This is a genomic window from Pseudomonas saxonica, from assembly GCF_007858365.1.
In the GTDB taxonomy this organism is placed as follows: Bacteria; Pseudomonadota; Gammaproteobacteria; order Pseudomonadales; family Pseudomonadaceae; genus Aquipseudomonas; species Aquipseudomonas saxonica.
This window is the reverse complement of record NZ_VFIO01000011.1, coordinates 57,672-147,304: the sequence shown is the minus strand read 5'-3', so window position 1 is coordinate 147,304 and position 89,633 is coordinate 57,672. Positions and strand designations below refer to the sequence as shown.

Annotated in this window: 58 protein-coding genes and 6 pseudogenes (1 of these 64 only partly in view); 28 read left to right on the top strand and 36 right to left on the bottom strand. The window is 54.8% G+C overall.

Features of this window, described 5'->3' with window-relative positions; all coding sequences use genetic code 11:
- Positions 1–860: 860 nt before the first annotated feature.
- A complete protein-coding gene (locus tag FJD38_RS21090; protein WP_003253420.1) occupies positions 861–1,535 on the bottom strand; it encodes a heavy metal response regulator transcription factor in 675 nt (224 codons plus the stop codon).
- 489 nt (positions 1,536–2,024) lie between these two features.
- Entirely contained in the window at positions 2,025–3,368 is a 1,344-nt protein-coding gene (locus tag FJD38_RS21085) for an OprD family porin (protein WP_003253422.1), read from the bottom strand.
- 404 nt (positions 3,369–3,772) lie between these two features.
- Here FJD38_RS21085 and FJD38_RS21080 point away from each other — a divergent pair, with 404 nt between their 5' ends.
- The 6 genes from FJD38_RS21080 (at position 3,773) to FJD38_RS21055 (ending at position 14,154) form a co-directional block, all read left to right on the top strand.
- Positions 3,773–5,044 carry a TolC family protein gene (locus FJD38_RS21080; RefSeq protein WP_016712696.1) on the top strand — a complete coding sequence of 424 codons (1,272 nt, stop codon included), beginning with the start codon at positions 3,773–3,775 and terminating at the stop codon, positions 5,042–5,044.
- A 68-nt stretch (positions 5,045–5,112) separates the two neighbouring features.
- Positions 5,113–6,363, top strand: a complete 1,251-nt coding sequence (locus tag FJD38_RS21075; RefSeq protein ID WP_094989992.1) for an efflux RND transporter periplasmic adaptor subunit — start codon at positions 5,113–5,115, stop codon at positions 6,361–6,363.
- A gap of 24 nt (positions 6,364–6,387) precedes the next feature.
- Entirely contained in the window at positions 6,388–9,549 is a 3,162-nt protein-coding gene (locus tag FJD38_RS21070) for a CusA/CzcA family heavy metal efflux RND transporter (protein WP_003253428.1), read from the top strand.
- Between the two features lie 476 nt (positions 9,550–10,025).
- The gene (gene ltrA, locus FJD38_RS21065; RefSeq protein WP_094990040.1) at positions 10,026–11,447 is read left to right on the top strand and encodes a group II intron reverse transcriptase/maturase; all 1,422 of its coding nucleotides are present in this window, start codon (positions 10,026–10,028) and stop codon (positions 11,445–11,447) included.
- A gap of 184 nt (positions 11,448–11,631) precedes the next feature.
- The gene (locus tag FJD38_RS21060) at positions 11,632–11,955 is read left to right on the top strand and encodes a DUF2790 domain-containing protein (RefSeq protein WP_003253432.1); all 324 of its coding nucleotides are present in this window, start codon (positions 11,632–11,634) and stop codon (positions 11,953–11,955) included.
- A 201-nt stretch (positions 11,956–12,156) separates the two neighbouring features.
- Entirely contained in the window at positions 12,157–14,154 is a 1,998-nt protein-coding gene (locus FJD38_RS21055) for a heavy metal translocating P-type ATPase (protein WP_009682002.1), read from the top strand.
- A 90-nt stretch (positions 14,155–14,244) separates the two neighbouring features.
- Here the strand turns inward: FJD38_RS21055 and FJD38_RS21050 are convergent, their stop codons facing one another.
- The 4 genes from FJD38_RS21050 to FJD38_RS21035 form a co-directional block, all read right to left on the bottom strand.
- Complete coding sequence (locus FJD38_RS21050) at positions 14,245–14,469, bottom strand: hypothetical protein (protein ID WP_003253436.1); 225 nt, start codon at positions 14,467–14,469, stop codon at positions 14,245–14,247.
- 127 nt (positions 14,470–14,596) lie between these two features.
- Positions 14,597–15,622 carry a hypothetical protein gene (locus tag FJD38_RS21045; RefSeq protein ID WP_003253439.1) on the bottom strand — a complete coding sequence of 342 codons (1,026 nt, stop codon included), beginning with the start codon at positions 15,620–15,622 and terminating at the stop codon, positions 14,597–14,599.
- Between the two features lie 298 nt (positions 15,623–15,920).
- Positions 15,921–17,228, bottom strand: a complete 1,308-nt coding sequence (locus FJD38_RS21040) for an OprO/OprP family phosphate-selective porin (protein WP_003253440.1) — start codon at positions 17,226–17,228, stop codon at positions 15,921–15,923.
- Between the two features lie 210 nt (positions 17,229–17,438).
- Positions 17,439–18,407: a LysR family transcriptional regulator gene (locus tag FJD38_RS21035; RefSeq protein WP_009682003.1), complete on the bottom strand. Its 969-nt coding sequence runs from the start codon at positions 18,405–18,407 to the stop codon at positions 17,439–17,441.
- 257 nt (positions 18,408–18,664) lie between these two features.
- On the opposite strand from FJD38_RS21035, the gene FJD38_RS21030 reads away from it, so the two are divergent.
- From FJD38_RS21030 to FJD38_RS21020, 3 genes are read left to right on the top strand one after another with little or no spacing between them, the layout of a single operon-like run.
- Positions 18,665–19,084, top strand: a complete 420-nt coding sequence (locus FJD38_RS21030; RefSeq protein ID WP_003253444.1) for a GtrA family protein — start codon at positions 18,665–18,667, stop codon at positions 19,082–19,084.
- Entirely contained in the window at positions 19,050–20,033 is a 984-nt protein-coding gene (locus FJD38_RS21025) for a glycosyltransferase family 2 protein (protein ID WP_003253446.1), read from the top strand. The genes FJD38_RS21030 and FJD38_RS21025 overlap by 35 nt, the downstream gene beginning before the upstream one ends.
- The gene (locus FJD38_RS21020; protein WP_003253448.1) at positions 20,027–21,481 is read left to right on the top strand and encodes an ArnT family glycosyltransferase; all 1,455 of its coding nucleotides are present in this window, start codon (positions 20,027–20,029) and stop codon (positions 21,479–21,481) included. The genes FJD38_RS21025 and FJD38_RS21020 overlap by 7 nt, the downstream gene beginning before the upstream one ends.
- An 82-nt stretch (positions 21,482–21,563) precedes the next feature.
- Here the strand turns inward: FJD38_RS21020 and FJD38_RS21015 are convergent, their stop codons facing one another.
- Entirely contained in the window at positions 21,564–21,785 is a 222-nt protein-coding gene (locus FJD38_RS21015) for a hypothetical protein (protein WP_003253450.1), read from the bottom strand.
- A 266-nt stretch (positions 21,786–22,051) separates the two neighbouring features.
- Between FJD38_RS21015 and FJD38_RS21010 the strand changes: the two genes are divergently transcribed.
- Positions 22,052–22,639, top strand: coding sequence for a hypothetical protein (locus tag FJD38_RS21010; RefSeq protein ID WP_003253452.1), 588 nt, complete (start codon positions 22,052–22,054; stop codon positions 22,637–22,639).
- Between the two features lie 57 nt (positions 22,640–22,696).
- Here the strand turns inward: FJD38_RS21010 and FJD38_RS21005 are convergent, their stop codons facing one another.
- Both FJD38_RS21005 and FJD38_RS21000 read right to left on the bottom strand, forming a co-directional pair.
- Positions 22,697–24,115, bottom strand: coding sequence for a heavy metal sensor histidine kinase (locus FJD38_RS21005; protein WP_146387286.1), 1,419 nt, complete (start codon positions 24,113–24,115; stop codon positions 22,697–22,699).
- Positions 24,112–24,786: a heavy metal response regulator transcription factor gene (locus FJD38_RS21000; protein ID WP_003253457.1), complete on the bottom strand. Its 675-nt coding sequence runs from the start codon at positions 24,784–24,786 to the stop codon at positions 24,112–24,114. The genes FJD38_RS21005 and FJD38_RS21000 overlap by 4 nt, the downstream gene beginning before the upstream one ends.
- A 689-nt stretch (positions 24,787–25,475) precedes the next feature.
- Here FJD38_RS21000 and FJD38_RS20995 point away from each other — a divergent pair.
- Positions 25,476–25,801, top strand: a pseudogene (locus FJD38_RS20995) (DUF2790 domain-containing protein).
- A 32-nt stretch (positions 25,802–25,833) separates the two neighbouring features.
- Here the strand turns inward: FJD38_RS20995 and FJD38_RS20990 are convergent.
- The 3 genes from FJD38_RS20990 to FJD38_RS24870 form a co-directional block, all read right to left on the bottom strand.
- A complete protein-coding gene (locus tag FJD38_RS20990) occupies positions 25,834–26,184 on the bottom strand; it encodes a DUF3147 family protein (protein WP_003253461.1) in 351 nt (116 codons plus the stop codon).
- A 157-nt stretch (positions 26,185–26,341) separates the two neighbouring features.
- On the bottom strand, positions 26,342–27,247 hold the full coding sequence (locus FJD38_RS20985) for a cation diffusion facilitator family transporter (protein ID WP_003253462.1): 906 nt from the start codon (positions 27,245–27,247) through the stop codon (positions 26,342–26,344).
- A 54-nt stretch (positions 27,248–27,301) separates the two neighbouring features.
- On the bottom strand, positions 27,302–27,502 hold the full coding sequence (locus tag FJD38_RS24870) for a zinc ribbon domain-containing protein (RefSeq protein ID WP_223255137.1): 201 nt from the start codon (positions 27,500–27,502) through the stop codon (positions 27,302–27,304).
- On the opposite strand from FJD38_RS24870, the gene FJD38_RS24865 reads away from it, so the two are divergent.
- Positions 27,482–27,688, top strand: a complete 207-nt coding sequence (locus FJD38_RS24865; RefSeq protein ID WP_003253464.1) for a hypothetical protein — start codon at positions 27,482–27,484, stop codon at positions 27,686–27,688. The two genes, FJD38_RS24870 and FJD38_RS24865, sit on opposite strands and share 21 nt — an antisense overlap.
- Positions 27,689–28,128: 440 nt before the next feature.
- A complete protein-coding gene (locus FJD38_RS20975; RefSeq protein ID WP_003253466.1) occupies positions 28,129–29,826 on the top strand; it encodes a phosphoethanolamine transferase in 1,698 nt (565 codons plus the stop codon).
- Positions 29,827–30,149: 323 nt separating this feature from the next.
- Here FJD38_RS20975 and FJD38_RS20970 read toward each other — a convergent pair whose 3' ends face one another.
- The gene (locus tag FJD38_RS20970) at positions 30,150–31,376 is read right to left on the bottom strand and encodes an OprD family porin (RefSeq protein ID WP_009682006.1); all 1,227 of its coding nucleotides are present in this window, start codon (positions 31,374–31,376) and stop codon (positions 30,150–30,152) included.
- A 202-nt stretch (positions 31,377–31,578) separates the two neighbouring features.
- Between FJD38_RS20970 and FJD38_RS20965 the strand changes: the two genes are divergently transcribed.
- The 3 genes from FJD38_RS20965 (at position 31,579) to FJD38_RS20955 (ending at position 35,916) form a co-directional block, all read left to right on the top strand.
- Positions 31,579–32,490 carry a LysR family transcriptional regulator gene (locus FJD38_RS20965; protein WP_003253472.1) on the top strand — a complete coding sequence of 304 codons (912 nt, stop codon included), beginning with the start codon at positions 31,579–31,581 and terminating at the stop codon, positions 32,488–32,490.
- A 112-nt stretch (positions 32,491–32,602) separates the two neighbouring features.
- Positions 32,603–34,042 carry a YfcC family protein gene (locus FJD38_RS20960; protein ID WP_003253475.1) on the top strand — a complete coding sequence of 480 codons (1,440 nt, stop codon included), beginning with the start codon at positions 32,603–32,605 and terminating at the stop codon, positions 34,040–34,042.
- A gap of 44 nt (positions 34,043–34,086) precedes the next feature.
- A complete protein-coding gene (locus tag FJD38_RS20955; RefSeq protein ID WP_003253477.1) occupies positions 34,087–35,916 on the top strand; it encodes a CocE/NonD family hydrolase in 1,830 nt (609 codons plus the stop codon).
- A 130-nt stretch (positions 35,917–36,046) separates the two neighbouring features.
- Here FJD38_RS20955 and FJD38_RS20950 read toward each other — a convergent pair whose 3' ends face one another.
- The 3 genes from FJD38_RS20950 to FJD38_RS20940 form a co-directional block, all read right to left on the bottom strand.
- On the bottom strand, positions 36,047–36,967 hold the full coding sequence (locus FJD38_RS20950) for a hypothetical protein (RefSeq protein WP_003253479.1): 921 nt from the start codon (positions 36,965–36,967) through the stop codon (positions 36,047–36,049).
- Between the two features lie 956 nt (positions 36,968–37,923).
- Positions 37,924–38,283 (bottom strand): histone-like nucleoid-structuring protein, MvaT/MvaU family, encoded by a 360-nt coding sequence (locus FJD38_RS20945; protein WP_003253484.1) that lies wholly within the window; start codon positions 38,281–38,283, stop codon positions 37,924–37,926.
- Between the two features lie 149 nt (positions 38,284–38,432).
- Positions 38,433–38,753: a helix-turn-helix domain-containing protein gene (locus FJD38_RS20940; protein WP_003253486.1), complete on the bottom strand. Its 321-nt coding sequence runs from the start codon at positions 38,751–38,753 to the stop codon at positions 38,433–38,435.
- A gap of 86 nt (positions 38,754–38,839) precedes the next feature.
- Between FJD38_RS20940 and FJD38_RS20935 the strand changes: the two genes are divergently transcribed.
- Positions 38,840–39,259, top strand: coding sequence for a hypothetical protein (locus FJD38_RS20935; protein WP_169918881.1), 420 nt, complete (start codon positions 38,840–38,842; stop codon positions 39,257–39,259).
- Between the two features lie 8 nt (positions 39,260–39,267).
- On the opposite strand, the gene FJD38_RS20930 is transcribed toward FJD38_RS20935, so the two are convergent.
- From FJD38_RS20930 to FJD38_RS20915, 4 genes are read right to left on the bottom strand one after another with little or no spacing between them, the layout of a single operon-like run.
- A complete protein-coding gene (locus tag FJD38_RS20930) occupies positions 39,268–39,627 on the bottom strand; it encodes a hypothetical protein (RefSeq protein ID WP_003253491.1) in 360 nt (119 codons plus the stop codon).
- Positions 39,624–42,026: a hypothetical protein gene (locus FJD38_RS20925; RefSeq protein ID WP_003253492.1), complete on the bottom strand. Its 2,403-nt coding sequence runs from the start codon at positions 42,024–42,026 to the stop codon at positions 39,624–39,626. Before FJD38_RS20925 ends, FJD38_RS20930 begins: the two co-directional genes overlap by 4 nt.
- The gene (locus FJD38_RS20920) at positions 42,023–43,630 is read right to left on the bottom strand and encodes a site-specific integrase (protein ID WP_003253494.1); all 1,608 of its coding nucleotides are present in this window, start codon (positions 43,628–43,630) and stop codon (positions 42,023–42,025) included. The genes FJD38_RS20925 and FJD38_RS20920 overlap by 4 nt, the downstream gene beginning before the upstream one ends.
- Positions 43,623–44,789 carry a tyrosine-type recombinase/integrase gene (locus FJD38_RS20915; RefSeq protein ID WP_223817826.1) on the bottom strand — a complete coding sequence of 389 codons (1,167 nt, stop codon included), beginning with the start codon at positions 44,787–44,789 and terminating at the stop codon, positions 43,623–43,625. The genes FJD38_RS20920 and FJD38_RS20915 overlap by 8 nt, the downstream gene beginning before the upstream one ends.
- 73 nt (positions 44,790–44,862) lie before the next feature.
- Between FJD38_RS20915 and FJD38_RS24860 the strand changes: the two are divergent.
- Positions 44,863–45,126, top strand: a pseudogene (locus FJD38_RS24860) (DNA cytosine methyltransferase); the annotation flags it as partial.
- Between the two features lie 171 nt (positions 45,127–45,297).
- Here the strand turns inward: FJD38_RS24860 and FJD38_RS20905 are convergent.
- The 6 genes and pseudogenes from FJD38_RS20905 to FJD38_RS20875 all read right to left on the bottom strand — a co-directional run.
- Positions 45,298–45,444: pseudogene (locus FJD38_RS20905) on the bottom strand (ATP-binding protein); the annotation flags it as partial.
- A pseudogene (gene istA, locus FJD38_RS20900) lies at positions 45,440–46,135 on the bottom strand (IS21 family transposase); the annotation flags it as partial. The pseudogenes istA and FJD38_RS20905, both read right to left, overlap by 5 nt.
- Before the next feature lie 629 nt (positions 46,136–46,764).
- Positions 46,765–47,052: pseudogene (locus FJD38_RS20890) on the bottom strand (ABC transporter permease subunit); the annotation flags it as partial.
- A gap of 67 nt (positions 47,053–47,119) precedes the next feature.
- On the bottom strand, positions 47,120–48,322 hold the full coding sequence (locus tag FJD38_RS20885; protein WP_122784330.1) for an ABC transporter substrate-binding protein: 1,203 nt from the start codon (positions 48,320–48,322) through the stop codon (positions 47,120–47,122).
- Between the two features lie 105 nt (positions 48,323–48,427).
- Positions 48,428–49,195 carry a FadR/GntR family transcriptional regulator gene (locus FJD38_RS20880; protein WP_122784331.1) on the bottom strand — a complete coding sequence of 256 codons (768 nt, stop codon included), beginning with the start codon at positions 49,193–49,195 and terminating at the stop codon, positions 48,428–48,430.
- A 319-nt stretch (positions 49,196–49,514) separates the two neighbouring features.
- Positions 49,515–50,228, bottom strand: a complete 714-nt coding sequence (locus tag FJD38_RS20875; protein WP_122784332.1) for a murein L,D-transpeptidase catalytic domain family protein — start codon at positions 50,226–50,228, stop codon at positions 49,515–49,517.
- Positions 50,229–50,389: 161 nt separating this feature from the next.
- Here FJD38_RS20875 and FJD38_RS20870 point away from each other — a divergent pair, with 161 nt between their 5' ends.
- On the top strand, positions 50,390–51,949 hold the full coding sequence (locus tag FJD38_RS20870; protein WP_146387284.1) for a L,D-transpeptidase family protein: 1,560 nt from the start codon (positions 50,390–50,392) through the stop codon (positions 51,947–51,949).
- A 156-nt stretch (positions 51,950–52,105) separates the two neighbouring features.
- On the top strand, positions 52,106–53,191 hold the full coding sequence (locus tag FJD38_RS20865; RefSeq protein WP_146387282.1) for an NAD(P)H-dependent flavin oxidoreductase: 1,086 nt from the start codon (positions 52,106–52,108) through the stop codon (positions 53,189–53,191).
- On the opposite strand, the gene FJD38_RS20860 is transcribed toward FJD38_RS20865, so the two are convergent.
- The 6 genes from FJD38_RS20860 to FJD38_RS20835 all read right to left on the bottom strand — a co-directional run bounded on the left by FJD38_RS20860 (position 53,164) and on the right by FJD38_RS20835 (position 59,276).
- On the bottom strand, positions 53,164–54,477 hold the full coding sequence (locus tag FJD38_RS20860) for a spinster family MFS transporter (protein ID WP_122784335.1): 1,314 nt from the start codon (positions 54,475–54,477) through the stop codon (positions 53,164–53,166). The two genes, FJD38_RS20865 and FJD38_RS20860, sit on opposite strands and share 28 nt — an antisense overlap.
- Before the next feature lie 73 nt (positions 54,478–54,550).
- Entirely contained in the window at positions 54,551–55,573 is a 1,023-nt protein-coding gene (gene dmpG, locus FJD38_RS20855) for a 4-hydroxy-2-oxovalerate aldolase (protein ID WP_122784336.1), read from the bottom strand.
- Between the two features lie 10 nt (positions 55,574–55,583).
- A complete protein-coding gene (locus FJD38_RS20850) occupies positions 55,584–56,513 on the bottom strand; it encodes an acetaldehyde dehydrogenase (acetylating) (RefSeq protein WP_122784337.1) in 930 nt (309 codons plus the stop codon).
- A 21-nt stretch (positions 56,514–56,534) separates the two neighbouring features.
- Positions 56,535–57,326: a fumarylacetoacetate hydrolase family protein gene (locus tag FJD38_RS20845; protein ID WP_146387280.1), complete on the bottom strand. Its 792-nt coding sequence runs from the start codon at positions 57,324–57,326 to the stop codon at positions 56,535–56,537.
- Between the two features lie 165 nt (positions 57,327–57,491).
- The gene (locus FJD38_RS20840; RefSeq protein ID WP_146387278.1) at positions 57,492–58,265 is read right to left on the bottom strand and encodes a glucose 1-dehydrogenase; all 774 of its coding nucleotides are present in this window, start codon (positions 58,263–58,265) and stop codon (positions 57,492–57,494) included.
- Positions 58,266–58,295: 30 nt separating this feature from the next.
- Positions 58,296–59,276 carry a flavin reductase gene (locus FJD38_RS20835; RefSeq protein WP_122784340.1) on the bottom strand — a complete coding sequence of 327 codons (981 nt, stop codon included), beginning with the start codon at positions 59,274–59,276 and terminating at the stop codon, positions 58,296–58,298.
- A gap of 197 nt (positions 59,277–59,473) precedes the next feature.
- Here FJD38_RS20835 and FJD38_RS20830 point away from each other — a divergent pair, with 197 nt between their 5' ends.
- The 8 genes from FJD38_RS20830 to FJD38_RS20795 all read left to right on the top strand — a co-directional run bounded on the left by FJD38_RS20830 (position 59,474) and on the right by FJD38_RS20795 (position 70,980).
- A complete protein-coding gene (locus tag FJD38_RS20830; RefSeq protein WP_146387276.1) occupies positions 59,474–60,910 on the top strand; it encodes a coniferyl aldehyde dehydrogenase in 1,437 nt (478 codons plus the stop codon).
- A gap of 224 nt (positions 60,911–61,134) precedes the next feature.
- The gene (locus tag FJD38_RS20825; RefSeq protein WP_146387274.1) at positions 61,135–62,700 is read left to right on the top strand and encodes an amidase; all 1,566 of its coding nucleotides are present in this window, start codon (positions 61,135–61,137) and stop codon (positions 62,698–62,700) included.
- Positions 62,701–62,931: 231 nt separating this feature from the next.
- Positions 62,932–64,119, top strand: coding sequence for an acyl-CoA dehydrogenase family protein (locus FJD38_RS20820; RefSeq protein ID WP_122784342.1), 1,188 nt, complete (start codon positions 62,932–62,934; stop codon positions 64,117–64,119).
- Positions 64,120–64,158: 39 nt separating this feature from the next.
- Positions 64,159–65,904, top strand: coding sequence for an FAD-binding protein (locus FJD38_RS20815; RefSeq protein WP_122784343.1), 1,746 nt, complete (start codon positions 64,159–64,161; stop codon positions 65,902–65,904).
- Positions 65,901–67,619, top strand: coding sequence for an FAD-binding protein (locus FJD38_RS20810; RefSeq protein ID WP_146387272.1), 1,719 nt, complete (start codon positions 65,901–65,903; stop codon positions 67,617–67,619). The genes FJD38_RS20815 and FJD38_RS20810 overlap by 4 nt, the downstream gene beginning before the upstream one ends.
- Positions 67,616–68,377 carry an SDR family oxidoreductase gene (locus FJD38_RS20805; protein ID WP_122784345.1) on the top strand — a complete coding sequence of 254 codons (762 nt, stop codon included), beginning with the start codon at positions 67,616–67,618 and terminating at the stop codon, positions 68,375–68,377. The genes FJD38_RS20810 and FJD38_RS20805 overlap by 4 nt, the downstream gene beginning before the upstream one ends.
- 1 nt (position 68,378) lies before the next feature.
- On the top strand, positions 68,379–69,410 hold the full coding sequence (locus tag FJD38_RS20800; RefSeq protein ID WP_146387270.1) for a ferredoxin--NADP reductase: 1,032 nt from the start codon (positions 68,379–68,381) through the stop codon (positions 69,408–69,410).
- 19 nt (positions 69,411–69,429) lie between these two features.
- Positions 69,430–70,980, top strand: coding sequence for a FadD3 family acyl-CoA ligase (locus FJD38_RS20795; protein WP_146387268.1), 1,551 nt, complete (start codon positions 69,430–69,432; stop codon positions 70,978–70,980).
- A gap of 27 nt (positions 70,981–71,007) precedes the next feature.
- Here FJD38_RS20795 and FJD38_RS20790 read toward each other — a convergent pair whose 3' ends face one another.
- From FJD38_RS20790 to FJD38_RS20780, 4 genes and pseudogenes are all read right to left on the bottom strand, one after another.
- Positions 71,008–77,781: a hypothetical protein gene (locus FJD38_RS20790; RefSeq protein WP_146387266.1), complete on the bottom strand. Its 6,774-nt coding sequence runs from the start codon at positions 77,779–77,781 to the stop codon at positions 71,008–71,010.
- Between the two features lie 124 nt (positions 77,782–77,905).
- Positions 77,906–78,042 (bottom strand): annotated as a pseudogene (locus FJD38_RS25075) (enoyl-CoA hydratase); the annotation flags it as partial.
- 105 nt (positions 78,043–78,147) lie between these two features.
- Positions 78,148–84,381, bottom strand: coding sequence for a hypothetical protein (locus FJD38_RS20785; protein ID WP_146387264.1), 6,234 nt, complete (start codon positions 84,379–84,381; stop codon positions 78,148–78,150).
- 384 nt (positions 84,382–84,765) lie between these two features.
- A protein-coding gene (locus FJD38_RS20780) for a TrbL/VirB6 family protein (protein WP_146387262.1) crosses the window boundary here: on the bottom strand, positions 84,766–89,633 show its 3' portion. It continues 2,629 nt past the right edge of the window; 4,868 of the gene's 7,497 nt are visible here — the last part of the coding sequence; its start codon lies beyond the right edge, outside the window — the gene reads right to left on this strand; it ends in the stop codon at positions 84,766–84,768.

Genomic DNA, 89,633 nt, shown 5'->3' with positions numbered 1-89,633 from the left:
ATAGAGGTAGACTTTTTCGACTTTGGCGTCGGGTCGCATCATGGCCTGCTGGCTCCAGAAAGAAATCGGGAGCGCAGCATCGGACATCAAATTCCGGCTTGGAATGTGGGGTTCATGGAGCGGTTACGATCATTCGGAGTACGATAAAAAGTATTCGCCTGGTACCGAAGCGCCAAATCCAGGCATTTACCGATGCGTCTCCTGCGGGGATGAGATCGGTATTGCCAAAGGGCATGTTCTTCCTCCACAGAACCATCACCAGCATGCACCTGGCGCGGGCAAGATTGAGTGGCAGTTAGTGGTTTTTGCACAGCAGCGGAAATAAGGTTTTTGGGCTCAGTAGAGCTCTGCAACGTGGGTTCTACTGAGCACTCAATAAAAGGACGGAATCCGTATTGACTATTCAAACCACTATGAGGAGGGTGATCGTGAGCGTGCCTGGTTACGCATATATTCGGATATTAGATTGCCGAAATTGATGTCGGCCTCTTCAACAAAAATATTGACGTGGCAGTAAAACTCTTCAGGACCCCTGAGATAATTGAAAATTCTTGATCTGACGACGCCACAAACCCCCGCTTTGACGGCCGTAGAGGGTAGGTTGACTACATCGCCAACACATGGGATAAGAGCTAAGCCATGCTCACTGTTAAAGACAATATCAGCTGAGCGGTCATCAGGCCTGACAAACTCTTGATCCTCCGAGACCTGCTGATAATCAATGCTATACCTCATGCACAGCCTACCTCATTTGCGGGGTAAGGAATCAGCGCCGCGGGTCGTAAATAGTAAAATCCAGTTCAGTAGGCACGTTTGCGACGGAATTAGTTAGCCGATCTCGATACTATATAGTTTGGCAATTAACGCTTTTCAAGTACATACCCTACGCCTCTAAGTGTGTGTATCAGCTTGGTTTCGAAGGGGTCATCTATCTTGGCTCTGAGTCTTCGAATCGACACCTCTACAACGTTCGTGTCGCAATCAAAATTCATATCCCAAACCTGAGAGATAATCTGCGTACGGCTCAGTACCACCCCGGTGTTACGCATCAAGTAGTGCAGCAACGCGAATTCTTTGGTGGTCAAATCAATACGCTGACCGTCCCTGAATGCCCTGTGCCGGCTTTGATCAAGTTCCAGATCGGCCACGCGAATGACCTCCACAGATGCGGGGTGATCTGACCTGCGCATCAAGGCGCGAACCCGGGCTAGCAGCTCTGGGAACTCAAATGGTTTGATCAGATAGTCATCTGCGCCGTTCTCCAGCCCCCGGACCTTATCCGCCAATCGGCTTCTCGCCGTCAGCATCATGATGCGGGACGGGCAGTTTTTACGGCGCAACAACTCAAGGACCTGCCAACCGTCCATCTCTGGTAGGTTTATATCGAGGATAATCAGCTCGTACTCATGCTGCTTGGCCAAGAATAATCCATCTGATCCGGTGTGGACGCAATCTACGACATAGCCACACTCTGTAAGGCCTTGACGCACATACTCCGCAGTTTTTACTTCATCCTCAATTACCAGAATTCGCATGGGATTATGTCTCGATATCACTGAGCAATTAACCGCGCACGCGCGCCGGCATTATTGAAATGGATGGTAAATCGAAATGAGCGTGTTGGGGTTCAAATGACGGATTTGTAATTTCTAGGTAATACAGTTGATAGTCTGGAGGTATATCTTGTCGCGGCTTGGGTTTGACAGTTGCGGGCCCTCTCTCCAGCGGATGATTTGACCATATGAAATACTGGGTTATTTTCTTCTTTGTGCTAGCTTCGTTCCGTTCGGATGACGGCGAGGTCGCTCATGTTGAGGAGACTGGTCATTGGTGTAGTCATGAACTTCACCGGCATGCAATGCGTACAATCGAACGCTTACTTGAATTTTAGGCAAAAAAAAGGCGCCCAATGGGCGCCAAATATCCACCTTTTACCAAAGGAGCAATTAAGCCACTCAAGGTGAATTCGTAATGCTCGTTTTACTAATCGGACCAGCCGTCGAAAGACTGGCCCGCTCAGCGAATTACAGAATCGAAAGCGGGTACTCGATGATTACACGAGTTTCATCCAGATCCGATTCGAAAGCAGTGGCACGCGTGGTTGCCTGGCGCAACCGGAAGGACAAGTCTTTTGCCGGACCGGTTTGCACAACGTATTTGACTTCGACGTCACGCTCCCAACGCTTCTGATTGTCGAGCGGGTTGCCGTTGTCGTCGGTGCGCATGTAGAACTGGTTAGCGTTCGAGTAATCCGCGCCCGAGCCTCTGGCGTAGCGGGTCATGAACGTCAGGCCTGGGATGCCGTAGCTGGTGAAGTTCAGGTCATAGCGCAGCATCCAGGAACGCTCTTTCGGCGAGTTGAAGTCGCTGTACTGGATGGAGTTGTCGACGAAAATCGAGTCCGACTGACGCAGATAGTCGAAATCGTCGTCGCCGTTGTTGCGCTGGTGCGACAGGGCCAGGGTGTGGGCGCCGTAACGCACGCCGACCTTGGCACTCCAGATGTTGTTGTCGAATTCACCCAGGCGCTTCTTACCTTCATCTACGGCTTTGTAGTAGTTGAAGCCACCGATCAGCGCCAGATCGTCGCTCAGCGGGTAAACAACGCTGGTGCCGGCGTAGTACTGATTCCAGACGTCTTTCAGCTGGCTGGCGTAGACGCTCACAGTCCAGTTGTCGTTGATCGAGTAGTCACCACCACCGTAACCGATCCATGGCGAGTTGACCGGGCCGCCGTAGAAGGTCACGAAGTTGTCGTTCAGGTTGCTGGAGACTGGCTGGCTCATGGCGTGCAGTCGACCACCCTGAAGGGTGAGGCCTTGGATGCTGGTGTTCTCAACGGTCACGCCGCGGAAGCTTTCTGGCAGCAGGCGAGAGTCACCGGATGCAACGACCGGAGTCGATGGGAAAACATCACCTACTTTCACGATGGTATCGAACAAGCGGACTTTGGCTGCACCGCCGACCTTGGTGTATTCGTCGCGAGCTTCGCCCTTGTTATCAACGGGTAGCACGTCGAAGGAGCTACGGCCGCCGTTGCGCCCATCACCGGTGTCGAGCTTGAGGCCGATCATGGCGAAGGCATCAACGCCGAAGCCAACGGTACCCTGGGTAAACCCAGAGTTGAATTTACTGATGATCGCGTGCGCCCAGGCTTCGGAGTAGCCGTTGGTATTGCCCTTGCCACTGTTGTAAGTGGGGGCGGTGCTGTCGCGATTATCACGGTTGAAGTAGAAGTTACGGTTCAACACTGTAAGGCTGCTGCCTTCAATGAAGCCTTCTGGCTTGTCTTCAGCTTGTGCCGAAATAGCGTAGCTTCCAGACAGCGCAGAAACTGCCGCCAAATACAGTGGTACTTTGATTTTCATCCGATGCTCCTTTGATTCACGGCAGTTTTTATTATGTTTACCGGCGCGGGTGTCGTTAATTGTTCTGACCCGGCGGCGCGCCTAGCGTAGCGCGAGCTCATATTTGCAGGCCGAAGATAACGGGAGGGTGATAGGACAATTACAATTTCGTCATCTGCCTGTTATTCGGCGCCTTCGCACCGCGTGTTTGCCATCTCCGTTGCTTGTAACGAAATCCTAGTGCCGGGTTTGGTTTCCCAGTATTTTCGGGCATTACAGGACTTTCTTACGAAATTGTAATTTTCTAGCCACCCCTCTGATAGCTACCGCTCATTAGAGTGCCATCACCTAATCAAGTGGGGCTTGGCAGCTGTTTCGGCGTTCTCGCCAAGCTTTATCGAAGTTTGTGCACGAGGACCATCAAAGTGCCCCGGTATAACCGCAATGTCTTATCCAAGACCTCCGTCTCGCCCTGGAAGATCGCTGCACTCTGTGCAGTCATCTCTGGATTGATGGCACCTGCAGCTCTTGCTCAAAGCATCAGCTTGCCCCAGGCGCTTTCGACGGCCATGGATGCCAACCCTGACCTGGCCGCGGCCCGGCAAGAGATTGGCATCGCTGATGGTGCTCGCAAGCAGGCCGGGCTTATCCCCAACCCCACTATTTCGTACGACGTGGAAGACACCCGTCGTAACACCAGCACGACGACCGTGTCGCTTAGCCAAACCCTGGAGCTGGGTGGTAAGCGGGGAGCTCGTGTTGACGTCGCCACTTACGGGCAGACCGCCGCACAGCTGGAGTTGGACCGTCGCGTGAACGGTCTGCGGGCAGACGTCGTACAGGCCTTCTACGCCGCATTGCGGGCCCAGACAGGCCTTGACCTGGCCAAGCAATCTCTCGAACTGACTGAGCGCGGTCTCCGCATCGTCGATGGTCGTGTTCGCGCAGGTAAATCGTCTCCAGTAGAGGCCACCCGCGCCCAAGTACAACTGGCCGAAGCAAAGCTGCAAGTTCGACGTGCCGAAACCGAAAAGACGACCGCTTACCAGCAACTCGCTCAAATTACCGGGAGCTCGGTCACCGTCTTTGATCGACTCGAATCGCCAACCCTCTCCCCGGGACTGCCACCGCGGACTGAAGAGCTGCTGGCGAAGCTCGATCAGACCGCAGAAATGCGCCAGGCCGTGGTACAGATCGACAAGAGCGATGCCTCGCTCGGTTCAGAGAAAGCTCAGCGTATCCCGAACCTTACCGTCAGCGTAGGTAGCCAGTACGACCGCTCTGTGCGCGAGCGTGTCAACACTGTGGGCGTCTCTATGCCTTTGCCGCTGTTTGATCGCAACCAGGGCAACATTCTTTCCGCTTCTCGTCGTGCAGATCAGGCCCGAGACCAGCGCAATGCTGTGGAGCTGCGGCTGCGCACCGAAACCCAAACCGCGTTGAACCAGTGGTCCACCGCCATGCAGGAGGTCGAGTCCTACGACAAGACCATTCTGCCGTCAGCCCAACAAGCCGTAGATACCGCAACCCGCGGCTTCGAGATGGGCAAATTCGGCTTCATCGAAGTGCTGGATGCCCAGCGCACCTTGATCGTCGCTCGTGGCCAATATCTCGAATCGTTGGCAGCGGCGACCAATGCGCGTGCGCAGGTGGAAAGGGTTTATGGCGAAGTCGGCTCAACTGCCGGCGCTCGCTGAACGGGCCAAACATTTTCTTCGGCACACAGCCTTGAACAAGCCGGTGCCTACGATCAGCAGGAGTAGCAATGGATAACAAACGCAAGATCGCCCTCGCGGTAGCCGCTGTGGCAGCCCTCGGATTTGGCAGCCTTGCCTGGAACAACAGTTCTGGACAGCAGGCCGCTAGTACCGCCGAGCATGGCGCTAACGATGGCCATGGCGACGAAAAGAAAGCCGCATCTGCCGCCAAAGAGGAGGGTGATGAGGGCCATGGTGAAGAAGGCCACAGCGAAGAGGGCGGTGAAGAAGAGGGCAAGCTGACGCTTAGCGCTGAGCAGATCAAGGCTGCCGGCGTTGCCCTGGAAGCTGCAGCGCCGCGTGAATTGGGTACAGTCGTGAGCTTCCCGGGCGAAATTCGCTTCGATGAAGACCGGACCGCCCACGTGGTTCCTCGTGTTCCTGGCGTTGTAGAGACTGTCCAAGCCGACCTGGGTGAGACGGTCAAAAAGGGTCAGGTCCTCGCTGTAATCGCGAGCCAGCAGATCTCTGACCTGCGCAGCGAACAACAGGCCGCACAGCGTCGCGTCGAACTGGCGCGAGTGACCTTCGAGCGTGAGAAGCAGCTGTGGCAGGACAAGATTTCCGCGGAGCAAGACTACCTCCAAGCACGCCAAGCGCTGCAAGAAGCGGAGATCTCCTTGGCCAACGCCAAGCAGAAGGTCGGTGCGATCGGTGCTTCGGTTAACTCCGTTGGCGGTAATCGTTACGAACTCCGAGCTCCTTTCGACGCCGTGGTGGTGGAGAAACACCTGACCGTTGGCGAAGTCGTCAGCGAGGCGACCAACGCCTTCATCCTTTCTGACCTGAATCAGGTCTGGGCAACCTTCGCCGTCCCGCCTACAGATCTGGGCAAGGTCACGACTGGTCGTGCGGTGAAAGTCTCTTCGCCTGACATGAATGTCGAGGTCGAAGGGAAGGTGGGTTATGTCGGGAGCCTGCTGGGCGAGCAAAACCGCGCAGCCACTGTCCGCGTCACCTTGACCAACCCCAACGGTGCCTGGCGTCCAGGCCTGTTCGTGAACATTGCGGTCACTTCCCAGACTGATCGAGTTGCCGTAGCGGTCCCTGAGCACGCAGTCCAGACCGTTGAAGACAAACCCTCGGTATTCGTACGCACCCCAGATGGGTTTGACACCCGCCCGGTAAAACTGGGTCGTCGCGACAATGGGTACGTGGAAGTCATCGACGGTATTGAAGCCGGCGCCCAGGTAGCAACCAGTGGCAGCTTCACACTCAAGTCCGAGCTCGGCAAAGCTTCTGCCGAACACGGTCACTGATGCGAACTGACAGGATGATTTCTCATGTTTGAACGTATCATCAGATTCGCCATCGAGCAGCGCATCGTAGTAATGATCGCTGTTCTGATCATGGCGGGTATCGGTATCTACAGCTATCAAAAGCTGCCCATCGATGCGGTACCCGATATCACCAACGTCCAGGTGCAGATCAACACTGCAGCGCCTGGTTATTCGCCTTTGGAAACCGAACAACGGATCACGTTTCCAGTTGAAACGGCCATGGCCGGTCTCCCGGGCCTTCAGCAGACCCGTTCCCTGTCTCGCTCTGGCTTGTCTCAGGTCACCGTGATCTTCAAGGATGGCACTGACATCTTCTTTGCCCGCCAGTTGATCAACGAGCGGCTGCAGGTTGCGAAGGAACAGCTGCCAGAAGGCGTAGAGGCCGTTATGGGCCCGGTATCTACCGGCCTCGGCGAGATCTTCCTGTGGACCGTTGAAGCCGAAGATGGCGCGGTCAAAGAGGACGGTACGCCTTACACCCCGACCGACCTGCGCGTGATCCAAGACTGGATCATCAAGCCTCAGCTGCGCAACGTCCCGGGTGTAGCCGAGATCAATACCATCGGCGGCTATGCCAAGCAGTTCCTGGTTGCGCCAGATCCTAAGCGCCTGGCTACCTACAAGCTTACCCTCAATGACCTGGTCGCAGCGTTGGAAAGTAACAATGCCAACGTCGGCGCCGGCTACATCGAACGTAATGGTGAGCAGTTGCTCATCCGTGCGCCCGGCCAGGTAGGCAACATCGAAGACATCGCCAACATCGTGATCACCAGCGTGGATGGTGCACCGATTCGCATCAGCAGCGTTGCTGACGTCAGCATCGGTAAAGAACTCCGCACAGGTGCTGCTACTGAGAACGGCCGCGAAGTCGTGCTCGGTACCGTGTTCATGCTGATTGGTGAAAACAGCCGTACTGTGTCTCAAGCTGTCGCCGCCAAACTGGCGGACATCAACCGCACCCTGCCAAAGGGCGTGGTGGCTGTGACCGTTTACGACCGTACCAACCTGGTTGAAAAAGCCATCGCGACGGTGAAGAAGAACCTGGTAGAAGGCGCGATCTTGGTAATCGCGATTCTGTTCCTGTTCCTCGGCAACATCCGTGCAGCCCTGATCACCGCGATGGTGATTCCGCTGTCCATGCTTTTCACCTTCACAGGCATGTTCAACAACAAGGTCAGTGCCAACTTAATGAGTTTGGGGGCACTCGACTTCGGCATCATCGTCGACGGTGCCGTGGTTATTGTAGAAAACGCGATCCGTCGACTGGCTCATGCGCAGCATAAGCATGGCCGCATGCTCACCAAAACCGAACGCTTCCACGAGGTCTTTGCCGCGGCGCGAGAAGCTCGCCGGCCGCTGATCTTCGGTCAGCTGATCATCATGGTGGTGTACCTGCCGATCTTCGCCCTCACCGGCGTCGAAGGCAAAATGTTCCACCCTATGGCGTTCACCGTTGTGATGGCTCTGCTGGGCGCAATGATCCTGTCCGTTACCTTTGTTCCTGCAGCTATTGCCATGTTCGTCACTGGCAAGGTGAAGGAAGAGGAAGGCGTGGTCATGCGCACAGCTCGACTGCGCTATGAGCCGGTTCTGCAATGGGTGCTGGGACATCGGAACATCGCTTTCTCGGCCGCAGTAGCCTTGGTCGTGCTCAGTGGTGTGCTGGCAAGTCGTATGGGTAGCGAGTTCATCCCAAGCCTCAGTGAGGGTGACTTTGCGATGCAGGCCATGCGTGTGCCTGGAACGAGCCTCACTCAGTCCGTCGAGATGCAGCAGCGTCTGGAGAAAGCGGTAATAGCGCAGGTGCCTGAAGTCGAGCGGATGTTCGCACGCTCGGGTACCGCGGAAATTGCATCTGACCCGATGCCACCGAACGCCTCCGACGCCTACATCATGCTCAAGCCTCAGGATCAGTGGCCTAACCCCAAGAAGCCTCGCGATGAGCTGATTGCTGAGGTGCAGAAGGCCGCAGCGGGTGTTCCAGGAAGCAACTACGAGTTGTCGCAGCCAATCCAACTGCGTTTCAACGAGCTGATTTCGGGCGTGCGTAGTGATGTCGCTGTGAAGGTCTTCGGCGATGACATGGACGTGCTCAACAACACCGCCAACAAGATCGCGGCAGCGCTCAAAGCGGTACCGGGCTCGTCGGAAGTGAAAGTTGAGCAGACATCCGGCCTGCCGGTGCTGACAATCAACATCGACCGCGAGAAAGCAGCACGCTACGGCCTGAACATCGCGGATGTTCAGAACTCGATCGCTATCGCCGTGGGTGGTCGCCAGGCCGGCACGCTGTATGAGGGCGACCGTCGGTTCGACATGGTAGTGCGCCTGCCTGAGACCGTTCGCACCGACGTAGCGGGGATGTCCAGTTTGCTGATTCCGGTGCCTGCCAATGCGGCTCAGGGTGCCAACCAGATCGGTTTCATCCCGCTGTCGCAGGTCGCTAATCTGGACCTGCAACTGGGCCCGAACCAAATCAGCCGCGAGAACGGCAAGCGTCTGGTAATCGTCAGTGCCAACGTTCGAGGCCGTGACCTGGGATCCTTCGTTGAGGAGGCGACCGCTTCGCTGGATCAGAAGGTGCAAATCCCTGCGGGCTACTGGACGACTTGGGGTGGCCAGTTCGAGCAGCTGCAGTCGGCTGCCAAACGGCTGCAGATCGTTGTTCCAGTCGCCTTGCTGCTGGTCATGACCTTGTTGTTCCTGATGTTCAACAACCTGAAGGACGGCATGCTGGTCTTCACCGGTATTCCATTCGCACTCACCGGTGGTGTTGTGGCGTTGTGGTTGCGGGACATCCCACTGTCGATCTCGGCAGGTGTCGGCTTCATTGCACTGTCCGGCGTTGCAGTACTGAACGGCCTGGTGATGATTGCCTTCATCCGCGGGCTAAGGGAGGAAGGGCGAACGCTCAGGCAGGCAGTCGATGAAGGTGCATTAACCCGTCTGCGACCTGTTCTGATGACTGCCTTGGTAGCTTCCCTGGGCTTCATCCCGATGGCTTTGGCCACCGGTACCGGTGCAGAAGTTCAGCGGCCACTGGCGACTGTGGTGATTGGCGGGATCCTGTCCTCCACCGCATTGACCTTGTTGGTACTGCCTGCCCTGTATTACTGGGCACACCGCAAGGATGAAGACGGCGACGAGGCCGAAGTGGTTAGCTAACAGGCTCCGCTAAAGAGAAGCCCACAACACGTGTTGTGGGCTTTTTTGTGTGCGCCAGGCATGGCGCGTTGCGCGTAAGCGCAACCCGCTTGGCTGTGGTGGCCAAGCGGGTGACTTGGAGGTGAAAGTCCTCTACACACCCGGCAAGGGGAAGTGTTAGCCGGAGGCAAGGGTGTCGCGGGTGACCGCGAATCTGAAGGAAGCCCGAGGCAAAATGCTGGCCTGACGAACAGGAAGCGGATAGAGGCGGCACAGCGGGGTGAGGTGGCACAAATCGCCAAAGCCCAATACTTGCACGGAACGCTGTGACGTAGATCCGACAGGCATAAGCAGGAAGGTCGCGCGAATTACCCTGGGAGATCTGTACGTTTGCCATTGTGCTACCGCGCGTCGAAAGGCGACGGGATGAGCGTGCAGAAGTCAGCCGAAGCCGTAGTAAGTGGCGGTTAACCGCGCCACCAAGGGCCGAACAGGTTATGCCGCCAGTAGGCGTCGCCGTCTCGTTGGTAACCGTAATGCAGAAATTTCCCACAGCGGAAACTGTCATCCCGAGCTCCGGCCAGAAGCCGAGGGTGACGCCTGACAGTGCAAAGGTATCGACGGCGTCCGTGACGTGGACGAACGCGGAGCCGGACACGCTGATGGAGCGGGTGCTTGCACCGGCCAACCTCAGACGTGCGTATCAACGCGTGGTCAGCAACAAGGGAGCACCGGGTGCCGATGGCATGACGGTTGCTGACTTGGCGGGCTACGTGAGACAGTATTGGCCAACCCTCAAGGCCAGGTTACTGGCCGGTGAATACCAGCCCCAAGCAGTGCGAGCGGTTGAAATTCCCAAGCCGCAGGGCGGCACACGGCAACTGGGAATCCCCAGCGTCGTGGATCGCCTGATCCAGCAAGCACTGCAGCAGCAGCTCACACCTATCTTCGACCCACTGTTCTCGGACTACAGCTATGGTTTTCGTCCGGGCAGAAGTACGCATCAAGCCATCGAGATGGCTCGTGCTCATGTGACAGCGGGACACCGCTGGTGCGTGGAACTCGATCTGGAGAAGTTTTTCGATCGGGTCAATCACGACATCCTCATGGCCTGCATCGAACGTCGGATCAAAGACAAGTGCGTACTCAGGCTTATCCGCCGCTACCTTGAAGCCGGGATCATGTCGGGCGGTGTCGTCAGCCCACGGCAGGAGGGGACGCCGCAAGGCGGCCCGCTTTCGCCGTTGCTGTCGAACATCCTGCTCGACGAACTCGACCGCGAGCTGGAGCGACGGGGCCATCGCTTCGTACGTTATGCCGATGATGCGAACATCTATGTACGCAGTCCCCGGGCCGGCGAACGGGTGTTGGTCAGCGTCGAGCGCTTCCTGAGAGAACGTCTGAAGCTGACGGTGAACAGGAAGAAAAGCCAAGTGGCAAGGGCGTGGAAGTGCGACTACCTAGGCTATGGGATGAGCTGGCACCGGCAGCCAAGGCTGCGCGTGGCAAGGATGAGCCTAGACCGCTTACGCGACCGGCTCAGAATGCTGCTGCGCAGCGTACGGGCTCGCAAAATGGCGACTGTCATCGAGCGGATCAACCCCGTCCTGAGAGGCTGGGCTAGCTACTTCAAGCTCAGCCAGAGCAAGCGGCCGCTTGAGGAACTGGATGGTTGGGTCAGGCACAAACTCCGCTGCGTCATCTGGCGTCAATGGAAGCAGCCTCCCACGAGGCTGAGAAACTTGATGCGCCTGGGGTTGAGCGAGGAGCGTGCCAACAAGTCAGCCTTCAATGGCCGAGGTCCATGGTGGAATTCGGGAGCGCAACATATGAACTACGCGCTGCCAAAGAAACTGTGGGACCGGCTCGGGCTGGTCTCGATACTGGATACGATTAACCGGCTTAGCCGCGTAACCTGAACCGCCGTGTACGGAACCGTACGCACGGTGGTGTGAGAGGACGGCGGGTGTGAATCCGCCTCCTACTCGATTTAAAGTGAAGTAGATGCACTTACCTTTCAAAATTGTAAGTTTCTCGTCATGCCGGTGATGCCTATGCATTGCTAAGGTTACGCCCGAGAAGTTTTGAAATTGAGAGGGTTTTATGAAAAAGCTAATTATCGCTGCTGCACTTGTTGTTTTCTCGGTGGCTTCGCAGGCCAACACTTTTTCCGAGAGCAAGCAGCTGCAATACACCAAGGAGCACCAGACCGCAGTGGCCAAGTACGCGGAGAAAAATGGCAAGCCAATGCCAGAGATTCAGGATTACAAATATGGCATGAAGATAGACGTTGCTAAGTTCGTACGTCAGTCGCAGGACCCACGTACCTGCCAGGTCTACCCACGGTTGATGACCTTCGAGGACTCCCAGGGCACGCTCAAGACTGTTCGTTACTCGATGTATTCGCAATGCATCAACAACAAGTAGTAAACGATTTGAACAGAACAATTAGAGAATTCATAAATGCCAGGCAGTGCCTGGCATTTTTTATTACGCCCGATGCCCCATGGTTTTGACATGTTAACGCCTGGGCCGGGGCAAACCGTGCAATAGGTCTTAGCTAACCAACCGCGACGGCTCCCAACTGCAGAGGGCAATTGGAAGCCTTGACCCCAGAAGGGACGAGTTATGAAGAGTTTGCTTGAACGCCCTGATGACCAAGCTGGGCATGAAGGTCATAGCCATGAGCATGGCGGCATTTTTGGCATGAACACGGAGCTGATTTTCGCGCTGATCTGTGGTGCCCTCCTGGGTGCCGGAGCTCTCGCAGGACAACTTGACCTGATTGATCGACTGCCCCTGATTCTGTACGTGTCGGCCTATGTGTTCGGTGGATGGTTCACCACCAAGGAAGCGATCAGCAACATCCGCCAGAAACGCTTCGAGATCGATTCGCTGATGCTTCTCGCCGCAGCCGGTGCCGCGAGCATTGGCGCCTGGGCGGAGGGGGCTCTGCTGCTGTTCCTGTTCAGTCTGGGGCATTCCCTTGAAAGCTACGCGATGGGGCGGGCCAAGAAAGCGATTGAGGCACTGTCCAAGCTCGCACCAGCCACCGCGATCGTACGCAGAGCAAATGGCACGTTGGAAATGCCTGTGGAGCTGCTGGTTCCCGGTGACGTTGTCATCGTGCGCCCCAATGACCGCCTACCGGCCGATGGTTTTGTTGTAGTGGGCTCCTCAAGTATCAACCAGGCGCCAGTAACCGGTGAGAGCGTCCCCGTGGACAAGCAACCTGTCCCTGATGCCGAACTCGCACGCAGCAAGCCAGATGCAGTGGATGCAGCCTCGAAAGTCTTCGCCGGTACCATCAATGGCGAAACGCTCATCGAGGTTGAGGTAACACGGCGCTCTACGGAAAGTACCCTGGCGCGGGTCATCAAGATGGTCAGTGAAGCCGAAGTCAGGAAGTCACCGACCCAGCGATTCACGGACCGCTTCCAACGCATATTCGTCCCGTTGGTTTTGCTGCTGGTAGTCGGGCTGCTATTTGCCGGCATTTTCCTTGATGAGCCGTTCCGTGACTCGTTCTACCGGGCGATGGCCGTACTGGTTGCAGCCAGCCCCTGCGCGCTGGCGATCGCAACACCAAGCGCCATTCTATCTGGCATCGCCAGGGCAGCCCGAGGTGGCGTGCTGATCAAGGGCGGTGCACCGCTTGAAGAGCTCGGCTCCTTGAATGCCATGGCATTCGACAAGACCGGTACCCTGACCGAAGGGCGCCCACGCATCACCGATGTAATACCGGTAGGCGGCACGCAGATCGAGGATCTACTAAACGTCGCCATCGCTGTGGAGTCGATGAGCGACCATCCGCTGGCTGCGGCAATTGTGCGTGACGGTGAAGAGATGATTGGCACACGGCGCCGATTGCAAGCCAAGAACATGAGCAACATGATTGGCCGCGGCGTACGTGCCGAGCTTGATGGGCAGTTCGTCTGGATTGGCAAGGTCGAGATGTTCGGTACCAATGGTATTCCCGCACTGAGCAAGGCAGCCTTGGAGGCTGCGGAGCGTCTGCGTCAGTCGGGCCGCACAACCATGGTGGTACGTCGCGCTGACAAGGATCTGGGCGCTATCGGGCTATTGGACACACCCCGAGAGGGTGCCAAAGAGGCACTCCAGAAACTCAGAGAGATGGGCATCGACCGCATGGTCATGATTTCTGGGGACCACAACCGCGTTGCAGAGGCGGTAGCCAAACAAGTTGGCTTAGATGAGGCGTGGGGAGACCTAATGCCGGAAGACAAGGTCAAGGCCATCAAGAACCTGCGCCTCAGCGCCAGGGTGGCCATGGTGGGTGACGGCGTGAATGATGCCCCTGCCATGGCCAATTCGAGCGTTGGCATCGCAATGGGGGCTGCCGGATCTGATGTCGCCCTGGAAACGGCTGATATCGCGCTTATGGCTGACGACATCAGGCAACTCCCATTTGCGGTGGGGCTGAGCCGTCACACGCGATCGATCATCCGCCAGAACCTGTTCGTCAGCTTGGGGATTGTGGCCATCTTGGTTCCGTCTACCATCATGGGCTTGAGCATTGGTGCCGCCGTTGCGATCCATGAGGGCTCCACACTGCTGGTCGTCTTCAACGCCTTGCGGTTGTTGGCCTACCGCAGAAGCTCCTGATCCCTGAGCTTCAATCATGAAGCTAAGCAGGGAAATGACTTGAAGTAGAAGTACGGGTCGTGCGCGATCAGCGCACGACCCGTACTTTTCTCACTCGTCGATCCCGATGCGCTTGAGGCTTTCAAGGGCCTTCCCACACTCAGGTGAGCCGTGCCTTAAGCCGCAGGCCAACGCAGCTTTGAGACTCATGACACCGGCTACGAAACCGACTTGATTGCCGACCCCTTGTCCGTTCGCAAATCCCTGATCATACGCAATCTCCACAAGTGCATTGATCGCCGCCAGGGTGTCTTGTTTGTTGGTACTGTTCTGCATATCTACTCCGCGAGCATTCAGCTCATATCGCTCGGTTAGATGGCGGCGCCTTCAGGTTTGGGGTGAGCGAATCCCGCTCCCATAGCCAATCCCTAACGGGGGGCATAGCCCGCCACCGTAAGGAAAATCAGCTATTGAGAGCAGGTGACTCGTTTTGGTCACGCGTGCTGCTCGCCTCACCGCATTGGCACTGAGTGGGTACATCCGGATAGCCGCTGTGTTTCTCGACGAACAGCGTTTGGCAGGTGGTGCACCCATAAATCCGCGGCAGAGACTTCAGACCACCTGGCAGCACATCGCTCAAGGGCTCGTTATGCCAAGGAGCCCCGTCAAGGATCTTGGAGCGCAGGATGTTTCCCAGCCGCCAGGTGTTACTTTGTGCGCGCCAGAACCACATCGGCGCCGAAAGTGAATACTGGATGAAGGTCTCTTCCGGCTGTTTGGAGAGCATCGGAAATTTAGGGCGGGTCGATCCGGAATCGATGATAGTGAACCCCATGCCCATCTCAGCGCTCGGATGGGTCTGTTCACCGAAATAGCGGTCGTGACTCGCCGAAGCCGTAGCTTGATGATCAGTCGGCGGAAATACCCACAGATAGCACTCGCTTCGAGTCACCATTTCGACGAGCTGGCTCTGTCCCCGTATAGGGAAATCTGCAGCCAGTGCGAAGCGATCTTTCCACGTGATTTTCGGAGGCGGTGCCATACCCGCCGCAATGGCCAGCGTCGCCGTTTTCGGGACGAATCGATCGCCGAGCTCGTTCAGATCCAGATTCTTGCAAAGGGCTTTGAATGCCTTTTTACGAGTCTTCGAGGTGAAGGAGGGGTCGAGGAGCAGGCGAACCTGGTTCACGCCTATCCCTGCAGCTCGTAGTACTTCGATGACTTCTTCAGCCACGCCGACTGCTTGAAGATCGGTCAATCCCAAGCACTTTTTCGCCCGCTCAATCGTCTCGTAGAGGTTGTACTGCCTGTCGCTGTCACGGCATACCTGGATTGGCAGATTGTCTTGGGAGTCAACTTCTGGGGAGACGGAGCCAATGGCAGCGTGGAGCAACTGGTGAATGTGCTGGTGAGCGTACGGGCGACCGGAAGCCGAGAATGAGGCGTGCAGCTGAGCAGCGAGAGGTTGAAGCAGCTTTTTGGCAGACATGACTATCCCCTAATGAGCGACGTTGGGGTAGCTGCGCTTGTAGGGCCGTTAGACGCGAAGCTGGACGTCGAATCAGGTTCAATCATGAGTAGGAGTCAGGTTTGGTTTGCTTGCACGGCCACCATGCAAAACCCGACGCGGCAATCACACCAGATTCGCCGAGTTTTGGCAAGAGAGGTCATCAGGTGAGCGAGAGCAGGTAGGAGGAGGACGCTCCAAGCTCGATCACGTCAGAAACAGGGAAGCCGGAAGCACATTGAGCGCTTCCGGCTTTCTCACGTCAGACTGATGAGAGGGATCAGAAGACGTATTGCAGGCGGGTCACGATTGCATTGCCGCTGTCGTCGCCCACGGTGTTCTCGTTATTGTCAGTACGCACGTTGATGTAGTTGGCACTGAGTTTCACTGCCTCGTTGACATACCAGTTCACACCCACAGTGTGGCTCTTGGCCTTGCGCTCGTTCGATTGATCCGCTGCGGTGACCAGGTTGCCGTCTTCGACCTTGATATCGTCAAAGCGGTAGAAAACTTCCCAGGCCCCCAGTTCCTTGTTCTCTGGTTTGATAGTGTCGAACTTGGCACCGTCGAGCTTGTAGATACGCGGCTCGCCGGTCAGGGTGTAAGCCATCTGGGCGTAGTAACCAGAGGCCTTCATGTCGCTGTTGGCCTGGTCAGCTTTCAGCTTGCGGCGAAGGTATTCCGCTTGCACCGAGAACGGGCCGGTGGCCCAGGCACCTTCGAGACCCCAGACCGAATCGTCCTTCCACAGGCCATCTTGTGCGGCGGCACCGCCAAACAGCATGCGGTTGCCGTTGGTGCCGGCATCGCCGCCGCCATTGGTATCTACACCGCGAACGCCAAGACGCGAACGAATCCGGGTATCGACCGCACTGTTTTTGAGGTCGCGGTAAGCGTACTGAGCACCGACGTGCAGGACGTTGCCATCACTGTGCAGCGGTGCGAACACGGCACGTGCGTTGTAGCGCTTGGTGCTGTCGCCATCCGAGTTGTTGTTGGTTTCGCTGAAAACGCTACCGGAGACATAAGCCATGTCAGCGATGGTGCTGGTGGCTTGAACACCCATGCCGGCGTTGTCGTTGATCCAGTCCGCCAGGTCGTACGAGAGGTTCCGCTCCATGGCAGTGGTCCACTTCGAACTGGTGGCTTTCTCAAGACCGAAGTCGGTGTAGAAACGACCGAATCGCAGTTGGACGGGCTTGAAACCGGTGTAGGTCAGGCTGGCCTCGTCGAAGTAACCGTCGGAGTCGTTGCCCGTGTTGCGGGAAAGGTCGTAGTTGAGCTGATACTTCCAGTCGCGGTACAGAACGCCGCCGAGCTCAAGGTAGGCGCGACGGAAGTAGCCGGCGTCAGCGGTATCGCCATTCTTGGTGAAGACACCATCGAAACGGCCGTAGTCGGCCTGAACGCGACCGCCCAGTTTGAAACTGAATTCCTTGTCAGAAGTCGATACTTCAAGACCGCCCTTGGTCTTCAGAACGATGTCAGCTCCGTCAGTGGTTACTGTTCCGGAGAATGCTTGCGAGGAAAATGTGCCTATTATTGCGGCAGCCAACAGCTTTTCCCGCATGTTCGAAGAACGGATCATTGCTTGCCTCTCGTATGTTAAGTGCTTAGCTACCGACGTTGTATTTCGCCCTTCGTCGGCCTAAATTTATCTTGCAGATGGGAGCAGGCCACGGTTGTCACCTGCTGTAACAAGATGCCTTTGTTCTAAGCACTCTGACTAGATTGCAAGCGAATATGACAGTTGTGTTTCTGTAGTGTTAACAGGAGAGTTTGAAACCTAACAAAACTGTTACCGAACAAGCCAGTCCTTCTTATCAAAGAAGCTCTTCTTGATCAATCTACGGATTTCCAGAACGTGCGGGTTGCGGGCAAGCTTGGTTTTGATAACAAGATAGACATCTTTCTCCTCCAGATCGTCCAAAAAACCCGGCACCGGCAGAATATTCCTCTCCATCTTTCGACTATAGTCGGGCAGCACACCGATACACGCGCCTCCTACGACAAGGCCACGGGATAAGTTATAGTTCTTTACCCGAGTGGTACCGCCCTGATGCTCAGCCATTATCGATGCCCACTTTCGTGAGCCCGCCAAAATCTCTTCATCCCAAGGGATAACGAGCATGAAGTTGTGCAAATCCAGGCTCTGCACTGGAAGGGTGACGCTTCTTGAGTAGCGGCTGGAAATGAACAGCGAGTGCCCAATCCGGCCAAGCCGTTCAAACCTATACGTAGGATGGCGATCAAACGCGCCCTCATCATCTGGGCTCACGAAAGCGATACCCACATCGACTTCACACTCAGAGAGCATCTGCGTTGTGCACTCTGAATGGATTTCAAGCTGCATTTCGGCATGATCGCGCACGTAGGCGACTAGATCGCGGTTTACGATGTCGCTCAACACTGGCTCCGTGATCGCGATGGTAAGCCTGGGGACTTCCTTTTCACCGGACTTGCCAAGGCCGTCTGGGCCGAAGAGCTGGCACAGGTAATGGCTGACCCTCTCGCCAGTGCGGGTCAGGGCAAGCTTGTTGTGTTTGTATACAAACACGGGAGCACCAATGTGCTCTTCCAGTTTCTCCAAGCGTTTCCGAAGGCCTACCACTGGCACATTGAGCCCCCGGGCAGCCTGTTTGAAACTGGCACAACGTGCTGTTGCGAAAAACTCTACGGCCAGCTGATCATCAATTGGCAGATCATCCAATATGTCAGGACTGTAAGGAACAACGCTGCTTGTAAATGTTTCATTTTGTGTAACCATTGGGTCCCCCTTAATTCGGGGAATCTATCTCAATGCCACCCAGCATTTCCTTATCTTGTCAGCATTGTAATCCGCAGGTCATGCATGCGTTATCGGAAGGTTTTATTTCGAAAGCGTAATTTTCGAGCAATCTTGCTGATATTGTAGCGTGCTAGCCTAGCGCGCCAATTTCATTACTTGGCAGATCTAAATTTAGCCAATTACGCATTTACATTTGGTTCACTTTTTTTTCACCTTTGCCTCCATAGGCTTTGGGCATGGAAAATCAAACCCTACCTCTTACTACCTTACTGATTCGTTATCTGGGGATCGGCTTCATAGCAACGGGAATCCATTATGCGGTGTTCCTAGTGCTGGTTACGACAGAATTATCTACTCCATTGCTAGCCAGTATCTGTGGAGGCATGGTTGGCGCTATCGCAAGCTTTATTGGAAATAGGGCGCTCTGCTTTGTGTCAGATGGCTCTCGTAAGTTTCAGCCTGTCAGGTTTGCACTGGTCGCGTTAGCCACAAACTTCGGCAATGGCGTGGGTATGTGGTTCCTCATCAAGTCGAATCTGTCACCGCTCATCTCCCAACTTGTAGTGACCTTAAGCCTCACTGCACTTGGATTCATTGCACATCGTTTTTGGACATTCAATCATGCAGACATTACATCGCTTTCCCGAGCGCCCTGATCCCTTGTTAACCATCGTCGTCCCTTGCTTCCAGGAAGAGGAAACCATCCCCGAGTTCCACCAGCGGATCACCCGCGTCGTGAAGCGCTTACCCGTCTCCTGCGAAATCCTCTATATCGACGATGGCAGTAACGACCGAACGGCCGACATTCTTCGCCACTATCAGGATGGGTCATCTGTACGTTGTCTGTCCCTGAGTCGCAACTTCGGCAAAGAGGCTGCACTCAGCGCCGGGATAGACCATGCCCGTGGCAGTGCGCTGATCTTCATCGATGTCGACCTGCAGGACCCACCAGAGCTCATCTCGGCCATGGTGGACCACTGGCAACGCGGTTACGACGTGGTGAACATGCAACGCAACCTGAGAGTCGGTGATTCGTGGTTTAAGCGCATGAGTGCCCGGGCTTACTACTGGGTCATGCAGCGCCTGGTGGAGAAGGTGGACATGCCGGCCGATGTCAGCGATTTCCGATTGATTGGGCCTGCGCCGCTGGCAGCACTGCGGGCGCTGGACGAACGCTCCAGGATTCTCAAAGGCATGATCGGCTGGGTAGGCTTCCGTACCATCGAGCTGCCCTACAATCGCACCGTTCGCCATGCCGGCAGCACCAAGTGGAATGCAGCTGGCCTGTTCAATCTGGCCATCGAAAGCATCGTCAGCTTCTCTCGCAAACCGCTGCGCATTTTCAGCCTCATCAGTTTCGGTCTTTTCGTCTCCAGCATCTGCTACATGCTTGCGTCGCTTGTGGCAGGAAGTTTCGACATCCATCACCTGATCGTCGGAATGGCTTCATTCATGTGCGTCGGTGTCGCCATGGTGGGGGAGTACCTGGGCGTGACACTCGCGGAAGTGAAGCGCCGGCCTCTCTATTTCCTGAAGCACAGCAGCAAGGCGGATCCCGTGTCACTCCACCCTTCGATGGCCTCGATCGAGGGTAAGAAATGCTGAGCCTGAAAAACGAGCGGACGCTGTGGTGGATCCTGGGTTCGATTTTGCTCTTGCGTTTGGTGGGGCTGGGCATCTATCCACTGATGGACACATCGGAGGCTCGCTACGCTGAAATGGCTCGCAAGATGGTCGAGTTGAATGACTGGATCACGCCCATGTTCGACTACGGGGTACCGTTCTGGGGCAAGCCACCGTTGTCCTTCTGGACCCAGGCCGCAAGCATGACGGTCTTCGGCGTTAACGAGTTCGCTGCGCGTTTCCCGGCGTGGCTGCTGCACCTGGCAAGCTGTTTCATCATCATCAAACTCGGCACGCAGCAGATTTCCCGTAACGCCGGCATCTGGGCCGCCATTATCTTTTCCAGCACCACCCTTGGCCTAGTCTCCAGCGGTGTCGTGCTGACCGACCCTGTTTTGTCGTTCTCGATTCTGCTGGCCAGCTACGGTTTCTGGCGTTGGATGAAGTGCGCCAGCAAGGCGGATGCCTACCTGATGTTCGCAGGTCTCGGGCTGGGCTTGCTTGCCAAAGGCCCTCTGACCCTAGTGCTTATGGGGGCGCCGGCATTCGCCTGGTTCGTTATCTACAAGGAATGGGGACGGGTACTGAGGCTTCCCTGGATCAGCGGCCTTGTACTCATGTTCGGTATATCCGTGCCTTGGTATGTCGCGGCCGAGATGAAAACGCCCGGCTTCATGGAGTACTTCTTCGTTGGTGAGCACTGGAGCCGCTACGTCGTCAGTAACTGGGCGGGCGACCTATACGGCAGTGCTCATGCCAAGCCATATGGCACCATCTGGATCCAGCTCGGACTGTCGCTACTGCCGTGGGCCTTTTTCTTACCATTACTGATCCGCAAGCGTGAATCAATGCAGCGCTTCGAGGCTTACCTCTGGCTGTGGGCCTTGGCGACACCGGTCTTCTTCACATTTGCAGGCAACATTCTGTGGACCTACCTGCTACCTGCGCTGCCAGCCTGGGCATTGCTGCTATCCGGACGGATCAGCGATGTTGGCCCGAAGACTACATGGGCTGCCGCGGCGAGTGCATTGGTGTTACCAATCATCGGTGCGGGCATCATCTACGCCGGGGTACTTGAGGAGCGACCTCAGAATCAGCGAGATGTGGTTCAAGCCTGGCTCAATGTGCAGTCTGCTCATTCCGCTCCCCTGATCTATCCTGGCCGCCGCTCATACTCGTCGGAGTTTTACAGCAGCGGAAAGTCCGAGAACATCAAGGATCCTGCCAAGTGGCCGCAGGATGGCTCGTTCTATCTGTCCAGGCGCTTGCGAGACAGCAAGGATGGTCTGCCCGCTGATCTAGCATGTACAGCGATCACCGAAGCGAACGCCAGCCAGCTCATGCTGTGCCATTGGAAACGTACCGTACAAGGTGCCGAGGGTCTGGCTGGAGAAAGCAATGCGGAAACGCCTCGCAAGAACGAAGGCTAAATTCCAAGCACAAAAAAGCCAGGTTTTATCCTGGCTTTTTTGTCGATTTCTTTCGTCATTTGAAGTCCTATTTAACCGCCGATTAATTGTCGGCTTGTTCCTTACCATCCTTGCTTTCTTTCTTTTGCTCTTGAGCGACTTGTTGTTTGTTCTGGTCCGAAGAGTCATCGCTCCATAGGCGAGCCTGTTCGGTTCGGAAGTTTTCATTGAACTGTTTCGCTCGCTCGAAGCCACCTTCAGCGTAAGCGGTACCCATGAGACCCAGCAGCAGGCTGCCAATAGCGATAGATTTGACAAATTTCATTGTGAACCTCGGTTCATACTAGGCCTGCCTGATTAGCGGCCTTTGTTGGTTTGTAGTTTAGGAACGCGAAGCTAACGACAAGGTGAGTCAATAATTACAATTCCGTAATTTTGGCGGCAGGCAGGATGCGTTAAATCCTCAAATCTGGAAGGATCATGTCTATCTCGGCACTGTCGAGGGCGACTAAGAATTTTCTCTTAAATTACAATTTTGATATCTAGCGCGTTAATTCAGCGCGGCGTTGTTGGCCGCCCTAGGAGATAGCCATGAATGACATAGAGCCCTGGGCAGTTGCTATCGGTGACTTTCGCCGCTGCACTGAAAAACTCACTGTCCAGCTCGATGAGCTGACCTCGCAGACGCGGACCTCCAGCGCTGTTCTGGAGAGGTCGAACGAACTGGTGGAGCAGGTGGACGCTGTCGGCCGGCAGATTCAGGAGGAGGTGCGAAAGGCGGAGAAGGCTTGGTCGAACGCGGAGGAGGTTGCCTTGCGCGCCGCTGCATCAGCGTATTCAGCTGCATGCCGCGGAGTCGACACCGCCATCCAGCCACTGATCTCGGAGCTTACAGCAGCGACAAAGGCGGCGGACGCCTCTATCCAGGAGCTCAAGCGGGCACCGGTGCTGGCCAAGCGTTATGTGATGGTGGTCGCCACGTCGTTCTTCATTCTGGCGCTGATCTGTGTCTACTCGACCATGCGCCTGATCGATGCCGCCGGCAGCGTAAGTGCTCAAGAGAAAGTGAATGCTCAGTACTTCTCACACCTGTGGAAGAACGCCAATCCTGACGAGCAGAAGATCATCAAGTCGGTGATTCTGCGGTCGCCTATGGACCCTGTGGTCCTCCGGCACTGATGCATTGAGCAAACAAAAAGGCCCGTCGATGGACGGGCCTAATCATGTCTGCGCGGTTTAAGCGGCGGTCATTGCTGGCTGCAGTTGCTGGGCTGCGGGAAAGTGAAGGTGGAACCAGGTGAAGTTTTCTTCGGTCACCTCCACGCTCGCCGACCCTTGGTGCAGGCTCATGATCGACTGCACAATGGCCAAGCCAAGACCGGTACCGCCTTCGCTCCGTGCTCGGCTCTTGTCCACACGGTAGAACCGCTCAAATAAGTGCGCATGGTGTTCCTTGGCAATACCGCGGCCGGGGTTGCCGACACTCAAGGTCGTACCGCTCGCACTATGCTGCACCTTCACGTAGACCGTGCGGCCGCGAGGGCAGTAGCGGATCGCGTTCGACACGAGGTTTGAGACGGCCCGTTGAACCATCAGGCGGTTCCCGCGTACCACATCATCACTCCCAGAAATCTGCAGCTGGATCTCGCCTTCCTCTGCCGAAATGCTGAAGAGGTCGCATACGCGCTGAACCTCGTCGACCAGGGACACCGGTTCGAACTCCACCATGGACGCAGGGTGACTGACCTGGGCCAAGAACAGCATGTCGGAAACCATGCGGCTCATGCGGTCCAACTCTTCTGTGCACGACTCTAGAACCTCCCGGTACTCGGAAAGCGATCTTTCTCTGGTCAAGGCAACCTGGGCCTTGCCCATCAGGTTGGAAAGCGGTGCTCGAAGTTCGTGGGCAAGGTCGTCAGAGAACTGCGAGAGCTGCTGAACGCCATCATCCAGGCGAGCCAGCATGATGTTGATGCCGTCGGCGAGCTTCTTGAGTTCTGCCGGCATCCCATCAGTCGGAAGACGATGGTCGAGGCTCTCCGTTGAGATCTTTGACGCCACCTTGAGGAATTTGGTCAGCGGCAGCAGGCCTCTGCGCACGGTCCACCAGCCAATGGCCAAGATCAGTGCGAGGATGACGGGGAACATCATCAAGGCCCAAGTCAGCAACGCATCAAGCAGTGCCTCACTGGATGACTGGTCCATGGTCATATAGACGCTGACCTCTGTTCCATCGCCCAAGCGCATGATCCGAGAAGCACTCAGCAGAGGACGGTCCTGCGTATCACGCCATTCATGCTCTTTAGGCTGGGCCGCCGGCTGAAACTTGTGCACCTCCAGATTGACCTGTTTCGAGCCAATCGAGAGCAGAGGAGTCTGATTCTGTGAGGTATCGAATATGCTCACATACAGGTTGTTGTGGCCCATGACCAAATCGACAAGCTGATGTGCATCTGCGTTGACGCCGGAGATATCCGGGATGGTGGACAGGTTGTGAGCCATCCCCGCCATCTTTACTTCCAGGTCCGCTCGGGCATTTCTTTCCAGAGCCTTACCTACCATCAGATAGCCAAAGGTGGCGAACAGAAGCAGCAACGCTGCGCTCATCAACCCAACTTTTAACCCCAGCTTTGCAGCCAGGCTGAATGGCCTCATGCGCGTTCCTCAAAAACGTACCCAACGCCACGAAGCGTGTGAATGAGCTTGGTTTCAAACGGGTCATCGATCTTCGAGCGCAAGCGCCGGATGGCTACATCGATGACATTGGTGTCGCAATCGAAATTCATATCCCAGACCAACGAGATGATCTGGGAACGAGTCAGCGCTTCGCCCGTTCGGCTCATGAGCAGGTGCAGAAGCGCAAATTCCTTGGTGGTGAGATCGATGCGTGTGCCACCGCGGAAGACGCGATGGCGGACGGAGTCGAGTTCCAGATCCGCAATTTTCAGCGAGCTCTTCTCGACCAACTCATCACCACGGCGTTGCAGCGAACGGATGCGAGCAAGCAGTTCAGGGAATTCGAATGGCTTCACAAGGTAGTCATCCGCGCCGCCGTCCAAGCCCTTGAGCTTGTCATTGATGCGTCCGCGGGCGGTCAGCATGATGATGCGGACCCGGCTGGTCTTACGGATGGTTTCCAGCAGGTCCCAGCCGTCGATACCGGGGAGGTTCACGTCCAGAAGGACCAACGAATAGACATTAGTGTTGAACAAGTGCAGGGCATCTACACCGTTGTGCACGATATCTACGACATACCCGCTTTCGGATAGGCCCTGCTGAAGATATTCGGCAGTTTTAATTTCGTCTTCCACAACTAGAACGCGCATAACTTATCTCAAGGTGTGAGGAAGGAGTTGGCCTAATCCGCCAAGATTATGGTTGCAGGCTGTTCGAAAGATAGGCTGAGGGTATGGCATGTGGTAGTCGCTACCTCTGTCCATACGCCGGGTCACCTGAGGACGCTTGAATCTTAACGCGAAGAAGCTGGCCGCGGCGAAATCCTACAAATTTGTAATGTAGCCGCAAGATTTCTGACAGTCATGCAGGCTCCAGCTCTGAGCTTAGCGGATTCTGGGGTCTGCGACGGTGTATGACAGCTTCGCCTGACAGGCGGAATCGGCCATGACAGGCAGTATTTCGGTCGCCAGCTTGCAGAGACTGGCGCTGGCCTTGCATCGAGTGCGCCACGCAGGCAGTCCCCATGCACGGCCGCGAACTGCTACGCCTTTCTGCGAATTAGTTCACTTGGTGGCTCAGTAGTCTCCCGAATAATTACCTTACAATCTATTACATGTCCAAATTGTAATTGCGCGATCATCTTGGTGTTAGCCTCCTTTGCTAGTTTAAGGGCAGCGGAAGAGGCATCGCTGCTTTGGAAATTGTCTCATTTCAAAGCAGCTTGGCAAGAGCAGCGGGCAGTTGTTCTCGTCAATGCATTCACCTGTAAACCATACGCTCCTTTGGTAGGTGAATTTTAGCGCCCCCCTACGGGCGCTTTTTTATTAAGGGACTTCTTATGAACACTACTGTATCAGCGATCGCCGTGTTTATGCTCTTCACATCACTAACAGCCAATGCACAAAGCGGTATGGAAATAAACCAACGCATTGAGCGTTCTGCTAGAGAGGCTACTGCGGATTATGCTCAGCGCGTAAAAAAGCCCATGCCTCAACTTGAAGACTATGCCTACGGTATGGACCTTGACGTTGGTAAGTTGGTGTATGTATCACCCAGCGTGTGTACTGCGGTAATGTAAGAAGTATGATGACCTACGAAGACTCGAAAGGCGAGCTGCACATGGTTCGCTACCTGGTGAAGGGCGAGTGTATTAACAGCCGTTAAGGCTCATCAAGATGATGTCTGCGGTCGCCGGATCATAGAAGCTCAATGCCGAACCGGCGCAGCAGTACGGCGAAACATCCGAAACTGGCCATTGTGATGAGGATGCTGCTGATAAGGGTCGGCCAGAAGCCGAGCTTAGGTAGCAGCAACGGGAACGCGATAAACATCGGCAGTGTAGGAAGCACGTACCAGAACGTGTACCAAGCATGATTGGAGATCTTCTCCATGCTCTGGTTCTCCAAATAGAGCCAGACCAGCGTCAAGACAGTGACCAGGGGTAGGGCGGCGACCAGGCCGCCCAGCTTGTCACTGCGTTTCGCCAGCTCTGATACGAGAATCACTATTCCGGCAGTGAGTAGGTACTTCGTGATGATCCAAGCCATCGCTGAACCTTCTGGGGATTGTGGACGGGGGAGGTGAAGCCATTCTCCAACCCCTCTCGAAGTGCTCCTGCCGTTTACGCCATCCCTCATCGCATTTCTTCTACAACATCCCCCTCAGCCAGGAAGGGGATGTGTCTGCATGGTGTTTACCGATCGATCAGTGCGAGGGCGAGGGAACGCTCTCGTGGAAAGCTGCCCGCTCGATCTGGATGGTGCAGTGATGGATTTCAAATCCATCGCTGACAGCATCCACGACGGCCGCCAACACAGCATCCCCATCTGCAGAATCCCGTACCACTACGTGCGACGTCATCACGTTGCTGCCACTGCTGACGGCCCAGACGTGCAAGTCATGAACGTCCGTGACCCCATCTACGCCGCGGATGGTGGCCTCGATTGCCGTAACGTCGAGCCCCCTCGGCACACCCTCCATGAGAATCCCCAGGCTTTCGCGAAGCAACTGCCACGTCCGCGGCAGTACCCAAAGTCCGATTGCCACAGCGACAATCGTGTCGACCCAGGTCCAGCCCGTGAAGCGGATGATGAGTGCTGCAATGATTACGCCTAGCGAGCCGAGCATGTCGCTCCAAACTTCGAGGTAGGCGCCTTTGACGTTAAGGCTCTCGTTGCTCGCAGATGCCAGAAGGCGCATCGAGATTAGGTTGATGATCAGGCCGGCGATTGCGATCCACATCATCGCCCCGGTAGCGATCTCCGCCGGCATGAAAAAGCGCTGGTAGGCCTCGTACAAGATGTACATCGCCACCAGGAAGAGCAGCACGGCGTTGAACGTCGAAGCCAGAATCTCCAGGCGCGCATAGCCGAAGGTTCTTTTCTGATCCGCCGGGCGCTTGGCTATCTGAAGTGCAATCAGTGAGATCGCCAAGGCGGCAGTATCTGTGAACATGTGGGATGCGTCAGACAGCAGCGCCAGGCTGCCGGTAATCCACGCACCGATCACTTCTGCAATCATGAAGCTGCCAGTCAAGGCGAGCGCCATGATTAGCTTCTTCTGATGCCCCTCGCGTACTGCAGCGCTGCCATGGTCATGATTTGAACCCACGTATTTCTCCTTGCGCAGGGTTGTGGTCTCGTTGGCCTTCCTGTCTGCCTATCGTTAGAGCGTCGCTTGGCCACACTGACTGCAGAATTTTGCTCCTGCGCTCAGCAACGAGCCACAGGCGGTGCAACCACTCGATAGTGGTGTTCCGCAGTTTAGACAAAAGCGTGCTGACGGATCGTTGGCCGTCCGGCACTGCCTGCAGCCCTGCAGATCTTTAATGGGGGCTGGAGTGGCATGGCGCCCGCCGTCATACACCTGGTTGCCGCCGTCGCAGCCCTGCTGCCGGCCATGGCGATCGTATTGCTCGGCCCCATGTCCCCCGCTGTGGTGCTTGCCTCCACCGTGGTTTCCACGGCCATGGTGCCCGCCCAGGATATTTTTGAAAAAGCTCATGGTATTCGCCCCTCATTGATGGGTGACATATTAACGAGCAAAAGTTGAAAAGAATGTTCTGCTCGCGAGAAAGACTTGTAAGTTAAAGTGAAAGTTCAAAATTAGCCTACGTCAAAACGAAGCCGTTTTGTTTGTGAAATTAAATTTATCTAGCTGAGCGGTGCTCTGCGTTTAATAGATGGTGTCGCCCTAATTTTTATCATAGCCTGGTCGATGGCAATTAAAACAGCAGTTATTGCATTTCTGTCAGCATTGTAATCACGAGGTCATCGTGTCGTTATCAGGCGCCGGAAATAATGCGCTCAGCGAGATTTATTTCTCTTTTGTCCCTATGCCTCACACATTCTAAGCGTCTCCAACGCCTAGGCCCTAAGGCCTCTGGCGCTCCGCACATTGCGCAATCGCTCAGCATCTGTCGATGGTTTGCCAAGCAGCTCCCGCTAACTCCACAGCTAACGCATGGATAAGCAGCCTCTCAGAGTTTGATAATGACACCTTCAAAATCCATTGTTCACACCCTGTTAAGTAAATGGATCTTTGCTATTCGCACTGCCCGACAGGAAGGCATCAGCACTAATCTGCTCATTGGGCTGGTAACTCTTTGGTTGCTGCTATTCGCGAATGCTGAGCTCTGGAGCGTGCTCTGGAAGCTGGTATTCAAAACCGATGAAGTGAACTGGCTGCTAGCAGCTAGCCTCCCAGTCATAGTATTCGCATGGGTGTTTACGGTTCTGAGCTTGCTGTCATGGGCGCGGCTGACCAAACCTTTTCTATGTCTCGTACTGATCAGCGCGGCTTTTGCGAGTTACTTCATGAATGCCTATGGCATCGTGATCGATTACACAATGTTCACCAACGTTGTGGAGACAGACGTCGCTGAGGCAACCGAGCTGCTGAATTGGAAGCTCGGTCTGTGGGTCGCAATGGTTGGGGTGTTGCCCGTCTACCTGATCTCCCGGGTTCCCCTCCGGCGCAAGCCTTGGGCCAGAGCTTTGGTCAGCAGGGTCATTGCTCTGTCGCTCGCTCTGTTGACCTTGTCTGGCATCGTGCTGAGTCAATACCAGTCATATGCCTCCTTGCTGCGCAACAATCGGGAGATCCGACTGATCCTGGTACCCACCAACTTGTTTGCGGCTGGCCATGGTTACCTGAAGCGCCAGCTGGCCACACCTAAAACGCTGACGGCCATTGGAACTGATGCGGTAGTTAATCGACAGGGGGCGGCCCGTAAACCTAGGCTGCTGGTACTGGCTGTAGGAGAGACCGCCCGCTCCGCCAACTTCTCCCTCAATGGCTACACCCGTGAAACGAACCCGGAGCTGGAAAAACGCAACGTCATCAGCTTCTCCAACGTCAGCTCCTGCGGCACCGCCACCGCAGTTTCGTTGCCATGCATGTTCCTGGATGTGGGTAAGGCCGAGTACAAAGATGGCTTGGCCAAGAGCCGAGAAGGGCTGCTCGACGTGCTTCAACGCGCAGGCATTAGTGTCATGTGGACTGACAACAACTCGGGGTGCAAAGGGGCCTGCGACAGGGTTCCCAACCACAAGGCTGCCTCTCACGCGGATCCCCAACTTTGCACCAGCGAGGAGTGTAAGGACGGGGTGCTGCTCTCGGAGATGCAAGACTTCATCAAGCGTCAAGAAGGCGATGCTGTCCTGGTGCTCCACTACAAAGGTAGCCATGGCCCGGCCTACTACAAGCGCTACCCCGCGCAATTCAAGAAATTCGCGCCGGTGTGCGAGACCAACGAGCTCGACAAATGTAAGCAGCAGGAAGTGCTCAATGCCTACGATAACTCGATCCTTTACACCGACTACGTTACAGCCGGGCTGATCGACATCCTGGCAGCGAACACCAAATTCGACACTGGGCTCCTGTACGTTTCTGACCACGGAGAATCACTGGGTGAGGGTGGGCTCTACCTGCATGGGCTGCCTTATGCGATGGCTCCTGAAGAGCAAACCAAGGTGCCATTGGTGCTTTGGATGTCCGATTCTCTTGCGAAGAGTGAAAGGCTCAACGTCGGCTGTTTGAAAGCTCAAGCAAGCTCACCTCTTAGCCACGACAACCTGTTTCACACAGTGCTCGGGATGATGAATGTCCAGACGTCCTCGTACCGCTCAGCCTTGGATTTCACTGCCCCGTGCAAGCCCTTGCCAGGAGGCTCTTACTCAGGCCTCTAAGACACGAAGTAGGATGGCCCCTCTGGGATGCCAAGTGCTTCTGCTCCCGTCCGCTTTGACAGCTATAAGAAGCTGGACTAACTACATAGCAGCACCCACCAACCCAAGCGATAAAGGAAATCTCGCATGAGCATCAAGCCAGGCCCTAAACGAACTAACGAAGATGGCACTCCGGATAAAAGGCAGCGAGTCACGCCTGAGAAGCAGAAGGACCATCCGGACCTGAAACCCCACAAGCACAAAAAGGGGGAGTAGGTTAACAAGGCAGCTCCCGACTGCGGGAGCTGCCTTTAGATGACGGCTTCAAGGGGAACTTGAAGCTATCACCACAATGCAATGTCGTACGTCAGATACAAGCGGTAGTTATCCCGGTCGCTGCTGTACGTGCTCCTGGCCACTGCATATCGAAACTCAGCCCCCACACCTTTGAAGAGCCCGTCCTGGATCACATATTTCAGGTTCGTATTGGACTCGTGCTCCCGGGCTTCCTGACCACGATAGACCCCATCCTCGCCCTTGTAGTAGCGGGTCATGAAGCTCAGTCCAGGAATTCCCATGCTAGTAAAATCGTAGTCGTACCTCGCCATCCAGGTCCGCTCTCCGGGCTGAATGAATTTGCCAACGCTAGCATTGCTGAACGAGTAGACCGTGCTTACGCTCACGTACGGAAGTGCGGTGCTGCCATCAACCTTTTGATATCCAGCACTGAACGTGTGGCCACCCAGACGATAACTGAGTAAACCGCTAAACATATCGCTATCAACTACACCATTACGGGCTGCGCCAGCATCATCACTGATAAAGTAACGTAGATCGCTAGTTAGCTTGCCTGGGCCAAGCGGCAGTGTGTAAACCAACCCGAAAAATTGTTGGCGGTAGAAATCCCGAAGTTCCCCGTAGTAGCTGCTAAAACTGAGCTGTTTGGTGAGGTCGTAGCGCATCCCCGCAAAATCAAAGTCCGTACCGCCACCTCCGGAATATCCCTGAGGAAATATATCGACGCTATCGGTAGAGTTTCGGGCTTTGAATTTGTCTAGATGCCCAGCTTGAAGGTACAACCGATCAACACCGGTGTACTCCGCTTGGGTACCTCGGAACGTTTGAGGTAGTAGTCGACCATCGTTGTAAACCAGGACGGGGATTTTGGGGAGGAGAGTGCCACCACTGACCAAAAGGTCATTCCATTTGGCCTTAGCGGTAATGCCAAGACTCGAATATTCGCTAGCTGCCCGACCATCGTCGTGGACCGGCAGAAGGCCTGTCCCCGCATGCTTAGCGCTTGAGTCGAGCCGGATTCCTGAAAGTCCCAGTGCCTCCAAACCAAAGCCTACAGGTCCTTCGGTGTAACCTGACTGTAGCTTGAGCAGAAAACCCTGCGCCCACTCTTTGCGATCTTCGCCCCCATCACGAAATCCATCATTGAAATAGTAATTTCGCAGAGCCAGCCGGCCCTCGGAGTCTTTGAAGAAGTCTGCTTCAGCAAAATTGGGGAACAAGCTAGCAATGACGCTTGCACACGCGAGTGTGCGCGATGTTGTGAGGGTGTTCATCGGAAATCTCTGCTGTGTATTGTGATTTTTGGCAGCATCAAAATGGAGCGACCCAGTACTATCCATCGCAGATTACGCAGCGTCATGCTGGACGGGATTCACTCATGCGGCGGACACTAACCCGTCGTGGAATCGGCAACAACGTTATGAGTAATACGCATGAGGCTATGCGTTTAGTTGGTAAGAAACCTCGGAGTATCTTGTGAACCTCAAACAACTCGAAGCTTTTCAAGCCATCATGACAACGGGCTCTACCATCGGAGCTGCTACCCGTATGGGCTTGTCCCAATCGGCCGTCAGCCGCTTGTTAACTCAGCTCGAAGATCACTTAGGCCTCGCGCTCTTCCTTCGACGTAAGGGCAGATTGATGGCGACTCCTGAGGCGGAAGAACTCCTTGGACAGGTGGCGGAGCTCGTAGACAACCTCCAGCGCGTACAACGCATGGCAGATGAGCTGAGACTGGGTCATTCGCGCCGGAGTCTGCTCAAGGTTGCAGTACCGACCAGCATGTCTCAACACTTGCTACCGAGGATCGTTGCCGAATTCATGCAGGGCCGTGAGGACGTCGTCGTAGAGGTCATCACCGGCGGATACGATGCGCTGGAAAGGGCCGTACTCGACAAAAGCGCTGACTTCGCTTTCGTGCGTTTGCCTACGGAACTTCAGCATTTTGAAGTGCTACCGGTACTGGAGACCGAAGGGATGTGCGTCATGCACCAAAGCCATCCACTGGCGGAGCTATCGGAGGTCAGTCTCGAAGCATTGCGGTATGAACCCCTCGTGCTTCTGGGGCGGCAAAGGAGCCTTCGATCTGAACTCGACCTGCGTTTCCGAGAGGCTGAAATTACCCCTCAAGTTCGCGTAGAGGTCCACTCGGTCAGTGCTGCTTGCGCATTCGTTGCAGAGGGTATGGGGGTCTCAATTATCAATGGTCTTTTGGCCAAAGAGTTTGGTGGCCTTCCTTTGATCGCCAAGCCGCTGAGACCTGCGCTTTGCTATCGTTTTGGCCTGATTTTCCGCAAAGACCAGCCACGCTCTTTGCTGGTTGAGAGTTTCGCGGAGCACATGCGTAACAGGCTCACAGAGGTGAATGGTTCTACGCCAACGCAATAAATTGCATAGCCCAACCCGATTTACTCATAACGTTGAGTGACTGCATCCGATTGAACTAGTGTGCGCCCTGTAGCCCTGGGCCCCTACAAAACAATAATCGAGATCGCGCACCATGAACCTACCTCATGCACCGGCGGCGCAAGCCGCGCCTGCTGGAAAAGCAGACATCCCTCGCCCGGCCAAGCAGCTCAATCCTGCGTTGATCCTGTTGAGCATTGTTTTCATGGCTCTGGCCTTCACCTACTTCGTCGATTCAGGCCAGTTCCAGCGCAAAGACATCGCTGTTGTCCCCGGTTCGTACCAGACCTTGGAAAAGGACGCCTCTCTAAGCCAGCTATTTTCCACAGAGCCGCGTGCCACAACCGATTCTGCTGCACGTCCGGTCTCCTTGGTTGAGGCTTTCATGGCCATTCCACAGGGCATCGAGAAGCGAGCCGGCCTGATCTTCATGGTTTTGTTCATCGGCGGAATGTTTGGCGTGCTGAACAAGGCCGGGGCAATCGATGCTGGTCTTGAGCGGATACTTGGCCTTACCCGGGGCAACATCTACGTGCTGGTACCCTGCTTGATGCTGGTGTTCTCGGCCGGTAGCACGTTCATGGGACTGGCCAAAGAGTTCATCCTGATCGTCCCGCTAATGGTAGCGATGGCCAATCGCCTGGGGCTGCCCAACATTGTTGGTCTGGCGATCGTGGTGATCTCGGTGAAAATCGGCTATCTGGGTTCGATTACCAACCCCGTGGCATTGGCGGTTGCCCAGCCGCTAGTGGGCGTTCCAATGTTCAGCGGGCTGAATATGCGTGTGGCAGCCTACTTGGTGTTTCTGCTGGTCGGCATTGGCTTCGTGTTAATGACTGTACGCCGACTGGGTTACGACGCCAGTGCTGAGTTTACTTTTAAGCGCACACCGCTAGCGCCACGCCACAGTCTCAACCTTCTACTGCTGGGAGCGGGCGTCGCCTTCCTGGTTTATGCCTCCAATCGCTGGCACTGGAAGTACCCAGAGTTGTCTGCGTACTACTTGGCGATGAGCATGGTGTTCAGTGTGGTGGCTGGCATCGGTGCCAGCGAGGCTGCCGGCGCATTCGTCGACGGAATGAAGAAGGTGCTAATGGCCGGCGTGCTGATCGGTCTCGCCACTGCGGTGGAGATCATCCTCAGCACTGGCCAGGTGCTCGACACTATCGTCAACAACCTTTCCAACCTGGTCAGCGATCACGGCCCTCTAGTTTCGGCGTACGGCATGTTCTTCGCACAACTCGGGCTGGATGTCCTGATCCCGTCCACGTCGGGGCAAGCAGCAGTGACCATGCCAATCTTCGGACCGTTGGGGCAATTGTCAGGTGTGAGCGCTCAGACCACTGTGTATGCCTTTTTGCTGGGCAATGGTCTAACAAACCTGATCACTCCTACCTCAAGTGGCCTACTAGTGCTGCTTGCGACCGCTCAAGTCGGATGGGGTCAATGGGCGCGATTCATCTGGCCGTTGTGCCTGGTATTCGCGGCCATCGCCATGTGCCTCCTCTCCATTGCCGTTCTGACCGGCTACTGAAATCTCGGGCCGCGTATGCGGCCCTACTGCTTTGAGTGTCAAACATGCAAATCCTCAGAAACCTGATGGTCCCGATGCGCGATGGCGTTCGGTTGGCCACCGATGTCTACCTGCCTGATGAAAGTACCGGCGTGTGGCCAGTGGTGATCGAACGCACTCCATACGACAAGAGCAAGCCCTCACGCTCGGAGAAATGCCTGAATGGTCATCACTTAGGGCGTGAAGAGATGGCCCAAGCCTTTGCCGAACATGGCTTCGTCACTGTGTTTCAGGACTGCCGCGGTCGCTACGCCTCCGAAGGCGAATTCATCAAGTACGTCAACGAAGCAGAAGACGGCTACGACACTTTGGCCTGGTTGGTCGAGCAGCCTTGGTGCAATGGGAAGGTCGGAAGCATGGGTCTTTCTTATGCAGCCCATACTCAGCTCGCTATGGCCTGCTTAAATCCTCCAGGGCTGAAGACGATGGTGCTGGACTCTGGAGGCTTCGCCAACGCTTATCAATGTGGCATCCGCCAAGGAGGCGCATTCGAGCTCAAACAGGCCACATGGGCATACAAGCAGGCCAAGGAAAGTCCGGCAGCCAAAGCCGATCCACTATTGCGCGAAGCATTGGAGCAGGAAGACATCCGGCATTGGTTCGCCCATATGCCGTGGCGTCCAGGATTTTCACCGCTGCGTCATGCGCCAGCGTATGAGGACTACCTGTTCGACCAATGGGGCCGCGGCTGTTTCGATGCCTATTGGCAACAGTTGGGCATTTGCGCCGATCACTATCGCAGCAACATTCCCGATATTCCGGTGCTGCACATGTCGAGCTGGTATGACGCCTATGTCAGCTCAACCCTGGATAACTTTGCTGCCTTCGTCGCGAACGGTAAGGCACCACAACGACTCGTGATGGGCCCTTGGCTGCATGGCGACCGCAACATTAGCCACAGCGGCGATGCCGAGTTTGGCCCAGCCGCCGCTTTCGATGGGCAAGTGGCGCAGGATTGGCTGTCCTGTCGTATTGAGTGGTTTGTAAACCATCTGCAGCTACAGATCACTGCACCAGCCCAACAGGTGCAGGTATTCATGATGGGCGGTGGTAGTGGTCGCAAGCTTCAGGACACGCGAATAGATCATGGTGGTCAGTGGCTTGATGCACAGCAGTGGCCATTACCTGGCAGCCAGCGGTTGGATCTTTATCTTCATCCTGACGGTCAGTTGAGCAAAGGGGGGCCAGCGGCAACCGATGCTGCTTGCCACTTCCTCGCCGATCCATCTAATCCAGTACCGACCATCGGCGGCGCGCTGACTTCCGGCGCTCCTGTCTTCGAAGGCGGAGCGTTTGATCAGCGAGAAACACCACGCTTCTTCGGCGCGCGCGGAGATGGCAGTGCCATCTGCCAGCGCAGCGATGTGCTGTGTTTCGAAACTGAGCCGCTTGAAGCTGACCTTGCTGTCGCCGGTCCGGTAACGATCCAGCTGTGGGTCGAGACCGACGGCTTAGACACTGACTTTACCGCTAAGGTGGTCGACGTCTATCCGCCAAGCGATGACTTCCCAGAGGGGTATGCCATGAACATTACAGACGGCATCATTCGTTGCCGATACCGGGACAGCTGGAACGATCCGAAGCCGACGGTACCTGGGGAATGTTTCAAGGTGCAGATCGAACCGTTTGCAACCTGCAACCTGTTCAAGCGCGGTCACAGCTTGCGCCTTGAGATTGCCGGCAGCAATTTCCCACGGTTCGACGTAAACCCCAACAGCGGTGAGCCGGAAGGCTGCGCGAACAAAAAAAGGACTGCTCGAAATACCGTACATATGGGGGCTAAGCGGCCCTCCAGGATTCAGCTAACGGTCGTCCAAGCACCAGCTGGTAGCTGATAGCGGTATAGAGCTATCGCTTGGCAGCAGTTCTGGACAGCTGCCGAGCGCTGTCCCTGTAAACCAGTTTTTTTACCTGTTAACCACTGTAGTTAACAGGTAAAAAAATAGGTTTACACGATGCTCACCTCTACCCGTTCGACACCAGCAAATCGCCTAGCTCTTCACGGGCCATATCCACTCGGTCCATCCTGCGATAGGGATGATCAACAGGCATTCGGATGAGGCTCTCGAACCAAGCCGGATCGAATTTGAGCACCTGCTTGTGAATGTGCTCAAGCTCACCTTTGCGAAGCTGGGACACTACAAACTCCATGCTCTCAACCAGGCCGGATTCCTCGTTATCCTTAGAGATCCGGTGGCGGATGAAACTCATCTTGAGATCGAAGTAGGGGCCTTTCATCCCAGGAAGGCTCTTCGCCTCCAGCCGGCCTTTGGTGCTGATTTCCGCCCCTGGCACTTGAGACTCTATCGCTTTCACAAGCTCAGCATTCCCACCTATCTTCTGGCCAAAGAGCCGAGTGGCGTCCGACATATAGGCGAAGATCCATGGCACGTTGCGTAGCGTCGCACCGGTATAGAGGTAGCCGCGCTCCCCTTTGTAACGCTGCAGCATGCCTCGCAAGGCTTTCTCCGAGAGCACCACCTGGGTTTCCTTCTCCAGGATGTAAACCACGCGGTCAAACTGTTCTATCAAAAGCCTGAGAATCTTCCGCGGTACGCCGTCAAAACCGGTTTTTCGGTCGGTCTTCTTGTGCTGACGGGGCTGGAAGTATGGGCAATCGTTACGGGCCTCTCCATCAAATGGAGCGATACCGCGAATGCTCTTCGTCGCGTGCTTTCCGAAGGGATTTTTTACGTTTGGGGGTAACTCATACAGCCCTACCAGCTGGACAGGGTTGTCGCATGCCGGGCACACCGCGAACTGAGCCAGCTTGCCCGCGCTTCCGGGCTGATACCACGGCTCCCTGCGGAAGGTCTCAGACTCGAACCGATCCTTGTCTATGGTTTTGCTTTCAGTGTCTTCAATGCGGAGCTTGTACACATCCATCTTTGCCAAAACCGTATCAATAGAGGGTTTATTGATCGTACCCAGCGAAGTTCGGTAGCAGGAAGGCCTATCTGCCCCTTAGGTGGTCACCCTCCGGTGGCAGGCCTTGCCAGAAGCATGGGATTACCCCGTAAGGAGTCTGTGAGCCCCAGAAACAACTAACCCCCTGGTGCGCAGTGCAGGTCTGGGACCCGCCCGAGGCGTGGAGGCTATTCTTGTAGAGAAAATAACACCTGCCACGGAACGGATCAGTTGGTAGGCAGACCAGCCGTCAGCTATGGCCCAGCACCGTCGATCAAGGCCGCTCAATCAGCAAATCGTCGTCTTCTATGGCGTCTCCAAAACTGAACCAGTCGTGCAGGCTGTAATGCACGAAGTCTTCATCCTCCGCATCGAGCATAGTGAAATTCTGCAATACCGTGACATCCGCCCCCGAAGTACAGCCCCTCGTTGAGGTTTACGAAATGCTCCAGCAATTCGTTCAGCTGATCATGCAACTGACTTGTAAGCCTGGCGTGCTCTCGCTTGGTCTAAAAACGGAACATCACTTCATGCGCTTCGGGCGGGGCGCGAACTGGTCCCCAAGTTCTGCTTTTTTGAGGCATCCACTGGGTAAGCCGGCCACATGATTCGGAGGTGCAGATGTCAAGGCTCGGTAACCGACTTAGACGGTGAGACAGGCGTCGCGATCCCGGATCGAATGGCTTCGGCAGTAGGAGGGGGGGTGATCCAGTGGAGCATGAGACCAGCCAGGATGCTTGCGAGGGTGTTTACTGAGATTGTGACGAGAGCATTGCGCATTTTGGAGCGTCCGTTTCTGAAGTGGACCTCTATTTAATGCGCATAAATGGTGTGTCATTACCACCTACCAAAAAAATCGTCGCGCCCCAGAATGGGAATTCGCATTTGGCGACGATTCACGTTTATGCTCCTGCCACAGGTCGACTACAGCACAGTCAGTTGGCTAACCAGGACTCAACCACCTCGGCACCGTACTCTGCCTTCCAGGCCTTCAGAGTGCGCTGATTGCCCCCCTTCGTCTCAACGACTTCTCCGCTATGCGGGTTCTTGTAGGTTTTCACTACTCGTGGTTTCCGTGCAGGTTTTTGTGCAATAGATCCGGAATCTACGGGCTGCGGATCAATGATCTGGATCACGTGACGCAGGCTGTAGCCGTAATCGTTGAGCAGGTTGCGGAGCTTCGTTTCGAATTCCATTTCCTGCTTCAGGGCGGAATCATTCTTCAGTGCTTCCAGTTCGGCGAGCTGCGCGGCGAGCTGTTGTTCGAGAAGGCGAAATTCAGCGAGACGGGACATGAGATTCTCCAAGAAGTGGCCTGAGATTTTATCAGGCTAGACAGAAAGCGTGCTAAGTATCTTGTGGCCTAAACAGCCCTGCAATAGAGCAAAATCCAGTCCCCCCATTGGCGCTTGGGCAATCGCTTCGCGGCATTAGCAGGTGGTGATCAGCTCTGGTGTGAGGTTTTGCTTGAGTCCGGGAAGGCCGTTGCAAGGTCCATGCGTTCAGCTTCTTGAGTGATTTGAGCGAGTAACTCTGCCACTGCTCGGTTCTCTTTGAGGGCATAGCTCCCAACCAGTAATGTGATCGGATGAACTCCCAGCACTGGTGCGATGGTGTCCAGTTTCTCGATGGTCGGGACGTATCGTCCCCTTTCCAGCGTGCTGATGTAGGTACGACTGCTCACCGTCGCGAAGTCTTCTTGGGTCAGCTTTTGCTGGACTCGCATCCACTTCAGAACCCGACCGAATGCCTGTCTCAATTCCACTTTGCATCTTCCGCAAAAGGAAAGATGAGGCACCCGTGAACAGTATATGACTACAATGTATGCTGTTCATTTGAGAGGGGGTCATGATGTTTATCACCAACCGATGGGCAGAGGTGGATCGCTCCTTCGCCTGGCTGGCTGAGGATCAGCAGGCTTGGCATTTCGTGGAGCAACGGCTGTCATCGCCATGGATTCACATCACGGTGACGAGGGAGCGGGGAGAGGACACGTGTGTGGAGGTCTTCTTTCTGGAGGACATGCGTGGGCTGGAGCAGTTCACGCGTTTAACCCTGAATGGTGCCGTTGAGTTATCCCTTCAGATTGTTACTCCCGGGTGGATGAACGGTAGTAGCGGGTGGGCGATGGAGCATCTGGAGGTCATTCATGAAAGCGAGGATCGTTTGTACAGGTGTTACACCGTTCAAGGCGGTCGTCGGTATTACCAGCCTAACAGCTCCGAGTGCCGTGAGTATGGCTTCTTCAAGGAACTTTACAGACGAGGATAGCTGGTGAGTCAGCTCGTGGTATCTTCGAAGTATCGTCTTGGGTCAATTGCATCCTCGGTCATTAGCTGAGCGGCTTTGACGATTGTCTGAATTAATCGATTGTTCTCCATGCGTGCTTTTTGTAGCTGTGCTTCGAGAGCATAAATTCTCGCATCACTATTTTTACGCCCGACCTTTTTGAAGTCTTTAAGATGGGTCTGAGTGGCCGTATATAAAGATCGTATTTCCTCATCTCTCCAGAGCGTTTGACGACTAACACCCGCCTGCTGGGCAAGGCCACTTTGGGTGAGCGGTTCCTGAACCCGTCCGGCCTCATATTCGGCGAGAATGGACCGCACGTGGTCCTTCCATTTTTTTTCCTGCTTCATGATGAAGCCTTCTTAGGTTTTGAGTAAGCTTCTAAGGCCGTTTTGCAGCTCGTAACCATATCCATCACAAACAGAACGTGCTGATCGAAAGCGTGAGTATTATCGAGCTCAGCCTCAATACTAGACGTGATGTCAGTTTGGTTGTCAAAAATTGCCCTCAAAATTTTCTCGTACTCGCTGAGTAAGCTCTCGATAGCGGCCTTTGCTTCCAGATCATCAGGGTTCAGGTGAAAGGATTTACATCCAGAATCTGTACCGAAGCCTCTGATACACATGAGGCCCCTGTCGCACGGACTGATATAGAGCTCACGTGTACACCCGCCCCAAGGCGTTAGGTTGAGAATGCTGAGTTTCTCGATGATCATCTCTTCGATTTGTTCGTCAGCGATTGACTCCTCCCGCCATCGGATTACTAGCCTGCCCAAAAAGTCTGGGGGAGGGTCAACGGCCAAGTATAAAGATCTCACATATTCTGCTCGCTCTTTGGCAGTACGGTAGTCATATTGACGGCTTTGGCGTGGGGTTCGCCCCATCCATAGGTCCACAGCTGTTTCAGAGGGACCAGAACGAAGAATTGCCGTGGTAACCCAACGACGGATTTGATGAGGAGTGATGGAAAAGATTTCACCGTCTTGCCCTCGTAGGTCAAGGCGCTGAAAGATTGTTTTTTTTGAGGAGTTCGAAGAGAGATAGTTGTAGAGATCGGCTCTAAATAGGGGGCGGGGGATGATCCCTAGCTCAGATATCGAGTCAAACTGGTTTTCCCAGATTACAAGTAAGTTGTCACTCAGCTTGCTAGGATAACCTTTGGCAGTGTGCTTCGCATGATAAGGTGCTTCACTTCCATCACCAGGCATTGAAAATTGTTCTTCAAAATGGCGTCGCAGGTGAAATCTGTATTTATCTTCTAAAAGGCGCTTGAGCAGTCTGATATCTATGACCAGGGATGGTACTCCCGCCCCGAATCCTCTTTGAGATAACATAAGTTCTCTGATGCTTGCCCACTCATTCCGGATGTCGAAGAGTTGCGCATGTGAAGGATTGTTTCCAGGCTTGAAAAGCCCGTCGTGAACCATTCCCTTGAGAAAGGTGCGCAGGTGATCTACAAACCATTTGCTCTTTTTTACTGACGCCTCGGAGGATTTTGTGTGTTTTGCAATGTCAATGACGGATACGCTATAACAGTTCTTTTTGTACTCATTGAGAAAATTAGACCAATCCCAATTATGCATTCGTTCATCTATCCAAATTGCGATTCGAGCGGCCGTTATTCTAGGGAGTTCAACGCTGCTGCTGTAAAATCGCCCACCACTGTAGAGCTCTTTTGGAGATACGGGGAAGCACTTACATATCTCCTCAACAAAGTAGTGATGTTCTACGGGCAGATCCAACGATGAGAGTTGATCCACCGCGCCGGGATCTAACGGATGGTTAGCGCGATAGGCTGCGAGTGCTTTATCTATAAATGAGAAACCATTGGTTTCAATGTCAAGAGCACGCTCTCTAGCATCCTGAGTGACAGCCAGCAAGTACTCGTACGCTTCGGTGAGTGGTGCGCTCCATAGGTCTGCGACGGGTACGGCGTTGGGGATGCAGTTTTTTTCTACAGGCACTCGTACGAACGTCGTGTGAGTGTTGGGATCTTGGAAAAGGCAACTCTTTGGAAGATTCGCGATCTCACCAACTCTCAAACCGAGCGCCATTCCAAAGCAGGTCGCCTCAAGTCGAATTCTATCGAAGCCCGCAGTTGGCTCCAAATGTGGGTTCTGCTTGATCAACCACCTGGCTTGTGCAATCCCTTTGTGCAAGTCAGAAGAGTATAGATTTTCTTCTCTTTGCTGAAACTCTCGTGATGTGAGTTCAAGCGCACTATGAGTCGGGTTGGGTATCCCAGTTTGCCATTTGATAAACCTATCGACGAATCGCAGCAGTACTCCATCGACCATTACGCTAAGTTGGTTGAGGAAATCAACAAATGCCTTGAGGGCATTTGCTCTATGGTAAATGGTAGAGTCTGAACGTCCATGCCTGATCGAGTCTACGGTGCGGTCGAAGACTTTGCGCGTTATGTCGCTCCACTCAATGTTTTCGCTATCCATTACTGCGGATAGATGCCTAATCGAGGCCATTCTGCCGATAATCAGCTCTGCTGACGGATGTGCCAGAATTTCTTTAACTATAAAGCAGCGCGCAAGCTTGCCAATCACTAGCGGGAGAGGGGGTTGGTCTTGATTTCGCCTGTTGAGAGGATCGAGTGATGTGAAGGGAATATTACTCGATCGATACTGCCATACCTTGCCCTCGAAATCTCCTGCTACTAATCCGTTGGCCTTGAGGTCATTAAATTGTTGCTCTGCATGTTTGTATCGGTCGTCTAAGACCATCATTGATATGCTCATTCTTTCAACTCCTTCACAGCAATGATTACTGACTTAGCGCCGTGAATTGCTGCTTCGACCTGTTGGGCCATAGCGCCAGTGGAATTGCTCCCGAGCATCTGCTGGAATTTAGTGATGTCTGCTAAAGCCCCTTCATGATTAGCATGACGGCTAGGTCTGAATTTAGGGCATGCATAGCAAGTGACCGTCGGGTGGTAAGGACATGGCTCTTCAGAATTGCATGATCCTAAGCCACTTATTGGCCTTAGCGCGGATCTGTCAGGGATTTCTTCCATGAATTTGCCGCACCACATCTGCACGGCTGCATTGATCTCCGGGCTTGCCATGTGGGTCGTATTTATGAACTCTTGCAGCTCAAGGTTGTAATGGAAGTAGTGCTTTATAGAGTTCAGATTTGAATGATCTAAAGCTTCAGCGACCTCTTCAGGGGATGCACCGGAAAGAACCATTGAAGTAGCCTTGGTCCTGCGCAGTCGGTACGCGGTGATCCGCATGAAGGGCTCTGTTTTTTGTATGGGTCGATGAGGGTCTGGTAACTGGAGTATCCAAGTGAGAGATGTTAGCGCATAACTTATTCTATGGTTGTCGAGATGTAATGTGAATGGTGTCAGCTTGGGGTTGGTGAGGAAGCGTAAAAGGCGGTTTTCGGTTGTGTACGCCGAGGGAAACAACGGCGTAGGAAGTACTGGAGTGCTTATTCCATGCCTGGCACATATCGCGTTGATTTCCTTCGATGCGGCATTGCATTGGGTCTCAGCTAAAGTGCACTGAAGTTCTACTGCCTCTGCAGTATCGTTAGCGATGTAACGTTTTACCAGGTTGCTCGGATGCCTCCTGAGCCTTGAACGTCTAATTCCTTTAACACTCGGCACCTTTACAAAGGGGCCGCCCTCATCGATCCCGAAGTCAGTAACCTGCATTAGGGCCAACTGTATAGGGCGAAGAGCCCAGTCGCGACAGAGCAAAAAAAGCGTGCGTTGGGCATGAGTGATGAGCGGATTGTTGGCAAGCTTCATCTCAATGTTCGCGAGTTGTACGCGAGTGAAAGGGCCAAAGTCATCATCTCGCATCGTGACTAAATGCCTGTTATCATGCGCCTTTACTGTAAGCTGTGATAGTTCAAGGCTGTCATGTTCGTTGAAGCCTGGGACTTCTTCATCCAAGCACCATCGATAAAATACTCGAAGAGCAACTAGCTCCTCATACCAGCTTGATGCTTTTAATCGAGTGCATTCACGTACAGCAAATGTCGATAACCTATTGCCAATAGTATCCGCGTCATTTCCCGAAAATTTATGCTGGGCCAGAAGCCGCTGGACGACAATCAGAGGCCTAAGGTCGATGTGGGTTTGGAGTCTGTCGATGAACCACCCTCTGAGTAGCCACTCAACTAACAAGTTAGAATGTAGGGGCTTGCTCCACGCAATATTCATCGGAGCACACCCGACAATCTCTACCGTTATTCTCTCAACCCACGCATCATTGTTGTGAATTGTTATAGCCTGACCGAAGGTGGATTTGACTGTGGAAGGAAAGGCATCGGCCTCGATGCCGAAGCGACATTCAATCTCGGCTACGAGTTCGGCAGGCGAAATTTTAATCATCTTCATTGCCTCGAAAATTTGAGCTGTCTGAGCTTCTGATTATTTCGCCGAGCCGATCAGATATGGCCTGTCGAGAGTAGCGCTGAACACTTTCGCTGCTGGGGCTCCATCCGCCCAGATACGCCAGAGCATCTTTTACATTAATGCTGTTGGCGCCACTTTTTTCAAACTTTTTGCGAGCTATATTTGCCCCTGTCGCCCTCAAGCCGTGCGGATGAATTCGTGTTGAAAAGTTTGGCAAGCCGAGGCTGGCTGCAACGGTACGAAGAATGGTGTTTACGGTTCGCGCAGATAGCCGTCTCCCGTCACGGGAACTCACGAATAGGGCTGTACAAGGTCTTTTTGGTTTGATCAGTTTAGGGCGATGATCGGAAATGTATTCGTTCAGAACCGCGGCTACCGATGCGGTTATGGGGACTATCCGACCGCGCGTCTTGAGACTAGCCCCGTCCAGTCTCCGCTCCCTGTTGATATCGCTTGGGCGCTTGATGCGTATTGTAGGTGAGGGACCAAGGTCAACGTCGTCGAGTTCTATGAGAACCACTTCGCCACGCCTGGCAAGTGTTTCAAGCATTACTAAGAACAGACAGTAATTGCGTGCCTGTATCTGTTTACTTTGGAATGGGTTCCTAAAGTCATCAGGACTGAGCACCCCTTTGAATAAGGCTTGTCCGCCGGAGTCAAGTGGCGTTGCTGGTAGCGGCGGTTCTGATTGATATGCAATCTTGGTGATTTTTTTTTGAAGATTTCGCAGATTCTTGGCTTTGTTTTTTTCCGCTTGGCTTTGCTCAAGTAGACCTAGTCGATTGAGCTCAACGTAGTGCTCGAAGGAGAAATCTATGAATGATTTGACAGCTTCGAGTCGTCGGGTGCATGTCGATTGGCTCGCACCCGCACCGCGTTTGGTGGAGCAGAGGCGTTCGGCCAGCGATGTCAGTTCCGCTGAGCTGAACACCGCTAGGCGCTCAAGCTTCGCTTCCAGTGGAGAACCTCGGCTGAGAGCCCACTCGTACGCGATAGCGATGTCACGTAGGTAATTTTCGACGGTATTGAGACGCGATCTGTGGAGCAAATCCTCCGCCCAGAGGTTTGCTAGGATCACTGGAACCCCCTGCACCAGCAGGTATGGCCTGAGGCCGCTGGAGGCAGTACGAATCATTCGGATCTCGCAGAAAGGGACGTCTGGCATCGGTAGCTCCAGATCTGCAACGTTTCCGAACATATACCATAAAAGGGGGTATGCCAAGGGGCGAAGCACGGAACCATTCATTCTTCATCCCACGAAACCCGGCCTCAGCCGGTTGCTCACGGCTCGCGAGCACGCAAGGGTTAAAACGATACCGGAGGAAGTGGTCGCAGGGGTTTCTGAGACAGTCGCTCATGAAATATTGGGGCAGTCCGTGATCTTTACTGCGTTCGAGGCACTGGCTGCGGCTGTTGGACGCTTACTGGTCAGATCGATAGACGTCGAGGTGTTGGCGCTGATGGAAAATTGACCCACCCTGCCGATTGAAATTTGACCCAGGGCGGATTGCTGATTTTGTTACCAGCAACTGTGGATAAGTCTACCAGCGCAGCTGCTGTTGCCCCCACTCCTTCGCTAGCCCAGTTCAGTTGTTTAAGACCTGCCACACGCAGCCATGTAGCAGGCCGTCGTCGCCATGAAATCAGAACGGCTCATCGTCCTCCGGTTCTTGGCCGCCCTTACGCTTTCGCTCCCGTGATTTGATCTTGGCCTGGGCCGCCAAGCTACTGTGTTGCAGGCGATAGGACTCGTTACCGGTTTCGACGATGTGGCAGTGGTGGGTCAGCGGCGACGTTGCAGAAGTCCGGATCGAACAGGTAATGCGCGCACATCACCGCAAAGCGCGCATTCACCGTCCGGCCTTTGCCCTTATTGACCTTGTCGACGGCCGTCTTCATGTTGTCGTAGATGCCCCGGCGCGGCACGCCGCCCAAGGAGCCGAACGAGCGTGTATGGGCGTCAAATAACATCTCATGGCCCTGGCTCGGATACGCCACAAGCCAGAACGCACGGCTGGCACACAGCTTCAGATGTGCCACCTGCATACGCCGGTAAATGCCGCCGACCAGCAAGCCTTCCTCGCTCCAGTCAAACTGAAACGCCTCGCCAAGAGCAAAGGTCAGCGGCACAAAGGCCTGCGACGCCTTGCCCTGTCCCCCTCGCCAGGCACGGATAAACGCGGTGAGCTGGCTGTAGCCACCGTCATAACCTTCGGCTTTGATTTGCGCCAACAGCGCCTTGGCACTGCGCCGCTGTTGCTTGGGCCGCAGCGAATCGGCTTTTAGCGCCTGCTCCAGCGTGGCGTGAAAAGGGCTGAGTTTGTTGAAGATCGCGCGGCGTTGGTAGACCGGCGGCTTGGCCTCAGGTGCTCTGACCCACTTGCGAATCGTGTTGCGCGCCAACCCGGTGCGCTTGGCTATCTCATGCAGCGACAGCTTGTCGCGGAAATACATCCGGCGGATTTTGCCCATCATTTCCATACTGATCACCCTGTGTTCTCCTGCTCAAAAATTGAGCAGAAGCAGTTGAACACCTGGGTCAGTTTTCAGTCGGCAGAACAGCCTCTACTGGGTCAGTTTTCGGTCAGCGGCAACATTAAAGGACGCTGCCGCTTTCAGTCACGCAAGCAAAGCGCCGCTGATCGCCGCTTATGGAAAGATTGTGGGAATTCCAGAAGAAAACCTCGTATGGACATACCTGAATAAGGGAACCCATGAGGAAGCGAATCGGGACGACTTCGACACCGAAAAAGTTGAAGACGTAGTTCAGACTCTTGAAACACTGGACATGATCGAACTGCGTCGAGGGCGATAGCTGTCAGACGCGACCGTCTGCTTGGGTTTGTTGCTACCAGCTGTCACTTCGGTTTGATTGGCCTAACGGCTAGGGGTGAGTGGTCAGCATGATTAGGAGGCGGTGCGATGTGTCAAACCGTTCTCTCAATTTGAGCTGGCTTGCGTTGGTACACCTGTCAAACCTGCTCTTGATGCGCATCAGTTTGTGTCAATCATAGGAGTTGAGTTTGACGGTCAATGGCCAATTACCAAAATAGCCGTCATGCATAGCATTTTCAGGCGGTTAAGCAGTGTCAATGTCGGGAATGTAAGGTGATATCGCTTATGTGCGGCAAGTGATATATGCGCTGGATCAGCAGGCGCTCGATCAGCCATGCCAGAGCCGCCACCAGCAAGGGCGCGAACAGCAGTGACAGCCAGAAGTTGCCGGTCAGGCTGACCACCGTGTAGCAGATATAGGCGCCCAGCAGAAAAAACGCCCCGTGGGCAAAGTTAACGAAGTTGAGCAGGCCAAAAATGATCGTCAGTCCCACTGCGATCAAGAAGTAGATCATCCCCAGGCCCAGGCCGTTGAGAATCTGAAACAGGTAAAGTTCGAGCATGCAGTTACCCTCGGCAGACGAACATGCGTCATCGACTGCCCGTTGAAAGGTGCTTGAAAACCGTGATTTAGCCCAGCACGCAACCCGTGCTTTCGACTGGCGCAAACGAGCGCCCGGAGCTGATCACCGAGGCCAGATCGTCCGCGTCCTTCATCTGATCGGCGGGTTTGCCCACCAGCAGGTAGTAATCCTTGATCACCTGATGGTCACCGGCGCGGATTGACTCCGCTCCCGTTGGGCCTTGGTAGTTCAGGCCTTGCATGGCTTTGGCGACGGTCGGCCCGTCGAAGCTGCCGGTCGCCGCGATGGTGTCGAGCATCACCTTGGTGCTGATGTAATCAGCCGCCAGCGGGTAGGTAGGGTTAATGCCGTATTTGGCCTGAGTGGCTTTGACCAGTTCGCGGTTGAGCGGGGTATCGACCTGATGCCAGTACTGCGCCCCGAGGTACACGCCTTCGAGAATGTCGCTGCCCAGCTCTTGAAATTGATCCAGCCCGGCAGACCAGACCAGCAGCACTTTCATCCGCTCCTTGATGCCGAAATTCACCGCCTGACGCAGCGCATTGTTCGATTGGCTGCCAAAGTTGAGCAGTACCAGCACATCGGGTTTGGCGACGATGGCATTGGTCAGGTAACCGGAAAACTCCTGCTCCTGAAGCGAGTGATAGCTGTTGCCGATGTGTTCCAGACCGTGCTCTTCAAGCACTTGGCGGGTGCCGTCCAACAGCGCTTCGCCGAACACGTACTGCGGGGTGATGGTGTACCAGCGTTTGGCATCGGGCAGGGTTTTGATCAGGGGCACCAGGGTTTCTCGAATGGCACCGTAGGTCGGCACCGACCAGCGAAAGGTCGCGCTGTTGCAATCCTTGCCGGTGACTTCATCGGCCCCCACGGGTGTCATGAACACCCCGCCAGCCTTGTTCACTTCCTTGGCCACGGCCAGCGCCGATGAGGACAGCGTGCAGCCCTGAAAGAATCGTGCCCCGTCCTGCGCGATGGCTTCCTGCACTTTGCGCACCGCCTTGCCGGCATTGCCTTCCGTGTCGATGACCTTGTAATGGAGCGGTCTGCCGAGCAGTTGCGGGTATTGCTCAACAGCCAGACGCGAGCCCATGTCGGCAAACTTGCCATAACTGGCGAAAGGCCCGGACATCGACTTGAGGCCATAAAAGGTAAAGGGTTCGCTGGCGAAGGCCTGACGGATGCCCGGCGCGAGGCCAAGAGCACCGGCAGCCGCCAGACCCGCTTTCAACAACGTACGACGCTGCATGGAATGACTCCCTGATTTAATTATTGGCAGGAGTAGCAATGGCAAACCGCAGAACAGGGCCTGTGGGCAGGCCTTTTTTATAGGTGTTGGCTAACAGGTATGGCTTTAGCTGTGATCGAACTCCAGCAGAAAGTGTGGGCTGACTTGACCTTCAAGTGCCGTCATATGGTGTTCGGCATCGCACATGTGCTCGTGCATCAACGTGCGCACGCGCGGTTCGTCTTCAGCACGCAAGGCAATCAATAGTTGCTTGTGATAGTCGAGGTTGGCCGCGTCGAATTGCTTGCGCTTGGGTTTATAGGCTTTTTTCAGAACCACCAGATCGCGCAGCAAATCGTTGAGGAATTGCGCCATAAAACTCAGTAACGGGTTGGGGCAGGCGCGGGCCAGCAGGGTGTGAAACTCAAGTTCCGCCAGACGTTGTTCGCGCTGGCCCGCCTCGCTGTCTTCGGGGGTGCTGCAAAAATCGACATTGGTTTGCAGGGCCGCGAAGTCCTGGGCACTGAGTCGGCCAATAACGGACACGGCCAGTTCGACCTCGATGACTTTTCGCAGTTGATAGACCTGCTCGCCATCCAGATGCTGAAAGTGCAGATAGTTGCGCAAGGCGCGGCTCGCGGGTTCGGTGCCGGCCTGATTCAAATAGGCGCCGCCGCTGGGGCCGGTGCGGGTGCTGACCAGCCCTTCAACTTCCAGTGCCTTGAGGGCTTCGCGGGCCGACCCTTTGGAGCACTGAAAGCTCTCCATCAGTTCTCGCTCAGTGGGCAGGCGATCGCCGGGCTTGAGGGCGTCGGTCACAATCGAGCGTTTGACCGATTCGACAATCACATCGGAGAGCTTCTGGCGTTTGCGGCGAAGCGGGCGACTTAGCATATGTTCTATTTATCGTATTAATGCGGATTAATAGTAATAAATAGCGCTTGGCCCGATCAGTCAATGAAAGACCGGGCAGCGTGTCGCTTTCAGCTCAAAGAAGTCGGTAATGGATAACAATTTTTGTAGCAGCTGACGAGCTCTGCGAGGCTGCGTTCGACGATGCAATCGTCGCAAGTTCTACAAAGGAGGTGTGGGTTGAAACCTCGCTCCCGCCTAGCGACGTGTCTGATGCATTGTGTTGACGGGTTTACGACGGCTTCGCCGCCGAACGCAGCCTCGCAGAGCTCGTCAGCTGCTACGAGGTGTGGCGTTACTGTCAGCCCTTTTTTGACGAGACAATACTGGCCACCAACCGCGGTTTGCAGTTGAGGTAAGCCGAAGATTGCAGCCACTTTTGATCCGGATACCAGGCAAACATGAACTGCCCGTCCTTGAGTTTGTCTACCACGGTACGGGCAATCTGCGGGCGTACGGCAGGGCAGCCCTGACTGCGACCGATGCGGCCTTGGGTCTGGCTCCACAGAGGATTCACGTAACTGGCCGGATGGATCACGATGGCACGGTCACGGGCGCTGTCGTTGAAACCCGGTTCCAGTCCGTCCATGCGCAATGAGTAGCCGTTGGCACCCTGATAGCTTTCTTGAGTACGAAACAAACCCAGGCTGGATTGGTGGCTGCCCTCGTTATTGGAAAATTGAGTGGCGAAGTTTTCACCGGACTTTTGCCCGTGGGCCACCAGGTCACGCAGCACCAGGGTCTTTTTGTGCAGGTCGAAGATCCACAGGCGGCGGGCCGTAGACGGTTGTGAATAATCAATCACGGCCAGGTTTTCGGCTGGGCTGGCGCCGTTGTTGACAGCGCATTGCATGGCACTCAGGGCGCTTTGCAGTACGAGGGGGTTGAGTTCCGGGGCGGCTTGGGCAAGGCTGTTGTAGAGCCCTTGTTTAGAAATATTGGCGGCGAACGCAGGGTTGCACAGAGCTCCCAGCGTCGCGGCGACCAGAAAGAGTCGTCGCAAAGTAATCGGCATAGGTAACGATATTCCACTGTTTAAAGGTTACAGAAACTCCGTCACCCGATGGCTGCTATGTTTAAGACAGACAGACACGATATAGCTGCTAGCCTTCGGGGTCAGCCGTGACGGTGATACGGTGAATTTCAACGCAACGGCCATGGATTGGAGTAAAGCAGTTGATCAAAAAACACGCAGTTTACTTGAGCATTGCCTTGCTCGTAGCGCCATTGGTCGCGTCGGCTGACGACATGGCTGTTCAGCCGGCTAACCCCGTGCAGATGGCATTGCTCCAATTGCCGCAGTCTTGCCCTGCGCTGGCCACTGGCGTGGACGCGCAACAACAGGCGCTATTGCAGGCTTTCTATCAGGCCCAGAATGATCAGATGGTGTGGACGGACCCTGCTCGGGTAGCCACCTTGAAGGCGGCGTTGGCGCAATTGGCCGACGATGGGCTGAACCCGGCTCATTATCCGCTACCAGCGGATCAAGACCTGTGTGCCGATATCGACACCAGCCGGCAATACCTCAAAGCGTTGCATGACTTGCACTTTGGGCGGCTGGCCCAAAGTCGCTACGAGCCGGTCTGGCATTCCGATTCTGTTGTAGAACCTGACCGTCAGGCCGAACTTTTAGCCCTCGCCGTACCCGGCGTGCAGGACGTGAGTGCGGCGTTCGCACAGGCCAGGCCAGCCTTCGAGCAGTACCAGAATTTACGTAAAGTCTACGCCCGCATGCGTCAGCAACCCTTGACGCAGTGGCAACCAATCCCCGATGGCCCCTTGCTGCGCCCCGGGATGCAAGACACCCGTGTGCCAGCACTGGCCCGGCGACTGGCCGACGAGGGGTATCTGAGCCGTCAGGCATCCGTCAACAACACCTACAGCAATGAAGTGGTCTCGGCGGTTAAAAGCTTCCAGCTGGATCACTCGTTGCAGGCCGACGGCGTGATCGGGCCGGGCACGATAAAGGAACTGAACGTCAGCCCGGCCACACGGCGCGACCAATTGCGCATCAATCTGGAGCGTCTGCGCTGGATGGCCCACGACTTCGAACCCACCAGCCTGCTGGTCAATGTCGCGGCGGCACAACTGGCGGTGTACAAGGATGGTCAACCGGTGTGGCAGACCCGCACCCAGGTCGGGCGCCCCGACCGGCAGACGCCGCTTTTGAAATCCACCGTCAACCGGCTGACTCTGAACCCGACCTGGACCATTCCGCCGACCATCTTCAAGAAAGACAAACTGCCGCAAATTCGCCGTGATCCCTCTTTCCTGAGTCGTCATGACTTGCAAGTGATCGACAGCAGTGGGCGGCCGATTTCCCCCGGCAGTGTTGATTGGGATCGCCCCGGCAACATACTCCTGCGTCAAGGGGCCGGGCCGCGCAACCCGTTAGGACGTATTGCCATCCGCTTTCCCAATCCGTTCTCGGTATACCTGCATGACACGCCCAGCCAGGCGCTGTTCAGCAAAGGCCCCAGGGCATTCAGCTCGGGCTGTGTACGCGTTGAATCAGTGTTTGAACTGCGTGACTGGCTGGTGACCCCGTCCGAGAAAGTGCGCACCGAGGAGTTGCTCAGCACGGGGCGCACCAGCGAGTTCAGGTTGTCCAACCCCATGCCGATCCTGATGACCTATTGGACAGCGCATGCTGATAAAGATGGAAAAGTGGTGTACTCCCCGGATATCTACAATTTCGACCCTGCGTTGATCGCGGCGCTGGCCAAACAGGGCTAAACCCGGTTGATCATCCTTGTAGCCGCTGCCGCTGCCGCAGGCTGCGATCGGCGGCGAAGCCGTCGTAAAGTCATATTTACGAGCGCTTCGCGCCCGAACGCAGCCTGCGGCAGCGGCTACAGGTTCTTTACACGTTTTACTGTCATGAGATTTTTTATGCCCCGCTGGCCAGACTCACGCTTTACCGATTTGACAGGTATTACCCACCCCATTATTCAAGCGCCCATGCTCGGTGCCGCCAGCGAGGTCATGACAGGCGTTGCTCAGGCCGGCGGGCTGGGGTCTCTGGCCTGTGCCACGTTAAGCCATGAGGCCATTCGCGCCGAAGTCGCAGCGTTCCGCGCCGTGAGTGATCAGCCTCTCAATCTGAACTTCTTCTGCCATCAGGCACCGCAGCCTGACGAAGCCCGAGCGCAGCGCTGGAAAGCGCTGTTCAAACCCTATTACATCGAGTTGGGCGCCGACTTTGACGCGCCCACCCCCGTGTCCAGCCGTGCGCCTTTTGATGAGGCGACCTGTGCGCTGGTCGAAGAACTGCGCCCGCAGGTGGTGAGTTTTCATTTTGGTCTTCCTGCCCCCGCACTGGTCGCGCGAGTAAAAGCCAGCGGCGCAAAGATCATCAGCTCTGCCACCACAGTGGCCGAAGCTCAGTGGCTGGAGCGTCACGGCTGCGATGCGATCATTGCCATGGGGTATGAAGCCGGTGGCCATCGGGCGATGTTCTTGAGTACTGACCTGGCCAGCCAGATCGGCACCTTTGCCCTGGTGCCACAGATTGTCGATGCGGTCTCGGTGCCGGTGATTGCGGCAGGCGGTATTGCCGATGCGCGCGGCATTGCGGCGGCATTTGCCCTAGGGGCCAGCGCGGTACAAATCGGCACGGCGTACTTGTTCTGTCCGCAGGCCAATGTCAGCCAACCGCATTACAAGGCCTTGCGCGAGGCAGACTCCAGCGACACGGCGCTGACCAACCTGTTCACCGGGCGCCCGGCGCGCGGGATTCTTAACCGGGTGATGCGCGAAATGGGCCCGATCAATCCTCAGGCGCCGGCTTTTCCGTTGGCGGGGGGTGTTCTGCTGCCGCTCAAGGCGATCAGCGAGCCGGCCGGTTCCGGCGACTTTATCAACCTGTGGGCGGGGCAGGCCTTTGCGTTAAGCCCGGGCCGTACAGCACAGTTGTCGGCTTATGAGCTGACCCGCCGGTTGGTCGATGATTATGCGGCGCGCTCAACGGGCAAATAACCCGTGGGTGCGGCATGGCTGGAGGTGCGTATCAGCAGGGCAATGGAGCCCAGCACCGGCAGGCTGACCAGCAGCAGGGCATAGCGCAGCGACTCCACGCCGAACCGGGGCACCAGTGCATCACTGAGCAACCCGGCGAGCAACGGCCCGGTGCCTACCCCCATCAGCGTAGAGACGATGGTCTGCAAGGCCATCGCTGTGCCTCGGCGGTTGGCGGGCACCAGTTGCGTCACCAGATTGTAGGAGGGCGCTACCCACCACACCGCAAAAAAACTGTAGAACGCACACCAGAGCATGGCGCTGGGTACAGGCACCTCTCCCAGGTACAGCCACACCGTCGAAGGCCATAACAGATAAGCGGCCAAGGCACAGGTCGCCGCCACGTGGCCAATAATCGGAATGCCCACTTGCCAATGCGGGTTGCGCGGCGTCAGGTGATCGCTCAACCAGCCGCTGAACAGCGCGCCGATCCCGGCAACCCCGCCACAGATAAACCCGGCCAGTAACCCTGCGTGTTGCAGCGACAGGCCGTGGGAGCGCACCAGAAAGCTGGTATTCCACATGCCGATGGCGTACGAACTGAGGGTGGTCAGGCCGCCCGCCATAATCAAACAACGGTAAGCGGGCAGGGCCCACAGCTTGCGTGCTTCGCTGACCATGCTTTGCAAGGGATGGGCGGCGTGTGCGCTGGCCAGATCCCAGCGTCCACGGGGCGGGTCTTTGGCCAGCACGGCCAGCGCCAGCGAGAACAGCAGCGCTGGCATGCCGATCACGATAAACGCCATGCGCCATCCATAGTGCTCGACCACCCAGGCGCCTAGGCTCAAGCCAATAACGGCAGAAAAAGTCGGCGCCGCCGTGAAGCAACTGATCGCAAACGAGCGCCGATGCGGAGGATACAAGTCAGCAATCATCGACATGGACGCCGACGTAGTGGGGGACTCGCTCACCGCCACGGCCATTCGCGCCAGTGCCAACATCCAGAAACTCACGGCCAGCCCGCACAGCACCGTCGCCACCGCCCACAACAGGCAAGCGATGGCCAACAGGCGGGTGCGTGACATGCGATCCGCCAGGCGCCCGGCGGGCAGGGCGAGCAGGGCATAAACCCCGGCAAACGCCAGCCCCGAGATCAAGCCCATGGCGGTATCGCTGACCCCGAATTCGCGTTTGATCGGTTCAATCATCACCGCCAGAATCTGGCGCCCGACAAAGTTGTCGGCAAACACCGCAGCCAGCAACAACAGCAAAGCGTGGCTGCGCCAGCCGACGTGAGTGTCTGTCATAGTCGATTCCACCTTGAATAAAACGGCAAAGGCGCCGACCCGTGATGCGTCAGCGCCTTTGTTCAGAGCCCCCTCAGGCCCGCTGGCGGGCGAGGGTCATGGCGGTGTCTTCGATCATGTCTTCCTGGCCGCCGACCATGCCGCGACGGCCCATTTCGACCAGAATTTCCCGTGCCGGCACCCCGTACTTTTTCTCGGCGCGCTTGGCGAACAACAGGAACGAGCCATAGACACCGGCATAGCCCATGGTCAGGGCATCGCGGTCACTGCGGATCGGAAAGTCCATGATCGGCACCACCAGGTCTTCGGCCACGTCCTGAATGCCGAACACGCTGACCCCGGTATCGATGCCCATGCGATCACACACCGCCACCAGAATTTCCATCGGCGTATTGCCCGCACCTGCGCCCAGACCGGCTGCGGCGGCATCGATACGCGTAGCGCCAGCTTCGATGGCCGCGATGGAGTTGGACACGCCCATCGACAGGTTGTGATGGCCGTGGAAGCCGATTTCGGTGTCCGGGTGCAGCGCTTCGCGCATGGCCGCCACACGGGCCTTGATGTCATGGGGCAGCATGTAACCCGCCGAGTCGGTCAGGTAAATGCAGTTGGCACCATAGCTCTCCATCAATTTGCCTTGCTTGACCAGTCCTTCAGGGCTGTTCATGTGCGCCATCATCAGAAAGCCGACGGTGTCCATGCCCAGCTTGCGCGCATAGGAAATGTGCTGTTCGGAGACATCCGCCTCGGTGCAATGGGTGGCGACCCGAATCGTATTGACCCCTAGTTCATAGGCCATTTGCAGATGGTCAACCGTGCCGATGCCGGGCAGCAGCAGGGCCGACACCTTGGCCTGCTTCATCATTGGAATCACCGCCGACAGGTACTGCTCATCGGTGTGGGCGGGAAACCCGTAGTTCACCGAACTGCCGCCCAGACCGTCACCGTGGGTGACTTCAATCAACGGCACGCCGGCCGCATCCAGCCCGCAGGCGATGCTTTTCATCTGCTCAAGGGTGATCTGGTGACGCTTGGGGTGCATGCCGTCGCGCAGGCACATGTCATGCACGGTGATTTTTTTGCCGCGAAGATCCATGGGGTGCTCCTTAAGCGAGGGCGGGTTGAGCGGCGGTGGCCTTGAGTTGCAGCTCGCCGTTGAGAATTTCTTCGGCGAACATCTCGGCCGTACGCGCCGCCGCAGCGGTCATGATGTCCAGGTTGCCGGCGTATTTGGGCAGGTAGTCACCCAGGCCTTCGACTTCCATAAAGATCGACACCCGGTTGCCATCGAACACCGGGCCATTCACCAGCTTGTAGCCCGGTACGTACTGCTGCACTTGTTCGATCATGGCGTGCAGGGCTGCTGTAATGGCGGCTTGATCAGGTTCGGTTTCGGTCAGGCAATGCACGGTGTCGCGCATGATCAGCGGCGGCTCGGCTGGGTTGACGATAATGATCGCCTTGCCTTTTTTGGCGCCGCCGACCTGTTCAATCGCATTGGCCGTGGTGCGGGTAAATTCGTCGATGTTTTTGCGCGTGCCGGGGCCGACCGATTTGGACGCCGCCGTAGCGACAATTTCGGCATACGCCACAGGCTGCACGCTGGAAACAGCCGCCACCAAAGGAATAGTGGCCTGACCGCCGCAGGTGACCATATTGACGTTCATCGCGCCGCGCTTGAGGTTGGCTTTCAGGTTGACCGGCGGTACGCAGTACGGGCCAATGGCGGCGGGGGTAAGGTCGATCATCAGCACGCCCAACTCGTTGAGCTTGCGGCTGTTTTCGGCGTGTACATAGGCGGAGGTTGCGTCGAAGGCGATCTGGATGTTGTCGGCCAGTACATGCTCAAGCAGACCGTCGACGCCATCGCTGGTGGTTTTAAGACCCATCTCCCGGGCACGGCTCAGGCCTTCGGAGGTGGCATCGATGCCCACCATCCACACCGGTTCCAGAACCTCGCTGCGCAGCAATTTGTACAGCAGGTCAGTACCGATATTGCCCGGCCCGATCAGGGCACACTTTATTTTTCTGGTCATGGTCAGGGTCTCAGACGTGATTTAAGGCACAAAGCGCAGGCGGGCAGAGCCCAGACCGCTGAGGGTCAGGCTGACTTCATCGCCCGGTTGCACCGGCACCAGTGGCGCCAGTGCTCCAGACAGGATGATTTCGCCTTTGCGAAACGGGATGTCGAACTTGCCAAGGGTATTGGCCAACCAGGCCACGGCCTCGCAAGGATGGCCCTGCACGGCTGAACCGAAACCGTGCCCGGCCGGCTGGCCGTTTTTCAGCAGGTGCAGCTCAACCTTGGTCAAGTCCAGTGTGCGCGGGTCAATCCGTTGCTCGCCCAACGCGAATACACCGCAGGAGGCGTTATCGGCCACGGTGTCCTGAATGCGGATTTTCCAGTCGGCGATGCGTGAATCGACAATCTCGAAACACGGCACGACAAATTCAGTGGCGGCCATGACATCTTCAGCCGTGATGCCAGGGCCGCTGAGGTCCTCAGCCAGGATAAAGGCGATTTCGCCTTCGGCCCGAGGTTGCACCAGATGATGGGCTCTGAAGCTCACCTCGCTGTTATCGGCGACGTGCATGCGGTTGGTCAGAAAGCCGAAGTCGGGTTGATGCACATCCAGCATGTCCTGAACGGCGCGGCTGGTGACGCCGATTTTTTTGCCGACTACCTGCTCGCCCAAGGCCACCCGGCGTTGCAAAAAGCGCAGGGAAATCTGATAAGCCGTTTCCAGGCTCAAGTCCGGATAACGCTGGGTCAGCGGTTGCAGGCTGCGGCGCTCCAGCAACGCATGAAACAACTCATCGCCCAGCGCTTCAATCAACTGTGAGTCCATAAATATTCTCTCTAAATAGTCGTAGCAGTTGCCGAAGGCTACGTCCGGTTGCGAAGCAATCGTCAACCCACTGCACCCCGTTGACCTGACACAGCGCATTACCCTATTTGCGACGGCTGCGCCGCCGGACGTAGCCTTCGGCAACTGCTACAGGTTGGAGATGGCTTATCCCGGCCAGACGCTTGACTCGGCGCCGCCGTCGACTTCCAGAATCTTGCCCGTGACCCAGCGCGAAGCCGGGCTGGCCAGGTACAACGCCGCAGCGGCAATGTCTTGCACTTCACCCAGACTTTGCATGGGTGTGGCTTTGATCATGCTGTCGCGCATGGCCACCGGCAAAACGCGGTTCAGGGCATCAGTCAAAATCGGCCCGGGGGCAATCCCATTGACCCGCACCACCGGCGCAAAATCCTGGGCCAGCAGGCGGGTCATATGGCTTAGCGCCGCCTTGGCGGTGCCGTAGGCGCTGAATTGGGTCTGCGCATAGCGCGCCGCCCCTGAAGTGATATTGAGAATGTTGCCCGTGCCGGCAGCGCGCATATGCGGCACGCAGAGTTGGCACAGGTGATACGCCGACGACACATTGAAGCGCAGTATTTCTTCAAAGCGTTCGACGCTGAGCGTCAATGGGTCGTTGGGGCCGGCGCCCCCGGCGTTATTGACCAAATGAGTGATAGCGCCCATGTATTCGCGAGCCTGCTCGATCAACGCGCTGCGTTGTTCATCGACCGTTACATCACAGGCGATGGCCAAGGCCCGTCGGCCCAGGCTGCGCACTTCTTCAGCCACGGCCTCAACATCGCTCAAGGTGCGAGCGGCCAGTACCACATCGGCGCCCGCCTCGGCGTAAGCCAGTGCAATGCCCCGGCCAATGCCCCGGCCGCCACCGGTAATGACCGCCACGCTGCCGGTCATGTCGAAGCGTTTGATAATGCTCATAAGGGTCCTTTTCCTTCTTCTAATTAAAAATCAGCGGGGCGCCCACAAGTCTGGCAAGCCGGGATCGCTGACGCTGATCAGGCGCTTGAGCAGCACCTTGAGCGCTTGTGCATCACCGGGCCCCATCTTGGCCGCCAAGTCTTCTTCCACTGCCTTGGCCAGTGCCAACTGCTGCACAGAGGCTTCGCGGCCATTGGCGGTCAGGACATAGCGCGGGTCACTGCTGCTGCCTTCCAGAGCAACCATGTTTTGTTTTTCAAGGAAGCGCATGCTCGCCAGCGTCACCACGTGCCCGGTGTAACTGACAAACGTATTGATCTCACTCAGGCTCAAGTTGTCGCGGATACACAGCACCGACAGGATAAAAAACGCATGCTCATCGAGTTGCTGATTACTCAGCAGGCGGTGCAGGGCGTCAAGCAGTTGATAGTGGGCACGGCCCAGCAAGTACCCCAGCAGGTCTTCGGTGTAGCTGCACTCGGGCGGCGGCGGGGTGGTAGCCAGGCGCAGCTCGCTGCGGGGTTTGCGGGTGGCCAGTGCGTATTGCCCGCTTTGAAAGGCCAGTGGGGCGCGGTCACTGTGGTCGAATGCGAGCACCTCGCCGACAAAGATCACATGGTCGCCGCCTTCGTATTGAAAAGCCGTGCGGCACTGGAAACGTGCCGTACAGTCCTGCAACAGAGGCGCTTCGCTGATGCCGTTATCGAGCTGGATTTGCTCAAACTTGTTTTCACCTTGCATGGCAAAGCGCCCGGACAGTGGTTCCTGTTCAGTCGACAGAACGTGCACGTTCCAGTGTTTGCCGGACGTGAAAACCGGCAGGCTGCGAGCGGTTTTGGCCAGACTCCACAACACTAACGGCGGGTTGAGCGACACCGAGTTAAAACTGTTGGCGGTGATGCCAATGGGCGAGCCGTCCTCCGCCTGGGTGGTGATGATGGTCACCCCGGTGGTGAAGGTGCCGAGCGCGGTACGAAATGCCTGTGGATCGAAACTGCTTTGCACTGCCATGACGGACCCCATGGATTGAATTGGCGTGCTGGCAGTATTCCCCTGGCAAAGGTGTGTTACATCGTCTTAACGGACTAACGAATTTAGCCGATTATCGTCCGATTGGACGAGGCGTTAAGGCCACGGTTTGTCTAGCGTCGGCGGCACTTCAATGTCAGCGCGCCAAGGCCCGCATACACCCTGAGAGGACACGCCAAATGAATTATCCCGACACCGCACCCGAACAGTTGCCCGGCCTGCTGGCCGCGCAGAAAAAAGCCTTTATCGAGGCTGGCCCGGTCAGTGCCACCCAGCGTCAGGAACGGATTCAGCGGGTAATTGATCTGTTGGTGCGCTATCAGCAGCCGCTGGTAGAAGCCATCGACCAGGATTTTGGCGGGCGGCCCCAGGGTTTTTCGTTGATGAATGATGTGCTGGGCTCGCTGGCATCGCTCAAGTATGCCCGTGACCATCTTTCTGGCTGGATGGAAGACGAGCCGCGAGAAGTGTTTGCACCTTATGACCAGCTGGGCGCCAAGGCCTGGGTCATGCATCAGCCCAAAGGCTCCATTGGCATTCTGGGCACCTGGAATGCGCCGCTGTTTACCTTGCTCAGCCCGTTGGCGTGCGTGCTGGCGGCGGGTAATCGGGCGATACTCAAGCCTTCCGAAGTGGTGCCGCGCACGGCTGCCGTGTTGGCAAACGCATTTGCCGATATGTTTGACCCGCTTGAGGTCGCGGTGGTGTTGGGTGATGCCAACGTCGCCCAGGCGTTGACCGCGCAACCGTTTGACCATCTGGTATTCACCGGTAGCACGGCAGTGGCCCGTTCGGTGATGCGCAACGCCGCCGAAAACCTGGTGCCGCTGACTCTGGAGTTGGGGGGCAAATCCCCGGTGATCATTTCCCGCAGCGCCGAGCTGGCCAAGGCCGCGTTCAGCATTGCCGTGGCCAAAGCCAACAACGGTGGGCAGATCTGCATCAATCCGGACGTGGTGTATGTCCCCCGTGAGCAGCTCGAAGACTTTATCGGTGCCTTGAACGTGGCCTACAACGACCTGTGCCCCACTGTTGAGGGCAACCCTGACGTGGTGGCCGTGGTCAATGCGCGGCATTTGCAACGTGTTGAGGGCTATGTGCAAGACGCACGCGAACGCGGTGCTCGGGTAGAAAGCTTTCCGCAGGCACACGAGGCCGATGAGCAGGCACGGCGTCGACCGCTGCAAGTGGTTATCGACCCGCCACGGGACAGCCGGATCATGCACGAAGAAATCTTTGGGCCGGCGTTGGTGGTGCTGCCCTACGACCAGATTGAACAGGCGCTGGAGGATATTCACAGCCGTGAGCGGCCATTGGCGCTGTATTACTTTGGTCAAAATGAAGAAGAACAGCGCTACGTGTTGCAGCACAGCATTTCGGGCGGCGTTACGATCAATGACGTGATGATGCACGCCGCCTTGCACGATGCGCCGTTTGGCGGCATAGGCGCTTCCGGTATGGGGCATTATCACGGTCGCGAAGGCTTTTTGGAGTTCAGCCATATGCGCACCGTGTTCAAGGCGCCGAGCCATGATCCACGCCGTGAATGGGGGCTGCTGCCACCCTACGGCGAGCACTTTCTGCCGACCATGCAGTCAATGGTCACGGCTGACTGAGGCAAGCGTTCCATGGCAAAACTGTAGGAGCTGACGAGCTCTGCGAGGCTGCGATCGACGGCGCAGCCGTCGTTGAGATGTTTCATCAGAGCGCCAGGCTATACACCGCGTTCATCGACCTTGCGACGATTGCATCGTCGAACGCAGCCTCGCAAAGCTCGTCAGCTGCTACAGGGAATTTGCTGAAGTGCCCATAAAAATAAAATTAAAGCTGGAGTATGATTTTGCAAAACCCTGCCGCAACACCTGAAGAATCTGCTGGTTGGCAACGACGCCACGTGCTCAAGGCGGGCGTAGTGGCCGCAGGCGTTGGCCTGCTCGGCCGTTTTGCCCATGCGAGCGGTAGTGATGCCGTTTCACCTGCCGACTATCAGTCGATGGACGCCTGGGACATGGCCAACGCCGTGCGCAAGGGCGAACTGGCGCCCGAGCACTTGCTGGCTGCCGCGATGGCGCGCTGTGATGCCGTCAACCCTAAGGTCAATGCGGTCAACATGCGTCACGACGAGTACGCGACTGCGTTGCTCAAGTCCCGCCGCGCTGGCGGTACGTCGAACACGGGCGCTCTGGCCGGGGTGCCGATTCTGATCAAAGACCTCAACACGCCACTGGAGGGCACCCGCACCACCAATGGCTGTCGCTTGTACAAGGACGCGCCACTGGCGCCTCAAACCAGCACCTTGATTGCCCGGTATCAAGCCCAGGGGGCCGTGCCATTTGGCAAAACGACGTGCCCGGAATTCGGCCTGACCACCACCACCGAGTCGCTGCTGTGGGGGCAAACCCGCAACCCGTGGAACTTGGCCCATAGCGCAGGTGGCTCCTCCGGCGGGGCAGCGGCAGCGGTGGCCGCCGGGATTGTGCCCGTGGCCCATGCCACCGATGGCGGGGGGTCTATCCGTATTCCGGCGTCCTATTGCGGCGTGGTGGGTCTCAAGCCCAGCCGCTACCGCACACCCAGCGGCCCCGGAAAATATGAGGGCTGGTTTGGGGCCAGCGTGGGCAACGTGGTGTCGCAAAATATCCGCGATATGGCCTTGTTTCTCGACATCGGCCAAGGCCATGAGCCCGGCAGCCCGTATTGGGCGAAGCCACTGGTGCGCCCCTACGTAGAAGAAATCCAAACTGCACCCGGCACGTTACGTATTGGTCTGGTGCGTGAATCCTTGACCGGCTCGCCCCTGGACCCGGACGTGGCGCGAGTCTTGGATGAGACCGTCAAGCGACTCAGTGCGATGGGGCATAACGTTGAAGAGGTGCAGCTTAAAGTCGACCCGCGCCAATTGTTTGGAGCCCACGGTTCGGTGATTGGCGATGCCTTGCTGACCATGGTGCATGACCGTGAGCAAGCACTGGGGCGCACGGCCACGGCGGACGACTTCGAGCGCATCACGCAAGTGGTGCTGGGCAATGCCAAAAATGTCACGGGCGAAGGGCTGTACCGCGCACGGCAATCGTTCGAAAGCATTGGCGGCTACATGGAGCAGCAGTTTCAGACATTCGACGTGATCCTGTCGCCGGTCACAGCCAACGTCACGCCGAAGCTGGGTTTGCTCAGTCTCGACCAACCGTGGGACAGCTACGCCCACAACGCCATGGGCAGTGCGGCGTTTACCGTGCTGGCCAATGTCAGTGGGCAACCGGCGATTTCGCTCCCGGTGGGCATGAGTGCGAACGGCTTGCCCATCGGCATGATGTTTACCGGGCCATTGGGCGGGGAGGACGTGCTGCTGCGCTTGAGTGCGCAGATTGAGCAGGACCGTGGGTGGGCGAAGTTGCCGGTAGTTTAAAAGCACCTCTGGCCGTAGTCGCTAACGAGGTATGAAGCTGCGATAAATGCCGCAGGACCTTCGCGGTTAAAGGCGAGTCGCTTCGTGCCTCATCAGCGACTACGGTTTTAGTGGCCTCCACCCCGCAACGCCTAGTCCGCTTTGACGATGATACCCATCGCCACAGGCTGGATTATTCGTCATACAGCGCCCGCGCATTCGCGCAGCGAGAGACTGACGGAGAACACACGGATGGATCAGATACGAGAGAAAAGTCCGATAGAGCTTGAGCTGCTGGAGCGCGCGCGGCAATTGATACCCGCGCTTAAAAGTCGCTCAGCTCAGGCGGACAAGGACTGCAAACTGCCCGACGAAACGGTGCGCGATATGCAGGAGGCCGGTCTGTTTCGTGCCTTGCAGCCCAAAATGTGGGGTGGTCACGAAGTGGATCCGCGCACCTTCTTTGAAATCCAGATGACCTTGGCCGAAGGCTGTATGTCGACCGCCTGGGTGTACGGTGTGGTCGGTGTTCACCCTTGGCAACTGGCGCGTTACCCGGTTGAGGCGCAACGCGATGTGTGGGGTGAAGACAGCTCCACGCTGGTGGCCTCGACCTATATGCCGGTGGCTAAAGTCACGCCGGTCAAGGGCGGTTATCAGGTCAGCGGGCGATGGGGTTTCTCCAGCGGCAGCCAGCACGCCAAATGGTGTTTGCTCGGCGGTATCGTCCCGCAAGATGAAATGGGCCCGACCGAACACGGCACCTTTTTGATCCCGGCCACCGATTACCGGATCGAGCAGAACTGGGATGTGCTGGGCCTGCGTGGCAGCGGCAGCCACGACATTATTGTCGAGGATGCGTTTGTACCGGCACATCGCGTGCAGCGCACCAACAACTACAGCATCGAAGCCACTCCGGGACGGCTGGTCAATACCCATCCGATGTATGCCATTCCCTTTGCTCAAGTGTTCGCCCGGGCCGTATCGACCTCGGCCATTGGCGCGCTGCAAGGGGCGATCAATGAGTTTCGCGACAACGCCGCCAAGCATATCGGCAAGCACGGTGCTAAAACCGCTGAAGACCCGGCAGCACAGGCGGCTGTCGCTGAAGCCACCATCACCGTCGACGCGCTCAGGCTGGTCCTGATGCGCAACTACGCCAACCTCATGGCACTGGCCACAGCAGGCGAGTACCCGGACGTTGAAACCCGTTTGTTGTATCGCTACCAGTCCTCTCATGTGACCAATGTATGCGCTGATCGGGTCAGCGACCTGCTGCGCTGCATGGCGGCCTCGGGGTTGTACAACACTAACCCGGTGGCGCGATATTTCCGCGACCTGCATCAGGCCCGCGGGCACATTGCCAACAATGAGGCGGCGTACCGACGCAGCTACGGCGTAGTGCAACTGGGCCTGCCGAACGCAGACCCGTTTGTTTGATCCTGTGAATTTCTGACCTCAGCGGATGGCATAACAATAATGACGGCTCAAGTTCAGTCTCAGTCCACCTATGACGTAATAGTGGTTGGCTCCGGTGCCGGGGCTATGACTTCGGCGCTTTTTGCTGCCGATCAAGGCCTTTCGGTGCTGATTGTCGAGAAAAGCGATAAGTACGGCGGCACCTCGGCGATTTCCGGCGGGGGGATCTGGATCCCCAATAACCATTACTTCGCCGCCATAGGCGGGCAGGACAGCCCTGAGTTGTCGATGCAATACCTCAAGGCCGCCACGGGTGAGCACGGTGATCCTGTGCGGTTGCAGGCGTATCTGGACAACGCCGCTGCCATGATCAAAAAACTCACTGATACCAGCCGCGTGCGCTACGCCGTGGCGGCCAAATACCCAGATTACTACCCGCAGTTGCCCGGCGCGCTGGCCGGTGGCCGCACCCTGGACCCGGAACTGTTTGACACCAGCCTGTTGGCCGAGGAATTGCCCAACCTGCGTAAACCCTCGCCCTCGACCCTGTTAATGGGGCGCATTGCATGGACGGCACGGGATGCACACAAGGCCATGGCGCGTAGCTTTGGCTGGCAATGGCTGATTTTCAAGTTGATGGCGCGCTACAAGCTCGACTTCAAATGGCGACGCAAGAGCAAATACGACCGCCGCGCGGCACTGGGCAGTTCACTGGTGGCGTCCTTGCGTCGTTCGCTGATGGACCGCAACGTGCCGCTATGGCTTAACACCGATTTTCAGGACGTTGTGCTCGACGGCGACCGCGTGTGCGGGATCATCGTGAACACGGGCGGCAAAGTGATGGAACTCAAGGCGCGGCGCGGAGTGATTTTCGGTTCAGGTGGTTTTGAGCAGAATCAGACCCTGCGCGAAAAATTCCTGCCACAACCCACCTTGGCCAAATGGAGCGCCACGCCGCCGGGCAACAACACCGGTGCAGCGCTGGAAGCAGGGATGAACATCGGCGCGGCCACCGCGTTGATGGACTGGGCCTGGTGGGCGCCGACCATTGCCGTGCCCGGCGAAGAAAAACCCCGGGGCGTGTTTGCCGAGCGAGCGTTTCCCGGCGCCATCGTGGTCAATAGTCTGGGCCATCGGTTCGTCAACGAAGCGGCGCCGTACCTTGAATTTGTCGACGCCATGTACAAGGACAACCATAAAACCGGCGGCCAGTCGGTGCCGTCGTGGGTGATTTTCGACGGTCACTTCCGATTCCATTATGCGATGGGCCCGCTAATGCCTGGGCAGGTCGTACCGGACAGCCGCTTGCGCAAGGAATGGCTCAACACCCTGTATTGGAAAGCCGACAGCCTGGACGCGCTGGCGGGGCAAATCGGCGTGGACGCTGGCGGGTTGAACAGCACGGTCAGCAAGGTCAATGCCTACGCGCAAACCGGCGTTGATCTGGACTTCGACCGGGGCGGCAACGTGTTTGATCGCTATTACGGCGACAGCAATATCAAACCCAACCCGTGCCTGGCCCCCCTGCGCAAAGGCCCGTACTACGCCATGCGTCTGGATGCAGGAGACATTGGCACCAAAGGCGGGCTACTGACCAACCAGTTTGCCCAAGTGGTGCGTGAAAACGGTCAACCGATTGCCGGGCTGTATGCCATCGGCAACTGCTCGGCATCCGTAATGGGCACCAGCTATCCCGGCGCCGGCGGCACCCTCGGCCCGGCGATGACCTTTGGTTATATCGCCGCCAACCACATTGCCCGCCATGTGCCTGCCACCGCAGACAGTCGCGAGAAGGTGCTGTCATGAACGGTGCCAAGGTGAACACCAATACCCCGATCCTTGCGCCGTTGCAGGCGCATACCCTGACGGAACAGGACTGGCACGACAGCTGTGATGTGCTGGTCATCGGCTGGGGCGCTGCCGGTGCCTGCGCGGCACTGGAGGCCCGCAGCCAGGGGTGTGAGGTGATGGTTGCCGACCGTTTCACCGGCGGCGGGGCGAGTGCCAAAAGTGGCGGTGTGGTGTATGCCGGCGGTGGCACGCAGCAACAGCAAGACGCTGGCTTCAACGACAGCCCGCAAGCGATGTTTGATTACCTTAAGCACGAAACCCAGGGCGTAATCAGCGACGCCACGTTGCATAAATTTTGCGCGGACAGTGTGAGCAACCTGAACTGGCTGGAAGGCCACGGCGCACGCTTCGCCCACAGCGTGCCACCGGGAGGTAAAACCTCATACCCCAGTGACGGCTACTTTTTGTATTACTCGGGCAATGAAAAAGTGCCGTCTTACGCCGGTTCTCAACCCCCCGCACCCCGTGGTCATCGCACGGTCGGTAAAGGGCAGTGCGGGGCCGTGCTGTATGCGCAACTCAAAGACGCCTGCCTGCGCGCCGGGGTGCAACCTTTGCTGCAATCTGCCGCCCGGCGGATGGTCGTGGATGCCACCGGGCGCGTCGTAGGGGCTGAGCTGTGGAGCTTGCCCGCAGGCAGTCGCGAGGCGCATCTACATGCGCGTCTGGCTGCACGTGCCGAACGCTTGCAAAACTTTGCCCCCGGTTACTGTGATCGCTTGCGGCAAAAGGTTGCCCAGCTTGAACACGATCATGCGCAACCGATTTTGGTGCGGGCGCGACTTGGCGTGATTCTCAGCACCGGCGGTTTCATCTTCAACCGTGACTTGATCCGCGAGCATGCGCCCAAATTTCGCCGCAACTTTAAAGTCGGGGCCACAGGCTGCGACGGCAGCGGCCTGCGCCTGGGTCAGTCAGTGGGTGCGCAAGGTGAACGCTTGAGCAGAGTTTCCGCCTGGCGCTTTATCAACCCGCCGTATTGCTGGCCCAAAGGGATTGTGGTCAACACCCAGGGGCAACGCTTTTGCAACGAAGAAGTGTACGGCGCGACTTTGGGTCAGCCGCTCTGTGAAGAGCAGGGTGGTCAGGCCTGGTTGGTGCTGGATGCGCGTTTGCGTCAACAGGCGATTCGCCAGGCGTTGTTTGGCGGCTATTGGTGGTTTCAGAGCGTACCGGCGTTGGCGTTGATGTTGCTGCGGGTGCGCAAGGGGCAAAGCCCTGATCAATTGGCGCAGGCGTGCGGCATGCAGCCCGGCCAGTTGAATGGCGCGCTTCGCGCTTATAACGCGGCTGCCCGGGGAGAGGCCGAGGATGTTTTTGGTAAGTCCAAAGACAGCCGTCAGGTGCTCGACAAGGGCCCGTTTTACGCCTGCAACATCAGCGTCGATAACCCGATTTTTCCGCTGGGAGCCTTGACCCTGGGTGGGCTTAAGGTCGATGAAAGCAACGGCGCGGTGCTGGATGATCTCGGCCAGCCAATTGCCGGGCTGTTCAGCGCCGGGCGAACCGCCATTGGCGTCGCTTCGCACCTGTATATCAGCGGTTTGTCACTGGCCGATTGTGTGTTTTCAGGGCGCCGTGCGGGTCTGGCGATCAGCAATACTCGCCATGCTGATGGCTCGGTGCAGCAGTCAAACGCCAGCCCTGTTTTAGAAAGGACAGCCCCATGAGTGGACGCGTGGCAGGTAAAGTCGCCTTGATCACCGGCGGTGCAAGTGGCGTGGGCCGGGCCAGCGCGCTGCTGTTGGCCCGCGAAGGTGCTCGGGTGGTGATCAGTGACATAGACGTCGAAAGCGGCCAGGCGTTGGCAGAAGAAATAGGCCCTTCGGCCTTATTCATCCAGCACGACGCCAGCAGCGAGGCAGACTGGGCGCGGGTGATAGACACCCTGCGTCTGCGTTATGGCCAGCTCGATATTCTGTTCAACAACGCTGGCATCTTGCTCAAGGGCGACATTGAACACACGAGCTACAGTGACTGGCAGCGTGTTCAACGAATTAACTCCGACAGTGTCTTTCTCGGTTGTCGTGCCGCCATTGCCCTGATGAAAGAAGGTGCAGGCGGCTCAATTATCAATATGTCGTCGATTGCCGGCGTGGCCGGTCGTGACGATTACACCGCCTACAGCGCCTCCAAAGGCGCCGTGGCGGCACTGTCGCGTACCGTGGCGGTACTGTGCCGCCGGCGCAAATACCGCATTCGCTGCAATTCCTTGCACCCTGACGGCATCCTCACCCCCATGACCACGGCAACATTGCCAGCAGGCCTTGACCCGTGGAGCCTGACCATCGACGCCGACCCTATGGGGCGCATGTGCCTGCCCGAAGACGTCGCCGCCAGCGTGCTGTTTTTGGCCAGCGAAGAATCGCGGGCCATCAATGGGATAGAGCTGCGCATCGACAGTGGCCAGTTTGTGATGAGTATTTAAGATGAATACACCGGCCTATATTTCCCTGCGTGTGGCGCACATCATCAGCGAGACCCACGACAGCAAGTCGTTGGTGTTCGACGTGCCTGAGGCCATGCGTGAACAATTTGCCTATAAGGCGGGTCAATTTCTGACCTTGCGCGTTCCCCACGAAGGCGGTTGGTTACCACGGTGTTACTCGCTGTCGAGCACCCCGCTGGTGGACGAACCCCTGCGCGTTACCATCAAGCAAGTGCGTGATGGCCGTGCCTCCAACTGGCTGTGCCAGCAACTGCGCGAAGGCGATCAGCTAGACGTGCTGGTGCCGGCCGGGGTGTTTGTGCCGCGTCATTTTGACGATGACTTCATTCTGTTTGGCGGCGGCAGCGGCGTGACGCCGGTGCTGTCCATCCTGCGTTCTGCGTTGATCGCGGGCACAGGCAATATCCTGCTGATTTACGCCAACCGTGATGAAGCCTCGGTGATCTTTGCCGCTGAACTCAAAGCCTTGGCCAGCGCGTACCCACAGCGCCTGCAAGTGATTCACTGGCTGGACTCGGTACAGGGTATTCCGGCTGTTGCCCAACTGGCGCAGATGGCCAAACCCTTTATCCATGCCCAAGCCTATATTTGTGGCCCCGGGCCGTTTATGGATGCCGCCGTCAGCGCCTTGCAGCACATCGGTATGGACCACGGACGCATTCACGTCGAGCGGTTTGTCTCGCTGCCTGAAGAGGGCAGCGTTGCGGCCCCGGCTGCGGTCAACACCGACGTGATCGGCAGCCAACTCTCGGTACGGCTGGATGGCGAAGAATACGAAGTACCCTGCGCCGAAGGTGAAACCCTGCTTAACGCCATGCAGCGTGCGGGTTTAAGCCCGCCCAGCTCATGCCTTGTCGGCTCCTGCGCTACCTGCATGTGCACCGTTGAGCGCGGCAGTGTCGACATGCTGCGTAACGATGCCCTCGACGCCCAGGAACTCAACGACGGCTGGGTGTTGGCGTGTCAATCGGTGCCCAGCAGCGAACACCTGCGTGTGTGCTTTCCTGAATAACCTGCCAGACGAGTATTCGATGACTTCCAGCCCGAACAGCATTCCCGAGTTAATTCAGTTTGCAGCCCAAGCGCATGCAGGGCGCACCGCCATCGAAGAAAATGGCCAGTGCACCGACTACCGAGAGTTGCCGCACCTGGCGCTGGGCGTTACCCGCAGCCTGATGGCGCTGGGCATCCGCAAAGGTGATCGCGTGGCGATCTGGGCACCCAACGGCCGCGACTGGATCATCGCCGCGCTAGGCATCCATTGCGCCGGTGCGGTGATGGTGCCGATCAATACCCGCATGAAAGGCAACGAAGCGGCCGACATTCTGCACCGCAGTGGCACTCGCTTATTGTTCGTGCAACCGAATTTTCTCGGCATCGACTACCTGGCGATGCTGGCACCTCATCGACCGACGGGCCTGGAACAGTTGGTCAAGCTCGGCGACGCCAATGCCTGGGACGTGTTTTTATCGCTGGGCGCGGCGATTAGCGAACAGGATGCCCAAACACGTGCAGCCAGCGTGGGTGCGCAAGACTTGAGCGACTTGCTGTTCACCTCTGGCACCACGGGCAAACCCAAAGGCGTCATGAGCGCGCATGGGCAAAATATTCGGGCGTTTAGTGAGTACGTGAAAGTGATCGGCCTGGTGGCGGGCGACCGCTATCTGGTCATCAACCCGTTCTTCCATGCGTTCGGCTACAAAGCGGGGTGGCTGACCTGCTTGCTGGCAGGGGCGACAATTCTGCCGCACCCGGTCTTTGATGCCGAAGCCGTGTTTGAACGCATTGCAGCTGAACGGATCAGCGTACTGCCGGGGCCACCAACGTTGTACCTGTCCATGCTGGCCCATCCCAAGCTGGCCGAGACCGACCTGTCGAGCCTGCGCATTGCAGTCACCGGCGCGGCCACCATCCCGCCCATCCTTATAGAGCGCATGCGTCGCGAGTTGGGTTTTACTGTAGTGACCACGGCCTATGGTTTGACCGAGTGTGGTGGCCTGGCCACCATTTGTGACCCCGACGCCGCCAGCGACGTGATCGCAGGTACCAGCGGGCGGGCGATCCCAGGCACCGAAGTGAGCATCCGCGACCCGCAGAACCAAGCGTTGGCGGCAGGCTCAACAGGCGAAATCTGCCTGCGTGGTTTCCATGTCATGCAGGGTTATTTTGAAGACCCCAAAGCAACGGCAGAAACCATCGACAGTGAAGGCTGGTTGCACACGGGTGATATAGGGGTGCTGGACACGGCGGGTAATCTGCTGATCACCGATCGCTTGAAAGACATGTTTATCGTCGGTGGCTTTAACTGTTACCCGGCGGAAATCGAAGCGGGCTTGATCGAACACCCGGCGATTGCCCAGGTGGCGGTGATTGGTGTGCCTGATGAACGCATGGGGGAGGTGGGGTGTGCGTGTGTGGTATTGCGTCATGAACAAACACTGGATGAGGCCGGCTTGATTCAATGGGCGCGCGAGCATATGGCCAATTACAAAGTGCCCAGAGTTGTGCGGTTTTATGATGCATTGCCGGTCAATGCGTCGAATAAAGTGGCCAAGAATGAACTGCGGGCGGCGTGGTGTTAAGAGCGTTTAAATGGCTATTGAGGAAACTCAGGGGACCAGTACGCCATATTCATTTAAGAATTCGATAATGACCTCGTACGGGGGGAGGCTGGGGTTCAGCTGATTAATGTTACTGTAAATATTGATTCTGTCAGCACGCTCCAACGAGTAGGTATAGCCAATGACCGTGTTGTCCGTATCCAACACTTCTTTTCGGGTGCCGGCAAATAGACGTACAGGAGTATTATTGAGCAATATTTTATTATTGAAATCTTGATTGATAAGGTCTGCAACGAAGTGAGGAAACGTATGCGGACTGCGCGAGTTTTCAGGAATGGCATAAATGCCTTCTTGGACAAGGGTACGCCGATTGTGCATCTTTACTCGGATACGCAGACTTTGTCCGATAGGAACAGAAATGGGCTTGTTACCATCATAGAGCGCCGTGAGTTCACCGATTACTGGGGTGCGATCGGCAAATGTTTCTGTGTGGATAATGGGCAGTATCGGCTCCGGCATAGCTTCTAAAGGCCGTTCAGAAGGGTCTACATCATGGACGAGAATATCTTTATTGAGGCGGTTAGATGCAGGAGCCAGTTCCGGATGTTCGCCTGTCGCGACAGCCTCATCGGTGGCGTCAAACGGTGCAACACCTGTTGAGTAATTGATAATGACAAGCCACGTGGCAAGATCAGGAGTTAGTTTCTCCTTGAGCGTGTTGATTTCACCACGAAACGCTGAATCAGCGAGGAAGTTGCGCGGAACTTCGTAGCGGGGTTGATAGCCAATATTCGCCGCGGCCTGAGCAGCTAGTCGTTGCATAAAGGTTTTGACAGCCGACGTTGAAAAGGGAATCGTGCGGCGCATGTAGTTGCTGTATACATTGGTCATTAGCATTTCAAGCAGCAACTCAGTAATGATGTGGTTACTGGCGAACAACCACAGTGTGGTATCAATAAAATCCTGAGTGTATCGTGAAGGCCAACTATTAGGCTGCGTCATGTTAGCGTAGGTAATGAGGTAATCCAGCATGTCGAGTGCGTTTCTGTTTTTGCTGCCTTTTGCTTCACTCACTTGTAATGTTTTATTGAAATATTCGATCGTTGTGGTCATGTTCAGCGCGAGCAGCAGATGATCGCAATAAGCATTGCGTTCAGGGACGACATAGTGAGTCTCGTCAAAAAAACGAATACCTTCCCAGGATAAAGCGTCGTCACTTATGATCACGCCCGATGAATAGGCCGTGGGTTGGCCATCAATCGACACTGTATAGCGGACAGGATCGGCAGCTAACAGTGCTGAAATGAGATCTTTCGAGTTTATTAGCGCTTCAGCGATTGTACTCCTCCTGCCCTTGCGACCCTTGATAGGCGCCCCTGTAGAATTCTTTGAACCAGGCACTATCATGGAGTCGAACTCCCAGCAAAGACCGTTTTCTGCGGCAGGTTGAAAGCTGAGTTGGATGTACTGGTTGTGATCGTCATTGAGCCTGATAGTGCCCGCTTGTTTTAACGCCTCAAACTGTCTGAAGACATAATGATTAGCCCATAATTCTTTTTTACGCCACTGGTCTTCTTTATAAGGTCCGGGCAGTACAGTAATGATGTTCTCGGCAGGTGTTAGTGGTGTTGTTAGTGATGGTAGTGCTGTAGGTGATGATAGTAAGGCTGTGTCCCTGGGCACTATCAGTATTCTGTTTATCGGAATGACAAGGGGTTGTTGGTTCGGAAGAGCCAGTGATACAGGTTTAAACAGGCCATGTTCGCTGAAAATATTGGCGGCGATGGCTTTCTCTTTAACCAACGGTGCGAGCCCCAACCCTTGTCGGGTGGCCTTGGATGCCAAAAAGCCACGGACGTTAGGAATGCTAGAAACGAGTTCAGCAATTCCTGATGCTGCAGCTTCCCACTGGAAGCGGAATTTCTCATCGGGCTGATCCTCCGCGAAGCTTTGTATAAGGGGTGCCAAGGGGCCGAAAATCAACCCCAGAACACTGGATGTGACGGTGAATGCACCTGCAAATATTGAAATAAGACTCCAGCCAAATTTTAACTGCTCCATAAGCTTCAGGGTCTCGAGTTCAGATTTCGAATGGACCAGCAAATCGGCATCTTCGGTGAAAAGTTCCTGATAAGACTTTATGATTTCTTCAGCGGGATTCGTAAATAGCGTGAATGTCAGCGGCAGGCCAGCGATGCTGTGGTTGGTCAAGTAGTTCTTGTGAAATTGACGACGGTCCATGCAGCTCTTAAAGTCATCAGTGTTATTTATATAAGCGGTATGCACAGCGATCGGTGTGTGAAATTCCCAGTGCTTATTGTCTGGGAAAGAATAAACAATCTGTTCATTTCGATTTTTAAAGCCCGAAATAACACCCGGGAGCACGCGGCCTTCCAAAGAGACTGAGCTAAAGGGTTCGTAAGCTTTCAGGGAGCGTAACGTGATGTTTATGAGTTCGTGTTGCAGCTTGATGGTTTCGGCGTCCTTAAAGGTCTCTTCAATGAGCTTGATATAATGCGGATAAAAATCGCGATTGATAAGCACTTTAGCAACTTTGGCCGCGCCGGTTTCAGTCGTGCCCATGAACAGGGGGGAGTGGCTGTAGGTCAGTTGGGTACGTAGATATTCGTTGAGTCGTTTTTTTTCGGTGATGCCCCACAGGATTTCCAATAAGCTGGTGGATTGATAACGGGGCTCGAGTTGTGCACGTCTTTGTTTAGTGTTATTTGGATTTATAGACTCCTCCCTTTTTTCCCACACGCGAGTGGTGCCACTAATACCCTCGCGATCTTGAGGGTTGGGGAGTTGCTCTTCTATGACCTGCCTTATGTACGTCTCTGAGTATTGACGTACATCATAGGTTCTAAGGTCTGCGGATTGCCCTGCACGCATAAGTTCAGCGGTGCGGTGCATGTCTCTGTTTATCTGTTTGACAATCTTCCACTCTTGCGTCAAAGCGAGTATTTCTGTTTGTGCTGGAACAGAGGTCAGGTTGCCCCATTTTATTACACAGATGGAGGGGGGGAGATAGTTGTTTGAGCGTGTGTGGATGCCGTTGGAAAGTTGAAGCAGTGTGAAGTGCTCTTTGTGTATGGCGTAGGGCACATGGTATTCAACCTCAAAAGTACTTTTGGCATTCAGTGGCGATCCAGGGATATATTTGTCAATGATTTCAGCGATTCTGCCAACCATAAAATCTTTTCGGTCTTTGTTCTTAAGAACCGAGGTGCGTGCATCAACCCTCTTATTATTTATAAATTGATACTCTATCAAGTCCTGGATTACTTCTCGAGTTTCAAGAATGACTATCATGTCTTGATTGTAGCGGTCGTGTACCGTGAACGTCACTTTTGGCGTCGCGTGGGTTTCATCACGCTGCCTAACGATTTCTGCAATGAGGTTGTCGCAATAAAGAATGGCGCGAACCAGTGTGTTTTCAGTTTTGAAACTCTCCAGTTTTCCGTGGGTATCGATACGGACTTTATCCCACGGGTAAGCGATAAGGGCACTGGCTGTTGTAATGCCGTGGATCGGGGCCGGTGGAGGGATATTTGCGTATGAAAAAAACAGGCTCTTGCGGGAGGTGGGGCTGTTAACTTTTGGAAGGTTGTTCAGGGCCTCCAAGAGCCGCTTTAATTTTGCCACTCTGTCATTGATTGCAGGTGTTAGTTCTCTTCTGATTCGTGTGGTGTTGTAGCTGATTCTTTCATTGTAGTCAGCTATTGTTTCAGTCACTGGTCTCCCACCAAGGGCGACCTTTCCCCGTCTGGTGTAGTTTCTGTTGTTCTCTATAAACGGTTCTTGGACCTGACGTGTCCGTTCAGAAAGCTCGTTGATAAAGCCTGCCAGTACTCTCTTCGTCGCCTTGATGTCGGATTCTATCGTGTCCCGACTTTCCAAGTTTGGGGGCGTACTTTGGCTGATAGGCAAGGCAATAAATTCATAAGGCTGTTTCAATCTTTGTTCGGTTTGGTCAGATGTGTCTCGTTTTTTTCGACTGGCTAAAGGCGGCGTGCTGGGAGATGCAGTTGTTTCATTAGAGGGAGGGGAGGTTAGAAGGGCATCAAACGAGGCCAATGACTCATTGAGTGCGGCGACCTCAATAATGAGTGTCTCCAGCCAATGATCGACTGCATCTGCAGTAAAATATTCTTGAGGAGCGGCGAGCATAATGAGCAGATCGTCGCATAGTTGTTTGATTTTACGGGCTGCATCAGACGCTGTGGGTGCGGGTGAAGACGTATATCTCTTGATCAGTGCGTACGCAGATGCTGAGAATACTAATAAGGATACCCCTGCCAAAGCGCCTTCTATTTGCCAGTTATTGGCCTTCTTTTTAGCGACGGGGCGGTCAGGAGGTGTCGTGTTTTCGATGAGGTTTTCTTGTTCCGATGTCGGGTCTGTATGTGCCGCGGATGACCTTACTAACAATTCGATGGCATCCGCATCTTCCTTCTGTTTCTGTGCCGCCAGTTTATCTTTGCGATAACTATGGCGGGCCTTGAAGGCCAATACCATTGCGGCCATGAAAGTGAAAGCAGCTACGCCCCCAAGTACGGGCGTTGTATCCATGGGTTCGGGTTTCGCCTTAGGCGTATGATCGGCCTCTGAACTTGTCGGTATCACCGCCAAAAACATAATCAATGGCACCAGTGACGCCTGAGGCTGTAAAAGGCCTCTTATGACATCCCCCAGAAGGCCTTCACTGGCATAGTTAACCGCACTTTTCATCAAACGGAGCAGAGGCGGTGCAACATCGATAGCCAGATAAAGCGATTTGATCACGGCTTTTTGAACGGGCCCCGGTTGAGCCTCGACTTCTTCGATCACCGCTTTTCCCAATACAGCATCTGGAATTGCGCCCAACCACTCCTGGGCGATGCGCTGCACCTGTTCGCGCAGCCAGATAATTTCAGGGTTAGCCTGCACTTCCGGCTGTGTATACAGGCTCACCAATAGACGGGTCACCCACTGGATGCGCTGACCGGTCTCTATGGGTTGAACCTGTTTCAATACGCGGTAAAGCCCTGGTAAAACGGGTAGCCATATCAGGGCTTTATCAAAGGCCCACACTGTTGTGTCGTCGGCGTGTTCGACCAGCAGTTGACGTATCAGAGCAACGCTTTCATCTCCCAGTTGCTGCTTGTCTTGCGTGGCGTGCCACAAGCTCCACAGATTGATCAGACGGGCAACGTTTTTGGTCAGAAACAGGCAGGTGTTTAAAACTTTTTTCATCTGTTCGGGCAGCAGTTGGCCCTTGTTGGCCATGCTTGTCACCATGCTTTTGACTGACTGCGTTGAGGCCTTTAAAAAATCACTCCAATTGTCTCCTTTCCAGGAGGCGATAATGCTGGCTGTCGCTGTCAGTACGAGCTGGATGAGCTCTGCAGGCACCCCGCTGGCAATGGACTGAGCTTGAACGAATTGGGAGTCGGCCGCTTGTAGATCACGTGTCAGGGTGCCACCGATCAAAGCCGGCAGGTCTTGCCAGCTGGCGGTTGCGTATTCGTCCCAGAACTGGTTATCCAGCACTTGCGACAACGCCCGGATCATTTTTCCGTGCTGGAAAATGTCACTGGTCAGTAGTTTCCAGACCTGCTCTTTTTCGGGCAGCCAGAGTATCTCGGCGATGGTTTCCTTGGCGAAACGGGTCCAGGTCTGTTTGGGATCGAACAAGCGCAGCACCATGTTCATGCCCGCTTCTTGTCTGGCAGAACCGCGCAGTGCCGCGTGCGCGAAAGACAGAGGCTCGGCCATCAACTGCCCGACTTCCCCTGCACCACTCATACGCGCAATAAAAGGTTTACTGGTGTAGTGATCAAGGGTGAGCAGGGCGGCACTCATGCCGCTGGTGTCCTCTGGCGCCGCCTGCTGACCTGTTTTAAGCAGCGCGAATACCTTGAACAGACCGCCAAACGCGTCTCCAGCGTATTTGTTGAGGATTGGCAGCGCTGTATCGTCGACCAACAGGTAAAACAGCGCAGTGAATTTCCCCAAGGCGTCGTTACTTTCATTGAACTGAGTCAGAAAGCGTTTCAGGGGAGGAGCGTTTTCAAGCTCGGCTTTAGATTCGGCCTGCACATACAGCGCATCCAGAACTTCGTAAAGTCGCTGACCCTGCTCGACAATTTCAATAACCCAGCCTGGTAACAGGTCGGCCTCGCGCAGCCCCTCAAACACAGACTCGGGTGAGTCCCACGATGCTTGAGACAGGTGTAGCCAGGTTTGAGCCATCTCCAGGGCGCCGCGTAACAGGTTTTGCACCGGGGCGAGAGTGTGCTTGCCTGCAAGCGCTTGCACTTCGGGCATATGAGCCAGCGCAACCAGGCTTTTGAGGGTCAAAACACTGTGCGCAACGGTGAATGCCGCTCTTTGCTGCTGTACTTCGATGATGTGATGAAGATGTTGGGCAATAGCGATATAGGGTGTAGCCGTGGGTGTGAGGCTGTTTTGAGCCTCGAGAAAATCGAGCAGTGCCTTGCTTTTGATAAGCATGGATATATGTGGCTCGGCCAACACGGTTACCAGTTGTTGGAAGCCTTTGAGCAGCGTCAAAGGTTCGGCGAAGTAATCCTTGAAGGCTTGCCAAATCCAGTCCAGAAACGAGTTGCTCACTTGCTGGAGCAGCGCTTCGATCATGGGCTGCCAGAGACTCTGTTCAAAACCCGACGTGTCAGTTGCTCCGGGCTGGATGATATTGCCGGGGGCGACCAGATTGAGAAGCTCCGTGCCCCCTTGAAGAAGCTGGCTCGCCAGGGCCTGGTCAGGTGCGACTTTAAGCACGGGGACCGTCGCAGGTTTTTCGAGCTCAGATTTACCCATTGCTAACCACCCTATAAGGAGCAGGCATGAGTGAAAGGGTAGCTTTTAGTGTAGGAGGGTTATCTGTTTGTTTTGAATGAAGTGAAACGTATTTGGATGATTGCGACGGTTGGTACGTGCCTAATCAGCTTCCTTCAAACCTGGCGGTACGCTTTCAATAAAGGCTTGCATCCCTTTCTTCTGGTCGCGCGAGGCGAACAACAGTGCATTGGCCTTGCGTTCCAGGGCCAGGCCACTCTCCAGCGGTGCTCTGCGAGCCGCTGCACTTGCTTGACTGCGGTCAGGAATCGGATGGCGCGTTGGCGATGGTGATGACCTCGTGTCCGGGGTGGATGGTATAGAAGACTCATCTAAGGGTAGGGAATTTCATGTTGATTTTGTGCTGGAATCGCCGAGAAACTCAACTTCATCAGTGGTGTTTTCAGGTTCAACACCTTCAGAGTTAAGGATCAAGACAAGCCACGTGGCAAGGTCAGAGGTCAGTTGTGATTTGAGCCTTTCAATATCTTCGAGAAACAGTGAGTCAGCAACATAGGAGCGCGGCTCTTCGTATCGGGGTTGATAATTAATGATTTGCGCGGCCTGAGCAGCAAGCCGTTGCATAAATGTTTTGACAGCCGACGTTGACAATGGAGCCGTGCGCGATTGGTATTTGCCATATACATTATTGATGAGCATTTCAAACAGTAATTCCATAATCACGTTGCTGCTGGCTAGCGCCGACAGGGTGGTATCAATAAATACTTGGGTATAGAGGGCTGGCCAAACAGTCTCGTGCACGCTGGCGTAATAAGAAATGAGGTAATCCAGCAGCTTGAGTGCATTTAGGGTGTTGCCGCCTTTCACCTTACTGATCTGGAACGTATGATTGAAATGATTGATGGTTGTGGTCATGTCCAGCGCGAGCAGCAAGTGATCGCAATATGCATCACGTTCTGGGGCGTTATAATTAACCTTGTCAAAATAGCGGGTACCTTCCCATGATAAAGCCTCGTCACTAATAATTGACCCCGAAGAAGATTCTGCGGATTGGCTGTCAAAAGACACCGTATAGCGGACAGGATCGGCAGCTAATAGTTTTGAAATGTCATCTTTTGAATTCTGCAGCACCTCACCCATCGAACTTCCTCTGCGGTTCCGCCTGTTGGAAGGTGAACCTGTAGAGGTATCTGATGCAGCCCTGATCTTAGCTTCGAACATCCAGCGACTGTTGCTGGATGCGGCAGGTCGAAAGCGGAGGTAGACGTATTGAGAGTGATTGCCGGTGAGCATAATAATGCCCGCTTGATTCAATGCCTCGAACTGATTAAAGACATAGTTGTTAGACCATAACTCCTTTTTACGCCACTTATCTTTTTTATAAGGGCCTGTTAGCACAGTAGTAATTTCTCCGTCAAGCACTGTTGGAGAATGTAAGGCATTGGTTTTGCGCAGCACTCTTCCCAAAGGAACGACTAGGGCTTGTTTGTTCGAAAGAGACTCTGGCACAGGTTTAAACAGGCCATATTCGCTGAACCCCCCGCGGGGAATTGCTTTCAGATTCTGCGGCGAGAGCCTGAGCGCTTTTCGGGTAGCGCTGGATGCCAAAAAGCCGCGGACGTTAGGAATACTGGAAAAGAGTTCAGCAATTCCTGCTGCTACAGCTTCCCACTGGTAGCGGAATTTCTCATCGGGCTGGTCCTCCGCGAAGCTTTGGATAAGAGGTGCCAAGGGGCCGAAAAGTAAGCCCAGAACACTAGACGTGACAGAGAATGCGCCTAAAAATAGTGAAGTAACGCTCCAGCCAAATTTTAACCGTTCCATGATTTTCAGGGTCTGAAGTTCAGATTTTGAGTGGATAAGCATGTCGGCATCTTCTGCAAAACGTTCTTGATAAGACTTTATTATTTCTTCGGCGGGGTTTGTGAATAGCTTGAATGTTAGGGGCATGCCCATGAGGGGCATGCCCTGAGGTGTTTGATTGACCATTTGATTTTTGTAAAACTGACGACTGTCCATGCAGGTCTTGAAGTCATCAGTGTTGTTTATATAGGCCTCATGCACTGCGATTGAGGTGTCGAATTTCCAGATTCTATCGTCTGGAAAAGAATAAACAATCTGATCATTGAGATTTCTAAACCCCGAAATAACGCCCGGAAGTACTCGGCCTTTCAAAGAGACTGAACTAAAGGGTTCATAAGGTTTCAGGGGGCGTAACGTGATGTCTATCAGTTCCTGTTGCAGCTTGATGGTTTCGGCGTTCTTGAAGGCTTCTTTGATGTGCTCGATGTAGAGGGGATAAAAATCTTTAGAGATAAGCGCTTTGGCAACTTTAGCCGCACCGGTTTCAGTCGTGCCCATGAACAGGGGGGAGTGGCTGTAGGTCAGTTGGGTACGTAGATATTCGTGGAGTCGTTTTTTTTCGGTGATACCCCACAGAATTTCCAATAAGCTAGTGGATTGATAACGGGGCTCGAGTTGTGTGTTTATTTGTTTCTTGTTTTTAGTGTTGATATCTTCTTCTCTTTTTTCCCATACGCGTGTACTACCACGAATGCCCACGCGATCTTCAGGGTCAGGAAGTAGTTCCGCCGTTATTTTCTGTATGAATGCTTCTGAGTACTGACGAACATCAAGGGCATCAAGGTCAGCAAATTGTTCATCACTCATAAGTTCTGCGGTTCGCTGAGCGTCTCTGTTTATCTGTTTGATAATCAGCCATTCTTTGTTCAATGCAAGAATTTCTGTTTGTGCTGGAACAGATGTTAAGGTTGCCCATTTCACAAGTTGTTTTGATCCGCTGCGAGCGTTTTTTGAGACGGTGTGGATGCCCTTGGCAATTTGAAGCAAGGTAAAACGCTCTGTGTGTATCACGTCGGACACATGGTATTCAACGTCGAAAGTACTGTCGGCATTGAGTGTCGATCCAGGCATATATTTGCCCAGGATTTCACCAATTCTGCCGAGCATGAATTCTTCTCGGTCTTGATTTTTACGAAAGAGCAAATTCCCGAGCACGTTCGGATTTTTGCTAAATTGATAGTTAATCAAGTTCTCAATTATTTCCCGAGTGTCCACAATGACCGTCAAGTCTTGATTGTATTGGCGGCGTATTGAAGGCGTGACTTGAGAGGTCGCACTAGAGGCGTCACGCAGTTCAAGGATCGCTGCGATGAGTGCATCGCAATAAAAAATGGCGATAATCAGTTCGTTTTGCTCTTTAAAACGTTCGAGATTACCGCTGGTATCGATAAGGACTTCACCCCAAGGGTAGGCGATGAGGTCTCTGGCTGTTCTAATATCAGTGATATTTGACTCTGGAGAAATACCTTCGTATGAAAAAAACAGGCTCTTGCGGGGGAGCGCACTGTTTACCTTTGGTTGTGTTGCGAGTGCATTTGCAAGAGTTCTTAGTTTTTCTGTCCTGTCATTGATTGCAGGTGTTAATTGCCGTCTGATTCGTTCAGTGTTGCGGCTTATTCTGGCCGTGTAATCCTTTAATGTTTCAAAAACCAATGCAAAACTGGTCCCGCGGCGCTTCAAATTTCTTGTATGTGGATTGTTGGCTTTAAAGGGCTCTTGTATTTGACGTGCTCGTTCAGAAAGTTCATTGATAAAACCGGCCAGTTCGATCTTGGTCGCCTTGATGTCGAGCTCTATAGTGTGCCGGCTTTGTAAATTTGGGGGAGCACTTTTCCTGATCGGAAAGGAGACAGTGCTCATCTTAAATGCAGTTATAAAATCTTGTTGATTTTGAGAGAACGTGTCTCGTTTTTTTCGATTTGCTAAGGGCTGTGGGGTGGGAGAAGTAGTTGTTTCATCAGAGGGCGTGGGTGTGAAAAGCGTATCAAACGACGCCAATGACTCATTGAGTGTTGCTACCTCAGAAATGAGTGCTTCCAACCAATGATCAACCGTTTCTGGAGTCAGCTCTATCTCTTCTTGAGGAGCGGAGAGCATAACGAGCAGCGTGTCGCATATGTGTTCGATTTTCTGGGCTGCATCAGACGCTGTTGGCGTGGATGAAGACGTATATCTATTGATCAGTGCGTAAGCAGACGCTGAGAATAGTAATAAGGATACCCCCGCCAAAGCAGCTTCAATTTTCCAGTTGTTGGCCTTGTTTTTAGCGACGGGGCGATCAGGAGGTGTCGTGTTTTCAATGAGGTTGTCTTGTTCCGAAGAAGCGCCTGTTTGTACAACGGGTGTCATGACTAAAGATTCGACAGCATCAGCTTCTTCTTCCTGCTTCTGTGCCGCCAGCTTTCCTTCGCGATAACTTCTACGGGCCTTAAAGGCCAAAACTATCCCGGCCACGAAAGTGAAAGCGGTCACTCCCCCAAGTACGGGCGTTGTATCAATGGGTTGAGGATCAGGTTTAGGCGTCGACGTCTCATTACTGGCCTCGGAACTATCGGGTATCACGGCCAAAAACATGATCAAGGGCACCAGTGATGCCTGGGGCTGTAAAAGGCCTCTTATGACATCCCCCAGAAGGCCTTCACTGGCATAGTTAACGGCACTTTTCATCAAGCGAAGCAGAGGCGGGGCAGTATCGATAGCCAGATAAAGCGATTTGATCACCGTTTTTTGCACAAGACCCGGTTGCGCCTCGACTTCTTCGATCACCGCCTGTCCTAACACGGCTTCAGGAATCGCGCCCAACCACTCCTGGGCGATGCGCTGCACCTGTTCGCGCAGCCAGATAATTTCAGGGTTAGCCTGCACTTCCGGCTGCGTATACAGACTCACCAATAGACGGGTCACCCACTGGATACGCTGACCGGTCTCTATGGGTTGAACCTGTTTCAATACGCGGTAAAGCCCTGGTAAAACGGGTAGCCATATCAGGGCTTTATCAAAGGCCCACACTGTTGTGTCATCGGCGTGTTCGACCAGCAGTTGACGTATCAGAGCAACGCTTTCATCTCCCAGTTGCTGCTTGTCTTGCGTGGCGTGCCACAAGCTCCAAAGACTGATCAGGCGGGCAACGTTTTTGGTCAGAAACAGGCAGGTGTTTAAAACTTTTTGCATCTGTTCGGGCAGCACTTGGCCCTTGTTGGCCATGCTTGTCACCATGCCGTTGACCGACTGCGTTGAGCCCGTTAAAAAATCACTCCAATTGTCTCCTTTCCATGATTGGATAATGCTGGCTGTCGCTGTCAGTACGGGCTGGATAAGGTCAGCAGGCACCCCGCTGGCAATGGACTGAGCTCGGACGAATTGGGAGTCGGGCGCTTGTAGATCACGTTTCAGGGTGCCACCGATCAGGGCCGGCAGGTCTTGCCAGCTGGCGGTTGCGTACTCGTCCCAGAACTGGTTATCCAGCACTTGCGACAACGCCCGGATCATTTTCCCGTGCTGGAAAATGTCGCTGGTCAGTAGTTTCCAGACCTGCTCTTTTTCGGGCAGCCAAAGTATCTCGGCGATGGTTTCCTTGGCGAAACCGGTCCAGGTCTGTTTGGGATCGAACAAGCGCAGCACCATGTTCATGCCCGCTTCTTGTCTGGCAGAACCGCGCAGTGCCGCGTGCGCGAAAGACAGAGGCTCGGCCATCAACTGCCCGACTTCCCCTGCACCACTCATACGCGCAATAAAAGGTTTACTGGTGTAGTGATCAAGGGTGAGCAGGGCGGCACTCATGCCGCTGGTGTCCTCTGGCGCCGCCTGCTGACCTGTTTTAAGCAGCGCGAATACCTTGAACAGACCGCCAAACGCGTCTCCAGCGTATTTGTTGAGGATTGGCAGCGCTGTATCGTCGACCAACAGGTAAAACAGCGCAGTGAATTTCCCCAAGGCGTCGTTACTTTCATTGAACTGAGTCAGAAAGCGTTTCAGGGGAGGAGCGTTTTCAAGCTCGGCTTTAGATTCGGCCTGCACATACAGCGCATCCAGAACTTCGTAAAGTCGCTGACCCTGCTCGACAATTTCAATAACCCAGCCTGGTAACAGGTCGGCCTCGCGCAGCCCCTCAAACACAGACTCGGGTGAGTCCCACGATGCTTGAGACAGGTGTAGCCAGGTTTGAGCCATCTCCAGGGCGCCGCGTAACAGGTTTTGCACCGGGGCGAGAGTGTGCTTGCCTGCAAGCGCTTGCACTTCGGGCATATGAGCCAGCGCAACCAGGCTTTTGAGGGTCAAAACACTGTGCGCAACGGTGAATGCCGCTCTTTGCTGCTGTACTTCGATGATGTGATGAAGATGTTGGGCAATAGCGATATAGGGTGTAGCCGTGGGTGTGAGGCTGTTTTGAGCCTCGAGAAAATCGAGCAATGCCTTGCTTTTGACAAGCAAGGTAATCTTTGGATCGACCAACACTGCAGCCAGTTGTTGGAAGCCATTCAACAGCGCCAAGGGTTCGGCAAAGTAATCCTTGAGGGCTTGCCAAACCCAGTCCAGAAACGAGTTGCCCACTTGCTGGAGCAGCGCTTCGATCATGGGCTGCCAGAGACTCTGTTCAAAACCCGACGTGTCAGTTGCTCCGGGCTGGATGATATTGCCGGGGGCGACCAGGTTGAGAAGCTCCGTGCCCCCTTGAAGAAGCTGGCTCGCCAGGGCCTGGTCAGGTGCGACTTTAAGCACGGGGACCGTCGCAGGTTTTTCGAGCACAGATTTACCCATTGCTAACCACCCTATAAGGAGCAGGCATGAGTGAAATGGTAGTTTTTAGTGTAGGAGGGTTCTCGGCTTTAATTGAATGAAGTGAAACGAATTTGGATGATTGCGACGGTTGGTACGTGCCTAATCAGCTTCCTTCAAACTTGGCGGTACGCTTTTCAATACATGCCAGAATCACTTTCTTTGGGTTACGCAAAGCAAAGGACAGCGCATGGGCGTTACGTTCCATTGCCAACCTGATGATATTCGTGATCACTGGAAGTAAAAAGTGTGCCGAGCCGGATTATGCATACACGTTAACGGAGCGGGATTGGCGCGCACCTGAACGCCTGCGACCATCAGTTGGGTACGAAAGAAGAGTTAAAAAAAGACAGGCTACTGAAACTTTTAACCCTGTGTATGCGACATGGCGTATTTGTAGGGATCGTAGTCATCATCGCTTCCAAACTCTACGAGCACCTGAAATGTGCGTGGGATACCTAGCATGTTCAAATTGCTATGAATAAAAATTTTCTTTTTGGGGACCGCTTTAACGTAATGGCTGGCGTTCGAACTATTGCCACCTTTAAAGGTGATAGAGTCGCCGGCAACTACCGTAAATTCTAGATCATTACTCAGTGGCATTTTCAACTTTGACATGTTGAGGTTTATAGCGTTAGCAATGTAGTACGCTGCCATGGGCGGAGAAGTAAATCCGGCGGGAAGTGTAATATCTAGAATATGAGTTTTAGTGGTGCCATCACTGATGTATATATTAACGTTCTGACCAATGGGCAAGATTTCATCCTCTGGAGCGGTAATTGACCCTGCCAGTTGAAAAGGTTGGCTAGTTGAAGCTTCAGGGTGGGTTGCATAATACCTAGGTTGTGCGGGCGGCATAATGGATTTTGGTAGGCCCCCGGCATAACTTATGACAGCGATCCAAGTGGCTAGATTGGGGTGTAATTTATCTTTTAACGAACTCAGGTCTGTACCAAATTGCGACTGTGGATGGTCCTGACTGTACCGGGACGTGTTGAGAGGTTGATGGAGGATATAAGAGGCTTCAGCGGCCAGATGTTTAAGGAATGCGGAAATGCCTGAGGCTGAAACAAGAAACTGAGTGTCAGCGTGTGGTGATGACCTTAAATCAAGATTTAACGTGAGAAACTCAGTGAGAATATCAGCAAGGATTAGGCTATAGGTGAGTTCTTCAAAACGCTCCTCTAGGTACTCGCGGGTGATGATCGCAGGCCAGGGGGCAGGATCCATCTGAAATTGAACAGCCAGCAAATAGTCCAGCAGGCCCAGAGCGTTAACATTTAAACGGCCCTGAATATCCTTAACGGTAAGGTAGTGGGTGAAGTACTCATTTATATTGATAACGCTGAGATTTACCAAGAGACTATCACCCAAAGCACCATAATCACGCAACGTTAAAGTTCTGAGCTCGAAGGGGAAACCCTCGTGTCGGAATAAAAAATCATCATCAACCAGTGAGCCTCTCTGGTCTGACTGTCGTGTATACAGCTCATAATTTGCGTGTGGATCTTTGAGCAGTATCTGGACAATTCTGTCATAGGTCGACAATGGGGGTTCAAATACCGTGGTACTAAATTTTCCGGACGACTCTAGCGCAGGCGAATGGTTTTCTTGATCTGCAGCGAGGGAGGATGGTTTTAACCACCATTCGATAGTCAGTTGTTGTTGGCTGGAGAGGGTCATCGTGAACGCTTCTAAGTGAGTGTTTTTAAGTCTCAAATACCCGGGTGAACGGGTCTCAATGAAGTGCTCGAGCACATAGCGATTTGACCAAAGTTTTCGTTTGTACCAAGGGTCTTTCAGGTAGGGGCCAGGGATAGTTTGCTGGGTGACATTCGGAACTTGACGGGGGGCGTCAGAAGTCTGTGCTGTGGTCGATGCTTCAGTCGTCGTCGGTACTCTGTTATTTGCGGGTGGATCTGGCTGATCTTTGATCGTGCCTTTTGCAAAAAACAGCTGCTGTCTATCAGGATCAGGAACGTCACTGAAAAGAGTACCCTCGCTTAATTTGACCAAATCATCAGCGGCAAGGATGGACGAGGCAGGATCTAAATCAGGATGCAGTACGTTATTACCGATGCCTTGAAAGTGGCCACCACCCAGGCTGACAAGTACATGTTTCAAATGTGAGCCTGTATCAGGGAGCTTGTTTTTAGTCATGATAGTTATGAGCTCGCCTTTCCTGACCATAAAGAAATCACTGAAAATAACCTTCAAATAGATAATGTCCAGGAAGGTTTCTAAAATGGCAGTGTTGTCAGCGTTGGCTGGGCTTTTATAAGCCTGCTCCAGGGCACCCTTGATCCTTAACGTCTGTTTGGGTTTATAACCTAACTTCACCAGCCTGCCCGCAACATAGTCCCAAGGTTCTTTATAGGCGGCGCTACCACCTGGCGTATTGAGCAGCATAAATTTTCTAGCCAATTGTCTTAGAATCTGCTTGCTCCCAGGTGCCATGTATTTTTGTGATTTGGCTAAGTGGCTCACTAACACCGTTTTCACACTTTTAGAGTTACCTATGCCTCCCCACGAGTAATCCATGAGGGCGTTCAAGAAGCTTGTCATGAAAATACTCCGTGCTTCTTCCTGAGTGTCCGCAACGGTTAACTCTAAAAAAGGGAGCGCTGCGAGACCTGCAGATACGAGTAATGCAATCGGGCCACTGAGGGGCAGCGTGGCCAAACCAATGTAAAGGCCGAGGTCAGTCATATATTGAAATATTTTATGAACAAAGACTTCAATATCGGATTTTATATAGACATCGACATCCTCTTTTAATTGATTGACCAGATGGTCGAACATGAGTTTCGTCATCAGTACTGGTGTGTCCAGTGTCACATCATCTTGTGGGTATTTGTTACTGTCAAAATTTTCATAGAGTTTACTATCCGCACCCAGGGAATCTCCAAGGGCGGCTGACGCTGAGTGTTCAGAATTATCTTTGAAATAGGTGCCTTGATGTTCTCGCAGCCAAAGAAGAAAACCCTCGTGCTGTCGCCTGGGCTCATTGCTTTTGCGGGTTCGCAAATCGTGTGCACGCCGCATATGTAAGCGGTCATTGAATTCAAAGTAAGTGTCGCTGAAGATTGATCGTAACTGGAAGCTGGTGCTTCCTGTGGGTATTTTAAATACACCGGGCAGGGGCCTGAAATCGTATTTTATCGAGGTGATGGGGCTGTTTTTATAGGGCTGAGGTATTCTTGCATCAAGTAGGGGAGTAAAAATAGTTGCCCATGCTTGTTTTTGCACATCATCCGCTTTATAGGCGTCCAATCGGCTGATTAGATTGACTTGCCAATCCTCACTGGATAGAAAGCTAATTATTTCTGGCAGGAATTTTCTTTCGATATCATATTCAATATATAAAAATCCATTTGTGTCTCCGTAACGCAAGGCCAGTTTGCTCATGACTTGACTGAGCGTAAATTCTTTAACCTCGGGCGCTGTCGGAGGCGTTAGAATCATTTCGGCCAGTCTGGGAATAGGAAGGGGTGACGTACCGAGGGCGTCTTTATAACTCATGCTGAATCTGACTTTTATAGTGTCTTTGAGTTGGAGCTTGCCCGGGTAGGCAGTGCTGGGTAAATATTTTTTTACTGCTGCATCGAGAGCATCTTGCAGAAGTCCTTCAGTCGTCGGTACATTCAATGTTTTGCGCGCTTTTTCCAGCTGCAAAATTTCTATGATTTTAAGTCGAGCATGTTTGCTCTCCTGTATGAACTCTCGCAGCAATGGATCCGTTATCAGCAATCCTGCTGGGTCGCTGATGGTCACATTAGTGCTTTCACTGGAGCGTTCGCTTTCTTCAAAAAAGAAGTTTATGAGTGACCTTTGTGTGGATTTTGTAGCGCCCTCACTGTCGGTTGTCGCCAGGCCGATAGTTGAATCAAGATTCATCAGTTTTAATTGAGGGTGATTGCCAATTTTACTGGCCATCTTCGGTTCCTGCCAAAGCGCTTTTATAAATTGGAGGGTCAAGGTGTCTTCATCTTCATGGCGGGCATTCCAATGTGGGATGGAAGTGGTGCCTGCCAGATAAGCTTTCTTAAAACTGGGTTTGTCGAACTCTTTTTTCCACGGTTCCGGATAATGATCAGGCCACGTTATGTCATTTGATGTATACGAGGTATCTGTATGCAACTTGCGAATGTACATGTCCAGTGATAGCGCGATGCTTTCGGGTTCGGCGCCTGCTTTATTGATTCTGATGCTCAGTCTGTCCGCGGTCGTCGGAGGAGGTATTTTGGTCATGATATCTATCGGGGTCATGAGTCTTTTGAGTGTTTTGTCTTTAGTCCATTTGCCTGGTACGTAATCTTTTAACCCCTCTAATAAGTCTTGTGCCACTTCAGTGTTGCTATACTTAGTGCTGAACGTTATCGGCCTGCGGCCCTTGAATTCTTTTAGTCTCTTATCGATGTCTCCATTCAGGAAGTTGACCAGTGGAATTTGAGTGGCAAGTAGTTTGCCGTCTTGTGAGGTGAAGCTAAAGGGAATGCGTGCGCGTGGATCGAATTGGCTCCAGACGTCGGCTATTTCGGGAGGGTAGAAGTTTTTCATTTCGTGCAGCATGTTATAGGCATAGACATTTGTCATAGTCAGGCGTTTGTTAGATTCGTGTACGGCACTTTTCATCAGCGCTTGGCTTTTTGCCAGTCGCTGAGTCAATATATCTAGTTGTGCGCGCATGACACGCAATGAGTTTATGGGCTTTCCTTCTGCCCGTAGATAATTCAGATTAACTTCCAGTTCCAGAATTTCGCGCATCAGGGGGAGTATTTGATCTTCTTGCTCTTCTTCTATGTCTTCATCTTCTTCAACCTGATTTTCTCCTGGGTCCTCCTCCTGTTCTTCTGAAGACGTATAGGGAGCATCCATCATGAGTTCGTCGGGGTTGAAGCTCTGCTCGTGCATATCGCCTGGATCATTCGACGCGGTCAAATGAATAACGTCGCGCGTTGCCAGCCTTTCACTTGTGTTATCTGGAGATTGACCATTGTCGGCAGGCTGCGATATGACACCGTTCAAGTCATGAGTCAACTGCAAGAACTCGCTGATGTTTTTGATGACCTGCTCTTTATTATCTGAAAATATACTTTCCTTTGTTTGGGTCAGTAATTTATCCAACTGCTCAAGCACGCGATTATTTTTACGCGATGCTTCGTAGGCAGACCATATTGCGTAAAGTGAACCGGCAAAAAAAACCGCTGACAGTGTTCCATAGATGGCCGGGT

Coding starts and splice junctions, on each gene's coding strand:
- FJD38_RS21055 (WP_009682002.1), top strand. CDS start 12,157: ATGAAGAGTTTGCTTGAACGCCCTGATGACCAAGCTGGGCATGAAGGT.
- FJD38_RS20785 (WP_146387264.1), bottom strand. CDS start 84,381: ATGGGTAAATCTGTGCTCGAAAAACCTGCGACGGTCCCCGTGCTTAAA.
- FJD38_RS20875 (WP_122784332.1), bottom strand. CDS start 50,228: ATGCCGATTACTTTGCGACGACTCTTTCTGGTCGCCGCGACGCTGGGA.
- FJD38_RS20830 (WP_146387276.1), top strand. CDS start 59,474: ATGAATTATCCCGACACCGCACCCGAACAGTTGCCCGGCCTGCTGGCC.
- FJD38_RS20790 (WP_146387266.1), bottom strand. CDS start 77,781: ATGGGTAAATCTGAGCTCGAAAAACCTGCGACGGTCCCCGTGCTTAAA.
- FJD38_RS20915 (WP_223817826.1), bottom strand. CDS start 44,789: ATGATTCGTACTGCCTCCAGCGGCCTCAGGCCATACCTGCTGGTGCAG.
- FJD38_RS21025 (WP_003253446.1), top strand. CDS start 19,050: ATGCAGACATTACATCGCTTTCCCGAGCGCCCTGATCCCTTGTTAACC.
- ltrA (WP_094990040.1), top strand. CDS start 10,026: ATGCCGCCAGTAGGCGTCGCCGTCTCGTTGGTAACCGTAATGCAGAAA.
- FJD38_RS20990 (WP_003253461.1), bottom strand. CDS start 26,184: ATGGCTTGGATCATCACGAAGTACCTACTCACTGCCGGAATAGTGATT.
- FJD38_RS20920 (WP_003253494.1), bottom strand. CDS start 43,630: ATGATTAAAATTTCGCCTGCCGAACTCGTAGCCGAGATTGAATGTCGC.
- FJD38_RS20935 (WP_169918881.1), top strand. CDS start 38,840: ATGTTTATCACCAACCGATGGGCAGAGGTGGATCGCTCCTTCGCCTGG.
- FJD38_RS20930 (WP_003253491.1), bottom strand. CDS start 39,627: ATGAAGCAGGAAAAAAAATGGAAGGACCACGTGCGGTCCATTCTCGCC.
- FJD38_RS21010 (WP_003253452.1), top strand. CDS start 22,052: ATGAATGACATAGAGCCCTGGGCAGTTGCTATCGGTGACTTTCGCCGC.
- FJD38_RS21045 (WP_003253439.1), bottom strand. CDS start 15,622: ATGTCTGCCAAAAAGCTGCTTCAACCTCTCGCTGCTCAGCTGCACGCC.
- FJD38_RS20795 (WP_146387268.1), top strand. CDS start 69,430: ATGACTTCCAGCCCGAACAGCATTCCCGAGTTAATTCAGTTTGCAGCC.
- FJD38_RS21030 (WP_003253444.1), top strand. CDS start 18,665: ATGGAAAATCAAACCCTACCTCTTACTACCTTACTGATTCGTTATCTG.
- FJD38_RS20805 (WP_122784345.1), top strand. CDS start 67,616: ATGAGTGGACGCGTGGCAGGTAAAGTCGCCTTGATCACCGGCGGTGCA.
- FJD38_RS20865 (WP_146387282.1), top strand. CDS start 52,106: ATGCCCCGCTGGCCAGACTCACGCTTTACCGATTTGACAGGTATTACC.
- FJD38_RS20860 (WP_122784335.1), bottom strand. CDS start 54,477: ATGACAGACACTCACGTCGGCTGGCGCAGCCACGCTTTGCTGTTGTTG.
- FJD38_RS21035 (WP_009682003.1), bottom strand. CDS start 18,407: ATGGTTACACAAAATGAAACATTTACAAGCAGCGTTGTTCCTTACAGT.
- FJD38_RS20925 (WP_003253492.1), bottom strand. CDS start 42,026: ATGAGCATATCAATGATGGTCTTAGACGACCGATACAAACATGCAGAG.
- FJD38_RS20945 (WP_003253484.1), bottom strand. CDS start 38,283: ATGTCCCGTCTCGCTGAATTTCGCCTTCTCGAACAACAGCTCGCCGCG.
- FJD38_RS20835 (WP_122784340.1), bottom strand. CDS start 59,276: ATGGCAGTGCAAAGCAGTTTCGATCCACAGGCATTTCGTACCGCGCTC.
- FJD38_RS20800 (WP_146387270.1), top strand. CDS start 68,379: ATGAATACACCGGCCTATATTTCCCTGCGTGTGGCGCACATCATCAGC.
- FJD38_RS21020 (WP_003253448.1), top strand. CDS start 20,027: ATGCTGAGCCTGAAAAACGAGCGGACGCTGTGGTGGATCCTGGGTTCG.
- FJD38_RS20845 (WP_146387280.1), bottom strand. CDS start 57,326: ATGGACTCACAGTTGATTGAAGCGCTGGGCGATGAGTTGTTTCATGCG.
- FJD38_RS20810 (WP_146387272.1), top strand. CDS start 65,901: ATGAACGGTGCCAAGGTGAACACCAATACCCCGATCCTTGCGCCGTTG.
- FJD38_RS21090 (WP_003253420.1), bottom strand. CDS start 1,535: ATGCGAATTCTGGTAATTGAGGATGAAGTAAAAACTGCGGAGTATGTG.
- FJD38_RS20820 (WP_122784342.1), top strand. CDS start 62,932: ATGGATCAGATACGAGAGAAAAGTCCGATAGAGCTTGAGCTGCTGGAG.
- dmpG (WP_122784336.1), bottom strand. CDS start 55,573: ATGGATCTTCGCGGCAAAAAAATCACCGTGCATGACATGTGCCTGCGC.
- FJD38_RS20850 (WP_122784337.1), bottom strand. CDS start 56,513: ATGACCAGAAAAATAAAGTGTGCCCTGATCGGGCCGGGCAATATCGGT.
- FJD38_RS20950 (WP_003253479.1), bottom strand. CDS start 36,967: ATGGATGTGTACAAGCTCCGCATTGAAGACACTGAAAGCAAAACCATA.
- FJD38_RS20840 (WP_146387278.1), bottom strand. CDS start 58,265: ATGAGCATTATCAAACGCTTCGACATGACCGGCAGCGTGGCGGTCATT.
- FJD38_RS20975 (WP_003253466.1), top strand. CDS start 28,129: ATGACACCTTCAAAATCCATTGTTCACACCCTGTTAAGTAAATGGATC.
- FJD38_RS21070 (WP_003253428.1), top strand. CDS start 6,388: ATGTTTGAACGTATCATCAGATTCGCCATCGAGCAGCGCATCGTAGTA.
- FJD38_RS21085 (WP_003253422.1), bottom strand. CDS start 3,368: ATGAAAATCAAAGTACCACTGTATTTGGCGGCAGTTTCTGCGCTGTCT.
- FJD38_RS20955 (WP_003253477.1), top strand. CDS start 34,087: ATGCAAATCCTCAGAAACCTGATGGTCCCGATGCGCGATGGCGTTCGG.
- FJD38_RS21000 (WP_003253457.1), bottom strand. CDS start 24,786: ATGCGCGTTCTAGTTGTGGAAGACGAAATTAAAACTGCCGAATATCTT.
- FJD38_RS20960 (WP_003253475.1), top strand. CDS start 32,603: ATGAACCTACCTCATGCACCGGCGGCGCAAGCCGCGCCTGCTGGAAAA.
- FJD38_RS20880 (WP_122784331.1), bottom strand. CDS start 49,195: ATGCTAAGTCGCCCGCTTCGCCGCAAACGCCAGAAGCTCTCCGATGTG.
- FJD38_RS20970 (WP_009682006.1), bottom strand. CDS start 31,376: ATGAACACCCTCACAACATCGCGCACACTCGCGTGTGCAAGCGTCATT.
- FJD38_RS20815 (WP_122784343.1), top strand. CDS start 64,159: ATGACGGCTCAAGTTCAGTCTCAGTCCACCTATGACGTAATAGTGGTT.
- FJD38_RS21075 (WP_094989992.1), top strand. CDS start 5,113: ATGGATAACAAACGCAAGATCGCCCTCGCGGTAGCCGCTGTGGCAGCC.
- FJD38_RS21005 (WP_146387286.1), bottom strand. CDS start 24,115: ATGAGGCCATTCAGCCTGGCTGCAAAGCTGGGGTTAAAAGTTGGGTTG.
- FJD38_RS21050 (WP_003253436.1), bottom strand. CDS start 14,469: ATGCAGAACAGTACCAACAAACAAGACACCCTGGCGGCGATCAATGCA.
- FJD38_RS24865 (WP_003253464.1), top strand. CDS start 27,482: ATGGCGCCCGCCGTCATACACCTGGTTGCCGCCGTCGCAGCCCTGCTG.
- FJD38_RS21015 (WP_003253450.1), bottom strand. CDS start 21,785: ATGAAATTTGTCAAATCTATCGCTATTGGCAGCCTGCTGCTGGGTCTC.
- FJD38_RS21060 (WP_003253432.1), top strand. CDS start 11,632: ATGAAAAAGCTAATTATCGCTGCTGCACTTGTTGTTTTCTCGGTGGCT.
- FJD38_RS20885 (WP_122784330.1), bottom strand. CDS start 48,322: ATGCAGCGTCGTACGTTGTTGAAAGCGGGTCTGGCGGCTGCCGGTGCT.
- FJD38_RS21040 (WP_003253440.1), bottom strand. CDS start 17,228: ATGATCCGTTCTTCGAACATGCGGGAAAAGCTGTTGGCTGCCGCAATA.